The organism is Streptomyces sp. NPDC104313, from assembly GCF_055583985.1.
In genome coordinates this window covers 55614-170956 of the sequence record NZ_JBVJMW010000009.1, presented here as the reverse complement: position 1 = coordinate 170956, position 115343 = coordinate 55614, and the positions used below count along the sequence as shown (strand labels likewise).

General features: G+C 71.3%; 87 protein-coding genes, 5 pseudogenes and 1 riboswitch (2 of these 93 cut by a window edge). Of the genes and pseudogenes, 63 read left to right on the top strand and 29 right to left on the bottom strand.

Features of this window, described 5'->3' with window-relative positions; all coding sequences use genetic code 11:
- Both ACZ60Q_RS22225 and ACZ60Q_RS22220 read right to left on the bottom strand, forming a co-directional pair.
- Positions 1-209, bottom strand: partial view of a tyrosine-protein phosphatase gene (locus ACZ60Q_RS22225; RefSeq protein WP_469637204.1) — the start only. It extends 589 nt beyond the left edge of the window; only the first 209 of its 798 coding nucleotides appear in the window; its start codon is at positions 207-209; its stop codon lies beyond the left edge, outside the window.
- A gap of 120 nt (positions 210-329) precedes the next feature.
- Positions 330-875: a DUF6325 family protein gene (locus tag ACZ60Q_RS22220; protein WP_469637201.1), complete on the bottom strand. Its 546-nt coding sequence runs from the start codon at positions 873-875 to the stop codon at positions 330-332.
- 268 nt (positions 876-1143) lie between these two features.
- Here ACZ60Q_RS22220 and ACZ60Q_RS22215 point away from each other — a divergent pair, with 268 nt between their 5' ends.
- The 7 genes and pseudogenes from ACZ60Q_RS22215 to rho all read left to right on the top strand — a co-directional run bounded on the left by ACZ60Q_RS22215 (position 1144) and on the right by rho (position 11717).
- Complete coding sequence (locus ACZ60Q_RS22215; RefSeq protein ID WP_469637198.1) at positions 1144-3006, top strand: methylmalonyl-CoA mutase family protein; 1863 nt, start codon at positions 1144-1146, stop codon at positions 3004-3006.
- Positions 3006-5231, top strand: a complete 2226-nt coding sequence (scpA, locus tag ACZ60Q_RS22210) for a methylmalonyl-CoA mutase (RefSeq protein WP_469637195.1) — start codon at positions 3006-3008, stop codon at positions 5229-5231. Before ACZ60Q_RS22215 ends, scpA begins: the two co-directional genes overlap by 1 nt.
- Positions 5232-5243: 12 nt before the next feature.
- Complete coding sequence (gene meaB, locus ACZ60Q_RS22205; RefSeq protein ID WP_469637192.1) at positions 5244-6269, top strand: methylmalonyl Co-A mutase-associated GTPase MeaB; 1026 nt, start codon at positions 5244-5246, stop codon at positions 6267-6269.
- A gap of 500 nt (positions 6270-6769) precedes the next feature.
- Positions 6770-7381, top strand: a pseudogene (locus ACZ60Q_RS22200) (SDR family oxidoreductase).
- 85 nt (positions 7382-7466) lie between these two features.
- Positions 7467-8672, top strand: coding sequence for an isochorismate synthase (locus ACZ60Q_RS22195; protein WP_469637189.1), 1206 nt, complete (start codon positions 7467-7469; stop codon positions 8670-8672).
- Positions 8669-10305, top strand: a pseudogene (locus ACZ60Q_RS22190) ((2,3-dihydroxybenzoyl)adenylate synthase). Before ACZ60Q_RS22195 ends, ACZ60Q_RS22190 begins: the two are co-directional and overlap by 4 nt.
- A gap of 272 nt (positions 10306-10577) precedes the next feature.
- On the top strand, positions 10578-11717 hold the full coding sequence (rho, locus tag ACZ60Q_RS22185) for a transcription termination factor Rho (protein WP_469637186.1): 1140 nt from the start codon (positions 10578-10580) through the stop codon (positions 11715-11717).
- A 28-nt stretch (positions 11718-11745) separates the two neighbouring features.
- Here the strand turns inward: rho and pgm are convergent, their stop codons facing one another.
- From pgm to ACZ60Q_RS22170, 3 genes are all read right to left on the bottom strand, one after another.
- Complete coding sequence (gene pgm, locus ACZ60Q_RS22180) at positions 11746-13389, bottom strand: phosphoglucomutase (alpha-D-glucose-1,6-bisphosphate-dependent) (RefSeq protein WP_469637184.1); 1644 nt, start codon at positions 13387-13389, stop codon at positions 11746-11748.
- Positions 13390-13606: 217 nt separating this feature from the next.
- On the bottom strand, positions 13607-14674 hold the full coding sequence (locus ACZ60Q_RS22175; protein ID WP_469637181.1) for a chitinase: 1068 nt from the start codon (positions 14672-14674) through the stop codon (positions 13607-13609).
- A 280-nt stretch (positions 14675-14954) separates the two neighbouring features.
- On the bottom strand, positions 14955-16412 hold the full coding sequence (locus ACZ60Q_RS22170; RefSeq protein ID WP_469637592.1) for a hypothetical protein: 1458 nt from the start codon (positions 16410-16412) through the stop codon (positions 14955-14957).
- A 150-nt stretch (positions 16413-16562) separates the two neighbouring features.
- Positions 16563-16639: riboswitch (cobalamin riboswitch) on the bottom strand.
- Positions 16640-17002: 363 nt separating this feature from the next.
- Between ACZ60Q_RS22170 and ACZ60Q_RS22165 the strand changes: the two genes are divergently transcribed.
- From ACZ60Q_RS22165 to ACZ60Q_RS22140, 6 genes are all read left to right on the top strand, one after another.
- Entirely contained in the window at positions 17003-19783 is a 2781-nt protein-coding gene (locus ACZ60Q_RS22165; protein WP_469637178.1) for a prenyltransferase/squalene oxidase repeat-containing protein, read from the top strand.
- Positions 19780-20709: a hypothetical protein gene (locus ACZ60Q_RS22160; RefSeq protein WP_469637175.1), complete on the top strand. Its 930-nt coding sequence runs from the start codon at positions 19780-19782 to the stop codon at positions 20707-20709. The genes ACZ60Q_RS22165 and ACZ60Q_RS22160 overlap by 4 nt, the downstream gene beginning before the upstream one ends.
- Before the next feature lie 7 nt (positions 20710-20716).
- On the top strand, positions 20717-21895 hold the full coding sequence (locus tag ACZ60Q_RS22155; RefSeq protein ID WP_469637173.1) for an energy-coupling factor transporter transmembrane component T: 1179 nt from the start codon (positions 20717-20719) through the stop codon (positions 21893-21895).
- On the top strand, positions 21892-23577 hold the full coding sequence (locus ACZ60Q_RS22150; RefSeq protein WP_469637170.1) for an ABC transporter ATP-binding protein: 1686 nt from the start codon (positions 21892-21894) through the stop codon (positions 23575-23577). The genes ACZ60Q_RS22155 and ACZ60Q_RS22150 overlap by 4 nt, the downstream gene beginning before the upstream one ends.
- Before the next feature lie 68 nt (positions 23578-23645).
- Complete coding sequence (locus ACZ60Q_RS22145; RefSeq protein ID WP_469637589.1) at positions 23646-24530, top strand: ECF transporter S component family protein; 885 nt, start codon at positions 23646-23648, stop codon at positions 24528-24530.
- Between the two features lie 73 nt (positions 24531-24603).
- Complete coding sequence (locus tag ACZ60Q_RS22140; RefSeq protein ID WP_469637167.1) at positions 24604-25560, top strand: DUF3048 domain-containing protein; 957 nt, start codon at positions 24604-24606, stop codon at positions 25558-25560.
- Positions 25561-25752: 192 nt separating this feature from the next.
- Here the strand turns inward: ACZ60Q_RS22140 and eno are convergent, their stop codons facing one another.
- Positions 25753-27057, bottom strand: coding sequence for a phosphopyruvate hydratase (gene eno / locus ACZ60Q_RS22135; RefSeq protein ID WP_469637165.1), 1305 nt, complete (start codon positions 27055-27057; stop codon positions 25753-25755).
- 212 nt (positions 27058-27269) lie between these two features.
- On the opposite strand from eno, the gene ACZ60Q_RS22130 reads away from it, so the two are divergent.
- Together ACZ60Q_RS22130 and ACZ60Q_RS22125 are read left to right on the top strand one after the other, a co-directional pair.
- A complete protein-coding gene (locus ACZ60Q_RS22130) occupies positions 27270-27692 on the top strand; it encodes a MarR family winged helix-turn-helix transcriptional regulator (RefSeq protein WP_469637162.1) in 423 nt (140 codons plus the stop codon).
- 109 nt (positions 27693-27801) lie between these two features.
- Positions 27802-28329: a DinB family protein gene (locus tag ACZ60Q_RS22125; RefSeq protein WP_469637159.1), complete on the top strand. Its 528-nt coding sequence runs from the start codon at positions 27802-27804 to the stop codon at positions 28327-28329.
- Positions 28330-28537: 208 nt separating this feature from the next.
- Here ACZ60Q_RS22125 and ACZ60Q_RS22120 read toward each other — a convergent pair whose 3' ends face one another.
- Positions 28538-29893: a lysine N(6)-hydroxylase/L-ornithine N(5)-oxygenase family protein gene (locus ACZ60Q_RS22120; RefSeq protein ID WP_469637156.1), complete on the bottom strand. Its 1356-nt coding sequence runs from the start codon at positions 29891-29893 to the stop codon at positions 28538-28540.
- A 248-nt stretch (positions 29894-30141) separates the two neighbouring features.
- Here ACZ60Q_RS22120 and ACZ60Q_RS22115 point away from each other — a divergent pair, with 248 nt between their 5' ends.
- Together ACZ60Q_RS22115 and ACZ60Q_RS22110 are read left to right on the top strand one after the other, a co-directional pair.
- On the top strand, positions 30142-31089 hold the full coding sequence (locus ACZ60Q_RS22115; protein WP_469637154.1) for a methionyl-tRNA formyltransferase: 948 nt from the start codon (positions 30142-30144) through the stop codon (positions 31087-31089).
- Positions 31090-31240: 151 nt separating this feature from the next.
- Positions 31241-32338, top strand: coding sequence for an NAD-dependent epimerase/dehydratase family protein (locus ACZ60Q_RS22110; RefSeq protein WP_469637151.1), 1098 nt, complete (start codon positions 31241-31243; stop codon positions 32336-32338).
- 44 nt (positions 32339-32382) lie between these two features.
- Here ACZ60Q_RS22110 and ACZ60Q_RS22105 read toward each other — a convergent pair whose 3' ends face one another.
- Positions 32383-33489 carry a sensor histidine kinase gene (locus ACZ60Q_RS22105; RefSeq protein WP_469637148.1) on the bottom strand — a complete coding sequence of 369 codons (1107 nt, stop codon included), beginning with the start codon at positions 33487-33489 and terminating at the stop codon, positions 32383-32385.
- Complete coding sequence (locus ACZ60Q_RS22100) at positions 33486-34376, bottom strand: response regulator transcription factor (RefSeq protein WP_469637145.1); 891 nt, start codon at positions 34374-34376, stop codon at positions 33486-33488. Before ACZ60Q_RS22100 ends, ACZ60Q_RS22105 begins: the two co-directional genes overlap by 4 nt.
- Positions 34377-34494: 118 nt before the next feature.
- On the opposite strand from ACZ60Q_RS22100, the gene ACZ60Q_RS22095 reads away from it, so the two are divergent.
- Genes ACZ60Q_RS22095 through ACZ60Q_RS22085 form a run of 3 tightly spaced genes read left to right on the top strand, consistent with a single transcriptional unit; the run spans position 34495 to position 36808 of the window.
- Positions 34495-35262 carry a glycosyltransferase family 2 protein gene (locus ACZ60Q_RS22095; protein ID WP_469637142.1) on the top strand — a complete coding sequence of 256 codons (768 nt, stop codon included), beginning with the start codon at positions 34495-34497 and terminating at the stop codon, positions 35260-35262.
- Entirely contained in the window at positions 35259-35906 is a 648-nt protein-coding gene (locus ACZ60Q_RS22090) for a TIGR04282 family arsenosugar biosynthesis glycosyltransferase (protein WP_469637138.1), read from the top strand. Before ACZ60Q_RS22095 ends, ACZ60Q_RS22090 begins: the two co-directional genes overlap by 4 nt.
- Positions 35903-36808: a class I SAM-dependent methyltransferase gene (locus tag ACZ60Q_RS22085; RefSeq protein ID WP_469637135.1), complete on the top strand. Its 906-nt coding sequence runs from the start codon at positions 35903-35905 to the stop codon at positions 36806-36808. The genes ACZ60Q_RS22090 and ACZ60Q_RS22085 overlap by 4 nt, the downstream gene beginning before the upstream one ends.
- 394 nt (positions 36809-37202) lie before the next feature.
- Here ACZ60Q_RS22085 and ACZ60Q_RS22080 read toward each other — a convergent pair whose 3' ends face one another.
- A complete protein-coding gene (locus tag ACZ60Q_RS22080) occupies positions 37203-38474 on the bottom strand; it encodes a molybdopterin-dependent oxidoreductase (RefSeq protein ID WP_469637133.1) in 1272 nt (423 codons plus the stop codon).
- A gap of 176 nt (positions 38475-38650) precedes the next feature.
- Here ACZ60Q_RS22080 and ACZ60Q_RS22075 point away from each other — a divergent pair, with 176 nt between their 5' ends.
- Positions 38651-40084 (top strand): hypothetical protein, encoded by a 1434-nt coding sequence (locus ACZ60Q_RS22075; protein ID WP_469637130.1) that lies wholly within the window; start codon positions 38651-38653, stop codon positions 40082-40084.
- Between the two features lie 28 nt (positions 40085-40112).
- Here the strand turns inward: ACZ60Q_RS22075 and ACZ60Q_RS22070 are convergent, their stop codons facing one another.
- Both ACZ60Q_RS22070 and ACZ60Q_RS22065 read right to left on the bottom strand, forming a co-directional pair.
- Entirely contained in the window at positions 40113-41774 is a 1662-nt protein-coding gene (locus ACZ60Q_RS22070; RefSeq protein WP_469637127.1) for an ABC transporter permease, read from the bottom strand.
- Complete coding sequence (locus ACZ60Q_RS22065) at positions 41771-42796, bottom strand: ABC transporter ATP-binding protein (RefSeq protein WP_469637126.1); 1026 nt, start codon at positions 42794-42796, stop codon at positions 41771-41773. The genes ACZ60Q_RS22070 and ACZ60Q_RS22065 overlap by 4 nt, the downstream gene beginning before the upstream one ends.
- A 159-nt stretch (positions 42797-42955) precedes the next feature.
- Between ACZ60Q_RS22065 and ACZ60Q_RS22060 the strand changes: the two genes are divergently transcribed.
- Complete coding sequence (locus tag ACZ60Q_RS22060; RefSeq protein WP_469637123.1) at positions 42956-43465, top strand: GbsR/MarR family transcriptional regulator; 510 nt, start codon at positions 42956-42958, stop codon at positions 43463-43465.
- Between the two features lie 39 nt (positions 43466-43504).
- Here ACZ60Q_RS22060 and ACZ60Q_RS22055 read toward each other — a convergent pair whose 3' ends face one another.
- The 4 genes from ACZ60Q_RS22055 to ACZ60Q_RS22040 form a co-directional block, all read right to left on the bottom strand.
- Entirely contained in the window at positions 43505-44383 is an 879-nt protein-coding gene (locus ACZ60Q_RS22055) for a phosphotransferase (protein WP_469637120.1), read from the bottom strand.
- Positions 44384-44794: 411 nt separating this feature from the next.
- Positions 44795-48082 carry an error-prone DNA polymerase gene (locus tag ACZ60Q_RS22050; RefSeq protein ID WP_469637117.1) on the bottom strand — a complete coding sequence of 1096 codons (3288 nt, stop codon included), beginning with the start codon at positions 48080-48082 and terminating at the stop codon, positions 44795-44797.
- Complete coding sequence (locus ACZ60Q_RS22045) at positions 48075-49625, bottom strand: DNA polymerase Y family protein (RefSeq protein ID WP_469637114.1); 1551 nt, start codon at positions 49623-49625, stop codon at positions 48075-48077. Before ACZ60Q_RS22045 ends, ACZ60Q_RS22050 begins: the two co-directional genes overlap by 8 nt.
- Positions 49622-50167 carry a hypothetical protein gene (locus tag ACZ60Q_RS22040; RefSeq protein ID WP_469637111.1) on the bottom strand — a complete coding sequence of 182 codons (546 nt, stop codon included), beginning with the start codon at positions 50165-50167 and terminating at the stop codon, positions 49622-49624. Before ACZ60Q_RS22040 ends, ACZ60Q_RS22045 begins: the two co-directional genes overlap by 4 nt.
- 635 nt (positions 50168-50802) lie before the next feature.
- Here ACZ60Q_RS22040 and ACZ60Q_RS22035 point away from each other — a divergent pair.
- The 7 genes from ACZ60Q_RS22035 (at position 50803) to ACZ60Q_RS22005 (ending at position 60591) form a co-directional block, all read left to right on the top strand.
- Entirely contained in the window at positions 50803-51651 is an 849-nt protein-coding gene (locus tag ACZ60Q_RS22035) for a phytanoyl-CoA dioxygenase family protein (protein WP_469637108.1), read from the top strand.
- A gap of 29 nt (positions 51652-51680) precedes the next feature.
- A complete protein-coding gene (locus ACZ60Q_RS22030) occupies positions 51681-52232 on the top strand; it encodes a DUF6309 family protein (RefSeq protein ID WP_469637105.1) in 552 nt (183 codons plus the stop codon).
- A complete protein-coding gene (locus ACZ60Q_RS22025) occupies positions 52229-56671 on the top strand; it encodes an AMP-binding protein (RefSeq protein ID WP_469637102.1) in 4443 nt (1480 codons plus the stop codon). Before ACZ60Q_RS22030 ends, ACZ60Q_RS22025 begins: the two co-directional genes overlap by 4 nt.
- Before the next feature lie 64 nt (positions 56672-56735).
- Positions 56736-58004, top strand: coding sequence for an aspartate aminotransferase family protein (locus tag ACZ60Q_RS22020; RefSeq protein ID WP_469637099.1), 1269 nt, complete (start codon positions 56736-56738; stop codon positions 58002-58004).
- A gap of 82 nt (positions 58005-58086) precedes the next feature.
- Positions 58087-58971, top strand: a complete 885-nt coding sequence (locus ACZ60Q_RS22015) for a TauD/TfdA family dioxygenase (RefSeq protein ID WP_469637096.1) — start codon at positions 58087-58089, stop codon at positions 58969-58971.
- A complete protein-coding gene (locus tag ACZ60Q_RS22010) occupies positions 58968-59714 on the top strand; it encodes an SDR family oxidoreductase (protein ID WP_469637093.1) in 747 nt (248 codons plus the stop codon). Before ACZ60Q_RS22015 ends, ACZ60Q_RS22010 begins: the two co-directional genes overlap by 4 nt.
- Positions 59715-59820: 106 nt before the next feature.
- Positions 59821-60591, top strand: coding sequence for a class I SAM-dependent methyltransferase (locus ACZ60Q_RS22005; protein WP_469637090.1), 771 nt, complete (start codon positions 59821-59823; stop codon positions 60589-60591).
- 142 nt (positions 60592-60733) lie between these two features.
- Here the strand turns inward: ACZ60Q_RS22005 and ACZ60Q_RS22000 are convergent, their stop codons facing one another.
- From ACZ60Q_RS22000 to ku, 3 genes are all read right to left on the bottom strand, one after another.
- On the bottom strand, positions 60734-61120 hold the full coding sequence (locus ACZ60Q_RS22000; protein ID WP_469637087.1) for a VOC family protein: 387 nt from the start codon (positions 61118-61120) through the stop codon (positions 60734-60736).
- Between the two features lie 101 nt (positions 61121-61221).
- On the bottom strand, positions 61222-62184 hold the full coding sequence (ligD, locus tag ACZ60Q_RS21995; protein WP_469637084.1) for a non-homologous end-joining DNA ligase: 963 nt from the start codon (positions 62182-62184) through the stop codon (positions 61222-61224).
- Positions 62185-62204: 20 nt separating this feature from the next.
- Positions 62205-63203, bottom strand: a complete 999-nt coding sequence (ku, locus tag ACZ60Q_RS21990; RefSeq protein ID WP_469637081.1) for a non-homologous end joining protein Ku — start codon at positions 63201-63203, stop codon at positions 62205-62207.
- 346 nt (positions 63204-63549) lie between these two features.
- On the opposite strand from ku, the gene ACZ60Q_RS21985 reads away from it, so the two are divergent.
- The 6 genes from ACZ60Q_RS21985 to ACZ60Q_RS21960 all read left to right on the top strand — a co-directional run bounded on the left by ACZ60Q_RS21985 (position 63550) and on the right by ACZ60Q_RS21960 (position 69758).
- Positions 63550-64440: an aminoglycoside phosphotransferase family protein gene (locus ACZ60Q_RS21985; RefSeq protein ID WP_469637078.1), complete on the top strand. Its 891-nt coding sequence runs from the start codon at positions 63550-63552 to the stop codon at positions 64438-64440.
- A 660-nt stretch (positions 64441-65100) separates the two neighbouring features.
- Entirely contained in the window at positions 65101-65595 is a 495-nt protein-coding gene (locus ACZ60Q_RS21980; RefSeq protein ID WP_469637617.1) for a hypothetical protein, read from the top strand.
- Complete coding sequence (locus ACZ60Q_RS21975) at positions 65538-65927, top strand: SMI1/KNR4 family protein (protein WP_469637586.1); 390 nt, start codon at positions 65538-65540, stop codon at positions 65925-65927. The genes ACZ60Q_RS21980 and ACZ60Q_RS21975 overlap by 58 nt, the downstream gene beginning before the upstream one ends.
- 128 nt (positions 65928-66055) lie before the next feature.
- Positions 66056-66520, top strand: coding sequence for a hypothetical protein (locus tag ACZ60Q_RS21970; RefSeq protein WP_469637075.1), 465 nt, complete (start codon positions 66056-66058; stop codon positions 66518-66520).
- A gap of 534 nt (positions 66521-67054) precedes the next feature.
- Positions 67055-68509, top strand: coding sequence for a group II intron reverse transcriptase/maturase (gene ltrA, locus ACZ60Q_RS21965; RefSeq protein ID WP_469637072.1), 1455 nt, complete (start codon positions 67055-67057; stop codon positions 68507-68509).
- Between the two features lie 196 nt (positions 68510-68705).
- Positions 68706-69758 (top strand): Mu transposase domain-containing protein, encoded by a 1053-nt coding sequence (locus ACZ60Q_RS21960; protein ID WP_469637070.1) that lies wholly within the window; start codon positions 68706-68708, stop codon positions 69756-69758.
- 4 nt (positions 69759-69762) lie between these two features.
- Here the strand turns inward: ACZ60Q_RS21960 and ACZ60Q_RS21955 are convergent, their stop codons facing one another.
- Positions 69763-70053, bottom strand: coding sequence for a hypothetical protein (locus ACZ60Q_RS21955; protein WP_469637067.1), 291 nt, complete (start codon positions 70051-70053; stop codon positions 69763-69765).
- 49 nt (positions 70054-70102) lie between these two features.
- Between ACZ60Q_RS21955 and istB the strand changes: the two genes are divergently transcribed.
- Positions 70103-70876: an IS21-like element helper ATPase IstB gene (gene istB, locus ACZ60Q_RS21950; RefSeq protein WP_376313896.1), complete on the top strand. Its 774-nt coding sequence runs from the start codon at positions 70103-70105 to the stop codon at positions 70874-70876.
- Between the two features lie 43 nt (positions 70877-70919).
- Positions 70920-71150, top strand: coding sequence for a hypothetical protein (locus tag ACZ60Q_RS21945; RefSeq protein ID WP_469637062.1), 231 nt, complete (start codon positions 70920-70922; stop codon positions 71148-71150).
- A gap of 62 nt (positions 71151-71212) precedes the next feature.
- Here the strand turns inward: ACZ60Q_RS21945 and ACZ60Q_RS21940 are convergent, their stop codons facing one another.
- Positions 71213-71545 (bottom strand): hypothetical protein, encoded by a 333-nt coding sequence (locus ACZ60Q_RS21940; RefSeq protein ID WP_469637060.1) that lies wholly within the window; start codon positions 71543-71545, stop codon positions 71213-71215.
- Between the two features lie 123 nt (positions 71546-71668).
- Between ACZ60Q_RS21940 and ACZ60Q_RS21935 the strand changes: the two genes are divergently transcribed.
- On the top strand, positions 71669-72298 hold the full coding sequence (locus tag ACZ60Q_RS21935) for a class I SAM-dependent methyltransferase (RefSeq protein ID WP_469637057.1): 630 nt from the start codon (positions 71669-71671) through the stop codon (positions 72296-72298).
- A gap of 58 nt (positions 72299-72356) precedes the next feature.
- Here the strand turns inward: ACZ60Q_RS21935 and ACZ60Q_RS21930 are convergent, their stop codons facing one another.
- From ACZ60Q_RS21930 to ACZ60Q_RS21915, 4 genes are all read right to left on the bottom strand, one after another.
- Positions 72357-72614: a hypothetical protein gene (locus ACZ60Q_RS21930; protein WP_469637054.1), complete on the bottom strand. Its 258-nt coding sequence runs from the start codon at positions 72612-72614 to the stop codon at positions 72357-72359.
- A gap of 872 nt (positions 72615-73486) precedes the next feature.
- The gene (locus ACZ60Q_RS21925) at positions 73487-75880 is read right to left on the bottom strand and encodes a tyrosine-type recombinase/integrase (protein WP_469637051.1); all 2394 of its coding nucleotides are present in this window, start codon (positions 75878-75880) and stop codon (positions 73487-73489) included.
- Positions 75881-75888: 8 nt separating this feature from the next.
- Positions 75889-77145, bottom strand: coding sequence for a tyrosine-type recombinase/integrase (locus tag ACZ60Q_RS21920; protein WP_469637048.1), 1257 nt, complete (start codon positions 77143-77145; stop codon positions 75889-75891).
- Between the two features lie 170 nt (positions 77146-77315).
- On the bottom strand, positions 77316-78443 hold the full coding sequence (locus ACZ60Q_RS21915) for a tyrosine-type recombinase/integrase (RefSeq protein ID WP_469637045.1): 1128 nt from the start codon (positions 78441-78443) through the stop codon (positions 77316-77318).
- A gap of 115 nt (positions 78444-78558) precedes the next feature.
- On the opposite strand from ACZ60Q_RS21915, the pseudogene ACZ60Q_RS21910 reads away from it, so the two are divergent.
- Together ACZ60Q_RS21910 and ACZ60Q_RS21905 are read left to right on the top strand one after the other, a co-directional pair.
- Positions 78559-79310, top strand: a pseudogene (locus tag ACZ60Q_RS21910) (transposase family protein).
- 80 nt (positions 79311-79390) lie between these two features.
- Positions 79391-79701 (top strand): annotated as a pseudogene (locus ACZ60Q_RS21905) (helix-turn-helix domain-containing protein); the annotation flags it as partial.
- 211 nt (positions 79702-79912) lie between these two features.
- On the opposite strand, the gene ACZ60Q_RS21900 reads toward ACZ60Q_RS21905, so the two are convergent.
- Positions 79913-81319: an IS1380 family transposase gene (locus ACZ60Q_RS21900; protein WP_469637042.1), complete on the bottom strand. Its 1407-nt coding sequence runs from the start codon at positions 81317-81319 to the stop codon at positions 79913-79915.
- Positions 81320-81541: 222 nt separating this feature from the next.
- Complete coding sequence (locus ACZ60Q_RS21895; protein ID WP_469637039.1) at positions 81542-81724, bottom strand: hypothetical protein; 183 nt, start codon at positions 81722-81724, stop codon at positions 81542-81544.
- A 147-nt stretch (positions 81725-81871) separates the two neighbouring features.
- On the opposite strand from ACZ60Q_RS21895, the gene ACZ60Q_RS21890 reads away from it, so the two are divergent.
- Positions 81872-83089: a hypothetical protein gene (locus tag ACZ60Q_RS21890; protein ID WP_469637036.1), complete on the top strand. Its 1218-nt coding sequence runs from the start codon at positions 81872-81874 to the stop codon at positions 83087-83089.
- A 413-nt stretch (positions 83090-83502) separates the two neighbouring features.
- Positions 83503-83772: pseudogene (locus ACZ60Q_RS21885) on the top strand (hypothetical protein); the annotation flags it as partial.
- A gap of 113 nt (positions 83773-83885) precedes the next feature.
- On the opposite strand, the gene ACZ60Q_RS21880 reads toward ACZ60Q_RS21885, so the two are convergent.
- Together ACZ60Q_RS21880 and ACZ60Q_RS21875 are read right to left on the bottom strand one after the other, a co-directional pair.
- Positions 83886-84245, bottom strand: coding sequence for a DinB/UmuC family translesion DNA polymerase (locus tag ACZ60Q_RS21880; RefSeq protein WP_469637033.1), 360 nt, complete (start codon positions 84243-84245; stop codon positions 83886-83888).
- A 142-nt stretch (positions 84246-84387) separates the two neighbouring features.
- Entirely contained in the window at positions 84388-84591 is a 204-nt protein-coding gene (locus ACZ60Q_RS21875) for a hypothetical protein (RefSeq protein WP_469637031.1), read from the bottom strand.
- Between the two features lie 322 nt (positions 84592-84913).
- Between ACZ60Q_RS21875 and ACZ60Q_RS21870 the strand changes: the two genes are divergently transcribed.
- The 21 genes from ACZ60Q_RS21870 to ACZ60Q_RS21770 form a co-directional block, all read left to right on the top strand.
- Positions 84914-85234 carry a hypothetical protein gene (locus ACZ60Q_RS21870; protein ID WP_469637028.1) on the top strand — a complete coding sequence of 107 codons (321 nt, stop codon included), beginning with the start codon at positions 84914-84916 and terminating at the stop codon, positions 85232-85234.
- A 528-nt stretch (positions 85235-85762) separates the two neighbouring features.
- Positions 85763-87613: a phage tail sheath C-terminal domain-containing protein gene (locus tag ACZ60Q_RS21865; protein WP_469637025.1), complete on the top strand. Its 1851-nt coding sequence runs from the start codon at positions 85763-85765 to the stop codon at positions 87611-87613.
- Between the two features lie 37 nt (positions 87614-87650).
- Positions 87651-88175, top strand: a complete 525-nt coding sequence (locus ACZ60Q_RS21860; protein WP_266931071.1) for a phage tail protein — start codon at positions 87651-87653, stop codon at positions 88173-88175.
- Positions 88176-88237: 62 nt separating this feature from the next.
- On the top strand, positions 88238-89119 hold the full coding sequence (locus tag ACZ60Q_RS21855; protein WP_469637021.1) for a T4 family baseplate hub assembly chaperone: 882 nt from the start codon (positions 88238-88240) through the stop codon (positions 89117-89119).
- Positions 89112-89861, top strand: coding sequence for a hypothetical protein (locus ACZ60Q_RS21850; RefSeq protein ID WP_469637018.1), 750 nt, complete (start codon positions 89112-89114; stop codon positions 89859-89861). The genes ACZ60Q_RS21855 and ACZ60Q_RS21850 overlap by 8 nt, the downstream gene beginning before the upstream one ends.
- 4 nt (positions 89862-89865) lie before the next feature.
- The gene (locus tag ACZ60Q_RS21845; protein ID WP_469637015.1) at positions 89866-90765 is read left to right on the top strand and encodes a Pvc16 family protein; all 900 of its coding nucleotides are present in this window, start codon (positions 89866-89868) and stop codon (positions 90763-90765) included.
- 29 nt (positions 90766-90794) lie between these two features.
- Positions 90795-92900, top strand: a complete 2106-nt coding sequence (locus tag ACZ60Q_RS21840) for an ATP-binding protein (RefSeq protein WP_469637012.1) — start codon at positions 90795-90797, stop codon at positions 92898-92900.
- Entirely contained in the window at positions 92891-93220 is a 330-nt protein-coding gene (locus ACZ60Q_RS21835) for a hypothetical protein (RefSeq protein ID WP_469637010.1), read from the top strand. Before ACZ60Q_RS21840 ends, ACZ60Q_RS21835 begins: the two co-directional genes overlap by 10 nt.
- Positions 93217-99456, top strand: a complete 6240-nt coding sequence (locus ACZ60Q_RS21830; RefSeq protein WP_469637008.1) for an eCIS core domain-containing protein — start codon at positions 93217-93219, stop codon at positions 99454-99456. The genes ACZ60Q_RS21835 and ACZ60Q_RS21830 overlap by 4 nt, the downstream gene beginning before the upstream one ends.
- A complete protein-coding gene (locus ACZ60Q_RS21825; RefSeq protein WP_469637005.1) occupies positions 99456-100142 on the top strand; it encodes a hypothetical protein in 687 nt (228 codons plus the stop codon). Before ACZ60Q_RS21830 ends, ACZ60Q_RS21825 begins: the two co-directional genes overlap by 1 nt.
- A gap of 10 nt (positions 100143-100152) precedes the next feature.
- The gene (locus ACZ60Q_RS21820; protein WP_469637002.1) at positions 100153-100839 is read left to right on the top strand and encodes a hypothetical protein; all 687 of its coding nucleotides are present in this window, start codon (positions 100153-100155) and stop codon (positions 100837-100839) included.
- Positions 100840-100848: 9 nt separating this feature from the next.
- Positions 100849-101232 carry a LysM peptidoglycan-binding domain-containing protein gene (locus tag ACZ60Q_RS21815; RefSeq protein WP_469637000.1) on the top strand — a complete coding sequence of 128 codons (384 nt, stop codon included), beginning with the start codon at positions 100849-100851 and terminating at the stop codon, positions 101230-101232.
- Positions 101225-102364, top strand: a complete 1140-nt coding sequence (locus ACZ60Q_RS21810; protein ID WP_469636997.1) for a hypothetical protein — start codon at positions 101225-101227, stop codon at positions 102362-102364. The genes ACZ60Q_RS21815 and ACZ60Q_RS21810 overlap by 8 nt, the downstream gene beginning before the upstream one ends.
- A gap of 34 nt (positions 102365-102398) precedes the next feature.
- A complete protein-coding gene (locus tag ACZ60Q_RS21805; protein ID WP_469636994.1) occupies positions 102399-102929 on the top strand; it encodes a phage baseplate assembly protein V in 531 nt (176 codons plus the stop codon).
- Between the two features lie 133 nt (positions 102930-103062).
- Positions 103063-103434, top strand: coding sequence for a hypothetical protein (locus tag ACZ60Q_RS21800; protein WP_469636991.1), 372 nt, complete (start codon positions 103063-103065; stop codon positions 103432-103434).
- Positions 103431-103814: a GPW/gp25 family protein gene (locus tag ACZ60Q_RS21795; RefSeq protein WP_469636988.1), complete on the top strand. Its 384-nt coding sequence runs from the start codon at positions 103431-103433 to the stop codon at positions 103812-103814. Before ACZ60Q_RS21800 ends, ACZ60Q_RS21795 begins: the two co-directional genes overlap by 4 nt.
- 14 nt (positions 103815-103828) lie before the next feature.
- Positions 103829-107077, top strand: a complete 3249-nt coding sequence (locus tag ACZ60Q_RS21790) for a putative baseplate assembly protein (protein WP_469637583.1) — start codon at positions 103829-103831, stop codon at positions 107075-107077.
- Positions 107074-111018, top strand: coding sequence for a putative baseplate assembly protein (locus tag ACZ60Q_RS21785; protein ID WP_469636985.1), 3945 nt, complete (start codon positions 107074-107076; stop codon positions 111016-111018). The genes ACZ60Q_RS21790 and ACZ60Q_RS21785 overlap by 4 nt, the downstream gene beginning before the upstream one ends.
- 22 nt (positions 111019-111040) lie before the next feature.
- Positions 111041-113254 (top strand): hypothetical protein, encoded by a 2214-nt coding sequence (locus ACZ60Q_RS21780; protein ID WP_469636982.1) that lies wholly within the window; start codon positions 111041-111043, stop codon positions 113252-113254.
- A 149-nt stretch (positions 113255-113403) separates the two neighbouring features.
- Positions 113404-114951 carry a DUF6519 domain-containing protein gene (locus ACZ60Q_RS21775; protein WP_469636979.1) on the top strand — a complete coding sequence of 516 codons (1548 nt, stop codon included), beginning with the start codon at positions 113404-113406 and terminating at the stop codon, positions 114949-114951.
- A gap of 62 nt (positions 114952-115013) precedes the next feature.
- Positions 115014-115343 carry the 5' end (the start) of a peptidoglycan-binding protein gene (locus ACZ60Q_RS21770; protein ID WP_469636976.1) on the top strand. The gene runs 546 nt beyond the window's last position, so only the first 330 of its 876 coding nucleotides appear in the window; the start codon lies at positions 115014-115016; the stop codon falls past the right edge of the window.

Below are 115343 nucleotides of genomic sequence, written 5' to 3'. Positions count from 1 at the left end.
CACTGACGCTCATCGGCGGTGCGCAGGTCCACGACGGTGCGGATGCCGAGCGCGGAAACCGCCCGGTCGCTCGCCGGGTCGAGCTCGCTCAGCTGACCCGAGCGGAACAGGACGCCTTGCCGCACCCGGCGGTCTCGGCCCAGGGCGATGCCGCCCAGGTCGCGCAGATTGACAACGGTGGCGGCCGGAACGGTCCGGGCGGTCTGCACGATGAACTGCCTCCTTCCCCGATGAATGCCAGGAATCCCACATATCAGGATCAACGTCGTGTGCAGTAAGAAAAGCACCACCGGAGAACGTCGGGCGGCACCCCGGGGCGTCGGCGGACATCAGTCCGACAGGAGCTTCGTCTTCTGCTCCACGAATTCGGCGTCGGTAAGGACGTCCCGCCTCCACAGTTCGGCGAGCCGCTCCAGCCGGGTGATGATGTCGTCCCCAGCGGCATCCTCCCCGCCGGACCCACCGGACCCACCGGTTCCGCCCGTCCCACCGGCTCCGAGGCGCTCGTGCGCGACGAACGTGCCGCCGACCTCGCGGGCCGCGCGGGCGAGCCGCGTGGTCCACAGGTCCTCCCGGACGACGATCGCCACGACGTCGCCCGCCGGTACTCCCCGGTCGAGCCTTTCGACGTCCTCCGCACCCAGCACCGCCGCCGCCCCACCTTCAGCCGTATCGGCCGGAACCACTCCTTCGGGGTCCAGCTCGCGCAGTTCCACCGGGGCCGGCACGCCGCCCTCGGACCTGCGGACGAAGGCCAGGTCCCCGACGCGTACGGCTCCGGACGACACGGCGTCGGCGAGCGCGGGGGCGACCGACCCGGCGAAGCGACTGCCGGGGAAGGCGATGACGAGGTACTCCACAGGTCCGACGGCCACGGTCGCGTCCTCTCCGCATCCCGGCGGCCACAGGGGCACCGGGGGTGGATACGGCATTCCAGGGATGGCATAAAGAATCAGGAAACTTCGCACATAATATGCACTACTGTCCCGATTCATACCTATATCGAGAACCGTCGTGTTGCCACTGCCCGTCCATCGCGCCGACTATGCGACTGTATGTAACGGATCACGTACATGCCCGAGAGGGCAAGGTCACAGCATGTGCCCCTGCTGCTGCTTCGGCGCGCTGGCCTAGCATCTGAGCATGACGGTCCAGCCTGCTGACGGGCTCTCTCCAGCCACCGCGTTCCCCGACCCCTCCCATGACCAGTGGCAGAGCCTCGTCGAAGGCGTACTGCGCAAGTCGGGCAAGGAAGTCTCGGGCTCGGCCGCCGAGGAAGCACTGTCCACCACACTGGAGGACGGGCTCACCACCCGCCCCCTCTACACCGCACAAGACCAGTCGCCGGACCCTGGATTTCCCGGCTTCACCCCCTTCACCCGGGGCAGCAGGACCGAGGGGAACACGGCAGGCGGCTGGGACGTGCGTCAACGCCACACCCTGACCGACCCCGCCCGGCTGGGCGAGGCGGTGCTCGGCGATCTGGAGAACGGCGTCACCTCCCTCTGGCTCACCGTGGGCGGACCGGCGGGCGTCCCCGTCGACGGGCTCGCCCGGGCGCTGGAAGGCGTGTATCTCGACCTCGCGCCCCTCGCCCTCGACGCCCCGGCCGACCTGGACGCCGCCGCGACGGAGCTGCTGCGGCTCTACGCGGAACGCGGCGTCGCCAAGGGTGAGGCGCGCGGCACACTGGGCGCCGACCCGCTCGGCCACGAGGCCCGGACGGGCGTCGAGGCGGACCTCACCGCCGCCGTGCGCTGGGCGCGGGTGTGCGACGCGGAGTACCCGGGACTCCGCGCCATCGCCGTGGACGCGCTCCCGTACCACGAGGCGGGCGGTTCGGCCGGCGAGGAGCTGGGGCTCTCCCTGGCCTCCGGCGTCGCCTATCTGCGGGCCCTGACCGGTGCCGGGATGAGCGTGGAAGCGGCCTGCGGGCAGTTGGAGTTCCGCTACGCCGCCACCGCCGACCAGTTTCTGACCATCGCCAAGCTGCGCGCGGCACGCCGGCTGTGGGCGCGGGTCGCGGAGGCTTCCGGAGCCCCCGCCGCCGGATCCCAGCGGCAGCACGCCGTCAGCTCGCCGGTGATGATGACGCGCCGCGACCCGTGGGTGAACATACTGCGCACCACGCTGGCCACGCTGGGCGCGGGGGTGGGCGGCGCGGACTCCGTGACCGTGCTGCCGTTCGATCACGCGCTGGGCCTGCCCGACGCGTTCGCGCGGCGGATCGCCCGAAACACCTCGACGATCCTCATGGAGGAGTCGCACCTGGCACGGGTCATCGACCCGGCGGGCGGATCCTGGTACGTGGAGCGACTGACCGACGAACTCGCCACGGCCGCCTGGGCGTTCTTCCAGGAGACCGAGCGTGCGGGCGGCCTGCCCGCCACCCTGCGCTCCGGGACGGTCGCGGAGCGGCTCGCCACCACCTGGGCCACGCGCAGTGCGAGGCTGGCCCGTCGCAAGGAGCCGATCACCGGGGTGAGCGAGTTCCCGCAGCCGGGCGAGCGCCCGGTGGAGCGCGAGCCCGCGCCCGACGCGTACGCCGGGGCTCCGGGCGGTCTGCCCCGGGTCCGGCGGGACGAGGCGTTCGAGGCGCTGCGCGCCCGGTCGGACGCGCACCTCGCGGTGACCGGGAGCCGCCCGAAGGTGTTCATCGCCGCGCTCGGTCCGGCCGCCGCGCACACCGCGCGGGTCTCCTTCGCCGTCAACCTCTTCGGGGCGGGCGGGATCGAGGCGGTGCACGATCCGGTCTCGGTGGACGCGGACACCGCCGCCGGCGCGTTGACCGCCTCCGGTGCGACAGTCGCCGTCCTGTGCTCGTCGGACGCGCTGTACGCCGAGCAGGCGGATCAGGTGGCCGGTCCACTGAAGTCGGCGGGAGCGGCGCGGGTGTTCCTCGCCGGCCGGCCCGGCGAGTACGCCGGGGTCGACGCGTACATCTTCGCGGGCTGCGACGCGGTCGCCGTTCTCACCTCCGTACTCGACCGCATGGGAGTGGCGTGATGACGACTTCGCCCACGGAACACAGACCCTCCGTTCCCGACTTCTCCGACGTGCCGCTCACGTCCGCCGCGCCGCCCGCCGGTTCCGACGGGGAGTGGCAGGCGGCCGTGACCAAGGCGGCCGACGGCACCGAGGCCCCGCTCTGGGAGACGCCCGAGGGCATCACGGTCAAGCCGCTCTACACCGGTGAGGACCTGGAGGGCCTGGACGCGCTGCACTCGTATCCGGGAATCGCCCCGTATCTGCGCGGGCCCTACCCGACGATGTACGTCAACCAGCCCTGGACGATCCGTCAGTACGCCGGGTTCTCCACGGCGGAGGAGTCCAACGCCTTCTACCGGCGCAACCTCGCGGCCGGACAGAAGGGCCTCTCCGTCGCCTTCGACCTGCCCACCCACCGGGGCTACGACAGCGACCACCCCCGAGTCACCGGCGACGTCGGCATGGCGGGCGTGGCGATCGACTCCATCTATGACATGCGCCAGCTCTTCGACGGCATTCCGCTGGACCGGATGTCGGTGTCGATGACGATGAACGGCGCGGTGCTTCCGGTGCTGGCGCTGTACATCGTGGCCGCCGAGGAACAGGGCGTACCGCCCGAGAAGCTGGCCGGGACCATTCAGAACGACATTCTGAAGGAGTTCATGGTCCGCAACACCTATATCTATCCGCCGTCGCCCTCGATGCGGATCATCTCCGACATCTTCGCGTACACCTCGCGGAAGATGCCGCGCTACAACTCCATCTCGATCTCCGGCTATCACATCCAGGAGGCCGGGGCGACGGCCGATCTGGAACTGGCGTACACGCTGGCCGACGGGGTGGAGTATCTGCGCGCCGGACGTGAAGCCGGTCTGGACGTCGACGCGTTCGCGCCGCGACTGTCGTTCTTCTGGGCGATCGGCATGAACTTCTTCATGGAAGTCGCGAAGTTGCGGGCGGCCCGGCTCCTGTGGGCGCGTCTGGTGCGGCAGTTCGATCCGAAGAACCCCAAGTCCCTTTCCCTGCGCACCCATTCGCAGACGTCCGGTTGGTCGCTGACCGCGCAGGACGTGTTCAACAACGTGACGCGTACGTGCGTGGAGGCGATGGCCGCGACGCAGGGGCACACCCAGTCGCTGCACACCAACGCGCTGGACGAGGCGCTGGCCCTGCCCACCGACTTCTCGGCGCGGATCGCCCGCAACACGCAACTCCTGCTCCAGCAGGAGTCCGGCACCTGCCGGGTCATCGACCCGTGGGGCGGCAGCGCCTACGTGGAGAAGCTGACCCGGGACCTGGCGGACCGGGCCTGGCAGCACATCGAGGAGGTCGAGGCGGCCGGCGGCATGGCGAAGGCCATCGACGCGGGCATTCCCAAGCTCCGGGTCGAGGAGGCCGCCGCGCGCACCCAGGCGCGGATCGACTCCGGGCGGCAGCCGGTGATCGGGGTGAACAAGTACCGGGTGGAGACCGACGAGAAGATCGACGTCCTCAAGGTCGACAACTCCTCGGTGCGCACCCAGCAGATCGAGAAGTTGCGCCGACTGCGCGAGGAACGCGACGAGGTGGCGTGCCAGGAGGCGCTGCGCGCGCTGACAGCCGCCGCCGAGCGCGCGCCGGGGCCGGGCCTGGAGGGCAACCTGCTGGCGCTGGCGGTCGAAGCGGCACGGGCGATGGCCACGGTCGGGGAGATCTCGGACGCGTTGGAGAAGGTGTACGGGCGGCACGCCGGGCAGATCCGTACGATCTCCGGTGTGTACCGCAAAGAGGCAGGAGAGTCCCCTTCGGTGGACCGCACCCGCGCACTGGTCGGGGCCTTCGAGAAGGCGGAGGGCCGCCGTCCGCGTATCCTGGTCGCCAAAATGGGGCAGGACGGGCACGACCGGGGCCAGAAGGTGATCGCCACGGCCTTCGCCGACCTGGGCTTCGACGTGGACGTCGGCCCGCTGTTCCAGACGCCCGGCGAGGTGGCGCGGCAGGCCGTCGAGGCCGATGTGCACATCGTGGGCGTCTCCTCGCTGGCGGCGGGGCATCTGACCCTGGTGCCCGCGCTGCGCGAGGAGTTGGCCGCCGAGGGGCGCGAGGACATCATGATCGTGGTGGGCGGGGTGATTCCGCCGCAGGACATCGAGGCACTGCACGAGGCGGGCGCGACCTCGGTCTTCCCGCCGGGTACGGTGATCCCGGACGCGGCCCAGGACCTGGTGACGCGGCTCGGCGCCGCGCTCGGCCACGAGCTGTGAGCCGCTGACCCGATGGCAGCGAAGATCGACATCGATGGTTATGTACAGGGAGTGCTCGACGGGAAGCGGGCGTTCGTGGCGCGCGCGATCACGCTCGTCGAGTCGACACGAGCCGAACACCGCGTGCTGGCGCAGCAGTTGCTGAGCCGACTGCTGCCGCACGCGGGGGCTGCCCGGCGGATCGGGATCAGTGGGGTGCCGGGCGTGGGCAAGTCCACGTTCATCGACGCGCTCGGCACGATGCTCACGGGGCTCGGGCACCGGGTGGCAGTGCTGGCGGTCGACCCGTCGTCCAGCCGTACCGGCGGTTCCATCCTGGGGGACAAGACCCGGATGGAACGCCTCGCGGTGGACCCGGCCGCCTTCATCCGCCCCTCCCCCACGGCGGGCACGCTCGGCGGGGTGGCCAAGGCGACCCGGGAGTCCATCGTGGTGATGGAGGCGGCGGGTTACGACGTGGTGCTGGTGGAGACGGTGGGCGTCGGGCAGTCGGAGACGGCGGTGGCCAACATGGTCGACACGTTCCTCCTGCTGACGCTGGCCCGTACCGGCGATCAGTTGCAGGGCATCAAGAAGGGCGTCCTGGAGCTGGCGGACGCCATCGCGGTGAACAAGGCCGACGGACCGCACGAACGTGACGCCCGCTCGGCCGCGCGCGAACTGGCGGGTGCGCTACGGCTGATGCATCCGGCGGACGCGGCCTGGGCACCCCCGGTGCTCACGTGCAGCGCACGTGAGGCGACCGGACTGGACACTCTGTGGGAGCGGCTGGAGCAGCACCGGACACTCCTGGAGTCGACCGGTCGGCTGGCGGCCAAGCGCCGCGACCAGCAGGTGGACTGGACGTGGACGATGGTCCGCGACGAACTGCTGGACAGTCTGCACAGCCACCCGGCGGTGCGAAAGCTCGCGCCGGAGCTCGAACAACGGGTCCGGGAGGGCACATTGACGGCGACGTCGGCCGCCGAGGAGATCCTCGGGGTGTTCCGCGGGGGTGCGTCCGGCGCGGACGCGGGCAGCGCGGGGCCATCCGCCTGAACGCGTCGGCACGGTAGCGGGGAAGGGGCCGAGGGCCCCGGGCGGAGGGGCCGCACCGCACGGGTCCGGCGAAGGTGACCACCTCGGGCGCCCGCGGAGCCTGGGGCGGCAGGGCGATGTGGTGGGCGGCGTCGCACCGAAACGGCTGCCGGACAGCCCACCGTCACCGACGAACACCCGGCCGGAGCGGGTCCGGTGAAGGCGGGCCGCGGAACGCGGGAGGGTCGTTCTGTCGCACCTGTTGGGTACGGCGATCGCCGCGACCTGTCCGAAGGGCCCTGTCAGGCCGGTCCTGTGCGCGGCGGTATGACCGGCGTATCCGGCGGTGAGCTGTTCGACAGGGATTTCCACGAGGACCGGCCTTTCCGAGGGGCAGGGGCATCTCCCTGCCCGGCGGCACCGAAGCGAGGCCGGCCCGGGTCGATATCGACGACTCGACGCCTCCTGGGCGGTCGATTCAATTTAGGCTACCCTTACCCGATGCCCGGAGGGGGTTGGTCATGTCTGAGCACATACCGGGCAAAAGCGGCGAGCTCGCCGGCCGCACCGCTCTGGTCACCGGTGCCGCACAGAGCATCGGCGCGGCAGTCGCCGACCTGCACGCCACCCTCGGCACCCGCGTGGCCGCCACCGATCGCGCCCGGCCGGGCGTCGATGCGCTGGTTGCCGAATGGGCCCTGACGCAGGAGAACCCGCACGATGGTGAACACTCGGGGGGCAGCCCGACCCCGTATGTGGTGGACGCCGGCGACCGCGGTTGGGCGGAGAGCACCGCGGCCCGGGCCGAACGCCGACTCGGCCCGGTCGACGCCCTGGTGGACGTGGCGGGCGCTCCGCGCACCGGCCCCGCGGCCGTGTTCTCCGCGCAGGACCGGGCAAGGTCGTCGCACCCGGCTCCACCGATACGCCGACGCGACGCGCGCTGCGGGCCGGTCCGGGTGGCGAACAGCGCGTCTTCGACGGGGCCCCTCGGCCTGCCGCACCGGCATCCCGCTCGGCCGGATCGACGCCCCCTGGGACATCGCGGAGACGGTGGCGTTCCTCACCGCGGACCGGGCCCGCCACATCACCACCAGGAGCTGTACGCCGACGGCGGGGCGACCCTGCGCTGACCGGCACGGCCGCCCTCCCCCTTTCCCTCACCTCCCCTCCAGCCCCCCGCACCCGGCTGACGGGACCATCGAGAATGGAGTCCCCGTGTCGACGGCATCCCAGGTCGCCACGCACACCGCCCCGGCCGGTCCGGCCCATCCGGCCGTAGGAGCGGCCATTTCGCTGCTGGACGCCTACACACCGGGCGACCGCTTCCTCGCCACCCCCGGACGCACGCTGCTCGCACGGGGCCCGGGACGCCATGTTCCCCATGACGAGCGACCGTTGGCCGCACGGGTGGACGCCACGCTCGCCGCAGCGGTCGCCGCCGGACAGGAATCGCCGGTGGTCATGGGCGCCGTCCCCTTCGACCACACCGCCCCTGCCGCCCTGGACGTCCCGGAGTCGGTGCGCTGCGCGCCGCCACTCACCTCCGACCCGCTCATCGCCCTGCCCGCCGGCGCGCCCGCAGCGGAGAACTGGCGGATACGCCCGGTACCCGAACCGGAGGCCTACGGCAAGGGCGTCGCATCGGCCGTGGAGCGCATGTGGCGCGGCGAGTTCAGCAAGGTCGTCCTGGCCCGCACCCTCGAACTCACCTCCGAGGCCCCGCTGGACCTGCCCGCGATGCTCCAGCGCCTCGCCCGCCGCGATCCCTCCGGCTACACCTTCGCGCTGCCGACCGGCCCCGGGCGCACCCTCATCGGCGCCGGCCCCGAACTGCTCGTCTCCCGCCACGGGAGGCAGGTCGTCGCCAATCCGCTCGCCGGGTCGACCCCCCGCAGCGCCGACCTCGCCGAGGACGTGCGCCGGGCGGCCACGCTGCTGGAGTCCGTCAAGGACCTCCACGAGCACGCCGTCGTCGTCGATGCCGTCCACCAGGCTCTTGCCCCGTACTGCACGGAACTGACCGTCCCGGCCCGCCCGACGCTCATCCACACCGCCACCATGTGGCACCTGTCCACCACGGTCACCGGCACTCTCGCCTCCTCCGGCGCCTCGGCGCTGGAGATGGCCTGTGCGATGCACCCGACGCCCGCCGTGTGCGGGACACCGACGCCGACGGCCCGTCAGGTCATCGCGGAACTCGAACCGTTCGACCGCGGGTTCTTCACCGGAGTGGTCGGCTGGGGCAACTCCGAGGGCGACGGCGAATGGGTCGTCACGATCCGCTGCGCCGACGCCGAGGAACGCACGCTGCGTCTGTACGCGGGAGCGGGCATCGTCGCCGCCTCCGAGCCCGAGGCGGAGACCGCCGGGACCGCGGCCGAGTTCCGCACCTTCCTGAGCGCCGTGGGAGCCGAGCTGTGAGCACGGACGTGGCGCCCGCCTGGCCCGCCGAGTTCGCGGAGAAGTACCGGGCGGCCGGCTGGTGGCGCGGGGAGACCTTCGGAGAGATGCTGCGACAGCGCGCCGAGGAGCATCCGGACCGGGTCGCGATCGTCGACCCGGTGGCGGGAAGCCGGTGGACGTACGCCGATCTCGACCGGCGGGCCGACCGGCTGGCGGCGGGCTTCCTCGCCCGCGACATCACCAAGGGCGACAAGGTGGTGGTGCAACTCCCCAACATCGCCGCGTTCTTCGAGGTGATCTTCGCACTGTTCCGGATCGGCGCGCTGCCCGTCTTCGCACTGCCCGCGCACCGCGAGAGCGAGATCACCTACTTCTGCGAGTTCACCGAGGCGGTGGCGTACGTCATCGCGGCCGAGCACGACGGCTACGACTACCGTGAACTGGCGTCGAGGACCCGTGCCCAGGTGAACACCCTGCGCCATGTGTTCGTCGCCCAGGGGGATCCCGGCGAGTTCGAGGCGCTGGCCGAGGTCGCCGAGGAGCCGGTCGGCTACGGCGGCCCGCTCCCGGGCGACCTGGCCTTCCTTCAGCTGTCCGGCGGCAGCACCGGCGTGCCGAAGCTGATCCCACGCACCCATGACGACTACATCTACTCGCTGTGGGGCTCAGGCGAGATCTGCGCCGTCGACGAGAGGAGCGTCTACCTGGTCGTGCTGCCGGCGGCCCACAACTTCCCGCTCTCCTGCCCCGGTTCGCTCGGCACGCTGTACGCCGGCGGCCGTGTGGTGCTGTGCCCGGGACCCTCGCCCGAGGTGGCGTTCCCGCTGATCGAGCGCGAGGGCGTCACCATCACCGGGCTCGTACCTCCGCTGGCCCTGCTGTGGACGGAGGCCGCGCCGGGCACCGCGCACGACCTCGGCAGCCTGGACGTCCTGCTCGTGGGGGGCGCCAAGTTCAGCGAGGAGGCGGCCCGGCGGGTGCGGCCCGCTCTCGGCTGCGCACTCCAACAGGTCTTCGGCATGGCCGAGGGGCTGGTCAACTACACCCGGCTGGACGATTCGGTCGAGATGATCGTCACCACCCAGGGGCGACCCATCTCGCCCGACGACGAGATCCTCGTCGTCGACGACGAGGACCGGGAGGTGGCCCCGGGTGGGACCGGCCATCTGCTGACCCGGGGCCCGTACACCATCCGGGGCTACTGGAACGCCCCCGAGCACAACGCCCGTTCCTTCACCGAGGACGGCTTCTACCGCACCGGCGACATCGTGCGGATCACCGACACCGGGCACATCGTCGTCGAGGGGCGCGCCAAGAACCAGATCAACCGGGGCGGCGAGAAGATCGCCGCCGAGGAGGTCGAGACCACATCCTCGCCCACCCGGCCGTGCGCGACGCCAACGTGGTGGCCGAGCCCGATCCGTATCTGGGCGAACGCGCCTGCGCCTACGTCATCCTGCGCTCGGGCGCGGGTCCGCTCAAGGCGGTGGCCGTCAAACGGTTCGTACGCGAACGAGGCCTGGCCGCCTACAAGGTGCCGGACCGGGTCGAGTTCGTCGACGCCTTCCCGCAGACGGGCGTGGGCAAGGTCTCCAAGAAGATCCTGCGCAACGCCGCCGCCCGCGCCACTTCCACCTCCCCGTCCCACTGAACGACTCCCCGAACTGAACCTCCGACGCACACCCGGCGCACCGTGGTACAGTGCGATGAGCACATGTGTATGCCCCTTCTCATCGGGCACCGGTGCTGATTCCTCTCCACCGCTGTTGCGCCCGTCCTTTCCGACCGGCGATCCAGCTTCTTCCCAGCGTTTTCGCTGCCTCTCCGGCCCGGGGCTTCCGTGCCCCCGGTGCGTGGCGTGATTGCCGCCGCCCCTCCGTACGCCGGTCCCCGCATTCGCCTGTCCGCGAAAGGACCCCTCCCATGACCACCACACTCGAACGCCCCGTGACCGGTGAGCGAAGCCCCGTCCGGGTCGTCGGCCTCCTCGATACCGCCGATGACGGACACGGCATGCTCCGTGTGCACGGCGGCCACCCCTCCCCCGACGACATCAAGGTGTCGTCCGCCCTGGTCCGCCGCCTCGGACTGCGCAAGGGCGACGCCGTCGAGGGCGACTGCGACCGGCCGCGCGTCCTGACCTTCGTCGACCGCGTGAACGGAATCGCCCCCGAAGACCTGCGGGGCCGTGCCCGCTTCCGCGACCTGACGCCGGTCCACCCCCATGAGCGGCTGCGCCTGGAAACCCCGCGCGGCGGGCCCGCACCGCGCATCGTCGATCTCGTCTCCCCCGTCGGCAAGGGCCAGCGCGGCATCGTCGTCGCACCGCCCCGGACGGGGAAGACGGTGCTGCTGCAGCAGTTGGCCGCCGCCGTCGCCACCAACCACCCCGAGGCACACCTGATGGTGGTGCTGCTCGACGAACGGCCCGAGGAGGTCACGGACATGCGCCGCTCCGTACGCGGCGAGGTGTACGCGTCGACCTTCGACCGGCCCGCGCGGGAGCACATCGCCCTGGCCGAACTCGCCGTCGAGCGCGGCCGGCGCCTCGTCGAGCAGGGCCGGGACGTGGTGATCCTGCTGGACTCCCTCACCCGGCTGTGCCGGGCCCACAACAACGCGGCGCGCGCGGGCGGCCGTACCCTGAGCGGCGGCGTCGACGCGGCGGCCCTCACCGGCCCGAAGAGGCTGTTCGGCGCGGCCCGTTGCGCCGAGGAGGGCGGTTCGCTGACCATCCTGGCGACCGCCCTCGTGGAGACGGGCTCACGGGCCGACGACTTCTTCTTCGAGGAGCTGAAGGGCACCGGCAACATGGAGCTGCGCCTGGACCGGTCCGCCGCCGAAGCACGGATCTTCCCCGCCGTCGACGTCACCCGCTCCGGCACCCGCCGCGAGGAACTCCTCTTCGGTCCGGGCGAGTTGACGGCCGTACGTGCCCTGCGGCGCGCGCTGAGCACACGGGACGGCCAAGGCGCCCTTCAGATGCTGCTCGACAAAGTCCGGCGCACCCCGGACAACGCGGCCTTCCTGCGGCAGGTGCGGCCGACGGTGCCGGACGCCTGAGCGCCGGCACCGGTCGGCGGACCGGATCCTAGGCGTCGCCCAGCGCTTCGGAGACCAGCGCCCGGGCCTCCTCCTGGACCCGGGCGAGGTGGCCGGGGCCCTGGAAGCTCTCGGCGTACACCTTGTAGACGTCCTCGGTGCCCGAGGGGCGGGCGGCGAACCAGGCGCTGTCGGTGCAGACCTTGAGCCCGCCGATCGCCGCTCCGTTACCGGGGGCCTCGGTGAGCACGGCGGTGACGGGTTCTCCGGCCAGGGTGTCGGCCTTGACCTGCCGAGGGGAGAGCTTCGCCAGGACGGCCTTCTCCTCGCGGGTGGCGGGTGCGTCGATGCGGGCGTACGCCGGGTCGCCGAAGCGGGCCGTGAGCTGGGCGTAACGCTGGGAGGGGGTGGATCCGGTGACGGCGGTGATCTCGGAGGCGAGGAGGGCCAGCAGGATGCCGTCCTTGTCGGTGGTCCAGACCCGGCCGTCGCGGCGCAGGAAGGAGGCCCCGGCGGACTCCTCGCCACCGAATCCCAGACTCCCGTCGTAGAGTCCGTCGACGAACCACTTGAAGCCGACCGGGACCTCCACCAGGGTGCGACCGAGGTCGTGGGCGACCCGGTCGATCATGGACGAGGAGACCAGGGTCTTACCGATGCCGGTCCCGGCGGCCCAGCCCTCGCGGTGGGTGTAGAGGTAGTCGATGGCTACGGCCAGGTAGTGGTTGGGGTTCATCAGGCCGCCGTCGGGGGTGACGATGCCGTGCCGGTCGGCGTCGGCGTCGTTGCCGGTGGCGATGGCGTACGCGTCGCGCTGGGCGATCAGCGAGGCCATGGCGTGCGGGGACGAGCAGTCCATGCGGATCTTGCCGTCCCAGTCCAGCGTCATGAACCGCCAGGTGGGGTCGGCGAGCGGGTTGACGACGGTGAGGTCGATCCGGTGCCGTTCCGCGATCCGCCCCCAGTAGGCGACGGACGCGCCGCCGAGCGGGTCGGCGCCGATGCGGATGCCCGCGTCCCGTACGGCGTCGAGGTCGAGGACGGCGGGCAGGTCGTCGATGTACGCGGTCAGGAAGTCGTGCCGTCGGGTGGTGTCGGCGGCCAGGGCGCGGGCGTACGGGATCCGGCGGACCTCTCCGAGTCCGGCCTCGATCAGGGCGTTGGCCCGGTCCTGGATCCAGGAGGTGGCGTCGGAGGCGGCCGGTCCCCCGTTCGGCGGGTTGTACTTGAAGCCGCCGTCGGCGGGCGGGTTGTGCGACGGGGTGACGACGATGCCGTCGGCCAGATGCTCGGTGCGCCCCCGGTTGTACGTCAGGATGGCGTGCGAGACAGCGGGGGTCGGGGTGTAGCCGTCCTCGCTGTCGATGAGGACGGTGGCCCCGTTGGCGGCGAGCACCTCCAGGGCGGTGACCCGGGCGGGTTCGGACAGCGCGTGGGTGTCCGCGCCGAGGAACAGGGGTCCGTCGGTGCCCTGGCGGGTGCGGTAGTCGCAGATGGCCTGGGTGGTGGCGGCGATGTGGTCCTCGTTGAACGCGGCGGCGAACGCGGAGCCGCGGTGGCCGGAGGTACCGAAGGCCACCCGCTGGGCGGGCTCGGCCGGATCGGGGTGGAGGGCGTAATAGGCCGTCACCAGCCGTGCCACGTCGACCAGGTCTGCGGACTGCGCCGGGTGACCGGCCCGTTCGTGCACCATCGGGTCTCCTCGTACGTCTTCGTCGTCGGCCGGACCGCGGGGAGACGGGCCCGGCGCACCGGGGAAACGATCACCCCGGTCCGTACCCGATTCTGCTCTCCCCACCGCCCCGGTGCGCGACCGGTTCGCGCCTTCCTCGTGTCGCCACCCGGCCGGGGCGGCGCCGCGCCCCTGGTCCGGAGGGGACCAGGGGCGCGGAAAGCGTACGGGCGGTGGCTCAACGGCCCTGGAGGGACCTCACGTTGTCGCCGAAGGTCCAGCCCCTGGAGCCGTCCCAGTTCAGGGACCAGGTCATCAGCCCCTTGAGGGAGCCGTTGTAGTGGTTCCAGGCCTGCGAGACGAGTCCGGTGGACATGTGGCCACCGCCGGCGCCGGGCTGGGCGGGCAGACCCGGGACCTGCTTGTCGTAGGGCACCTTGATGGTGGTGCCCTGGATGACGAGCCCCTTGTTCAGACAGTCGGTCTGGGCGGTGAAGCCCGCGACGGTGCCGGCGGAGTAGGAGTCGCCGGAGCAGCCGTACATGCTGCCGTTGTAGTACTGCATGTTCAGCCACCACAGGCGGCCGTTGTCGGCGTACTTCTTGATGATGGGCAGGTAGGAGCCCCAGATCGAGCCGTAGACCACGCTGCCGCCGGTGACGTACGCCGTCTCGGGGGCCATGGTGAGGCCGAAGTTCGGCGGCATCGCGGCGAGGACGCCGTCGATGATGCGGATGAGGTTGGCCTGCGACGCGGACAGCTGGTTGATGTTTCCGCTGCCGACGAGGCCGGTCTCGATGTCGATGTCGATGCCGTCGAAGTTGTACTTCTTCAGAATCGGGACGACCGTCTGGACGAACCGGTCGGCCACCGCGCTGGAGCTGAGGTCGATCCCCGCCGCTGCTCCGCCGATCGACATGAGGGTGGTGAGACCGGAGGCCTTGGCCTGGCACATCTCGGCGGGTGTGGCGACCTTGACGGTGTTGTCCATGCCGTCCTCCCAGAGGACGGTGCCGTCGGAGCGGATGACGGGGAAGGCCGCGTTGATGACGTTGTAGCCGTGCTGGGTGATGCGGGAGTCGGTGATCGGGATCCAGCCGAGCGGCGGATGCACGCCGTTGGCCGCCCCGTCCCAGTTCTCCCAGTACCCCTGGAGCACCTTGCCCGTGGGCTTCGACTTGACCGCGCAGGTCTCGGCGGCCGCGGTGTTCCTCTCCGCGGCCTTCGACGGCGCGACTCCGACCAGCATCGGTACGACGAGTGCCGCGGCCAGGCCGAGGCCCAGCAGTCGTGATGTACGCCCCATGATCCGTATGTCCTTCCTGCCCGGGTCCGCCGCCGACGGGGCGAAAGGTTCGCCCCGCCCCGCCCTATGTCGTGACCCTGCCAAACCGTAGAATGGTCCAGACCTTCGGTCAAGAGGTCTGGACCGGACTGCCCATCAGAAGCGGCTCCTCGCGTCCGCCCCGCCAGGCGGGACCCACCGCTGGGGCAGCCGCCGGCCATCGACGAGAACAGCGGCACGTTCCTGCCGAACCCGGTGAGGGGGACACCCGCGCAGGGGCCCCGTCACCGGACGTGGCGGGTCAGGAGTAGCGCAGGGCGATCGTGTCGCCGACCCCGATCACCTTGTTGCGGACGGCCCCGGCGAAGGCCGAGCCGTCCACGGACACCTTCCAGGTCGCCGAGCCGGCGTTGGCCTTGCCGTTGACGGAGGTGATGGTTCCGGTGCCGGAGGCGGGGACCACGGAGGTGACGCAGCCCGCCGGGGTGGACGCGCTCGTCGCGGCGGTCAGGACATCGCCAAGGGTGGTGCTCGCGCCGGTCGGGGTGAACGCGACCGAGCAGACCTTCAGTGTGCCGGTGCCGTCGTCCACGGTGAGCGCCAGCTTCGTCGCTGTGCCGGCCGTGAAGCCGCCCGCCGCCACCCACTTGGGCGCGCCCGCCGTGACCGGGGTGGGCGGCGCGGCGGTGAAGCCACCGTCCGCGACGGCGCGAAGGGCGTCGAGGGAGGAGTAGGCGGACGGGGTGGTGTCGGTGAGCTGGTACTTGAAGCCGCCGCCCGGGGTGAACTGCTGGGCGATCAGGAAGTCGACCGGGGTCCTGCCCGCCGGGGTGAGGAAGTCGCCGGTCTGCGGGTCGATGCCGCAGGCGTTGAGCCCGGAGACGGCCCAGCCGTTGGAGCTGGTGTTGATGCCGTACATCGCGTTGAACGCGCCGGAGGTGTTCACCAGCTTGCTCTTGAGGAACGCCTTGGCCTGGAGGATGTCGGGATCGGTGTTCGCAACGCCGGAGACGCAGAGCGCGGCCATCGAGGCGCCGGTCATGTCGACATCGCCCGGCTTGTTCAGCTCGGTCGCACTGCCCTCGGCCTTGGCGTAGGTCCAGCCGCCGTCGTTGTGCTGGTTGGCCCGGAGGCGGGTGACGACCTTGTCGACGAGCGCCTGCGGAATCCGCTGGAGGCCCGTCTGGGTTCTGGCGCCGCCCAGGGCGAGGGCGGCGAAGACCGTGCCGTTGTAGTTGGCGGACGGACCGAAGTAGCCGGCTTCCGCGTTCTGCCAGTAGCCGTAGATGTCGGCGATCAGATTACGTGAGGCGGAGACCCGGGCGGGGTCGATCCCGGCGGCGTACGCGTTGAGCGTGCCGCGCTGATAGTCGGTGACGACGGGGGTGGCGGAGGGCCAGCCCGGGGTGGCAAGGAGGTTGCGGTAGACGGTGCGGGCGTTCTTGGTGGCGTCACCGCCCGGCGTCACGTCCACGGCGGCCGTACCGGCTGCGGCGAGCGCGCTGAACGCCCACTCGTTGGAGAGGCCGGAGCCCGCGTACGAACCGTCCGCCGCCTGGAGGGACTTGACGTACGTCACACCGTTGGTCTTCGAGGTGGCGATCTGGGCGGGCGTGGAGGTCGCGGCGGCGGGAAGCACCGTGAGGGCGAACGCCCCGAGGGCGGCGGGCGCCACGAGGGCGAGGCGGCGGAACGTACGGGAGTCGGCGCCGGTGGGGGACGTACGGAAGGTGCCTGCGGTACGGGAGGTACCGGACATGCGGAACGTGACAGAACGGGGCATGTGCCTGCTCCTGGGATGAGGGACGCGCGGCACCACAGGGCCTCCCGGGCCGCGAGGGTCGGGGCAGGCTGGGGTGGCCGACGCCCGGACGCGTGGGTACGGCTTCTCCTGGGACAACCGCCGTCTGGGCATTCGGGCTCGGGAACGGCCCCCTGCCGTCCCACACCGCTGCGCGTCAGCCCCGGATTCGCACCGGGTTCCCCCCTACGGCAGGCCAGGACGCTACCCGAGGCGGCACGGCCGCGCCAGGGACGGTCCGGGCCCGAGCCGGGGCGATCGCGAAGGAGACGCAGGACACCTTGACGGTCTCTTCGAGAGCGTGTTCCAATCCGCCTGATACGCACTCAGCCCCAGGGGAAGCCGGTCGGAATCCGGCGCTGACCCGCAACCGTAGGCCCGCCACCGCGGGCGAGCCGGAATGCCTGGGGCCAGGAATTTCAGCGAGAAACGCCGTCGCGGACTACGGCGTGGTTCGAACAGCTCCCTGCGGGCGGCCCTTCGTGGCCGTGCCCCGACGGTGAGCCGTCCGCCACGCACGGCCCGCCCGGACAAGTCGAGGGGCCGTGGTGGGGACCGCACAGCAACAGCACCGGCACGTGGGGAAGAAGAGACTTCTGTCGCTGATCTCGGCGGCCGCGATGACCTTCGCCGCGAGCGTGGCGTTCGTCACCGGTGCGGGCCCGGCGGTCGCCGACCCCGTCGAGGAGTGCACGGCCACGAAGGGCGCGATCGTCGCGGTGGACTTCGGACCGTTCGGCGGTGGCGTGGTGCGCGGCTGCGACGCCACCCCGACCACCGGCTACGAACTCCTCCGCGACGGCGGGTTCACCACCGAGGGCACCCAGCACGACGGCGACGGCTTCATCTGCCGGATCGGCACCGGTTCCTTCAACTCCGGTACCCAGTATCCGACTCCGGCCACCGAGGACTGCGTGCACACCCCGCAGGCGACCGCCTACTGGTCGTACTGGATCGCCCCGCCCGGCCAGGAGACCTGGTCCTACAGTCCGCTGGGCGCGATGAGCCGCAAGCCCAACGCCGGCGACGTGGACGCCTGGGTGTTCGGCGGCACCGACATCGGTGGCTCCACCGGCCGCCCCACCTTCACCCCCGCCGAGGTCCGCGCGGGCGGCGGGCCGACGCCCGGCCCGACCGACGGCCCGACCGACGGCCCGGGCGTCCCCGGGGAGATCGACGTGCCGGCCGCCGCCCGCTGGGTGAACGGGCAACTGCGCGACGGCTCCCACGTGGTGGACGAAGGGGCCGAGGCGCCCAACGACTTCCTCACGACCGAGGCCGCGTACGCTCTCGCGGCGGCGAACGGCAAGGGCCCGGCCCTGGACAAGGTGACGGCCCATCTCGCCACCCGCACCGGCGCGTACGCCTACCCGAACGGCACGAACGCGGCACCCGACGCCCCGGCGGCCGCCCGGCTGGCGCTCGCCGCGGAGATCACCGGGGGCGACCCGCGTGACTTCGGCGGGCACGACCTGCTCGGCGACCTCACGAAGCACATCTGTCCGGCGGGCCCCGATTCGGGCGGCCCCACCCCCGGCTGCACGGCCGAGGGCGACTTCAACGGCGCGACCTACACGGACGGGCAGGCGCTGGCCGTGCTGGCGCTGCTGCGCGGCGGAGTGAAGCCGCCGGCCGGGACCGTGGCCCGGCTGACCCAGCTGGTCTGCCAGGACGGATCGGTGACCAGCGTCCTGATCCGCCCCGGTGAGAACTGCGACGGCGATCCGATGACCACCGGCCTGGTCGCGCTGGTGCTGAAGGAGGCGGGCGGACACGACACCCTCGTCGCCAAGGCGCGTACGTACCTCAAGAAGGCGCGGCTGAAGTCGGGCGCGTACCCGCCCTACAACGGGGCGACCACCGGGTCCGTCGCCGCCACCGCGTACGCGGCGCAGGCGTTGCGCGCACTCGGTGACCGAAGCGCGGCGGACGCGGCGGTCGCCTGGCTGTCGCGGGAGCAACTGGACGACGGGGGCTTCGGGTTCGACGAGAACGCCACCGACCCCGCGCTGTACGCGACGGGCCCGGCCGTGCTGGCGGGTGCGGGCGTCGACCTGGTCACGCTGGTCGCCAAGGACCCTGGGCCCACGGTCCCGCCGACCACTCCCCCGGCGACCGGCGGCCCCACCTCCCGGCCCACGACCCGCCCGCCGGGGGTGGGCCCGGACCTGAGGAAGGGCGTCGCCTTCCTGACACGCCCCGCCAACCTTGTGCAGGGCCGCTACTACGACGACGGCGCCAAGAAGGGGCGAGCCGAGTTCGGCATGACCATCGACGGGGCGTTCGCCCTGGCCGCGACCGGGCACGACCGCGACGCGCTGCGTACGATCGTGGACTTCCTCTCCGGCGGCGGCAAGGACGGCACGGGCCGGACGCTGGAGGACTGGTCCGGGATCGGCGGCAAGCACGCGCAGGGCGGCAGGATCGGCAAGGCGGCGCTGCTCGCGCAGGCCGTCGAGCGCGACCCGCGCGACTTCGGCGGCCGGGACCTGATCGGCGCGGTGACCGACGCCGTGTGCGCCGAGCCGAGCACCGCCCCGGACCGCAGCTGCCCTGCCAAGGGCGCCTACACCTACTCCCCGTCCGTCTTCGCCCAGTCCCTCGGAATCATCGCGCAGGTACGCGCGGGCGAGGAGGAGGCGGCCAAGGCCCCGATCGCGTATCTGGCGAGCCTCCAGCACGCTTCCTCGGGGGCCTGGCCGAGCCTGATCCCCGCCACGGGCGACTCCGACGTGGACTCGACCGCCATGGCCGCGATGACCCTGGACCTGGTCCCGGGCGACGCGCACGCGCGCGCCGTGGACAAGTCGCTGGCCTGGCTGGCCTCGAGGCAGTTGCCGGACGGCGGCTTCCCCGGCGCGTCCGGCAACTCGGTCAACTCGGCGGCGCTCGCCGTGCAGGGCCTGTCCCTGGACGCGGAGAGGTACGACGGGCAGATCACGAAGGCGCTGAAGTTCCTCGCCTCGCAGCAGAACAAGGACGGCGGGTTCAATGTCGCGAGGGACGGTCAGCGGGGCTCCGACATCCGCGCCTCCGCCCAGGCCGTCGGCGGGGCCACCGGCATCTCCTTCGGCACCCTGACCCGCAGCCTGGAGGGCACCACCCCGAACCCGGTGCCCTCCTCCACCACCCCGGCGATCGTCACCCCCGTGGACAGCACGGGCGGCGGCATCGTGAACGCCGAAAGCCCCGGCGGCGGGGGCGGCCTCGCCTCGACCGGTGTGCCGGCGCTCGGCCTCTCGGCCGCCGCCGTGATGCTGGTCCTGCTGGGCCGGCGCATGGTCGTGGCCGCCCGCCACCGGCGTACGGCGGCGGGTGGTGAGCGGTGAGCCCGCGCCTCCTTCGCCCCCTCGCCCGGGCACTGGGCGTCCTCGGCCTGACCGGCGCGGCGCTGCTGGCCCCCGCCGGTCAGGCGGCTGCGGCCCCGCAGCCGATCGGCCGGTGCACCACCTCGTCGGGCGTGGTGCTGGCCGTCGACTTCAGCCACTGGGGCGGTCCCGTCTACCGCTCCTGCGGTACGACGCCGACCACCGGCTACGAGCTGCTCAACCAGGGCGGCTGGCGGACCACCGGCACCGGCCACGACGGTCCGGCGTTCATCTGCCGGATCGGCTACAGCGGACACCGGGGCGGCAAGCAGTACCCGGCGTCGCAGCAGGAGGACTGCGTCCTCACCCCGCCCGCCTCGGCCTACTGGTCGTACTGGCACGCCGATCCCGGCGAGAACACCTGGGAGTACAGCCAGCTCGGCGCGATGAGCTACCGGCCCCGGCCGGGCAGCGTGGACCTGTGGATCTTCGGCGGGACCGACATCGGCGGCACGAAGGGCCGTCCCAGCGTCACCCCGGACCAGTTGCGCGCCCACAACGCGCGTCCCGTCGGCGGCGATCCGGCACCGCCGCGGAAAACGAAGCCCGGTCCGGTACGGACCACTCAGCGGCCGACGGACGGCGACCAGGCCCCGCCCCGGCCGGCCGCCCCACCGGAGACCTCAAAGTCCGCGTCGCCCTCCGGCTCCGCGAGTGCGTCCCCGACCGCCTCCCCGACCGATTCCCCCAGCCCGTCCGGTTCCGCGGCGACGGGTGCGGCGGTGGCCGCGCCGGAGAAGTCGGCGAAGGTGGTGGACGCCGCCCCGGCGGCCGACGCGGAGCACGACTCCGGGTCCCTCGTGCCGGTGGCGGCGACGGCCGCTCTCGTGGTGGTCATCGGCGGCGCGGCCGTGTTCGCCGCGAAGCGCCGCCGCCGTGCGGAGTAGTCCCCGCGTGACGCGTACGGTACGACAGCCGGGCGCACCGGAGTCCGCCTCCGGGCCGGACACCGGCGGCCGCCGGCTGCCGCGCACCCTGCACCCGGTCGCCTGGTGGATCTGGGCGCTCGCGCTGGCCACAGCCGTCAGCCGGACCAACAATCCGCTGCTGCTCCTCCTGGTCCTCGCGGTGCTCGGCTACGTCATCACCAAACGCCGCACCGAGGCCCCGTGGGCGCGAGGCTTCGGGTACTACCTCTGCCTGGCGCTGACGGTCGTCGCGATCCGCGTGGTCTTCCGGGCGGTGTTCGCCACCGGCATCACCCCGAACGACCACTACCTCTTCTCGCTCCCGCACATCCCGACGCCCGACTGGTACGCGGGCATCCAACTCGGCGGCCCGGTCTCGCTGGAGGCGCTGCTGTCGGCCGCGACGGAGGGCCTTCGCCTCGCCTGCATGCTGTGCTGCATCGGCGCGGCGAACACACTCGCCAACCCGAAGCGGGCGCTGCGGGTACTGCCGGGCGCGCTGTACGAACTGGGCGTCGCCGTCACCGTGTCGATCAGTGTCGCCCCCCAACTGGTGCAGAGCGTCCAGCGGGTGACCCGCGCCCGCCGTCTGCGGGCCGGTCGCAACAAGGGGTTGAGGGCCCTGCGAGGGACCGTGGTCCCGGTGCTGGAGGATGCCTTGGAGCGTTCGTTGCGGCTGGCGGCCGCGATGGACTCGCGCGGCTACGGCCGGGCCGGGTCGGCGACGCGCGGCTCGCGCCGGCTGACCGGGGCGCTGATGCTGTTGGGCATGTGCGGCCTGTGCGCCGGGGCGTACGGCCTCCTTGACCCGTCCGCGCCCACGCTGCTGGGACTGCCCGCGCTGGCGGCCGGTTCGGTGCTCTGCCTGGCCGGGCTGTGGCTGGGTGGGCGGCGGGTGACGCGCACGACGTACCGGCCGGACCCGTGGCGGTTCGCGGAGTGGGCGGTGGCCTCCTGCGGAGTGCTCTCCGCCGTACTGCTGTTCGTCAACGTCGGCTACGACCCGGCCGAGCTGAACCCGTCCATCTACCCGCTGAGCTGGCCGACACTGCCACTCGTCCCGGCCGCCGCGATCCTGCTCGCGGGCGCGGCCGGATTCCTGGCCCCGCCGCCGGGCCCACCCACCCCGCACGTCCCCGTGCGGCGCACCGAGGAAGCCGCATGATCACCTTCGACCAGGTGTCCGTCGTGTACGACGGCGCCGACCGGCCGGTCCTGCGGAACGTGGACCTGAGCGTCGACGAGGGCGAACTCTGCCTCGTGGTGGGCCATACGGGGGTCGGGAAGTCGACGCTGCTGGGCGCGGTCAACGGGCTCGTCCCGCACTTCACCGGCGGCACGCTGTACGGCACGGTCACCGTCGACGGCCGTGACACCGCCGACCATCCACCGCGTGAACTCGCCGATGTCGTGGGCGTGGTGGGCCAGGATCCGCTGGACGGTTTCGTCACGGACACGGTCGAGGAGGAACTCGCCTACGCGATGGAACAGTTGGCCATCGCCCCGGCCGTCATGCGCAAACGGGTGGAGGAGACGCTCGATCTGCTGGGGCTGGCGGATCTGCGCCACCGGGCACTGCACGAGCTGTCCGGGGGGCAGCAGCAGCGCGTCGCGATCGGTTCCGTGCTCACCGCCCACCCGCGCGTCCTGGTGCTGGACGAACCGACGTCCGCCCTCGACCCGACGGCGGCCGAGGAGGTGCTGGCCGCGGTGACCCGGCTGGTCCACGACCTGGGGGTGACGGTGCTGCTTGCCGAGCACCGCCTGGAGCGGGTGGTGCAGTACGCCGACCGCGTCATCCATCTGCCGGGGGACGGCCGGGTGGTGTCGGGGCCGCCGGCGGAGATCTTCGCGGCGTCGTCGATCGCCCCGCCCGTCGTCGAGCTGGGCCGGGCGGCGGGCTGGTCGCCCCTGCCCCTGTCCGTACGCGACGCCCGCCGGGCGGCCCGCCCGCTGCGTACCGATCTGGCGGGCGCCACACCCCCGCCGGTGCGCCCGGTCCCGGACGCACCGGGCGCCGGCCTGCTCACGGCCCGGGGCATCACGGTCGCCTACCGGGGCGTCCCGGCGGTGCGGGAGGTGGACCTCGGACTGCGGGCTGGGGAGGTCACGGCGCTGATGGGCCGCAACGGCTCGGGGAAGTCGTCGCTGCTGTGGGCGCTCCAGGGATCTGGTCCCCGCAGGTCCGGGACGGTGCGGGTGGCTCGGGGCGGGTCCGGCACATCGGCTCTCGCGGAGGGCTGCGACCCGAAGAAGCTGTCCGCCGCCGAGGCCCGGGAGCTGGTCGGGCTGGTCCCGCAGACCCCGACCGACCTGCTCTATCTGGAGAGCGTCGAACAGGAACTCGACCAGGCCGACGCCGAGTCCGGGGCCGGCCGGCCCCGGACGGGAGCGGGGGCCGACCGGCCGTCCGCCCGGGACATCCTGGACCGGCTGGCCCCGGGCATCGAGGACACAACGCATCCGCGTGACCTCTCCGAGGGTCAGAAGCTGGCACTGGTCCTCGCGATCCAGCTGACGGCCGCGCCCCGGGTACTCCTGCTGGACGAGCCGACGCGCGGCCTCGACTACCGGGCCAAGACCCAGCTGATCGCCATGGTCGACGAACTGGCGTACGAGGGAAGGGCGGTGGTGGTCTCCACCCATGACGTCGAGTTCGCGGCACGGGCCGCTGACCGGGTGGTGGTGCTGGCCGAGGGCGACATCGTCGCGGACGGGCCCACCGCCGAAGTGATCGTCGCATCCCCCGTCTTCGCCCCGCAGGTGGCAAAGGTCATGTCGCCGCTCCCGTACCTGACGGTGGACCAGGTGACGGCGGTGCTCGCGCGCGAGGAGGCGGGCGCGTGAAGGAGTTCGCCGACCTCACCGATCGCTCCGCCGGGGCCATCCGTATCGCGCCACGCGCCGGAATCGTGATGGCGATGGCCGCGTTCCTCGGCCTGGTCGCGTTCTTCTGGCCCTTCGTCATCGCCCCGGGCCGGCTCGGCGCGAACTACGCGCCACCGCTGATCTTCGGAGTGCTGCTGATCCTCGTCCTCTGTGTCGTGATCTCCGAGATCGCCGAGGGCGGCATCAACTCCAAAGCTCTGGCGATGCTCGGAGTGCTCTCCGCCGTGAACGCGGCGCTGCGCCCGCTCGGTGCGGGAACGGCGGGCATCGAGACGGTCTTCTTCGTCCTCGTCCTGGCGGGCCGCGTGTACGGTCCGGGCTTCGGCTTCACCCTGGGCTGCACCTCTCTGTTCGCATCCGCGCTGATCACCGGCGGGGTGGGCCCGTGGATGCCGTACCAGATGTTCGGCTGCGCTTTCGTCGGCATGCTCGCGGGCCTGCTGCCCCGGGCCACGGGACGCCTCGAAGTCATGATGCTCGCCGTCTACGGATCGCTTTCCGGCTACCTCTTCGGCTTTCTGCTGAACCTGTCCTTCTGGCCGTTCTCCGTGGACCCGAACAGCTCCATCGCCTATCTTCCCGGTCTCCCCTTCACCGAACAGTGGCAGCGCTACCTGGCGTTCGACATCGCCACTTCCCTCGGCTGGGACACCGGACGCGCGGTCACGAACTTCGTCTGCGTCACCCTGGCGGGCCCCGCCGTGCTCACCACCTTCCGACGGGCGGCCCGAAAGGCCCGCTTCCGGGCTCCGGTCCGCTTCGCCCCCCGAAGGCCGGGCGGCGGGGCTCCGGCGGGGATAGGCGGAGACGCGTATGCTCCGCGCCGTCGTTCGGGGGCCGTTCGGGGCCGTTCGGGGCTGTTTCCGCTCGGGGCCGGCGGTCGCGCAACCACGCGCGCACCGGATGCGTGATGATGGATGAGGGGCTGCGACACGACGGCGTTGCGCCGACGCCACAGGTCGGCGCCCCGGAAGGGCGGTCTCCATGTCCGCAGCCGGAAGCAGGACCTCGGCCGCAGTGCTGTTCACCGTGCTCGTGCTGGCCGTCACGGCCGCGTGCACGGGCGGGGACGGTTCCTCGCCCTCGCCCCGCAGCAGCTCTCCCTCCAGCGCGGGCCGGGCCGCCGTACTCGCCGTGAAGATCGACAATGTGGCGCCCGCACGCCCCCACACCGGTCTGGAGCAGGCCGATATCGTCTACGTCGAGCAGGTGGAGGCGGGCCTGAGCCGGATCCTCGCCGTGTACTCCTCCGCTCTGCCGCCGGTCATCGGCCCGGTGCGCAGCGCGCGGGAGACCGATCTTGAGCTGCTGCGGCAGTTCGACCGGCCGGCGCTGGCCTTCTCCGGGGTCCAGAACAGGCTGCTGCCGTTCATCGACCGCGCACCGCTGGACCCCGTGCCGCCCTCGAAGGCTCCGGGGGCGTACTTCCGGGAACCGGACCGGCCCGCGCCGCACAATCTCTATCTGCGGCCGGCCCGGATCCCGTTCGTGGCCTCCGGTGTGAACGCCGTCGGGGAACTGGGGCTGAAGGCCGGCGCGCCGCCTCCCGGCGGGGAGCCGGAGGACAGCCGCACGGTTCGCTATCCGTCCGCGTCCGTGATGTTCACCTGGTCCGCCGAACGCGAGCGGTGGCTCGTCTCCCTGGACGGCTCCCCCGCCCGCACCACCGAGGGCGGGCGGCTCGGGGCCGGTACGGTCGTCGTCCAGGACGTGACCGTACGGCCCTCGGACTTCCGCGACCGGTCCGGGACCACCAGCCCGTTCACCGAGACCGTGGGGGCGGGAAGCGCGATCGTCCTGCGGGACGGCCGGGCGCATGAGGCCCGATGGGCGCGGGGCACGGCCGACGCGGACACGGTGTACACCACCCCCGACGGGCAACGCGTCGGTCTCGCCGAAGGACCGCTGTGGATCCTGTACGCGCCGCGCGGAAGCACCTGAGCGAGGGCTCGCCGAAGTGCTGGAAGGACGTCCGGGCGGCGGGTCGGGGCCCGGAGCACCCAGGGTCCGCGGGTGCGCTCCAGCTCCTCCTTGTCGAGCGTGCCGACCGCCCTGGCGCTTCCAGGAGAGGAAACATCAGGCGGCCCGGCCGGCCCGGTACGGCTTCCTTGTGCGCTGCTCGTCGTCGCCCGGCTACCGGGTGCGGGACAGCAGCGCCCCACCCGCGTACCGCGCCGACTCTCCCAACTCCTCCTCAATCCTGATCAGTTGGTTGTACTTGGCCGTGCGGTCGGAGCGGGAGAGCGAGCCGGTCTTGATCTGGCCGCAGCCCGTCGCGACCGCCAGGTCCGCGATCGTGGTGTCCTCCGTCTCGCCGGAGCGGTGGGACATCACGACACTCCAGCCCGCACGACGGGCGGTGGCGACCGTGGCGAGCGCTTCGGTCAGGGTGCCGATCTGGTTGACCTTCACCAGGACCGAGTTACCGACGCCGGTACGGATCCCCTCGCGCACCTGCGCCTCGTCGGTGCAGAACACATCGTCGCCGGTGAGCTGGCAGCGGTGGCCGACGCGGGTGGTCAGCTCGCGCCAGCCGTCCATGTCGTCCTCGGCCATCGGGTCCTCGATGGAGACGACCGGGTAGGCGTCGACCAGCTTGACCAGGTAGTCGACCTGCTCGGAGGGGGTGCGGCGTACGCCTTCGCCCGCGTAGACGTACGCGCCGTCACGGAAGAACTCCGACGAGGCCGGATCCATGACCAGGCCGATGTCCTCGCCGGGACGGTACCCGGCGCGCTCGACGGCGCTCATGACGAAGTCGAGCGCCTCCTCCGCCGTGCGCAGCGCGGGCGCGAAGCCGCCCTCGTCGCCGACGCCGGTGGCGTGTCCGGCGGCGAGCAGGTCACGTCGCAGGGTGTGGAAGATCTCGGAACCCATACGGACGGCTTCCGCGAAGGTCTTCGCACCCACCGGCGCGATCATGAACTCCTGGAAGTCCAGCGGATTGTCGGCGTGTGCTCCGCCGTTGACGATGTTCATCATCGGCAGCGGGAGAAGGCGGGCGTCGGCGCCGCCGAGATAGCGGTAGAGCGGTTGACGGTGGGCCGCCGCGGCGGCCTTCGCGGCGGCGAGGGAGACCCCGAGGATCGCGTTCGCGCCCAGCCGCGACTTGTCGGGTGTGCCGTCGAGCGCGACGAGCGCGGCGTCCAGGCCCGCCTGGTCGTCGGCGTCGCGGCCCACGACCCCGGCCGCGAGTTCCCCGTTCACGTGGGCCACCGCACGGTCGACGCCCTTGCCGTGCCACTGGCCGGCGTCCCCGTCGCGCAGTTCCACGGCCTCCCGGGCGCCGGTGGAGGCGCCGGAGGGGACCGCCGCGCGGCCGAGGGAGCCGTCGGCGAGGCGGACGTCGGCCTCGACGGTGGGGTTGCCCCTGCTGTCGATGATCCGGCGAGCGGTGACGGACTGGATGACGGTGGGCTCAACTGCCTTGGGGGCCATGCGAGGTCCTTCCCTAGTCACACGCCGCGGCACTCTTGCGACAACGCCGGCGCGAGCCGCGACGGCGCAACTCTACAGCAAGACTGTTCAGAGTTGCTGTGCAGCTCGTCTGTTTAGCTTCGCTGTTCAGCTGTGCTGCCCAGTTGCGGTGTCCCCTCTCGCTGCGCGGGCCACCTGCGGAACCCGCCGGCGACCGCGGGTTAAAGTGCCCTATGCCCACCCCGGAACCCGCCACTGTCGCCGCCGATCTGCGCATCGCCATGGGCAAACTCGCTCGGCGCGTGAAGCAGGAGGACCGGATCCCGCACGGTCAGGTCGCCGTTCTGGGCGTCCTCGACCGGGACGGGGCCATGACCACCAGCGACCTCGCGGCGGACCAGCGCGTGCGCCCCCAGTCAATGGCGCGCGCGGTCGGACTCCTCATGGACCAGGGCCTCGTCATCCGCCGGGCGCACCCGACGGACGGGCGCAAATCGCTCGTCGACCTCTCCGACGTGGGACGGGCGGCACTGGAGGCGGAGCGCGACCGCCGTGCCGACTGGCTCGCCCGGTCCATCGACCTCGAACTCGACGAGGACGAGCAGGAGACGCTCGCGCGCGGCGCCGCCCTGATGGAGCGGCTCGCCGCGCACTGAAACCCGGACTCACGGCGTACGTGGAACCCGGACTCACCGCCCGGCCGGAGGGGTCGGGCCGCCGTAAAGCGTGTTGTCGCCAGGCATGCGGGTCTGTCAGGGTCGCCCGGTGAACGCTTCGCGATGTGACCTTCTGCGCCGCCAGTTCGATCTGACCTGGTCGTTGTTCGAGTACCACCTGGAACGGCTCGACACCGAGGACTTCCTCTGGCAGCCGGCGCTGTTGTGCTGGACGGTGCACCTGCGGGCCGACGGCCGGTGGACGCCGGACTGGGCGGAGACGGAGCCCGATCCCGTTCCGGTGCCGACCATCGGCTGGCTCAGCTGGCACATCGGTTGGTGGTGGAGTACGGCGGTCGAGCACGCTTCGGGCCGCGAGCCCCGGGACCGGGAGGACGTCGCGTGGCCGGGCGACGCCGAGGGCGCCATCGGCTGGCTGCGTGGGCTCCGGGAGCAGTGGCTGGGGGTGCTGGACGGCTTGGACGACGCGGCTCTCGACGCACCCGCCCGGTACCCCTGGGAGCAGGGTCCGGATCACACCGTCGCGCACATGGCCGCGTGGGTGAACGCCGAGCTGATGAAGAACGTGGCGGAGATCGGGCAGCTCCGGATGGTGCGCGCGGCGTCCACGGGCTGACCGGGGCCGGCGCGCGATGTCCATCGACGGATTCCGCCGAACCGGACCCATGTGGGGCGGGGGTCGGTCCTGTTCGCCTCGGTGTGCTCCCGTTGCGCCGCTGGGACGGTACGGACTGCCGGTACGCCGAAGCGCGGGGCCCGCCCGGCAGGTCACCGGGCGGGCCGGCCGCCGAACTCGACGGTACGTCAGCGGTGCGGGCGGGCCCTCAGCGAGCGGTGCCGCCGGTCCCCTCGGCCACCGGCCGGGACTCGTCGGAGGTGGACTTGACCCGGCGGTCGAGCAGGGAGTCCAGGATCTCGCCGACCCGTATCGCGGTGTTGGAGAGCAGCGATGTGGTGATGCCGTGTGTGTGCTCCGTACCGCCCTGGAGGTAGATGCCGCAGCGCAGGCCGGAGTCGGTCGCGATCCGGTAGTCACGTTCGACCCGTACGCGGCCTGCGTCGTCACGCAGGCAACGCTCGCCGACGTCGCCGAGGAGGCCGAGCGGATCGGCCGGGCTGTATCCGGTGGCGAACACCACGACGTCGGCGTCCAGTTCCGACTCCTCGTCGGTCACCAGGGATTTCACGGTCGCCCGGACCCCGTCGGAACCCTCCTCCACCGCGGTGACCCGGGACACGTTGAGGAAGCGCAGCCGTTCGGTGCCGAGGACCTTCTCCCGGTACATCTGGCGGTAGAGGTCGTCGATCAGGTCGATGTCCACCACGGAGTAGTTGGTGTTGCCGTGGTAGGCCATCAACCGGTTCTTGACCTCCTCGGGAGCGGCGAAGTAGTCGTCGACCGCTTCCGGATCGAAGATCCGGTTGGCGAAGCTGCTGTCGTCGGCGGGGCTGTAGCCGTAACGGGAGAAGACCGCGCAGACCTCGGCGTCCGGGAAACGGCGGTGCAGATAGGCGACGTTCTCGGCGGCACTCTGGCCGGCCCCGACGACGACGAACCTCGACGGCGAGGCGCTCTCCAGGCCGTCGACCTTCCGCAGGAGGTCCGAGTTGTGCCAGACGCGTTCACCGCGTTCCACACCCTCCGGCATATGGGGGCGCAGGCCGGTTCCGACAACGAGGTTGCGGGCCCGGTGGACAGCCAGCCCCTCTCCGGACCGGACGGTCACGTCAAGGTGCTCCACCGTCCCGTCGTGCACGAACGGTGTGACGGCGACGACTTCGTGGCCGTAGGAGACCAGGTCGTCGACCTTGGCCGCGGCCCACTCGAAGTAGTCGTGGAACTCCACCCGCAGCGGGAAGAGGTTCTTGTGGTTGATGAAGTCGATCAGCCGCCCCTTGCTCTGCAGGTAGCAGAGAAAGCTGAACTCGCTGGCCGGGTTCCGGAGCGTCACCAGATCCTTGAGGAAGGACACCTGCATGGTCGCGTCGTCGATGAGCATGCCGCGGTGCCAGCCGAAGCTCGACTGCTGCTCGAAGAAGTGGGCGGTGACCGAATCCTGCCTGTCGACTTTGCAGTTGTGCTCGCTGAGCGCGATCGCCATGGCCACATTCGACGGGCCGAAGCCGATGCCGATGAGGTCGTGGACCAGTGGTGTGTCGCCAGGAAGAACCTGTGACATGTCACTCCCATTCGTCTGGGAAAGCCGCCTGTCAGGCGTGGGGGTTGATGGCGAAAAGTGGGCAGGCCGACGGAGCTGCCCACTTGAACTTAGGTGAGCCTAAGCTGACCAACCCGCCTTGTCGATAGGGGAAATGGGAGCGACGCGTCACTGACATCCCGTCATCCACGCGTGAGACAGGGCGGTGTTGCCGCCCCAGGTAAGGCTTGCTTTACTTGCCCGGCCCATTCCTGCCCCTAGGAGGAACCATGCGAGTCGTCATGTTCGGTTACCAGACCTGGGGGCACCGCACCCTGCGGGCCCTCCTCGATTCCGAGCACACCGTGGTTCTGGTCGTGACGCACCCCAGGAGCGAGCACGCCTACGAGAAGATCTGGAGCGATTCCGTGGCCGATCTCGCCCAGGAGCACGGGGTGCCCGTGCTGATCCGCGAACGGCCGGACGACGAGGAGCTGTTCGAGCGTCTGAAGGAGGCGGAGGCGGACATCATCGTGGCCAACAACTGGAGAACCTGGATACCGCCACGCATCTTCGGCCTCCCCCGCCACGGCACGCTGAACGTCCACGACTCGCTGCTGCCGAAGTACGCCGGCTTCTCGCCGCTGATCTGGGCGCTGATCAACGGCGAGCGCGAAGTGGGCGTCACCGCACACCTGATGGACGACGAACTCGACGCCGGCGACATCGTCCGCCAGGAGGCGATCACGGTCGGCCCGACGGACACGGCCACCGACCTGTTCCACCGGACCGTCGACCTCATCGCCCCGGTCACCATCGGCGCGCTCGACCTCATCGCCTCCGGACGGACCGGGTTCACCCCGCAGGACCGGTCGAAGGCGACCTTCTTCCACAAGCGGGCCGCCGAGGACATCCGCATCGACTGGAACTGGCCCGCCGAGGATCTCGAACGCCTGATCCGCGCCCAGTCCGCCCCGTACCCGAGCGCCTTCACCTTCCACCGGGGCAAGCGGCTTGAGGTCCTCTCCGCCGTCGTGTCCCAGAACCGCTACGGTGGCACGCCCGGCCGGGTGTTCTACCGGGAGGGCGAGGGCGTGGTGATCGTCGCCGGGTCCGACGCCCGCACCGGCCGCAACCACGGCCTCGCGATCACGCGCGTACGGACCGAGGACGGCCGTGAGCTGCCCGCGACCGAGCACTTCACCTCGATGGGCGGCTATCTCACCGGCCGCCCCTGATCCACGGGTTCCGGTCCGCTGCCCGGCTCCCGCTCGGCCCGGACCGACGGATGGCCCTGGAGGTCGTCGCGTAGGGACATGTCCTTACGGACTCGTGACGTGTGCGCGCCGCGCCCGTCCCGAGGGTTCACCGGGCCCTAGCGTGGCGGTCATGCGCGTACTGGTCACCGGCGGTGCCGGGTTCATCGGGTCACATGTCGTCGCCGCTCTCGCCGCGGCCGGGCACGAGAGCGTGGTGCTGGACGCCCTGCTGCCCTCGGCCCACCCCGGCGGCACGCCCCCGGAGCTGCCGGGCGACCGGGTGGTCGTCGGGGACGTCCGGGACCGGCGGGCGGTGGCGGACGCGCTGGCCGGGGTGGACGCCGTGTGCCACCAGGCGGCCATGGTCGGCCTCGGCAAGGATTTCGAGGACGCCCCCCTGTACGTGGGGTGCAACGACCTCGGTACGGCGGTACTGCTGGCGGAGATGGCGGCGGCCGGGGTCCGGGACCTGGTGCTGGCCGGGTCGATGGTGGTCTACGGCGAAGGTCGCTACGACTGCCCCCGGCACGGCACGGTCCGCCCCGGACCGCGCGCCGAGACCGATCTGCGGGCGGGGAACTTCGAGCCGCGCTGCCCGGACTGCGGAGCGGAACTGACGCCCGGCCTGGTCGCCGAGGACGCGCCCGCGGACCCTCGCAACGTGTACGCGTCGACCAAGCTGGCCCAGGAGCACCTGGCCGCCGCGTGGGCACGGGCGACGGGCGGCCGGGCCGTTTCGCTGCGCTACCACAACGTGTACGGGCCGGGGATGCCTCGCGACACCCCGTACGCCGGTGTCGCCTCGTTCTTCCGCTCGGCCCTGGCGCGCGGCGAGGCCCCCCGGGTCTACGAGGACGGGGGCCAGCGCCGTGATTTCGTCCACGTCCATGATGTGGCGGCGGCGAACACGGTTGCCCTGGAGGCGGTGCGGCAGCGGCGGCCCGCGTCCTTCGGCGCGTACAACACCGGCAGCGGTGAGCCGCACACCATCGGGGAGATGGCCGCCGCGCTGGCCGGCGCGCACGGCGGGCCGGACCCGGTGGTGACCGGGGAGTACCGCCTCGGGGACGTCCGCCATGTCACGGCGGACTCGCGGGCGCTGCGCGAGGAGCTGGGCTGGCGGCCCCAGGTCTCCTTCGCCGGGGGGATGGAGGACTTCGCGGCGGCCCCGCTGCGCGGTTCGGGGAGCCGCCGGGAGGAGAACCCGGTCACGCTGTCGGGAGCCTGACCGGGAACGCCGTCACGCCGTCGCAAGCCTGAGCGCAAGCGCCGTCACGCCGTCGGGAGCGTGACCGAGAAGCAGCAGCCGCCCTGTACGTTGTGCACCTCGGCGCGCCCGGCGTGCGCCTCGACGATGCCGCGCACGATGGCGAGCCCGAGGCCCGCCCCGGCCGGCGGGGTGCGGGCGTGGCTGCCACGCCAGCCGGTGTCGAACACCCGGGGCAGGTCCTCCTCCGGGATGCCGCCGCAGCCGTCGGTCACCGACAGCACGACGCCGCCGTCGGAGCGGTGCGCCGCGACGGCCACGGTGCCGTCGGGCGGAGTGCGGCGGATGGCGTTGATCAGGAGGTTGCCCAGGACCCGGCTCATCTCCTTGCCGTCGACCTCCACCGGCACCTCGTCGATCCGTTCGCCGATCAGCCGCACCCCGTGCTCGCGGGCCAGCGGATCGACCCCGGCCAGCGCGTCGCCGACCAGGTCGTAGAGGGAGGTCCGGGCCGGCGTCAGGGTGAGTGAACCGGCCTGGATCCGGGAAAGTTCGAAGAGGTCGCCGACCATGCCGTTCATCCGCTCGACCTCGGTCCTTATCTGCCGCAGATAGCGCCCGGAGTCGGCGGCCATGCCGTCCTCCAGTGCCTCGGCCATCGCCCGCAGCCCGGCGAGCGGGGTGCGCAGATCGTGCGAGATCCACGCGACGAGTTCGCGCCGCGAGGCCTCCAGCGCGCGTTCGCGTTCGCGCGAGCTGTCCAGCTTGGCGCTGGTGGCGGCCAGTTCACGGGCGAGTTCGGCCAGCTCGGCCGTGGGCTGTCCGGCGGGCGCCGCGAAGGTGCCGCCGTCGCCGAACGACCTTGTGGCCAGGGTAAGTTCACGACTCTGGGCAGCCACCCAGCGGCCCAGCAGGACGGCGGTGGCCAGGGAGACCAGCGCGGCCATAGCGACGACGGTCGTGACGACGTAGAGATCATGGGACGAGAGGAACATCGCCCAGGCGACCGTCAGCGTCCCGGCGAGCATCGCCGTGACGGCGACCCCGGCGACGACACTCAGCGAGACCACCAGCGAACGGTGCCGCAGGAGGCGCAGGACGCCCGCGCCGAGGAGCCCGGCGGCTGCCGCCCCCAGAAAGGCGAAAAGCGCGATGAGCAGGACGTCTTTCACCGCGAACCGCCGCCGGTCGGCGGCACGGGGGGCATGGCGGCCGGGTCGGCCCCCGCACGGCCCGGGGCCACTCCCCCACCGCCCGGGCCCGGGGCCTCGCCGCGGTCTTTGGCCCCGGCACGGCCGGTGTCCGCCGGTCCGCCCGGGACCTCCTCGTCCAGGTCCAGCCGGTACCCCACGCCCCACACGGTGCGGATCAGCCGAGGGCGGGCCGGATCCGTCTCGACCTTGCCGCGCAGTCTGCGGATGTGAACGGTAACCGTCGAGAGGTCGCCGAAGTCCCATCCCCAGACCTCCCGCATCAGCTCCTCCCTCCCGAACGCCTTCCCGGGGTGCCGGAGGAGGAAGGCGAGCAGGTCGAACTCTCTCAGCGTCAGGGCCAGTCCACGCCCGTCGCGGTGGGCCTGCCGGGCCGCCGGGTCGAGGTTCAGCCCACCCCCGGACAGCGAGCCGGCCCCGCCCGCCGGCACGGCTGCCCGGGCCCGGCGCAGCACGGAGTCGACCCGCAGGACCAGTTCGCGCGGGCTGAAAGGCTTGGTGACGTAGTCGTCGGCGCCGGTCTCCAGTCCGAGGACGCGGTCCTCCTCGTCACCGCGTGCGGTGAGCATGATGACGGGGACCGGCCCGTGCTCACGCATCCGGCGGCAGACCTCGAACCCGTCCATGGCGGGGAGCATCAGGTCCAGGACGACGAGGTCGGGCCGGTGCGCCGCGAACCGTGTCAGCGCGGCGGGACCGTCGTCGGCCTGCTCGACGGTGTAACCGGCGCGGTGCAGATAGCCGACGACGACCTCGGCGACGGTCGGGTCGTCGTCCACGACGAGGACCCGGCCGCGCGCCCCCTGCGGGACGGGTGCCGGTTGCCGGGCCGGCGGGGTGTTCTCCATGGACTCCACTGTGGCACCCCCGCACCGGGACGACCGGAGCCGACTGCCCCCATCCGGCCGATGTCCATGTTTCGTAAGAACCTGATGCCCTGAATGCCGGAGTTGTCTCCGTAGGGTGATGCGGGTGACCGACTCTTCTGCCGCTCTTCCGTTTCCGCCCGCCCCGCACACCGGCCTCCCCAGGGCCGACATCGTGCTGCCCTGCCTCGACGAGGCGGCCGCGCTGCCCTGGGTGCTCGATCGCATCCCCGACGGCTGGCGCGCGATCGTGGTCGACAACGGCTCGACCGACGGTTCGGCCGAGCTCGCCCGTTCCCTCGGCGCGCACGTCGTCACGGAGGAACAGCGCGGGTTCGGCGCGGCCTGCCACGCCGGGCTGCTCGCCGCCGAGGCCGAGTTCGTCTGCTTCTGCGACTGCGACGGCTCGCTGGACCCCGCGCTGCTGGCCGGCTTCGTACGGCGGATCGCGGACGGCGAGTGCGATCTGCTGCTCGGCCGCCGCCGCCCCGAGGGCCGGGGCGCCTGGCCGCCGCACGCGCGCGCCGGCAATCTGGCGCTGGCCCGGATGCTGCGCCGCCGCACCGGTCTGCGCCTGTACGACCTCGGCCCGCTGCGGGCGGCCCGCCGGAGCGATCTGCTCGGCCTCGACCTCACCGACCGACGCAGCGGCTATCCGCTCCAGATGGTGGTCCGGGCCTCGGACGCCGGGCTGCGTGTCACCGAGAGCGACGTCCCCTACCGGCCGCGCACCGGGAAGTCGAAGGTGACCGGCACCTGGCGCGGGACCTGGCAGGCGGTGCGCGACATGCGGGGCGTCCTGCGGGAACCACCGGGGGACCGCACGGTGGACCGGGCCGCGCGCGCGGGGGCGGGGGCCGCCCGATGAACGCGCACGGACCCACGGAGCTGCTGGTCATCGCGAAGGAACCGGTGGCGGGGCGGGTCAAGACCCGGCTCTGCCCGCCCTTCTCTCCCACCGAGGCCGCCGAACTCGCCGCCGCGGCCCTCGCGGACACCCTGGAAGCCGTGCTCACCCTGCCCGCCCGGCGGCGCGTCCTGGTCCTCGACGGGCAGTCGGGCCCCTGGGTGCCCCCGGGCTTCGAGGTGGTGCCGCAGGGCGCGGGCGGTCTCGACGAACGTCTCGCCGCGGCATTCGGCGGGTGTACGGGGCCGGCCCTCCTGGTCGGCATGGACACCCCGCAGATCACGGCCGCGCTGCTCGCTCCCGCTCTCGCTCCGGGCGCCTGGGACGGCGTCGGGGCCTGGTTCGGTCCGGCCGAGGACGGCGGCTTCTGGGCCCTGGGTCTGGCGGATCCCGATCCGGCCCTGCTGCGTGGGGTGCCGATGTCCGTCCCGGAAACGGGTGCGGTGCAGCGGCGCAGGCTGGTGGGGGCGGGGCTCGCCGTGCGCGATCTGCCGGTACTGGTCGACGTGGACACCGCTGCCGACGCCCACCGGGTCGCGTCGGCCGCGCCGGGCGGCCGGTTCGCCGCGGCGCTCGGCCGGCTGACCGGGGCGGGGGTGCGATGAGTACGACCGTGCCCTCGTCCGGGCTCGCAGCACCGGCCCCGGCCGACCACGTCGAGGCCCCGGACCACCACGAAGCGGCCTTCGGTGGCACGGACACCCCCGGCGCCGCGCCGATCAGCACCGCTCCTTGGGGCGCCGACCCGTACGCCAACGCGCTGCGCACCGGCCGCGGTCCGCTGTTCCTGCGCCGCAGCGACGGCTGGCTGCTGCCGCTGGACGTGGAACGCTGGTGCTCCGACGCGGGCTCCGCCGACCTGTCCGCGCTGCACCGGTGCGAGGGGCCGGTGCTGGACATCGGCTGCGGGCCGGGCCGGCTGGTGGCGGAGCTGGCCTCGCTCGGACACCGGGCGCTGGGCATCGACGTCAGCGAGGCGGCGGTGGCCCGTACCCGCGGTCTCGGCGGGGCCGCACTGCTCCGCAGCGTGTTCGACCCGCTGCCCGGGGAGGGCCGTTGGGGCACCCTCCTGCTCCTCGACGGCAATATCGGCATCGGGGGCGACCCGGCCGCTCTGCTGGACCGGGCGGCCGATCTGCTCGGCGCCGGGGGACTGCTGATCGCCGAAACCTCCCCCGTCGACGTGGATGAACGCGTCCGGGTCCGTCTTGACGACGGCCGGGGTCAACGGACCGGCCGGGGGGACGGACCGGCCGGGAGGACCGGCCCCGTCCCCGCCTCCGCGCTCGACGCCGCCGAGCCGTTCCCCTGGGCGCGGATCGGGACGCCGGCCCTGCTGCGACACGCCCGCGCCGACGGCTGGCGTACGGCCGATCAGTGGGGCGCGGAGGGGCGAACCTTCGTCTCGCTGCGCCGGCCCGTACGGGAGCGGAGCGCCCGGACCAGCAGCCAGAGCGCGGAGAGGGCGAACAGCGCGCCGGTGATCAGCAGCCAGTTGCCGAAGTAGACGTCCGGGGAGGTGCCGGCGGCGGCCTCGTACCGCCGTTCGGTCCGCCGGGCGATCAGCGGGAACCAGATCAACAGGAGCAGCCCGGAGAGGAACGCCGGCACCCGGACGAAGTTCACCAGGGCCGGCCGGGGGCCGAGCGCGGCGCGCAGCGCCCGGTCGGCCCCCGCGTACACCGGCAGCAGCACCAGGTCGTGCAGGACGGCCGCCCCGGCGAACCAGAGCAGCACGCCGACGGTGTCCCCGTCCAGCAGCCGTACGCCCGCGTAGCCGGCCAGGCAGAACGTGGCGGCGAGCAGCAGCAGGTGGAGCGGGCCCTCGCCGTACAGCCCGCGCGGCGAGAAGCGCGGGCGGCGGCGGGCGGCGGGCGCGGGCGGTACGGCTCGGGTGGACATCACAGCTCTCCGAACGTCAGGGTCTGGACCCACTTGGTGTTCAGCACCCCGGGCGCGGCGGGGACGATGATCCGGGCCGGGTAGCCGTGGTCGGGCGACAGCGGCGCGCCGTTCACCTCCAGTGCGAGCAGCGAGCGGCCGTCCCGGACCTGGTTGTCGCGCAGCGCGGCCTTGCGGAACGAGCCGGCGCGCTGGAGGGACTCGACGAACACGCCCGGCGGCCGGTCCGGGTATCCGGCGAGCGCCGCCAGGTCGCGGAGCCGCACCCCGCGCCACTGCTGGTCCGAGGTCGACCATCCCTCCACGCAGGCGATCGGGAGCGCGGCGCTGTGCAGTTCCATGGCCAGCAGCTCGGCCCGGGAGAAGCGGAAGTCCCCGGCCGGCCCCCGTACCGTCAGCCGCCAGCGCTCACCGGTGTCGGCGGGCGCGATCCGTACGGCGGCGGCGGTCTTGTTGATCTGGAAGGCGTTCGGTCCCGGCCCCGGGTCGGTGCCGCCGCGCGGGGTGAGGAGGGCGATGCGGCGCAGCGGGCCGTCGAAGCTGCGGCCGGCCGAGGTGACCAGCAGAAGGAGCGAACCGGCCCCCACGAGGGCCAGCGCGCCACGCCGGGACAGGGTGGCGGGCAGCGGGGCGGGGGCGGCGAGGGTGTCCGGTTCGCCGCGCGGGATGCCGTTGCGCAACACCCGTACAGCCTGCGGCGCCTTGAGGGCCACATGGGCGACGAACCCGGCGAGGAAGACCCAGGCCCCGTAGAAGTGCAGGGTGTAGAAGGACCCGGGGAAGAGGTAGTCCAGCTGAATGTTGAGCAGCCCGGTGAGGAACTCGAACAGGGCACCGCCCACGAGCAGCAGCAGCGAGATCCGCTCCAGGGCGTGGCCCACGGAACGGGCGGGCGGCAGCGCGAAGAGCCGGGGGATCACCGACCAGAGCTTGGCGAGCAGGACGGGCACGAGCACGATGCCGACGGTGACGTGCAGGCCCTGGGTCAGCCGGTAGAGCCAGTGCGGTCCGGTCGGCCAGGAGAACAGGTAGAAGCCGAGCCACCCCTTGCCCGGGGTCTTGTCGTTGACCCGGTTCAGGTCGGGGTTGTAGGCGGCGTACGAGAGCAGACCGGTGACGAACAGCAGCGTGAGGCCGGCGAGGAGGATGACGCCGAGCACGGCGGTGAAGCGCGCTCCGCGCACGGGGCTGCGCCAGAATGCCGGGTCGGCAGGTGTACGCAGGGCGCGGAGGGAGTCGGGGAGGGAACGGATGCGACGGCGTTCGGGCATGGGGCCGACGCTAAGCGGGGAACTGCGCCGACGGGCGGACGCGACTCCTGACGAAACTCTGACACCGCGGCCGAACGGGGGAACGGGCATCGCTGCCGGGAGAGCGAATCTGACGGTTCGGTGACGCGGCCCTGCCGTACCGCCCGATCGCCGCCCGGTGTGCATAGCGTGCCAGCGTGAAGACCGAGAACGCCACCCCCACGGGCACCGCCGACGGCACGGGGCACGGCCCGCCGCCGGACCTTGACCACGACCGCGACCGGCGCGCGGGGCGGGCCGATCTGCTCGCCGCCGCCGCGGGCGTTCTGCTGGTCACGGCCGCGGTGGTCGTCGGCCACACCATCCAGAACCGCGACGGGAGTCTGCGCGCCCAGTGGCCGCCGCTGCTGGCCTCCTGGGACCCGCACCTGGGTCCCGGTACTCCGGCCGCCCTGATCATGGCGGTCCTGGTGGTCGCTCACGGCCCGACGCTCGCCGCCCGGCTGCCCTGGCGCGGGATGCTGGCGGCGGCCTGGGCCGGGTCGATGGCCTGGGTCTTCTCGATGGCGCTGATCGACGGCTGGCACCGGGGCGTCGCGAAGCGGCTCACCACGAAACACGAGTACCTGCGGGTCATCGACCGCTTCGAGGACATCCCCGCCACCCTCCGCGACTTCACGAACCACATCGTGATCGGCGAGCCCGGCAACTGGCCCGCGCATATCGCCGGGCACCCGCCGGGCGCGACGCTGACCTTCGTGTGGCTGGACCGCATCGGTCTCGGCGGTGGCGCCTGGGCGGCCGTCTTCTGCGTCGTCGTGGGCAGTTCGGGGGTGCTGGCCGCGCTGATCACCGTGCGCGTGCTGGCCGACGAGCGCCTGGCCCGGCGTGCCGCGCCCTTCCTCGTCCTCGCCCCGGCCGCCGTCTGGGCGGGCGTCTCCGCCGACGGCTACTTCGCGGCGGTCGCCGCCTGGTCGGTGGCGCTGCTCGCCCTGGCCGCCACCCGCCGGGTCCGCTTCCCCGCCGTGGCGGCGGTCGGCGGGGGTCTGCTGTTCGGGTGGACCTGCTACCTCAGTTACGGGCTGGGGCTGATGGCGGCCGTCCTGCTGGCCGTGCTGGTGCTCGCCCGGACCGCGCGCCCGGTGCCGCTGTTCCTGCTCGGCGCCCTCGTGGTCCCGGTGGCCTTCACCCTCGCCGGGTTCAACTGGTGGACCGCCTACCACCTGTTGGTCGAGCGCTACTACCAGGGCGCGGGCGGCGTCCGCCCGTACGGCTACTGGGTCTGGGCCAATCTGGCCTGCGCGACCCTCGCGGCCGGGCTCGCCGCCGTCGCCGGGCTGCGCCGGAGCGCGGTGGCCTCGCCCGGCGCCGTACGGGCCCTGCGGGACGGCTCCACGGCCGCATCCCCGGAAGGGAGGCTGGCGCTGCTCGTCCTGGCGGCGCTGGTGGCACTGTTCGCCGCGGACCTCTCCGGCATGAGCAAGGCGGAGACCGAGCGCATCTGGCAGCCGTTCCTGCTGTGGCTGCTGCCGGCGACGGCGCTGCTCCCCCGCCGGAGCGTGCGGTGGTGGCTGGCGGCGTCGGCGATTGTGGCCCTGCTGATCAACCACCTTCTGTGGACCGGTTGGTGAAAGAGCGTCAGCACGGTTTCCCGGTGGGTCACTTGGTCTCCAGATCCCGGCGGCGAAAGCCCGTCAGCCCCAGCGTGATCAGTCCGGCTGCGACGGCGGTCAGGGCGAGCAGTGGGGTCCAGTTCATCCCGGCGGCCGGGAGCTGGGGCACATGACCGAAGGGCGACAGGTTCTTCATCCACTCCGGGAGCTGAAGGATCGGCCCCAGGTACCCGACGAGGAACGCGTAGACGGGCACGATCCAGGCCACCGCTCCCGCACGCGGGAACCAGCCGAAGAGCAGGACGGCCACGCCGACGGTCACCCACAGGGCGGGGGCGTATGCGGCAGCCGCTCCGACCAGGTCGAGGACCAGGCTCCCGTCCCCCGCCGACGCCGCGCCCGAGAGGCCGAAGCCCAGCCCGGCGAGGACCAGCAGCGCCGTGCCGCCGGCCAGTGCGACGGCGACGTGGCTCCCGAGCCAGCGGTTCCGGGAGAGGCCGGTGACCAGGAGCGGTTCGGCGCGACCGGCGCTCTCCTCGGCACGCGGTCGCAGCGCGGCCATCACCACGTACACGGCAGCGACCACCGCGACGACCACCATCACCATGGACGCGAACGACTCGGCCACGGTGCTGCCGCCGATCCTCGCCAACGCCTCCTGGACCTGTTCGATGTCCTTCACCAGGCCGGCCGCCTCGCCGAGGATCGAGCCGTACATGACGCCCATCAGACACAGCCCGGCGCCGAAGCCCAGCAGGGTCGCCCGGTGCAGCCGCAGGGCGAAGCCGAAGGGCCGGGTGAGCGCGTCGGACGCCGTACGCCGGCCGAGCCTCGCGGCGCGCAGGCCCGCGCCGACATCGCGTCGGGTGCTCAGCTCGAAGCCGTACGCCGCGGTCAGCGCGGCGAGGGCCAGGCAGAGCGCCAACGGCCACCACCGGTCGTCGACGAAGACGTAGGTGCGCTGGATCCAGCCGATCGGGCTCAGCCAGGACAGCGCGTCGTTGCCCACGTCGCCGGAGGCGCGCAGCACGTAGGCGGCGCCGATCGCCGCGAGCGCCATGCCCGAGGCGCCCCGGGTGTGCGCCGTGAGCTGTGCGGTGATCGCGGCGATACCGGCGAAGACAAGCCCGATCGCGGCATGCGTGAGGCCGTACAGCAGCGCCCCACCGGGGCCGATTCCGTCGATGCCCAGCGCGGTGAGGCCCAGAGCCAGCAGCAGGGCGAGCGCGAGGTTGGCCACGGCGGCGAGCGCCAGGGCGGAGGCGAGCTGCGCGTGGTGTCCGACGACGGTGGAGCGGACCAGTTCGGCGCGGCCGGTCTCCTCCTCGTCGCGGGTGTGGCGGGTGACGATCAGGACGCTCATCAGGCCCCCCAGGACGGCCATGAAGCCGAGCAGTTGGTGACCGAGCATCGCCCCGGCGGTGTAGTCGGAGAGATAGTGACGAGGGCCGGTCATGGCGAGCGCGGCCGGGCTGCCCATGGAGCCGACGGCGGTGGCGCGCTCTTCGGGAGTGGAGTACAGCGTCTTGTACTGGACCGCCGTGGCCAGCGTGCCCAGGGTGAGGGCGAGCAGCCATACGGACATACGGACGCGGTCCCGGCGCAGTCCGAACCGGACCAGGGTCCCGGTGCCGGTGAAGGCGACGGAGGCGGTTCCGGCGGGCGCGGATCTTCCGGTGGCGTCGAGCGGCGCTACGGTGCCGGTCATCGGGCACCGCCGCCCTCTCCGCCGTTGGGGGTGGAGGGGGCGGAGGAGGCCGCCGCGCCGGAGGACGCGGGGGCGCCGGAGGACGCGGGGGCGCCGGAGGACGCGGGGGCGCCGCTTCCCGTACGGCCGTTGGACGCGAGCTCGTCGCCGTAGTGGCGCAGCATCAGCTCTTCGAGCGTCGGCGGGTGGCTGGTCAGGCTCCGGATGCCGAACTCGCCGAGCCCGCGGATCGCGGCGTCGAGGTGTGCCGCGTCCACGGCGAAGCTCACCCTCCGGTCCGTCACCTCCAGTGCGTGCACACCGGGCACGGCGTCGAGCCCGGTGGCCGGACGCTCGGTCTCGGCCTCGACGGTCGTGCGGGTGAGGTGGCGCATCTCGCCGAGGGTGCCCGACTGTACGGTGCGGCCCTGACGGACGATGCTGACGCGGTCGCAGAGCTTCTCGACCTGGGCCAGGATGTGGCTGGAGAGCAGCACGGTCTTCCCCGCCGCCTTCGCCTGAAGGATGACGTCCTGGAAGACGACCTCCATCAAGGGGTCGAGGCCCGCCGTGGGCTCGTCGAGGAGCAGGAGTTCGGCGTCGGAGGCGAGCGCGGCGACGATGGCGACCTTCTGCCGGTTGCCCTTGGAGTAGGCGCGGCCCTTCTTGACCGGATCGAGGTCGAACCGTTCGATGAGCTCGTCGCGCCGCCGCCGGTCGAGACCGCCGCGCAGCTTCGCCAGCAGGTCGATGGCCTCTCCTCCGGTGAGACCCGGCCACAGCTCCACGTCCCCGGGGACGTAGGCGAGCCGCCGGTGCAGCTCGACCGCGTCTTTCCACGGGTCCTTGCCGAGGAGTTGGGCACCACCGGAGTCGGCGCGCAGCAGCCCCAGCAGGATGCGGATCGTCGTGGACTTGCCGGCCCCGTTGGGGCCGAGGAAGCCATGGACCTCACCCGCTTCGACGGTGAGGTCGAGACCGGTGAGGGCGTGCGTCCGACCGAACGACTTGTGCAGCCCGGCGACAGTGATGGCCTTCTTCATATTCCGAAAGTACGCTTCTTTCAGAAGTGTGTGAAGTTAAGAAAGTGTATGAATCGCTCGGTAGAGTGGCCGGAGGCGTGGGCGTGCACGGGCATCAGGAACACACGGGCGCACACGGCGCACACGGGCGTCAGGAACCACAGGGACCGGGGTCGGAGCATGGATGAGCGGCGGAAAGAAAGCCGCGTGGACGGCAGCGACGACGAGGCGGCCGTCTCCCGGTTCGTGGAACGCTTCGCCGCCCAGCTGGTCCAGGCGGGCATGGCACGCATGCCCGCCAGGGTCTTCGCCGCCCTGCTCTCCTCGGAGCGAGGAGCACTCACCTCCGCCGAACTGGGCGAGCGGCTCAAGATCAGCCCGGCGGCCGTGTCGGGAGCCGTCCGCTATCTCGCCCAGGTCAACATGGTCAGCCGCGAGCGGGAGCCGGGGTCCCGGCGTGAGCGCTATCGCGTGCAGGGCGACCAGTGGTACGACGCGCTGCTGGAGCGGGACACCCTCCTGAAGAACTGGCAGGCCACGATGCGGGAGGGCGTGGACCAGTTCGGCCTCGACACCCCGCAGGGACGCCGGATCAACGACACCCTGGAGTTCTTCCGGTTCCTGGAGAAGGAGCTCGGGTCGATGATGCGGCGTTGGGCCGAACACCGGGCCGAACACCTCGGGGGCTGAGGAAGCCCCACCCGGCCGGGCCGAACACCTCGGCGCCCGTCAGCTCACGCGCTGTTCGGCGAGGTCGAGCCAGTGCTCCACGTCGGACGGGGCGAAGTGCCTGATGGCCCAGTCGACCATGCGGAGACTCATGTGGGCCCATGCGGGCCGCAGGACGTCCTCGGGGACCGCGTCGAGGACGGCGTCGAGGTGTCGTGTCACCCCCGGGTCCGCTCCCCCGCCGTGGATGCCGAAGCGCAGGGTGACCAGGTCGAACCGGTGGTCGCCGCGGGCGGCTCCGTCCCAGTCGACGACACCGGTGATCGAGCCGCCGGTCGCCAGGAGGTTCCCGGGGTGGAAGTCCATGTGCACGGCATCGTCACCGGCCTGCCGGTCGGGGTGGTCCGCTCCGATCGCGGCGACCCGGTGTTCCAGCGCGACGCTGCGGCGGCTGTGCCGGCGCAGCGGCTCGTGCAGGCAGTAGCCGGGACCGTCCTGACGGAGGAACAGCTCCGTGGCGGGAACATCGGGGTGATCGACGAGCCGACCCGCCTGCAACCGGTTGAGTTCGAGGGCCTGGACCAGGAGATCGTGGTCCAGGTGGTCGATCTTCGTACCGGGCAGGAACTCCTGGACCATGACGACCGCGTGGCCGACCTGGGCCACCAGTTCGGTGGCCGGGGCCGGACAGCCTGCGTGCCGCAGCACCCGGCTCACCGTGAGCGGCCCTGCCTCCAGGGCCTCCACCCGGCTGTGCGGTCGCCACTTGAGCACGGACCGGCGATGGTCCGGCCGGCGCACATAGGCGGTGCCGACCTGCCCGCCCGGGCAGAGGCCGTCGAGAGTCAGACGGACACCGGTCCGCTCCTGAAGGGCGTCGAGCATCCTGGCGGCATCGAGGCGCTCGGCCCGCGCCCAGCGTTGCGGCGGAGAAGTCATGGGTCCCATGATGCCGCGCGTTACGGGCAGGGGATCCGGCGTCCGCGCCGGGCTGGTGGACCGGGCCGGGGCGGGTCCATGGCGAAAGGGTTGCCGCCTTGGGGAACCTGCGGTTCGGGTACGCGGCCGTCACCTCGTCGCCCTGGACCCACGCGAAACCGTTCGGCAGGGGCCGCTCCTCGTGCTCCGGTACCTCGATGGGCCCGGCCGGTTCAGCGGCGAGCGGGCCACCGAGGGTGAAGGTACCGACATGCGGCTCGGACGTCTCCGACATCGTCGTACCCCTGGGGGAGGCGGGTGGGACGACCTCATCATGGTGGGCGATCCGGGCGTGTCACCCCTGGCAGTTGAGGGGGTTCACCACACCTGAAGATCTTGGGCGGAGGTTGTTCGGGGCATCCGGCGTGTGCTCTAGCGATGCCCGACGTGGCGCCGGGGAACGGGCGCGGCCACGGTGATCGCCTCCACCCGGCCGACGGCGACGTTGACCGTGCCGTCGGAGCGCTCGACCCGACCGGTGATGATGACGGCGGGGGCGTCGAGGAGAGTGCGGTGGCAGCGGTCCCAGATGTGCGGGGCGAAGACGAGGTTGACCATGCCGGTCTCGTCCTCGATCGCGCCGAAGGCCACGCCGTGCGCGGTCGGGGGGCGTTGGAGGTACTTCGGCAGCCCGCCGATCCGGACCGGGGCCCTGTCGGGGAGCGTGCGGGCGGTGGCCGCGGTGAGCGTGCCGAGGCGGTCCAGGTGGGGACGGATGTGCTGGACGGGGTGGGCGGTGGCGCTGGCGCCGGTGGTGGTGATGTCGGCGGTGGTCTCCTCGGCGGTGGTCATGGAGGTGAGTTCGGGCGCGGTCGCGGGGGTGGCGAGTCCGGGGAGCGGGGCCTGGTGCGTGCGGCCGGGTGCGGTGCCGGCGCTCCACAGGGCGGTACGACGGTGCCCGCCCAGGCCGTCGAGCGCACCCGCGGTGGCCAACTGCTCCAGGGTCCGGGCCGGCAGGCGGGTACGGGCGGCGAAGTCGTCCAGGTCGGCGAACGGCCGCTCCGTGCGGATGGCGACGATCTCCTCGGCGGCTTGTTCGCCGAGGCCGGTGACGCTGGTCAAACCGCGGCGGATCGCCGGAGGCCGCGCCCCTGACGTCGAGTCGGACGTCGAGTCGGACGTCGAGTCGGACGTCGAGTCGGACGTCGAGTCGGACGTCGAGTCGGACGTCGGACCGCGCTTCGGACCGGACGGCGGACGGCCGGACGGCGGACGGCCGGACGGCGGGCCGGGCTCCGAGCCGGACGGCGGGCCGGGTTCGAGGGTGGCGTGGACGCGGGAGGTTTGTACGTCGGGGCCTCGGACCGTGATGCCGTGGCGTCCCGCGTCGCCGATGAGGGTCTGGGTGTCGTAGAAGCCCATCGGCTGGTGCGCCATGATCGCCGCGATGAGCGCGGCTGGATGGTGGTGTTTGATCCAGGCGCTGGCGTAGATGAGTCCGGCCATCGACTGGGCGTGGGACTGCGGGAACCCGTAGTCGGAGAAGGCCTCGATCATCGAGACGATCTTCTCGGCGGCGGCCGGGGGGATGCCACGCCCGGCCATGCCGGTCAGTAGACGGTCGCGCATCGCGGCGACCTTCCCCGGGGCGCGCTTGGCCGCCATCGCCTTCCTGAGCCGGTCGGCCTCACCGGGGCTGAACCCCGCGCAGTCGATCGCGAGTTGCATGGCCTGTTCCTGCCAGAGGGCGACGCCGAGGGTCGGCTCCAGCGCGGCTCTCGCGAGCGGGTGGGGATACGTCACCGTCTCCTCGCCGCGCCGCCGGCGGAGCAGGGGGTGCTTGCTGCCGGCCTGGATGGGGCCGGGGCGGATGATCGACGCGGCGACGGCCAGATCCTCGAACTTCGTCGGCCTCAGTTGGGGAAGGGTGGAGATCTGGGCACGGGACTCGACCTGGAAGACGCCGATGGTGTCCCCCCGGGCGATCATTCCGTAGACGTCCGGGTCGTCCTGGGGGATGGACGTGAGGTCGTAACGGAGACCGTGGTACGCGTGGATGAGGTCGCAGGCGGTGTGCAGGGCGGACAGCATCCCGAGACCCAGCAGGTCGATCTTGACGAGTCCGGCGGCGGCCACGTCGTCCTTGTCGCCCTGGAGGACGCTGCGGCCCTCGGCGGTCGCCCACTCCACGGGCATGATCTCGCCGATGGGCTGCCGGGTGAGGACCATGCCGCCGGAGTGCACCCCGAGGTGCCTCGGGAGGGTGTGGAGTTGGGCGGCGAGATCGCGGACGTCGCCGGGCAGACCGGTGTCGGGGCCGGGCGGGGTGTGATGGATGTGCCGGGTCATCTCCCGGGTCTGCGCTTCCGGGTAGCCGAGGACCCGGGCGGCGTCGCGGACCGCGAGCCTGGGTTGATAGGTGATCATGTTGGCGACCTGGGCGGCGTGCCGACGGCCGTAGCGGGTGTAGACGTACTGGATGACCTCCTCGCGGCGCCCGGACTCCAGGTCGAGGTCGATGTCCGGCGGGCCCGCCTTCTCCAGGGACAGAAACCGTTCGAAGAGCAGGCCGTGCCGGAGCGGGTCGACGGCGGTGATGCCGAGGACGTAGCAGATCACGCTGCTGGCGGCCGAGCCCCGGCCCTGGCACCAGATCCCCTGTTCGGCGGCGTGCCGGACGATGTCGTGGACGATCAGGAAGTAGCCCGCGAGCCCGAGTCCGGCGACGAGGTCGAGTTCGTGGTCGAGCTGCGACCATGCCGCCGCCGCCCCCGGGTCGGCACGGGGGCCGTAGCGGCCCGCGCAGGCTGCCTCCGCACGGTCCCTCAGCCACGAGTCCTGCGTATGCCCTGCGGGTACGGCGAACTCCGGCATTTCTGGGCGCAGTTCGCCCAGGTCGATCACACAGGCGCGGCCCAGGACGACGGTGGCGTCCGCGACGCCCGGATACCGTGACAGGAACGCCGCCCGCTCGGCCCGGGGGCGCAGGTGCACGGTCGGGGCAGCCATCAGATGCCCGGCGGCCCGGTCCAGGGGCTCGCGGCGGCGCAGCGCGGTGAGTGCCTGCGCCACGCGGGCCTGGCGGGGGGCCGCGTAGTGCACGGCGCCGGTGGCCACCACGGGGACCCCGGCCCGGCGGGCGGCCACCCACATCGCGTCGGCGGCGACCGAGTCCTCCGGGAGCCGGTGATCGACCAGCTCGGCGTACGTACCGCTCGCGCCGAAGACGTCGGTCAGCCGGGCGAGCCGGTGGGCGACGGCTGCGACGTCGCACCGGTCCGTGCCCGGCGGCGGGCAACCGGGCAGGACGGCCCAGTGCCCCGCGGCCGCCGCCCGGGCCACCGCGTCCAGGTCGTAGACCGGGGCGTTCTTCGAACCGGCGAGCTGCGCCTCGCTGATCACCGACGACAGCAGCCGGAACCCCTCCACCGAGCGGGCGAGCACCACCGGCGTTCCCAGTACGGGCTCGCCGAGGGTGAGTTCGGCGCCGTGAACAGCGCCGATCCCATGGTCGCGGGCGGCTGCGTGCAGACGGCGTGCGGCGTGCAGGCCGTCCACATCCGTCACCGCCAGCACACCGATGCCGAGCCGGGCGGCCTCGGCGACCAGCTCCTCCGGCGGGCTCGCTCCCCGGAGGAAGGAGAACGCGCTGTGCGCGTGCAGTTCGGCCCAGTCCTCCTGCGGACGGTCGGCGGTGGGGAGGCGCAGAAGGTCACCCATAGTGGGCCTCCACCCACCACCGGCTCCGGTCCACGAGCAGCAGCCAGGCGTGCCCGTCGTCGGTGGTGACCTGCATCCGGGCGACCCGTCGGCCGCCGTCCCGCGCCCACCACCGCTCCAGCACCGGCCACGGCCCGGCCCACCCGTTCACTCCTGCCGGGCGCCGCCCGTCGACCGAGAGGAACGCGGGCTCGGCCGAAAGCTCCAGCCGGCCGGCCACGCCGACCGGCACGCCGTCGACCCCGGTCAACCGCGCCGGACGCCGTACCGGGTAGACCGCTGCCGGGTGCGGGGCAGGCAGCAGTCCCGGCCACGGACCGCCAGCGGTACCCGCACCGTCGTCGGGGACGTCGCCGACCGGGACCAGTCGGATCCGGTCGCCCGGCCCCCGGCCGCCGACCTCGATGATCCGCGTGACCGCCCGGTGCCCGAGCACCGCCTGCACCCGGGCGGCGGCCCGCTCCACCTCCACCGGGGTGTCCCGCTCCCCGTCGAACGCGCCCTGCGAGCCGGTGTCCGGAGCGATCCCGTCGGGTCGCAGGGCCAGGCGACGGATTCCCGGCTCCCCGTCGCCCGCGTCCAGCTGGCCCGTCTCGGACCAGGCGGCCAGCACGCCGCGCACCCGCTCGGCGACCGCCCGGGAGGACAGCCGCCCCTCGTGCCGGAAGATCCGTGTCAGGAGCCGGCCGTCGGCCGTCTCGACCGCGGCCTCCACCCGCCCGCACACCACCCCCGCCGCCGCCAGGCTCTCGTGCAGCTCGTCCGCGAGCGCGACCGCCACGAACACGACAGCGTCCAGCTGCTCCTCGGCGACCTCGAACAGCCGCCGCACCGTGTGGTCCTGGGCGGCGGTCCGTACGGACACCGGCCGGGCCGCCCCTCCGCGGGCGACGCGGTGGGCGCCGATCCCCTCGGTGCCGAGCCGCTCCGCGACCCGGCCCGCGGGCAGCCGCGCGAAGTCCCCGACGGTACGCATACCGAGCTGTTTCAGGAGCTCGGCCAGGCGGGGCACGCCCAGCACGCCCACCGGATACGGGGACAGGAACGCGGCGTCCCCGCCCGCCGGCACGACCATCCCGTCGCCCCGGCGGGCCGCGAGCGCCGCCGCGAACGTGCTGTCGGCAATCCCCGCACGGGCGGGCAGCCCCAGTTCGGCGACGGTGCGGACCAGCCGTACGGACAGTTGCCGCTCGCCGCCCCAGTACCGCGCGGCCCCGCGCGCCGGCGCCGCGAGCAGCCCGGGACGGATCACCTCCAGCCTCGGCACCACGTCCGCTTCCACGCGGTGCACCACCTGCTCGAACAACCTCACCTCGGCGGCGAGGTCCCGCTCGATGACCCTCAGCCCGGGGCACCTGGTCTGCGCGGTCCGCAGCCGCATGTGCCGCCGGACTCCGGCCGCCCGCGCGGACACGGAGCAGGCCACCACCGCGCCCCGGTGCACCACCGCCACCGGCGTACCGGCCTCCGCACCGCACGCCAGTACCGGGAAGTCGGGCACCCAGACCACGACCACCCGTACGGAACCGGTCGCCCCGGTCATCCGACGACGCGGAGGTCCGCCCGCGCCCCGCTCCGCACGGCCTCCGCCGTTCCCCGCTCCACCCTGCCCACCAGACCGTCCGGACCGGGCAGCCACAGCTCCGCGCTCCGCGGCGCGGCGGCCGGGCCGCGTCCGCCCGCCGTCACCGTCACCCGGCGGCCGCGGAGCAGCCCGTGCCCCCGGCCCACTCCGGCCCAGCCCACCGACGCCACCCGGAGCTGCACGTCCGCTCCCGGCCACCGGCCCGCCGCCAGCAGCACCGCTCCGCTGCGCCGCATCACCGCGCGCAGCCGCCGTACCGCCCGCTCCGGCACCCGTACCGAGGCGCCGACGAGTACCACCGGCACCGACTCCAGCAGCACGGCGAGCACCTGGGCCGCGCGCGGCCCCGGATCGCTCACCACCAGGCCGGTGGCCAGATCCAGACCTGCCTGGGCCGCCGCCAGCCCGCCCAGCTCCGGTACTCCCACCGCCGCCCACGCCACCGAATCCGCTGCCGCCAGAGCAGCCAGCGCCAGCAGCAGCGGCAGATCCCCGCCCACACCCACCGCGGTACCAGGGCGAATGCCTCCTCCCGGCAGCAGGCCGGAAAGTGGCGACGCCACCGCACCGGCTCCCGCGCCCCGCTCCTCGACTACCTGCTGACCTGTCCACACTCTTCGATATTCGCTCGAACGTTCGAATAATTCAAGCCAGGTGCCTGCCAGCGGGAACACGCCAGGCAGGAGCCGGGCAGGAACCGGGCAGGGAAGGCGCTCGGGACGGCGAAGGAGCCGCCGAGGCTGTGCCGGGAACGGCGCGCAGCCGTGCTCCCGGCGCAGCCGCGTACCAGGGCGCAGCGCAGCCGCGCGCCCCGCGCAGCCGCATACCGCGCACCATCGCCCGGGGGAACCGGCAGCCGAATTCCTCGGCATTCCCTCGGACCGTGCAGCGGATGACCAGCAGTCACGGTGATCGAATTCGGTGACCGAAAATCATTGCTTGTGGTCCGGGTCACCTCGGGATAGCGTCGCATCCCGTTCCACGCTCTGAGCCGTCCGGCCCGAACTCCGGCGCCGGAATCGAGCGGTTTTCGGCGAAAGTCGAGCATTCCTCGGCGAAGTACGCGAAGCGCACCGAGCACACCAGGCACGCGAAGAGAAATGTACTCAACCTCTGGAGCGGAGGACTGTATATCTTGCGATCTTCCTTCAGTCCCGCCGAAACGGAATTCGGCGGAAACACGGACTCCCGGGCCAGGCCCCGCGTCGGCACCACCGAAGAGCGGAAGAACTTCGAGGAACGCGGTTACCTGGTCCTTCCCGCGCTCCTGCCCCCTCCGCTGCTGGCGCGTCTGGTGCCCGAGGTGGACCGGTGGATGGACGAGGGGCTGCGCGACCGCTCCATCGCCTGCAGTACCGGTCCGGGGGCGGGAGCCCGCCCACCGGTGCTGGAGCTGGAGCTTCCCGCCCACGGCGAACTGCTGGTGCACCCACCTCTGATGGCCGTCCTGACCGACGTCATGGGCGGCGCGTTCGCCCACCATCACCTGCACAGCCAGCGGCAGGGGGCCGGGGACTCCGGCAAACCATGGCATCACGACCATGAGCCCAACGATCTCGGGGACAGGTCGTTGCCGATGGTGCACGCGCTGCACTACCTGGGCGGGCTGGACGAGGCGGTGGGCAGCCTCGCCGTGCTGCCCGGATCGCACCGCGAGGACGTACCCAAGGACTTCCGCGCCGCACTCGGCACGGCCGCACTGCCCGGGGAGGTGGTGATCGACCGGCTGCCGCACGGTTCGACGGTTCTGATCAACTCGGCGGTCTTCCATGCCCGCCGCCCCGCGCTGTCACCCCTGGCCGGACGCAACCGGTACTTCGTCGACGCCTCCTACTGCCGTACCGGTGCGCGGTGGCGGCCGGTGAAGCCGTATTGGCGATACATGCTCGCCCGGGCCAGGGAACTCGACCTCGGCCTCGGGCAATGGCCGGAACTGTTCGATGAGCGGCACTTCACGGAGTTTCCGGGAGCGGTGGGCCGATGACGACTGTGGGAAGATCCTCCATGAGCACTGTGGAAGCCGTCGCATTCTCCGAAGTTCTGCGTGTGTATGGGCGAGACCATCCGGCAGACCGCCCGCACAGGGCGAACACCAACGAGGACGGCGAGGAAAATCTGCGCCGCGCGCATTCCCTGTTCGATTCCTGGTATCGGGTCGAACTCGGCCGGGCCGATATTCTCCGCGTGGTTCTGCCCTGGCACACGAGCGAAGGCGGTGCGCGTGAACTGGTACCGAGAACGGGTTTGACGGTCGGTAGCGCCGCCGAGCTGATCCATGCCGATCCGGCCGGATACACCGAGGCCAATCCGGTCTGCGCGGCGAAGCTCGACCGGTTCTCCCGTGCCGCGTTCACGGCGGTCTATCTCAGCGCCCGCCCGGTGGATCACCCGGACTACTCCGACGTACGGGACCGGGAAGGGCTCATCCACCTCGACGGGCTGCACCGCATGGTCGGGTGGGAGGTCGCGGGCCGGCTGGGCGGTGGGGCCACCGTGACCGCCTACCTGGCGGCCAGGAGTCTTCCCGCCCACCTGGGGACCCCCCGCGAAGGGAAACCGGTATGACGACGTCCGCCACCAGCCCACGGTCCTTACGGCCGGTATCCGCCGACGCGCCATCGGGCCCCACGGCGGTACCGGCCACGGACACCTCCACCCTGTGCGGGCTCCTCCACCGGGCCGAGCGGCTCCACCCGCGCCGCCCGGCCGTCACGGACCACACCCGGATGATCACGTACGCGGAACTGGGGGCCGCGGCAGGCCGGGTCGCCGCCGGACTCCGGCAGGCGGGCATCGGGCCGGGCGACCGGGTGGCGATCCTGGGCCGCCGGGACAGCCGGCTGTTCGTGCTGCTGCACGGAGTGCTCCGCGCGGGCGCGGCCGTGGTGACGCTCGACACGGCCTGGAGCGCGGAGGACCGGCTGCGCAGGCTGGCGGCCATACGCGCCGCCGGGGTGCTCACCACCAGCGCGCTGTCGGACGAGGAGGTCCGGGCCCTGTCGGCCACCGGGGTCAGGTACGTCGAACACACCGACCTCGACGTCCTCCTCGCCGCACCGTTCGAACCGCCCCCACCGGACCGTCCCGTTCCTCGCGTCGGAAGTGACGATCCCGCCTATCTCTCCTTCACCTCGGGCTCGGGCGGCGAGCCCAAGGCCGTCATCGTCACCCATGGAAACGCGGTGCACTACGCGCTGGCCCTGCGCGGCAGGCTGGATCTCACCGAGGCGGACGCGCCGTGCGTCGCCCACCTCACCACGCTCGCCGCCGACCTGGGGCACACCAGCTGGCTGCTGGCCCTCGCCACCGCCGGGCGCACCCATGTGGTCGGCGACGAGCACGCCAGGGACGCCCCCGCCTGCTGGGCGGCGCTGCGCGAGGCGGGGTGTTCGGTCGTGAAGACGACCCCCTCCCACATGGCGGAGCTCTGGAGGGACCGCCCTGACCCGCTGCGCGAGACGGTTCCCTACCGCCCGGGGACGCTGATCCTCGGCGGTGAGGCCCTCCCCCGGTCCCTGGGCGCCTCCCTGCTGCACGACGAGGGTGTCGACCGGCTCCTCAACCACTACGGCCCCACCGAGACGACGGTCGGGGCAGCCTGTTTCCTCGCCACATCGGCAGGGGACCTGCCGGAGGACGAGGAGACGGTCCCGATCGGCACGCCGCTGGGCGAGGCGACCCTCGAACTGCTCGACAGCACCGGGTCCCCCGTCGCCGACGGCGGGTCCGGCCACCTCCACATCGGGGGGCGCGGCGTCAGCGCCGGGTATTTCGGCCGTCCCGAACAGACCGCACGGCGCTTCGTCCCGCACGGAGGGGCCCGTACGTACCGCACCGGCGACCTCTGCCGACGGCGTCCCGACGGACAGCTCGTCTTCCTCGGCCGGCTGGACCGGCAGACCAAGATCCGGGGCTATCTGGTCGATCCCGCCGAGGTCGAGCACCTCATGCGGCAGATCCCCGGCGTCGAGCGCTGCGCCGTCGTCGTACGGGGCACCGCCACCGGCAACCGGCTGCTGGCCGCCGTCCGGCCCGCCGACGGTGCGGTGGAGGAGCCCCAGCTGCTCGACGCCGTGCGGGCGCACCTGACCAGCTGTCTGCCCGCGTACTCCGTGCCCCAGCCGCTCATCGTGCTCAGGGAGTTCCCCCTCGGCCCCAACGGGAAGCTGGACACCGCACGGCTGGAGGCCGCCCTCGACGCCGTGCTGGCCGAACGGGCCGGGAGCCCACCGCCTCCCGGACCCGAAGTGGCGACCCTGGCACAGGAGATAGCGGAGCTCTGGGCCGAGGCCCTGGGCCTGCCCGCGGTGGGCCCGGATGCCGACGTCCTGGAGTTGGGCGGCGACTCCATACTCGCCATGCGCACCGTCTCCCAGCTCCGCCGCCACGGACACCGCGCCGCCTACACGGACTTCTACCGCCACCCCACCTCCCGGCGTCTGGCGTCCGCCGTACGCGCGACGGTGCCGCGGGCCGATGCCGAAGAGCCCGCCACGGACCTGCCCGCCGGGCACGGCGCGCTCGCCCCCGCCCAGCGGTGGTTCTTCGGCCAGGGCGTCGACAACCCCCGGCACTGGAACCAGTCGGTGCTGCTCCGCTGTACGAAGGACGTCGCCCCGGCCGCCCTCGTCACCGCGGCGGCGGCCGTGGTGACGCGTCACCCGGCGCTGCGCCGCCCCGTCGGCCCGCACGGGCCGGGGGCTCCCCGGCCGGTGGACGACCTGGATCTCGTCAGCTTCTCCCGCATCCAGCACCCCGGGAACGTCGCGGAGGAGATCGCGGCCCTGGGCACCGAACTGCAGCGGAGCCTCGACCCCGAGGCCGGCCGCCTCATCCGCTTCCATCTCTTCTCAGGTGGCCCGGACGCCGACGACCGGCTGGCGCTGATCGCCCATCACCTCGTCGTCGACGGGCTGTCGTGGCGCGTCATCCTCGACGACATGGCTCACGCCTATCGCGCCGCGCTGTCGGGCCGGCCGCCCGGTCTGCCACCGGCGGCCGACTTCTACGGGTGGGCCGCGAGCAGGCCCGGGCCTGCTCAGCCGGTGAATCCTTTCCCCGGCAGTGGCCCGGGCACCGCGCCGCCCGGGGGCCGATCCGGTTCACCTCCCCCGCCGGGGACGGTGAGCTGGGGCCTCGACGCGGAGGCCACCGCCCGTCTCGTCGAACAGTACGGAGGGTCCCGGCGTCTGGAGGCGCTGCTGTTCACCGCGTTCGCGGACGCGGTCGCCCGCGACGCGGACCGGTGCGGGCCCCGAGGTTCCGGCCGGCCCACCGCCGCACGGACTCCCATCGAGGTGGAGACACACGGCCGGGACACCACCGGCGAACACCTCGACACCGTCGGCTGGTTCACCGCGCTCACCCGGGTGAGCGTCGACCCACCGGCCACGGCGACCGGCGCGGAGCCCAGCACCGAAACCGCTGAGCCAGACGCCGGAATCGCGGCGCCCGACGCCGAAATCGCGACGCGTGTCTCCGCAATCGCGGCGCGTGTCTCCGGCGCGGAGAGCCGGCTGCGCCGTGCGCACCTGCTCCCGATGGACACAGGAGGACCGCGTCCCGAGGTCGCCTTCAACTTCCTGGGTACGTTCCGGCTCCCGGCCGAGCCGACTCTGGGCTGGTTTCCCGCCGCGGAACAGGTGGGCACCGCACGGTGCCCCAGCGGTGATCCGGTATACCGGCTGCGGCTGACGGCCCGCATCGTCGAGGGCAGGCTGGTGACCGACCTCGTACACGCCCGGCCGGACATCGCCGACACCGAAGCCGACGAGGTCATGGCCCGGTTCGCCCAAGTGGTCTCGGCCACCGCCGCCGCCACGGCGCCCCGCCCGGTCCGGCTCGCCCGCTCCACCTCCGGGCAGCCCCTCCACCTGGGGGCGGCCCTCTCCCCGCCCTCGTCCCCCGCGGTCCGCGTGGTGCGCGAGCCGGCCCGCGTCCTGCTGACCGGGGCGACGGGCTACCTGGGCGGGCACCTCCTCGACGCCCTGCTGGAGCGCGGCGCGCAGGTCACCTGCCTGGTACGCGGGGAGCGCGACCACGGCGCAGCCGGCCGGCTGCGCCGTGTCTCGCCCGGTCTGCGTGTGGTGGCCGGGGACATCGGCCGCGAAGGGCTGGGGCTCTCCGCGGCCGGGCGTTCCCTCGCCCGGGACGCCCAGGTAGTGGTCCACGCCGCCGCAGACGTCCGCCTGGTCGCTCCGCCCGAGGAACTGGAACGCACCAACCACGACGGGGTGCGGCGGCTGCTGGCCTGGATCGACGCCGAGGCCATGGGCGGGGTCCGGTTCCACCACATCTCGACCCTCGCCGTGGCCGGCGGGATCGACCCGGCGGCCCCCGAACGCCGGTTCAGCGAGGCCGACCTGCGCATCGGCCAGCACTTCCGCACCCCGTACGAGCGGTCCAAGTTCCTCGCCGAGGAAGCGGTCCGCGCCTGGGCCGCCTCCGGCCGCCGCTGCCACATCCACCGGAGCGGCCACGTCGCCGCCCACAGCCGCACCGGCGCGTTCCACGGGGGCATCGCCACCAACCGCGTCTACCAGACCCTGCGCGGCTATCTGCTGGCCGGAGCCGCCCCACGTCTGGAGGGGGCGACGTTCGCCTTCAGTTACGTGGACACGGTGGCCGCCGGGATCGCGGCTCTGGCCCTGTACGCGGACGCGGCCCCCGGGGCCCACCACGTCGAGACCCCGCACCAGGTCGCCCACGACGAACTGGTGGACTGGATGAGGCGGTCCGGCCGCCGGATCGAACTGCGCGACGCGAAGGACTTCGCAGCCGCGCTGGACCGGGCGGAAGACGATCACCCCGAAGAGGTCCGGCTGGCCGCGGCCTGGAGTCTGCTGGAGGACCGCAACGTCCGTACCGACTCCTCACACACCCTTGCCGTGCTCGACCGGCTGGGGGTCCGGTTCACCGCCCCGACACCCCGGTGGTGGGCCTCCGCACTGGCCTGGGCCACCGAGTCCGGCTTCCTGCCCCGGCCGGACCCCGCCGGCCACTGAGCGCACGTACTCCCTCCAAGGGCCGCAGGCTCCCGCCCCGGGCCCCCGAACCGTGAGGTGAACCATGCCCCGGCTGTCACCCGTACTGAAGCAGGCCACTCCCGTCACCGCCGTCCGAGGGGAAGGGCTGTACCTCTACGACGCGGAAGGGCGACGCCACCTCGACTTCACCGCGGGTGTGGGCGTGACCAGCACCGGTCACTGCCATCCGCGGGTCGTCGAGGCGGTCCGCGAACAGGCGGGCCGGCTGATCCACGGCCAGTACACGACCGTCCTGCACGAACCGCTGCTCACCCTGACCGAACGCCTGGGCGAGGTACTTCCCGAGGGCCTGGACACCCTCTTCTACGCCAACTCCGGGAGCGAGGCCGTGGAGGCGGCGCTGCGCCTCGCCCGGCAGGCGACCGGGCGTCCGGGCGCCGTCGTCTTCGACGGGGGCTTCCACGGCCGGACCATGGGCGCCGCTTCCCTCACCACGGCCGGCTCCCGCTTCCGGGCGCGCACCGGCCCGTTGATGCCGGGCGTCGCGGTCGCGCCCTTCCCGCACGCCTTCGACCTCGGCCTGGACGAATCCGCCGCGGTGGAGTACGCCCTGCGGGGTCTCGACCGGGTCCTGGCCACCACCAGTTCCCCGGACGAGACCGCCGCGTTCATCGTGGAGCCCGTACTGGGCGAAGGCGGTTACGTTCCCGCCCCCGACGGCTTCCTCGCCGGACTGCGCGAACGCGCCGACCGGTACGGCATCGTCCTCGTCCTCGACGAGGTGCAGTGCGGGTTCGGCCGCACCGGGCGGTTCTGGGCGCACGAGTACGAGACCGGGGCCGCGACCCCCGACATCCTCGTGACGGCCAAGGGTCTGGCGAGCGGCTTTCCCCTCTCGGCGATCGCCGCGCGCGCCGATCTCATGAGCCTCGCCCGCCCCGGCTCCCACGGCGGTACGTACGGCGGGAACGCCGTCGCCTGCTCGGCCGCCCTCGCGACCCTCGACGTCATCCGCGACGAGAAGCTGGTCGCCAACGCGGCCGAGCAGGGCATGCGGCTCGCCCGCGGCCTGCACACCGTCGCGGCGCGGACCTCGGCCGTCGCCGATGTCCGCGGGCGTGGGCTGATGCTGGGCAGCGAGTTCCGCCGGCCCGACGGGTCACCCGACCCGGACACCGCGCGCAGGGCCCAGCAGGCAGCCGCCGAACTCGGCCTGCTGCTGTTGACCTGCGGGGTCTGGGGGAACACCGTCCGGATGATCCCCGCACTGACCGTCACCGGCGATCAGGTCGACGAGGCGCTCGCCCTCTGGTCAAAGGCCGTCACCTCCGCCGTGCGGGAACAGGACTGAGCACTCGCCGCCGCATCGGGCCGATCCTCAACCCCTGCGGGACCGGTCCGGCGCGACGTACAGGACAGCGGAAGGGACCCCGATGGAGAACGCCTCGCGAAACAACGCGCCCACGCCCTCCGGGGCTTGGGACACCAGCAGGCTCAAGGCCGGGCATGAGGTGTGGCGCCTGACACCGACCGATCAGGACCGCGCCCGGCTGTGGTCGGCCGCCGGCGGCCCGGGAAGGGAGCCCGACCCGGTCCGCGAAGCCCTGCGCTCCCGCATCCGCACGGGGCTCGACGCCTTCGGGTTCGCCCTCGTGCGGCAGCTCTTCCCCGCCGGCCTCGTCGCGGACGTCCGCCAGGAGGCGGACGTCACCGAGCGGGTCTCCCGACTCGTCCGGGACTTCGGCGAGATCGTGCCGCAGAACGGTGCGGGCGACGTGACGCAGGTGCTGCGGCTCCGGGAAGGGGACCCGGACGAGATCGCCTTCCACTGCGACACCTGCGACCTCCTCGTCCTGTTCTGTCTCCGGCCGGCGGCCCGGGGCGGCGCGACACGCGTGGCCGGAGCGCCGTACATCCATGACGTCCTCGCCGCCGAACGCCCCGACGTGCTGGAGCTCCTCGGCCAAAAGTGGTACTTCGACCGCACCGGCCGCGCGGGCAGCCAACTCGTCCACGCCCCGATCCTCGCCACCGGACCGGACGGCGCCGTCACCTGCTACTACCAGTCCCGTACGGTGCGGGCCTCCGCCGGGCGCGACGGGCGGCCCCCGCTGGACGCCGCACGCGCCGAGGCCCTGGACGTTCTGGACAAGGTTCTCAACCGCCCCGAGACCGCCTATCCGGTCACCCTGACCTCCGGAGACCTGTTGATCATCCGCAACAGCCGTATCATGCACGGCCGTTCCCCGTTCACCGACGGCCCCGAACCGCACCACCGGCGGGTCCTGCGCCTGTGGCTGGACGAGGTGGCGCCGTGATCGGCACGGCCGTCGTCACCGGCGCGGGAAGCGGACTGGGCCGGGCCGCCGCGCTGGCCCTGCTCGGCCGCGGCTGGAACGTGGTCCTGGCCGGCCGGCGTCCCGACGCCCTGGACGGGACCGCGGCCCTCTCCACGGCCGGGGACCAGCACGCTTTCGCCGTACCCACCGACATCACCCGCCCCGACGAGGTCGCGGCGCTGTTCCGTGCCGCCCGCGACCGCTACGGCAGGGTCGATCTGCTCTTCAACAACGCCGGCGCCCCGGCGCCCCGCGTCCCCGTGGCCGAGGTGGCCCTCGACGACTGGAACCGGGTGCTGGGAACGATCGTCACCGGGACGTTCCTGTGCTCGCGGGAAGCGTTCCGCGTCATGTGCGAGCAGAACCCCTCCGGCGGGCGGATCATCAACAACGGCGCGCCGTCCGCGTACACACCCCGCCCGCACTCCGCCGCCTACACCGCGGCCAAGCACGCGGTCCTCGGCCTGACCCGCTCGCTCTCCCTCGACGGCCGCGCCCACAACATCGCCTGCGGCCAGCTCGACGTCGGCAACGTGGAGCCTCCGGACGGCGCCCCGCAGCCCCCCGCGCGCCAGGCCGACGGCAGCAAGGCGGTGGAGGCGACTCTGCCGGTGTCCCATTTCACCGACGCCCTCCTGCTAATGGCCTCCCTGCCCATCACCACCAACGTGCAGTCCCTCACCGTCCTCCCCACCACGATGCCCTTCGTCGGCCGTGGCTGAGCACCCGGTGACCGGCGGACGGACCCGGCCACGCCGGTTCCCGCACCGCCCCCCGTTCATCCCGCCGTACGACGAACTCCCCGCCCCTCGACCGAAAGAGGCGAACATGCTCGGCGAGACCGCCCGCACCTGGCTGCAACGCTGGGACCAGCAGCAGGAGCGCTACAGCCCGGACCGGGAGGAACGCTTCCAGGTCGTCCTCGACATCGTCGGCCGGTCGCTCGAACAGAGCGGGACGACCGCCCGGCCGCTCCTGATGGACCTGGGCTGCGGCACCGGCTCGCTCACCACCCGGCTCGCCCGCGCCTTCCCGCGGGCAGACACCGTCGGCATCGACGCGGACCCGCTCCTCCTCGGCCTGGCCGAAGAGGCCGTCACGGGCACGGACGTCCGCCTCCTGGCGCGCGATCTCACCGCACCCGGCTGGGCCGACGACATCGGACCGGCACCCTGGGACGCCGCCGTCTCGTCCACCGCGCTCCACTGGCTCGACCCCGGCGAACTCGCCACGCTCTACCGCACCCTGGCCGGCCGGCTGCGCCCCGGAGGCGTCTTCGTCGACGCCGACAACCGCAGGCCCGCCGACGGCCCGGAGCTGATCGACATCGCCCACCACGTCCGGACCCGCCGTGCTCACCGGACCGGCCGTCAGGGTCGCGAGGCCTGGGCGGGCTGGTGGAAGACCTTCCTCTCCGCCCCGGAGCTCGCCCCTCTCGCCGAGGCCCGTGCCCGCTCGCCCATCGCGCACCGTACTTTCAGGCAGCCCAACGGCCTGACGACCGCCGAGCAGATCGCACTCCTCCGCGAGGCCGGTTTCAGCGGTGCCGCCACCGTCTGGCAGTGCGGCGACGACAGCGTCCTGGTGGCCGTCCGCTGAGCCGGTGAACGGCCACCGGGCCGGCCGGCGGGGTCGCGGGTGTGTCCGCACGGGACGGCGATCACCGTGGTCCGGACGTGGGGCGGAACCGGATCATGGGCCGGATGTGGGGCGGAACCGGATCATGAGCGGACGTCGCCATTCAACTCCCGTCGCCGGGAGCGCGGCCCAGGTCCACGACGCAGAAGATGTTGCCGTCCGGGTCGGCCAGCACGACGAAGTCCGGCTCGGGCGGGTAGGAGTCCCAGTCGACGCTCTGCGCGCCGAGACCGAGCAGTCGCCGGACCTCCCTCTGCTGCTCCTCGGCCGAATCCGTGAACAGGTCCAGGTGGATACGGGGGTGCGGCTCGGCCGGGGAGTCGCTGCGCAGCAGGCCGAGTGCCCGGCCGGAGCCGTCGACGTGGTCGAGCGTTCGCCACGTTTCGCTCGCCCGCTCCTGACTGGCGACCAGGTTCAACGCCGCGGTCCAGAAGGCCACCGCCCGGGGGATGTCCGTGACACCGACGACAGGCATTCCGAGTCTCAGCATGCGGCGAGCGTAACAAGGGTCCTCATTCAGGCCGCGGGGGCGATGGAGGAGACCGTACGGCGCTCGCTCGCTCGACGCAGGACGGACGCCTCTCCGGCGGCTCAGCGGAGGTCATCGGGTGTGAGGTCGGGGCGCAGGCGATGCCAGGAGGGCTGGCGCAGGCGCCCGGCCCTGGTGCGGGTCGTATAGCGGACCTCTCCGACCAGCCGGGGCTCCACCCACCGGGCCCCGGCCACCGCGGGCCGCTCGGTGAACGGGCAGATGTCGGTCGCCGAGGTGTGGAGGAGGGCCCCGAGGGTGGTGCGTTCGGCGTCGCTCCAGCCGGTGCCGACGCCGCCGACGTAACGGAGTCCTCCGCCGGGGGCCGGCCGGCCCATGAGGAGGGCGCCGGGCAGAGAGGTGAGGCGGCCGTGGCCGGGCAGCCAGCCGCCGACGACGATGTCCTCGGTCCGCACGTTCCGGATCTTGATCCACGCCCGGGAGCGGACACCCGGCTCGTAGAGGGAGGTGCGACGCTTGGCCACGAGACCTTCGAAACCGGCGGTCCGCGTCATCTCCAACGCCTGCTGACCGTGCCCGACGACCGCCGACGGGGTCGACCACGCGGGCCCGCCCAGGTCCAGGGACTCCAGGACGGCGCGGCGCTCAAAGTACGGGGTGCGGGTGAGCCGGCTCGTATCGAGGTACACGACATCGAAGAGCATCAGGCGCACGGGCGCCTTCGCGGCCAAGCGGGCCGCCCTGGCCCGGGAGCCGGCCAGCCCCATCCGGGGCTGAAGTCGCTGGAAGTCGCCGCGCCCCTCGTCGTCCAGGGCGACGATCTCCCCGTCCAGCACAGCGGGGCGGGAGCCCAGCACCGTACCCAGGCTCGCGAGCTCGGGATAGGCGGGGGTGATGTCGGCACCGGATCGCGAGCGCAGCTGTACCGACCCGTCGCCGGGCAGGTAGACCGTGCACCGCTGCCCGTCCTGCTTCACCTCGTACGCGTACCAGGTGTCCTCCGCGGGCGGGGGCAGCCGCCCGGGGGCCGCGAGCATCGGTGCGATGCGGGGCAGCCGCGCCATGGAGCCGTCTCGGTCCTCGGTCAGGAAGCGCTCCGCTTCCTCGCCGTGCGTTTGGCGCCGGTCGTCGTCCTCTTCGTCGCGGTCGTCTTCTTGGCGCCCGCCTTCTGGCCGGTGTTCTTCCTGGACGCGGCCGCTTTCCGGCCGGTGGCCGCCTTCCCGGAAGGGGCCGTCCTCTTCGACGCGGTCTTCTTCCGGGGCCGCATCTCGTGCACCGTGGCCTCCCCTTCCCCGTCCTCCCCGCGGCTCTCCTTCGCCGCCTCGACCGACGCGTTCAGCGCGGCCATCAGGTCCACGACCTTGTGCTCCTCCTGCTCCTCGCCCTCGGCCGGCCCCGGAAGCTCCTTGCCCTGCGACTTCGCCGTGAGCAGTTCCTCCAGGGCGTCCCGGTAGGTGTCCCGGAACCCGGCGATGCTGTCCAGGGCCATGGTGTCGGTCAGCTGGACAGCCCGCTCGATCTCGTCGTCGTCCAGCTCGACCTGGAGCGGGGCCAGGGACTCGGGGCTGCGGATCTCGTCCGGCCAGCGCATCGAGTGCAGCACGATCGCCCCTTCCCGGACCCGCAGCAGCCCCAGCCGCTCACGGTTGTGCCAGGCGAACTTCGCGACGGCCACCTTGTCCGAGCGCTCCAGCGCCCGGCGCAGCAGTGTGTAGGGCTTCTCGGCGACCTTGCCGTCGATCGCCAGGTAGTAGGAGTCGCTGATCCGGATCGGGTCGACGCTGTCGGCGTCCACGAACGCGACGATCTCGATGGCTTTCGCGGTGGGCAGCGGAATCCGGTCCAGTTCCTCATCGGTGATCGGAACCGTCTGCTCCTTGGAGAGCTCGTAGCCCTTGCCGATCTCGTCCTGCGACAGAGCTTCGCCGTCCAGCTCGCAGACCTTCCGGGTGCGCACCCGTCCGAGATCCTCCAGGTGGACCTGGCGGAAGTGGATCGAGTGGTCCTGGGTCGCGGAGACGACCTTCACCGGGATGGTGACCAGGCCGAAGCTGATCGCACCGGTCCACAAAGGCCTCGGCATACCTACCTCCATGCCCACCGCGGGCCGAGTCGCCGTGCGGGCTCTCACAAGCCCCACCACATTCTCAGCACCATTCGTATCCCGGCGCCATTCGTGGTGCCGGGATACGAATGGTGCCGGGATACGGAACGGGTTCAGTATCCGGTTCGGGCGCTGCCGTACAGGCAAACCCGAAACGACGGCACCGCTCCCTCGGGGAACGGCTCGACGGCGTCGTACAGGGCGGGGCGCGTGCTCCGGCACGATCTGCTGCTCTCCAGAACCGAATCGGTCATGCCAGAGGAATCACAGCGAATGTTCCGGAGCGAGAGCCGGTCCGCCCGCCGCCTCAGTAATGTGGCTTCGCATGACCGAGATCGAGATCACCGCAGACCTGGTCCGCGACCTGCTGGAGGAGCAGCATCCAGACCTCGCGGGGCTGGCCATCCGCGAGGTGGCGGGCGGCTGGGGCAACCACATGTGGCGCCTCGGGGATGAGTTGGCCGTACGTATGCAGCGCATGGACCCCACCCCGGAGCTCCAGCTCAAGGAGCGGCGGTGGCTGCCCGTGCTGGCCCCGCGCCTGCCGCTCCCGGTGCCGACCCCGGTGCGGTCCGGCGAACCGTCCGAGCGCTTCCCCAAGACCTGGACCGTGATGACGTGGGTGCCCGGTGAGCCACTGGACCACGGCTCGATCAGCCGCGGCGCCCACGCTGCCGACACGCTGGCGGGTTTCCTCCGGGCCCTCCATGTGAAGGCGCCCGCCGAGGCGCCGGTCTCCACGGACCGCGGCGCCCATCCGAAGGACTGCACGGACGGCTTCGAGAACTTCTTCCGGGCCGTTGCCCCCGGTGACATCGCTGCCGACGTCCGCGCGGTCTGGGACGACGCCGTCGCGGCCGGCGCGTGGGAGGGGCCCCCGGTGTGGGTACACGGCGACCTGCATCCCGCGAACGTCGTCGTCTCGGACGGAACGCTCTCGGGCATCGTCGATTTCGGTGACATGTTCGCCGGGGATCCGGCGTGGGACCTCGCCGCCGCGTGGGTGCTGCTGCCCCAGGGCGCGGCCTCACGGTTCTTCGACATGTACGCGCATGCGGGCGAGGCGTCGATCCGGCGCGCCCGTGGGCTGGCCGCTATGAAGAGCCTGTTCCTGATGCTCATGGGGCAGAACGGAGACCGGGGCCTTCCCGGCGGCAAGCCGAACTGGGGACCCGTGGGCCGGTCGGCACTTGATCGTGTTCTGAAGGGTGTTTGAGGCGCGCTCCTTCTGGACCCGCGATCCTGGTCGAGGGCCGTGCGGTAGCCCGCATTCTCGTCAACTCGAAAGACCGCAGGGCCGCCCGGATCGCGGGTCCCCCGGATCGCAGCCGGTCAGCCGGAGTGCCTATTGAAGGTCACGTCACCGGTACGGAGCGAGCCCGACGCCATCGTCGGGGTGCCGATGGCGCCGAGCCCCTCGAAGACACCGGGGTAACGGTCATCGCACGGCCTGAATACGCGAACGCCTCTGCCAGGCTCGTAAGGAGACAGACATGTGAATGCTCATCAATGTCCTCCAGTTTGGTGCGGCCGGAGGTCAGGGCCATGCTGTGGGACCCCAAGTCAGCAAATACCCAGCATGAGTCAGCGGGCACCAGGACGTGCAGGGCGCGGACGTTCGCGACGGGCACCTTCTCATCGGCCGCCGCGATCAACTTCGGCGCACTCCAGCGCAGCTTCGTGCCGACCGCCGGGGCGTCGGGGACGATGTCCAGGCGGCCGGTGTCCGCAGGTGGTCCGGGTGTGGTCAGCGTAGGTGTCGGTAACTATCAGCGCCAGGTCGATCCCACCTGTCGTGCGCAGTCGGCACCGTGCTCCTGCGTCCTACTGTGTGAGCAGGATCGTCCTCTGTTCGATCGGCAAAGGAGCACCAGACGTGCACGTCGAATTTTCTCCTCAGGTACAGGGTTCCGCCGCCCGGCTGGGGCCCGGGGTTCCCTACGCCTTGAAGGTGCTGGCCCGTCAACTCGCCGACGACCCCGAAATGGGGGCGGTCTCGGGGCTGCCCGGCATCCTCACCGTGTCGGTCGACGGCGACTTGTTCGAGGACTGCCCTGCCTTATCTGTCGGCTATGTTCGCGAGCCCGACCGGATCGAAATCCGGTATGTGAACCCGCTTCCGGCTCCTTCTGCTGTTGCATCGGAGCACCGCAGTCAGGGGCAGCCCAGCGGGCGCCGCCTGCCTGCTGCTGAAGCTGCTGCCGTTCGGGAGATCGCCGACGCATGGCACCGCATCAGCCGCTGGTTGGAACGCAACGCCCCGACTCCTACGGCGCGCTCCGGGCCGGTGCCGCCCCCGCCGACCTCGCAGCCCTGGAAGAAGAACTCGGCATACGGATCCCGGTCGAGCTCAGCGTCCTGTGGCTCCTGACAGCCGGTGACGACGGCAGTGGGGGCTGGGGATGCCTCCCGGGAAACCGGGCTCTGATGAACCTGGACGCCGTGACCACCACCTACCGGCTGAAGATGGACGACCAGACGGCCCAGGACACCCTCAACGCAGGGCGTTCCGAGGCCGATCGGATCACTGTGTGGAAGCCCACCTGGATTCCGGTCATGGCTACGGGTCCGGCCGACAGCGCCGAAGGCCTCTACTTGGACATGACGGTCGGCCGCCTGGGCCGGTGGTCCCGGTACAACGACGCCCCGCATGACGGCGGCCGTGGCAAAGTCCAGATGTGCGGCCAGCCGAGTCCAGGCTGATGGCCACCGGAATTCCAGGTGGATGGCCGTCTGACCAGTGGTGTTCCTGATCACTTCCTTAACTGGAGGAGACCCCTCCGCCCGTTTGCTGGTGTTTGCACGCATCAGCTACCGGCCGGAGAGGTCCTGTGACGAAGTCTGACACGGAGATTATGGAAATCCTTGAGGCGTACGACCTGACCGGGACGGTCTGGTCGGCGGCGACCTTGACGGGGCACGACCCGAAGACGGTCAAGCGGTATGTCGAGGCCCGCCACGGCGGGCGCAACCCCTATGAGCGAGAGCCGCGGCCGAAGATGATCGACGCGTTCCTGGATAAGGTCGAGGAGTGGGTCGAGCAGTCGAAGGCGACGATTCGCGCCGATGTGGTCCACGACAAGCTCGTGAAGATGGGCTACCGGGGCAGCGCGCGCTCGACGAGACGGGCGGTGAATGCGGCGAAGAGCGCGTGGAAGGCGGGCAAGCGACGAACGTACCGCCCGTGGATTCCCGAGCCGGGCCGGTGGCTGCAGTTCGACGTGCGCCATGAGGCGCTGTGTTTTCGAAGGAGGTGCAAGACCTTCTCGGTCTTCCTGTCGCAGCAGGGGACTTGAAGCTGAGGGCAGTCTGAACCGGGAGGTGCCGGGGAGGGCGGGAAGCAGCCCTGACAACGACGGGACGGGCCGGAACTACCAGACGGCTCGGGTCCGGCAAGCGAGGCGGGTAGGTACAACGCGAGTGAACCAGTGGTCGACCTCCCGAAAGGAATGCCACCGGCTCCAACCTGGTGGATATGGGCCGGGATGCAGTACGCGTCGACTGGTGTCGTACATGTCGACGACTCCGGCGCCGGATGTCTCAGCCGGTGCCGGAGGCCACGGTGAAGGTCTGCGGCGTAATCGTGGCGAGGCTGCCGGGAGAAAGCTGGGTGCCGCCCCCGCCGATCGAAACACAGTGAACATGGGAACCGCTTCATGGCCGCCCAACCACCCACGCCACCAGCGCGGTTGGGGGCAGGTCCACCGTCGGCTGACGGCCGTGGAGCGGGGCGGAGCCTTCGTAGTAGTCCGAGGGCGGGAAAGCCGTCCACATGGCGAAGGAAGGCAGCGAGTCCGCAGCGAGCGGACTGGAAGGGCAGGAGGCCGGTGGTGAATACCGCCGCACCGTCGCCGGACCCGGATGCGGTCTGGGGGCGGGTACTGAGGATCCAACGCAAGCTGCACCGATGGACGACCGAGGACCGGTCGCGCCGATTCGATGATCTGTTCAACCTCGTCTGCGATCCCGCGACGCTTCTGGCGGCGTGGGGTCGAGTACGGGGCAACAAGGGTGCCCGGACGGCCGGGGTCGACGGCCGGACCGTCAGCAAGATTGAAGGGGGTCAGGGCGTCGAGGTCTACCTCGACGAGCTTCGGGCATTACTCAAATCCGGTGAATTTCAACCGGTCCCGGTCCGGGAACGGCTCATCCCCAAGCGCAACGGAAAGATGCGCCGGCTGGGCATCCCGACCATCGCGGACCGGGTGGTGCAGGCGGCTCTGAAGATTGTTCTTGAGCCGATCTTCGAGGCGGATTTCGAGCCGTGTTCCTACGGCTTTCGTCCAAACCGGAGAGCGCACGACGCGATCGCCGAGATCCACCACTTCGCCACCAATCGCTACGAGTGGGTGCTGGAGGGTGACATCGAGGCGTGCTTCGACGAGATCGATCACACGGCCCTGATGGGCCGAGTGCGTCAACGCGTCGGAGACAAGCGTGTGTTGCGTCTGATCAAGGCGTTCCTGAAGGCCGGGATCCTCTCCGAGGACCAGGTCACCAGGGACACTCGCGCCGGAACACCCCAGGGCGGCATTCTCTCGCCGCTGCTGGCCAACATCGCTCTGTCGGTCCTGGACGAGCACTTCGCCCGGCTCTGGCAGGCGACCGGCCGCACATGGGCAGCAAGAGACTGGCATCGCCGCCGCGGCGGAGCAACCTTCAGGTTGATTCGGTACGCGGACGACTTCGTTGTCATGATCAACGGCTCTCGGCACCATGCCGAGGAGCTGATGGGCGAAGTCTCGACGGTGCTGGAGGAGGTTGGTCTGCGCTTGTCGCAGGCCAAGACCTCCATCGCCCACATTGACGAGGGGTTCGACTTCCTCAGCTTCCGCATCCAGCGGCACCGCAAGAGGGGGACGGACAAGCAGTACGTCTACACCTATCCGAGCAAACCGTCGATGCAGGCGGTGCTACGGAAGGTCAAGGCGATCAGCAGACAGAACATCGGACACTCACTCGACGAACTGCTCACTCAGCTGAACTGGCTGATGAATGGGTGGGCGAACTACTTCCGGCACTCGGCCGCTTCGGCGAGCCTGAACTACCTGGGCTACTACACGTGGCATCGGGTCTGGCGATGGATTCGCCGAAAGCACCGCCGAGTCCCCTGGAAGCAGCTCAAGCGCCGATATCAAGGCAATCAGGTCGGTGCGACCTGGTGGCCGGAGCATGACGGGGTGCGGCTGTTCAACCCGGCAAAGGTGGAGATCGTCCGCTACCGATACCGGGGAGCCCGCATCCCGAACCCGTGGAGTGAGAGAGCGCAACCAGCCATCGGCTGACCGTCGTTCGGCCTCGTGGAGAGCCGGATGCCGGGCCAACTGGCACGTCCGGTTCGGAGGGCGGTCCGAGGAAACGGGCTGGTCGAAAGGCCAGTACCGCGCCTCGGGCCGACCCTACTGGGGCGAGGGGCCGCGGATCGGCGGCCGGCGGACCTGGCTGTTCTGCGCGTGGCTGTCCTGGTCGCGGTTCCGGGTGGTGATCCCGGTCTGGGACTGCACGCTGGGCACGCTGGTGGCCTGCCTGGACACCACGCTGCGGCGGATCGGCGGGGCGCCGGCGTATGTGCTGACCGACAACGCGAAGACGGTCACCGTCGAGCACATCGCCGGGATACCGGTACGTCATCCGCAGATGGTCGCCGCGGGTCGGCATTACGGCTGCCAGGTGGTCAGCTGCGTGCCCTACGACCCCGAATCCAAGGGCGGCGCGGAGGCCACGGTCCGGATCGCGAAGGCCGACCTGGTGCCCACGGGTGCGAACCTGCTGGCCGCCTACGACACCTTCGCTGAGCTCGTCGATGCCTGCCTGACCTGGTGCGATGCGGTGAACTCGCGCCGTCACCGGGCGACCGGGCAGATACCCGCGAGCCAACTGGACATCGAACGCACCACTTTGCATGTCCTGCCCATCGAGCCGCTCGCGCTCGCGTTGGGCGAGGAGAGACTGGTCGGCTCGGACCGCACCATCAGCTTCAACTCGGTGCGCTACTCGACCCCGCCGGGCTATACCGGTGCCAAGGTGTGGTGCCGGGTGGTCGGCGAGGAACTGTCCATCACCGCCCGCACCAACTCCGGGGATCTCTCGGAGATTTGGCGCCACAAGCTGTCCACCCCGGGTGTTCCGCAGATTATCGACGCCCACTACCCCGACCATCCCGACGGCCGCAGCGTTCTCCAGCCGAGACTGCAGCCCCGCTCGGAGGCGGAGATCGCGTTCGTGGGCATCGGCCCCGGGGCAGGACGCTGGCTCAAGGAGGCCGGACCCGCCGGCGCGGTCCGTATCCGCGCCAAGATGGCCCGCGCGGTCGAACTGGCCACCGTCCTGGGCAACGACAAAGTCGATCAGGCCCTCGGGCTTGCGGCCACGGCCGGGCGCTTCGCCGACAGTGACCTGCTCTCGATCCTCGGACACATCGCGGACAGCAGACCCGCCGGCGAGGTCGTCCGCGCGGACGAGGCGCACTCAGTCCAGAACGGAACCATCGGCTGGAAGGCTCTTGGCCAACCGCCATACGTCCCGACGGACTGACCGGTCAGTCCCCGACGAACCACAGATACCGGTGCACTTTCTGCTGGACGACCTGGCACAACTCGCCGGCCTGCCCGACCCAGTCACCGCCACAAGCGGTCGGGATCCGGTCGAGTTCCGCCAGCAGCAGCGGCACCTGCCGGTGGTTGAAGACCGCGTCGCCATACGGGTCCAGGGCCCAGAGCATCGGAAATTCCGCCGGGTCCAGATCCGCGAATGCGTCCGTCCACTCCACACCACCCTGGGCCCGGGCGACGACGTTCCCGCGGTCGCCCCGCACCGACATATTGATCATCCGCCGAGCCTATCGGCACCCACCTCGACCGACGAAGGAATTAACGACCATGACGTTTCCCCAGGCCCCGGCTCTGCCGGAGGAGCTCGACAAGCTCATGCGCCGCATGCGCCTGCCCTATATGCGCAAAGCAGCCCCGGACGTCCTGGCCACCGCCCGTGCCCAACGATGGGACCCCGCCGAGGTGTTGCGGCTGCTCATAGCCGAGGAGGTCACCGGCCGCGACGCGGCCACCCGCCGTCTTCGCCGCCACTCGGCGAACTTCCCCACCGGCAAGACCCTGGGCTCCTGGCGGGCCGAGGACTCCACCATCCCCGAACCCACCCAGAACTCCCTGATCACCCTGGAGTGGATCGGCCGCGCCGAGAATCTGGTGATCGCAGGCCCGTCGGGAACGGGCAAGAGCCACTTCACCGAGGGCCTGGCCCAGGCCGCGATCGAGAAGGACCTGCGGGTTTCCTGGTTCACCCTGGAAACGCTGAGCGCCGCGATCGGCAAGTCGAAGGTCGACGGGTCCACCGCGCGGACCGTCGCCCGGATCTGCCGCGCGGACCTCATCGTCATCGACGACATCGGCCTGCTGCCCGTCGGGGAAGACGCCGCCGAGGCGTTCTACCGGATCATCGACGCAGCCTACGAACGCAGGTCCATCGCTGTGACCAGCAACATTCACCCCTCGGGCTTCGACACGATCATGCCGAAGACTCTCGCGGGCGCGAGCACCGACCGCCTCATGCACCACGCTCACCTCGTGACCACCACCGGCGACTCACACCGCCTCGCCGAGGCCCTCGCCGGGAAGGGAGTGGTCCCCTTGAACTGACCCACACCCCGGGAACACCACTGGCCACACGTCTGGCTTTCTGATGGCCACCAGCCTGGACACCCAACGGCCATCCACCTGGGCATCTCCATGGCCGTTGACACCGCACGAAGAATTCGACACTCTCATCACCTACCTCGAAGAGGCCGCTGACATGCTGGAATTCCCGGCCCTGGCCGCACGGGACAAGCCTGGCATCATCGGCGGGGCGCTGGTATGGCTCAGCAGCATCGACCCTGCCCAGGAAGACAGCTGGCGCCCCTGGACCGGTTGACTGCGGAGCAGGGGGCCCGCGGATGGGCGGGCCCCCTGCTGCTTCTACGTGCTCGCGCTATGTCAGCCGACCTTCTTCCATGTGCAGGTCGTCGCGGTGTTCGCGCAGTGCTCGAAGCCCGGCAGCGTCACGAAGAACCCGTCTCCGTCCAGCATCCGCCACGACGGAGCGGGGAAGCCGCTGAACGCCTTCTGGTTCTGCTCACTGGAGATCGCGGCGCGCCCGCACCGCTCGGTGCCGCCCGGGCCGTTCGTCGCCGTACGGGTGTCTGCGAGAAGCCCGAAGTTCGCCGAACCGTCGCCCATCTTGTCGGTGTAGAGCTGGGCGCACTTCGTACCGGAGGTCACCAGGTTGTGGCTCTTGGGGTAGCCGCCGGACTCGTGCGTCGAGGCCATCGCGAACTCTTCTCTGAACTATCGAGAGCGTCCCGTGATCAGGCGACGGGTCTGGCAGCCCTGAGGGAACCGGTGTGGGACCGGAGAATGGCTGCGAACGGCGCGGGTGTTAGTTTCCTTCCCGTGTTAGGACACCAGGACGAGACGAGGGCGGCCTACGACGGGGTCGTCGATCTGTACGCGTCGATGTTCGCCAATGGGCTGGAGACGCACCCGTTCGCGCGGAACATGATCGGCACTTTCGCCGAGCTCGTGCGTGGCACGGGGAACCTGCGGGTAGCCGATGTCGGGTGCGGCCCCGGTCATGTGACTGCGATGCTGCATGACTTGGGGCTGGACTCCTTCGGGCTCGACCTCTCCCCAGCCATGGTCGCCCACGCCCGGCGGGCCCATCCAGCGCTGCGGTTCGACGAAGCGCGGATGGAGGCCCTGCCGGTCGAGGACGGTGCGCTGGGCGGAGTGCTGTCCCACTACTCGATGATCCATACCCCACCTGGAGAATTGCCCGCGCTGCTCGCCGAGCAAGTGCGTGCCTTGGCACCAGGGGGCATGCTCTTGGTGTCCTTCTTCGGGACCGAGGGACCGGAGCCGGTTCGCTTCGACCACAAGGTGACGCCCGCCTACAGCTGGCCGGCGGAGCAGTTTGCCGAGTTGCTCGCCGGGGCCGGTCTCGTCACATTTGCTCGGTTGCTCCACGACCCAGCTTCCGAGCGGGGTTTCCTCGACACTCATTTGCTGGCCCGCCGCCCGTAGAGCGAGGGTCGTGGCCTGCGCCGGGGTGATGTAGATCAGTCGCGTGGATGAGGCTCGGCTAACTTGAAGGTCCTCTGGCCGTACTGATTCGTGTCGCGATCTGGCTGAAGCTGGGCATGCCCAGATCGATCAATTGGCGTTGACGGGCTTGCTCTGCATCGAGCTGGATGAGCTTCTCCTCTGTGCTGGCGAGGCTGACTTGGAGTCCTTCGATCTCACCAAGCCATCCCTCCTGTTCTGCTTCGGTGATTCGGGCGATCAGGTTGTCGCGGATCTCGACGAGGCGGTGTCTCTGATCCGTATCCGGTCGGAGCATGGAGCATCGAATACACGCTTAACCGAACTGATCATGAGAGCCAGGGTCGATAGGCTCGGGGCCGAAGGTCACGCTGGGTAGTAGGGAAGAATCTTGATTTGAGAGCGCTGAGGGCGTGTCGCGAGGTTGCCATGGCTCCCGTGACGGGGAGCACCTTTCGAGCTCTGGGCAACGATCGATCGGTATGCCAGGATGCTTCTCATGATCGACCTCCGAAGGGGCTGTGCCGCGTAGACGTCCGGCATCGCTTCGACCGATCCTGCGGCCTTGGAAGCGTCCTTGGGTGCGTTATCGCGACGTTCCACGCCTGTCCGGAGCCGCGAACGCGGCCATCCGTTCCGTCGAGGTCAAACATTTCGCACCTGGCATGGTCGCTGCTGCGGTGAACGTCTGGTCGGTCCATGTTCACGGTTCGCATCGACGCTGGAAGCAGTGGGAAGCTGAGTTCGCCTGCAGTTGCTGTGGTGAGGGATGGGCCCGCGACACGTTGGAGGAAGCCATCGCTCTGCTTCCACCTCACGCCGCCGGCGAGGTCAGGGAAGTTGTCCGCAGGCTGGACGAGACGCTGCTCTCGCGAACCCACCATGACCCACAAATGGCGCCCGACCTACCCTGGTGGCTCCGGCGCTGCTGACGATCACCGCAGCACTCTGGGCTTACTTGGCCATCAGTGTGAAGGAAGAGGGGGCATGGGAGCGAGGTTCCGAACCGGGGATGTGCTGAGCGTGTCGTGCCCCTATGCCGACGCCGAGGTCACAGCGCTGTCGCCGACTCATGTGTCTGTCAGGTGGCTTTGGTGGAAGCCCGGTCCGGAATGCGATTCATAAGCGGCCCCGCTTTTTGCCGGCCGAAGAGCGGGAACGCATCGGCGCTCAGTCCTCCGACTCGGCGCTGCTTCGTCCGGCTTCGCGGCGGAAGTCGGGCATGCCGAGGTGGACAGTGGACGGTTGCGCCGCACGGTTGCGCATGGCCTCCAGCTTCTGGGCGGCCGCGGCCATGGTGGTCTCGATGGCGGCGACCTCGCCGAGCCAGCCCTGGTCCCGGGCCTCCTGGAGGCGGTCGACGAGGTTGGCGTGGATCTCCTGGAGGCGTGGCATCTGGGCCGGGTCCACGAGCAGTAGGGGACATCTGACGCAGGCGTTTTCATGCTGACACGGGGTCGCGTAGTCGCGTCCGCAGGTCCCCAGGGCGACCTTGCGCAGTTCGAAGTGGGCCAGGAAATCGTTCCACTCGGTGGCGATGAGCTCGCGGTACTCCTCGCTGGGCCGCTCGGTTCTGCGGCGGGCAATGAAGGCCCGGTGATGGGAGATCACGTCCTCCGGGTAGATCGCGGCATACCCCATGGTCGTGTCCAAAGCGGCGTGGCCGCAGATCTTCGCGGCGATGTGCGGCGGCAGTCCGGAGCGGATGGCGTCGGTCACGAAGATCCTTCTGAAGTCGTGGGGGCGCCATTCGAGCGGGTCGCCGGCCACGGTGATCTGGGCGGACTGCGAGGTCGCGACCAGGCACTCGCGGATGTAGCTGCGGGTCAGCGGCCGGTCCTCGGTGCCGTACCGGCGTTGGAACAGGAACGGCATGGGCGGGCTCCAGGTCTGCTCGAACACGTCGTAGGCCGACACCAGCGGCAGGGCGGCGTTCCCGGCCCGGACCCGGAAAATGACCGCGGTCAGCACCTCCGCGAGCTCCGGGGAGACCAGCAGCAGGCGTTCTGCATCAGTCTTGGACGGGGCGACCTGCAGCATCGGCACCACCTCGCCGGTGGTGGGCAGGGTGTAGGCGATGAAGCTGTGGTGGGTGAGCTCCAGCATCTCCTCGATGCGGATGCCAGTGTGCCGCAGCACCTCCACCGTCGCCCAGGACCAGAACGCCGCCTCCTCCTCGTGGGTCAGGTTCCGCCGCCTGCCGGCGGACGCCTCGGTGACGTAGACGCGGCGGGCCTGCCCGGTCCCGCAGCGCTCGAACTCCTCCCCGGCAAGGAGGAACCGTCCACCGGTCGGCGTCGCGCGAGCCGCCGTGATGCGGGTTTCGGCGTCCTTGCGCTGCCGGTCAACAGCGCGAAGCAGAGCGGGCAGCAGCGGCAGCTGGGTCCGGGTTCGCTGGTCCATCCGGGACTTGACCCTGGCCTTGGCCTTCTTCGTCGCGCACTCGTTCGCCTTGATCGGACACGGTGCCACCCAGGGTGCCCACCGTGCCGGATCGTCAGCGGCCCAGCGGGCGATGTCCTGGTAGAACGCCCGGACGAAGACCAACTCGCTGCGGTAGTTCACGCGCGGCCGCAACGGGTGGCCCTGGGCGTCACGGATGTAGGCCAGACGTTCCTTCCACGCCTGCGCGACCTCCGGCGCCAGTTGCAGCGAGTCGATGCCGGGATGCTGGATCTCCAGGTCGCGCCAGAACAACCGGCACAGGTTGCGGGCGGTGGAACGCAGCGAGACGTGGTCGAGCTCGGGGGCCCGCTCGGTGAAGTAATCGACCAGCAGGTCGCGGACGGCCCGGCACTCGATGCCGTACGCGTCGACGATCTGCTCGACGCTGCGGCGGCCCTCGATGCGTAGCGCCCGCAGCCGCAGCGGTGCGCTGGCCGGGAGCACGCCGGTCTCCTTGAGGAGGGCGTAGAACAGCGGCCGGCCCGCGCTTCCCCGGAAGTGGTGTTCCTCCAGTGCGGCGGTCAGCTCGATGCAGTCGCCGACGGTGATGTCGCTGACGAGGCCGCCCTTGCGGATCACGATCCAGGTGAGCTTGTTCAGGGCGTCGGACCTGGCTGTGGGGGTCGCGTGCTGGGCCAGTTGTTCGAGTCGCTGGAAGGCATCGGGGTCGCTGGCGGCCCGGGACTCGGTGAGCATCATCGTCACGCGCTGTCGCAGCAGCCACGGGTAGCTGGGGCGGATCGCCTGCCCGGCGACCAGGAGTACCAGCCCGGTGGCCAGCTCATCGCGCCAGTGGCTCTTGGGTGTGCCGCGTCCCCGCAGGGGCAGATCGGTCCACTTGAAGCCGGCGTCGTCCGCCCCGCTGGCCATCCAGCGATCCTGCCAGGTCTCTCCGGGTTGGCCTTCGAGCCAGTCCAGCAGCTTGCCCAGGCCCCGCCGCCGGGTCTTGTCGCGGGTCAGGCCCGCGACGGGGTCGGTGAACAGCTTCAGCAGCCGCTCGACCAGGCCCTCCCGGCTCTGACGGGTCTGCCACCAGCTCGCTTCGCGGACTCGCGGTTCCCACTCCAGCGCTTTGTCCACCTCGTGTGGCTCGGCGGGCCTTGTGACGTCGATGTTCACGGTCGGGTTCACCGGCTCTCGCCGCCCGAAGCCGAGGTGCCGAACAGCGCTGCCAGCACCTCGGGACGGTAACCCGGTGCCGGCGGGGCCGGTGGTTTGGCCTGCTCGGCGCGCTGCCGCTCGTGGTGGGCCAGGACGTGGGCGACGACCTCGTCGGGCGTGGGAGCGATATAGATTTCCGTGGTGGTGATGTGGGCATGCCCCATGACCCACTGCACGTCGGCGAGGGTCAGGTTCGGATCGCGGACCATCCTCTTGGCCGCGCTGTGCCTCAGGTCGTGCAGGGTCCAGTTCGCGCCGAGCAGCTGGTTGGCACGGGTGAAGACCATCCGGGCCGCGTCGTACTCCAGCGGGCGAAAGGGCCGTCGAAGCGTCCACCACAGCGGCTCCGACGGGTGCTTGGGGACCATGCCGCGCAGTTCTTGCTGGTAGAGCCGCAGCCACACGAACGCGTCGGCGGAGGCGGGAAGGTGCTGCAGGACCTGGCTGCCCTTGCGGACCACGCCGATCGTCTGGTCCCCCGGCGCGACCTGGCCCTGCGAGACACCCAGCAGTTCGGAGGCGCGGGCGCCGGTGGAGATGTAGAACGCGATCAGAGCCCGGTCTCGGTTGTACTTCAACCCTGCGAACAGGTCGTTGAACGCCTGGTCAGGAATGATCCGCGGGGTTGGCTTGGGCTCCTTGGGCTGGTAGGTGCCCCGGCGCGAGGGCTGCCGGAACGGCTGCATCGGGTTGTGATGCGCATTCGGACTCACCTCGTCGGCAGCCCCGCCCTGCGGGAACGGGTTGATCAGCGGTCGGCCGTGGGTCTCGCGGTGGTACTCGTAGAACGAGCGGATCACCGCGCGAGCGTGCCGCCTGGTCCGAGCGGCATAGTTCTCGCCGGGCACGACCTTCCCGGTGACCGGGTTCACCGAGCCCGGGGCTGGCGCGTCGGGACGCCGCCGCCGCGGCGGCTTCTTCGTCGTCTTCAGCCACAGCGCGAAGTCACGGGCCTCGACCCGGCTCGCCAGATACCAGGGCACGTCCACGGCGCGTAAGAACCGGACCCACGCCAACAGCTCATAGGCGTAGGACCGCAGCGATGCCGGACTCGCGTCGTCGGCGAGCATGTGGTGCAGGAACTCACTGACCGCCGCCACCTCGGTGCCATCAGCGTCTACGAGCCGGAACGGCTGCAGCGGGTCATCGCTCTTCTCGACGCGGCCGACCCGCGCCACTCTAAGCGCCGCCACGTCCCGGACCGTCGTGCTGTGCTCTGGCATCCGTACCTCCACGGGCCGACCTACTCGACGACACGCGATGAAACCAGATCCACCACCACACGCGCAGTCACCGCCACCCGCCAGTAGCAGCCACAACACCCCTACAGTCACTATGAGTTGACCTCTAAGGGAGTCAAAACTAGTTCGGTCAACGGGACGTGTTCGTGGATTCAGGGGGTTCCGAATGCGCGACCGCAGATCCCGATGGACAGTTTGCGTCGCTCGAAGTGTCCGAGGAAGGCATCCCATTCCTCGTTGGTGGGGGTTCGGTATTCCTCACTGGGGCGGAGTGCTCGGCGCCGGGCGATGAACGCGCGATGGGCTTCGATGGCCTCGCCGGGATAGATGGCGTTGTATCCCATGGTCGTGTTGATGCTGGTGTGCCCGGCGATGACCTGCGCGATGTGCGGGGGAAGGCCGCTGCGGATGGCATCGGTGATGAAGATCCGCCGAAAGTCATGGGGCGAGAAGTCCAACGGCTGCCCGGCTGAGTCGGTCAGATTCGTGGAGGCCAGCACCTCTTGAAGTGCTTGGCGCAGGAGCTTCGGGGAGAGTCGGGAACTCTCGCCGCTGCGGCACCACTGGAAAAGCAGTGGCATCTGCGGATTCCAGGTCTTCTCGGCCATGTCATAGCTGGAGACGTAGGGAACGGCACCGCTGCGCGGGTCGCGGATGCGGGCGATGATCGCACTGAGCACATCGGCGAGCTCCGGGCTGACCAGGATGACCCGCTCCTCGTCGGTCTTGGACGGCGCGATCTGCAGGAGGGGGACAATCTCGCCAGTTGTAGGCAGTCTGTACTGGATCAGGCTGTGATGGCTGGCCTCCAGCATCTCCTCGATGCGGACACCAGTGTGCTGAAGAAACTCGACCATCGCCCAGGCCCAGAACGCGCGGCTCTCGGCGAGGGCCAGGTCGACGCGCCGGCCGGTGGCGATGTTCACCGCCCAGGTCGTGCCGTCCTTCGCTGCCCGTCTGAAGGTGTCGCCCGCGAAAGCGAACTGATCACCTGGCGGGGTGTCCATCAGAGTCTGTAGTCGGGCTTTGGCCTCGTTCAGGCATGTTGAAGCCGCTCGGGCGACAGCGGGCAGAGCCGGAAGTCGTTCCCGCGTCCGGTGGTCCATTCGGGCTTTGCGCCGCTTGTTGTCTTTCACGACAGCGACAGCCGCGTCCTTGATCGGACTCGGTACCGCCCAAGGCCCCCAGCGCGCCGGCTCGTCGATGGCCCACTGGGCGATGTCGAGATAGAACGCCCGGACGGAGAGCATGATGCTGGCGACGTTGGCGCGCCCGGTCACTGAGCCTTTTCCAAGCTGGCGGCGCTGACCGCGAGTTGGACAATCCTGCACAACGAAGAAGCTCCTGGTAGACGGGTTCTCGACCAAGATCACCCATGTCCGCCAAGAGCTTCGCGTGCTTGTCTACCGGTCCTCGATCGATCTGTCCAGCCGCACCCTGCGGTTCCTGACCGGACAACTGACAGCCAGGCGGAAGAAGATCGGGACGCGGTGGCGGCGACTATCGGTCGGCCGCCAGGCCCTCCTGGCCTTGGCCCACCTGCGGTGCGGCGACACCTACGCCCAGCTCGCCGCGGGTTTCGGTGTCGGAATCGCGACCGTGTTTCGCTACATACGCGAAGCCGTCGAGGCCCTGTCCGCCCTCGCCCCGACCCTCAGCGAGGCGATGAGAACGATCCGGACGAAGGCGTTCGTCATCCTCGACGGCACCCTGCTGCCGATCGACCGCATCGCCGCCGACACCCCGTACTACTCGGGAAAGAACAAACGCCACGGCATGAACGTCCAGGTCCTCGCCGATCCGTTCGGACGGCTGCTCCGGGCCTCACCGGCAGTGCCCGGCTCGACCCACGACCTCACCGCCGCCCGACAGCATGGAATCATCGAAGCCCTCACCGAGGCGGGCCTCAAATGCTGGGCGGACAAGGCGTATCAAGGAGCCGGCGGACCCGTCCGGGTACCGGGGGCCGCCAACTGAAGAGATGGAAGCGCCGCCACAACAGCAGCCACGCGAAGATCCGCTGCCTCGGCGAGCAGGCCATGGCCGCACTCAAGGGCTGGCGCCTCCTGAGGAAGCTCCGCTGCAGCACCAACCGAATCACCGACGTCGTGAAGGCCGTCCTTGTCCTTCATCATGCGTCAGCGTGAGGTTGGAAAAGGCTCACTGAAATTGAACTCGTGGAGTCGTAGGGGCTGACGGCTCGTCGTCCGTGTGGTATCTCCGGTGCATGCGGTATCCGCAAGGGGGCGGGCTGACCGCCGAACGGCAGCAGTTCCGCGAGGAGTTACAGCTCAAGGCGGCCGGGCGGTTCGCCCAGGGCGACGCGGGCCCGGTGATCGCCAGGACCTGCGGGTCAGCGTCCGCTCCGTGCAGCGATGGCGGCAGATGTGGGACGAGGGCGGCCCACGGGCTCTGCTATCGCAGGGACCTGCGTCGCTGCCGAGGTTGAGCGAGAAGCACTTCGCCCAGCTGGAGGCGGAGCTGGCCAAGGGGCCGGCCGCGCACGGCTGGGAGGACCAGCGATGGACGCTCGTGCGGGATCAAGACGGTGAAGAAATCAGCCACACCGGGCCAAATCAAACGCTAACCTCGATCTTTCGTGACGGTCCGCTGGTTCATCCGGTGGGCCGTTTCGGCTTGTCAGGGCGACGGTGGGTAGGCCGAGCACCCGGCTGTCGCGTCGGGTGTGCGCCGGGTTCCACGGCTCCGGAGGGCTCGACTGCTGGTTGGGATAGGGCCTCGCTGCTGGTCAGGTGGGGCTTGGCAGTGCGTGCAGTCGACTGAAGGCTGTGGTGATCACGTCGGTCCAGGGCCAGTGGCGGGCCAGACGGAGGATGCGGCGGCGGCCGGTGGTGACCAGGCGGGCGGCGGCGGAGAACAGTCGCATGCGCATGCGTTTGGGTTCCCAGCGGCGGGATTGGCCGATCAGGGCGAGCATGGGCATCCAGGCCAGGAGGTCCAGGGCGAGTTGGACGATCTCCAGCCAGAGCTGGTTCTGGGCGGTGTGGTGCAGGGGGAGGTTGCGCAGGCCGGTGTCGCGGGCGGCGCGGATGCGGTCCTCGGCGCGGGCGCGTTGGCGGTGCCGCAGTTCCAGGGCCGCGATCGCGGTGCCTGTGGTGTTGGTGGCGAAGCAGGTCAGGCGCATGCCGTCGGCGTCGGTGAACCTCAACTGGGCTCCGGGGTGCGGTCGTTCCTTGCGGACGATCAGCCGCAGCCCGGTCGGCCAGCCTTTCAGGACGTCGCCTGCCAGTTCGGCGACCCAGGCGCCGTCGCGGACCCGGCCGTCGGGTTCGACCGCCGACGTCCAGGCCGGGGCCGGGGCGTGGAGCACGGCGTGGTGGACCGCCTCGGTGATCGTCATCCCGACCGAGTAGGACAGCCACCGTCCGCGCGCGGTGAGCCAGTTCAGGAACTCGTGCGTGCCGCCGGCGGAGTCGGTGCGGATCAGGGTCCGTCGACCTCGTCGGTAGTGCTTCGGCATCTGGGCCAGGGCCATGCGGGTGGTGGTGATGTGGTCGGCGGCGGTGTTGCTGCCCGCGTTGCCCGGCCGCAGCAGCCCGGCCACCGGCTCCCCGGACCCGTTCGCGCCGTGGTCGACGAACGCCATCAGGGGGTGGTGCCCGAAGGTCCGCTTCCAGGTCGCGGTCGCGTCCTGTTTCTCGGAGTGGGCCAGCACCAGGACCCCGTCGATGTCCACGACGACCTGGCCGGCAGCGTCGGGAGCATCGGTGCCGGCCAGCTTCCACACCCGTTCGCGGGCATCGGCCCTGGCCCGGCGGATCGCAGTCAGCGCGCGGGGCCCGGCTGCGGCCAGGGTCTCCACCAGGCGCGAGACGGTGGGGTCGGAGGCCACCAGGCGCGAGACGGTGGGGTCGGAGGCCACCGGACCGAACACCCGCGGCTCGGCCCGCAGCACGGCCACATCGGAAAGGCAGTCCCCGCCCAGCGCCACCGTCAGCGCGAGGTCCAGCAGCACTTTGCCCGGGTCGTGCACCGCACGCGGCTTGCGCCACGGCGTCAACGCCGCCGATATCGCCGCGTCCAACCCGGTCTTGCGCACGGTCTCCAGCAGCAGCACCCCGCCGGCCTGCGAGACCACGGCACTGCCGTCGCCCTGGACGCGGACACGCGGGTACGACCCGATACGCTTGTTCACCTGGAGAGTGCTTCTTTCCTTGCTGCGGACAGGACCCTAGACAAGTCCCATCGTTGCAGGTCAGAAGCACTCTCTGTTTATTTGATCAAGACCCGAACAATCCCGCTCATGAAAGCCCGAGGCTAAAGGGCCAACTCAGCCACTGGTCCCGGCCGGGAACGCTCCCGGTTGCCCCTTCAGCGCAGCACCGGGGCCGGGCTCAGTCGGTGGCGCGCTCGGTGTTCAGGGGTGCATGGCGAGGTCGTGCTCTTCCGGGTGGCGGGCGAGGCGAGCCATCACCCACACGGTCCGGGCGTCCATCCCGTCGCCGTACTCGGCGGCCAGGCGCCGCTCCTGCCACGTCGCGCGCGGGGCGAGGGCCCACCGAACCAGCGGGAACCGGACCCGGCGAGCACGGCTTCTCATCGGCTCGGCGGGAGTTGAACCGTATACCTATCAACCGTTACGCGGAATCCGGCCATTCGCCCCGGACCTGCGGAAATCGGCTGTACGAGTGGCAGTCACACGAAAGACTACCTGCGTAACTGTACGTATACCCAAAGTGAGGGTGCCGTGTTATTCGGTAAGAACGGCGGAGACGACGCGGACGGCAACGGGGACCGCGACGAAGCCCCCAGCGGGCTGACCATGCTGCATCAGGCGATGCTGCATACCAGCACCACGCTGAGCGAGACCCTCGACCGGGGACTCACAGACGTAAAGAACACCAACACCGATGCCCACACCGCCGTGACCAAGGAGCTCGCCCGCACGACCAGGGCGCTCCAGGACGCGCAGAAGCTCTTGCCCATGCCGTATGCGGCCCGGGACGCGGACAGAGACAGCGCCACCGCTGACCAACTGCGCCAGCTGCACGAACTGGTGACCGCCGTGCAGGCGACCCTTGCCGGCGTCGCACAGGACGTCACCTCCCTGGCTCCCGCACCAGCTGCGGCGACGGTCACAGCGGTCGCGGGCAACGGGTACGGCACCACGGCGGAGACCGTGCACGCCGGAAGGTCCCTGTTGAACGCGGTGCCGCAGCAGCGAGTGGACAGCGTCACCGTTGACACCCCACCGGCAGCGGAAGACCCCGCCCCGGCAGACAGTGTGGATACGGCTGACGTGCCCGCTGTCGAAACCAACGCCGCGGTCGAGAGCGGGCCCGGCGATGAGGACGGACCACAGGCCAGGCCGGAGACGGGGGCCCCACTGACGCGGGAGCAGGTGGCTGAGGCTGTGCGCGAGGCGGTAGCTGCCGCGCTCCCCGGCCCCGAGGCCGACGACGTGCCCTCCGCTGTCGCGGAGCTGGGCGGGCAGATCACCGCCCTGCGCGCGGAGGTTGCCGGCCTCGTCGAGCGTCTCCCCGCCGCCTCGCAGGGCGAGGCCGAAGATCAGAGGCCACCCGCCACCGACCCCGAGCACAGCAGGGTACTGACGCAGGCCGCAGGGATCTCTTCCGCCGTGCTGGTGTGCCACCGCGACCTGTGGGAACTCCTGTCCGGCTGGGCGGGCGGGCACCCCCACTTCCGGATGCCTCCGCAGATCGCAGACCAAGGCGAGAACCGCATCGCGGCGAACATCTCGGGCCGTTCACTCATCGCCGTCCTCATCAGCCTGTCCCACCTGCGAAACACCGCCACCGAAGGCGACGGCGACCGGGAACTCGCCGAGGCCGTCTACCAACGCATCGGCAACAGCATCGTCGCCCTCTCCCCCGACGACGGCCCGCTCGTCACCATCACCCTGGACGACCGCACCCCGCACACCAGCGACACCTCCGATTCCTGACCGGACCACAGGCACCATCGAGGCTGGTCGCACATCGGCCGCCCTCCCGACCAGCAGGAAAACGCACAGGGGCCAGACTTAAGGCTCTCGCTCCGGACCAGGACCACCGGTCCGACGAGCATGCTGTTCGATCCAGCCGTTCGGACGCCACGCCACCGCCATCGTCAAGGCCTCGCCCAGCAGACCCGCTCATACCGCTGCCGCGCCCCGGAGCTCTCTTCCGGGGCGCGGCAGCGGTCGTTCAGGAGCCGGTGACACCCCATGCGGGGTCTTGGTCCTGTCGGGCGGTGCGCGGGTTCGGCGTGGTCGTCATGGCCGGAACGTACGCCTGGCAAACCACTGAGAACAGCCCCGGACTATTGGTCACGGGACACATCGGGTACCTCGTACGGGCAACCCGAGCCTCCTGCCGACCGCACCTGCTGTGCTGGGTGCACATCGCCGAGGTGGACAGCTTCCTCCGCGCCCACCAGCAGTACGCGGCCGCTGGCCGCAGACGCGGGTACGACGGGTGCGACGGGTGCGACGGGTGCGACGGGTGCGACGGGTGCGACGGGTGCGACGGGTGCGACGGGTGCGACGGGTACATCGACGACATGGCGAGGGCTGCCCAGGCTCTCTGTGTGTCCGATCCTCCGCACAATCGCGCGGAGCTGGCCGAACGCATCGCCGCCTACCGACCTGCGGGGCGTGTGGGTGCCGCCGGGCCGTCGCGGCTCATCCAGCCTGTGGAAAGGTCGAAGCGGGCCCGGTGATGCCGGGGCGGTAGCGGATTGCGGCCCTGTCGAGGGCCGTCTCAAGGCGGCGGTGTTTCTGGTCTCGGTCGTCGAAGGTGAGCTGGTGGACTGGTGCTCGGCGGGCCGGAGGCGTTCTGTTCGTAGGACGAGTGTGCGGACGCGGGCGCGCTGGAGACCGAGTCCGGTGAGGAGTTCGCGGGCGGTGGGGGCCAGGGCGGGGGGTGGGCGGTCCCCTCGGTGAGGGTGCGGCTGCGGGCGGTCTGAGTGTGGTCGGCGTAGGTGACGGTGAGTGTGAGCGCCTGGGTGATCTCCCCACTGATGCGCAGCCGGGCGCCGAGCTCCTGGACGAGGCGGAGGACGGTGCGGTGGTGCTGGTCGGGGGCGAGTTCGTCGCGGTCGAAGTGGTGGCCGGCGCTCATGGTCTTGGGTGCGGCGCCCGGGACGACGGGGCACTCGTCGATGCCGTGCGCGAGGTCGTGGGCCTGGTGTGCGGCCGGTCCCGAGGATGCACTGGAGTGTGGGGAGCTGAGTGTCGGCGATGTGGCCGACGATGGTGACGCCCTAGCGGGCGAGCGTCCGCGCGGTCTTGGGGCCGATGCCCGGCAGGGCGGCGGTCGGCTCGGTGCGGAGGAACGTGGCGATCTCGTACGGGTCGTCGCGGACCACCGTGGCACAGCCGAGCGGGCGGAAGCCACGGTCAAGACCGTCCGCTTCTCCTCGGACCGTGGTCTGCTGCCCGAGGCGGCGCGCAGCACGGGGGGCCATCGCCACTACGGCCCGAGGCGCTCGACCGGCTCCGGCTGGTCCGCTCGCTGCGCACGCTGGACCTGCCGGTGCCGGACGTGGGCCGGGTGCTGGACGGACATGTCGCGCTGGAGGACGTCATCGCGAACCAGCTGAAGGAGCTCGGCACGCGCATGACCGCGATGCGCTGGCGGGAGTCCGCGCTCCAACTGCTCCAGGACTGCGCCCCCAGGTACTGGCCTTCGCCCGGCTGCACGCCCTCGCCTCCGCCGTCAACTCCGGCTCCGGCATCAATGTCTGCCGCCCCGAATTCCTCCTGCTGGGCGAGAGCTGCCGTCCGGAGGTGGTCTATGACGGTCTCCGTGAGGCGTTCGTGCTCGCCGCATCCGATCTGCGGGTGGGCCGGCCGCCGTGCGAGGGCGACGCTCTCGACTGTTTCGTCGCCTCCTTCGCCGACTTCCGCGGCCTGCGGGACACCCCTGTCTTCCGCCACCGGCTCAGCGGTCTGCTGGCCCGGACGGCGGACCCCCGTATCAGCCGCTACTGGGAACTCACCGCCGAGCTGACCGGGTCCCCGGAGCCGACGCTCGGCGCGTCCGAGGACTGGCTCTGCGCCGCCCTGGAGGCTCAGTCGGCCGGTCCGACCGGCTCGCCGGCTGAATAGCTGAATAGCTCGTCGGCTGGCTGGCTGACGGGGTGACCGGTTGACCTGTGCACTCCAACGATCACCGCCCCGATCGACGGCCTTCCCACACACCCTCGCACCGAAACCGGAATATTCCCGCCTGAACAAGACACAAGTCGACGCACCGAAGGACTCCATGAACGGCCGAAATCACTCCTTCGTGCGGCATGGAACGTGGAGTACCGGTGAATCCGCCTCCATGTTCGATCACCGATCTCCGACTGACCACGCAGAACAGACCCTGCCAGATATTCACGGACACTTTTCTCCGGATGACCGGATTACCTCCTTGACCATCTCTTGGTACAAGAACGAGACTCGCAGAGGCACTCATGCATCAGGAGCCACAAGCGCATGTGCATGCGAATTGGCCCTGCGAGACATAGATCGCACGGGGTGTGCGGCGGGGGAAGCAGCGAAGATCGTATGTCCGCGACCACATGATCGGCGGGCAATTCCTTCACCTCCTCTCCTCATCTCTTGGTGCGCGAAGGGAATGGAGGGGGAATGCCGACGCACATGGGCTATCCCGGCGTTTACATCGAAGAACTCCCCAGCAGCGTTCGGACCATCGCCTCGGTCACCACATCGGTGACCGCTTTCGTGGGGCACACCCGCCGAGGACCGCTCAACCAACCGGTGCGCATCACCAGCTTCGCCGACTTCGAGCGGCGCTTCGGCGGACTCACCTCGCAGAGCGCGGTCAGCTACGCCGTGCACCAGTTCTTCGGCAACGGCGGGGCGGTCGCGGTCGTCGTCCGGGTGGCGAAGGCCGGCACGGGTGAAGAGGCCTGCGTCACCCTGGAGTCCACCGAGGGCCGCAGCGCGTGCCCCGTGCTGGAGGTGCACGCCAAGGAACCGGGTGTGTGGGGTTCGGGGCTGCGGGTGGCCGTCGACCATGACACGCCCACCCCGGACAGAACCTTCAATCTGCATGTCCTGGACGCCCGCGGCGGTGCCCGCGAGTCCTTCACCAACGTGTCCATGCGTTCCGGTCACGGCCGCTTCGTCGAAACGGTCGTGGGCGCCGGATCCGCGCTCGTCCGCGTGAAGGTTCTCGACGAGGACCGGCCCGACCCGTCCGGCACCGTCTCCAAGCCGTTCGCCGCGAAGCTGCCCGACCTGAACGTCGAGCTGAAGGTGAAGATCGGCGATGTGGAGCGGGAGTTCACGCTCTTCGAGCCCGACCGTGACGGCGAGCCGCCGCGCACGGTCACCGAACTGGCCCTGCTCCTGGAGCGCAAGCTGCGGGCCCTGCCCGACGCCCCCGGCAAGCACGCCTTCGCCGGTGCCGAGGTCATCGCCTTCGGGCGCCGCATCCAGGTCGTCGCCGGTTCCGTCGACCCGGACGACATCGTGCGTTTTGTCGGCGAGTGCGCCAACGACCTCGGTCTCGAAGCCTCGGTGAACCCGCCCGTCTTCCCGCTGGAGGGCGGCAAGGACGGCGACGCGCCCGGACCGCTCGACCTCATCGGCAGCGAGGCCCGCAAGACCGGGGTGCACGCGCTGCGCGACGTGGACGACGTCAACCTGCTGGCGCTGCCCGAGCTTTCGGCGTACGAGTCGACCGAGGACATGGTCACCGTGCTGTCCGCGGCCGAGCGGCTCTGCCGCGAGCGCCGGATCTTCCTGCTCGTCGACTCGCCGTCCACCTGGGGAAGCGTCGACGCGGCGCGGGCCGGGATCGGTGCGTTCGACGCGGTGCGCAGCGACCACTCCGGCCTGTACTTCCCGCACCTCCAGCTCACCGATCCACTGACCGGGCGGCTGCGGTCGTTCCCGCCCTCGGGCGCGGTGGCCGGCGTCATCGCCCGTACGGACGGGGAGCGCGGCGTCTGGAAGGCACCGGCGGGCACCGACGCCCGGCTGGCCGGGGTGCGGTCCCTGACGGTCAGGCTGACCGACCGGGACAACGGGCTGCTCAACCCGCTGGGCGTCAACTGCCTGCGGACCTTCCCGGTGGTGGGACCGCTCGTCTGGGGCGCGCGGACGCTTCAGGGCGCGGACGCGCTGGAGAGCGAGTGGAAGTACGTTCCGGTGCGCCGGCTCGCCCTGCATGTCGAGGAGAGCCTGTACCGGGGACTCCAGTGGGTGGTCTTCGAGCCCAACGACGAGCAGCTGTGGCAGCAGATCCGGCTGAATGCCTCGGCCTATCTGAATGATCTGTTCCGCCGGGGCGCGTTCAAGGGCGGCACGCCCCGTGAGGCGTACTTCGTGAAGTGCGACAAGGACACCACCACCGATGCCGACATCGAGCGCGGTGTGGTGAATGTGTTGATCGGTATCGCACCGGTCAGGCCGGCCGAGTTCGTGATCGTCAAGATCCAGCAGATGGCCGGTCAGTTCGACCTCTCGTAATCCAAGGACCCGAGGTAAAGGAACACGAAGGAAACCGATGGCTGAGTTCCAGGTAAACGCCCATCGCTTTGACCCCTACAAGAATTTCAAGTTCCTGGTCCTGTGGGACGGTCGAACGGTAGCGGGCATCAGCAAGATCAGTCCCCTGAAGCGGACCACGGAAGTGGTCAAGCACCGGCACGGCGGCGACCCCAGTTCGCCGCGGAAGTCGCCGGGCCGCTCCGAGTTCGAGGGGGTCACGCTCGAACGCGGCGTGACCCACGACCCGGAGTTCGACCGCTGGGCCAACAAGGTCTGGCAGGTGGGCGCCGGGCTCGGCTCCGAGGTGTCGCTGCGCGACTTCCGCAAGGACATCATCATCCAGGTCCTCAACGAGGCCGGGCAGGTCGCGGTCTCACACAAGCTCTACCGGGCCTGGGTCAGCGAGTACCAGGTCATGGGCGAGCTCGACGCGAACGCCAACGCCGTCGCCATCCAGAGCGTGAAGCTGGAATGCGAGGGCTGGGAGCGGGACTACGAGGTTCCGGAACCGGCCGAGCCGTCGTTCACCCACCCTGCCTGAAGCTCGCACATGCACGGAGGAAAGACGATGGCGCCTCGTCGTAGTCCGGCCGGGGACCGGACATGATCCCCGGAGCCGCCCGGGTCACGCCGGGCGTGGCCGCGGCCGTGCCCGGTGCGGGCCCGGTGGGTCCCGCCGAGCTGCTGGCCGCGTGGGAGTCCGGGCTGGCCCTGGGTGCGGCGGGCAGATCGCTGCTGCTGCACCGGGCGGCCCGCCCGGGGACCGGTACGGACACGTTGCTGTCGGTGCCGGTCGGTGAGCGAGAAGCGGATCTGTTCGCACTGCGCCGCTCGCTGTTCGGTGAGTTGATGCAGGTGCGGATCGAGTGCGGCGCCTGCGGCGAGGCCATGGAGTTCGACCTCGACGCGGGTGCCCTGGGCGCACGCGGAGCGGTCCCGGACCTGCCGCTGCGGGTGACGGAGGACGGGTGGGTGGTCGAGTTCCGGCTGCCGACCGTCGCCGACCTCGCAGCGGCCGGAGCCGCTGGAGCCGCTGGAGCCGCCAGGGTGACTGAGGCTGCTGGGGTGGCCGGCGGCGCTGAGGTGGCTGGGGCTACTGAGCCGGCCAGGTCGTCCGCCGAGGCCCGCCGGCGGCTCGTGACGGACTGCACGCTGCGGGCCCAGCGGGACGGGGAGTTTGTCCCGGCGGAGCGGCTGGCCGAGCTGCTCCCCGAACGGGTGGAACGGCTCATCGCCGAGAAGGCCGCGGAGGCGGACCCGACGTCCGAAGTGACGCTGAACGTGGTGTGCCCCGAGTGCGACGGGGCCACCGCGGCCGAGCTGGACATCTCCTTCTACCTCTGGACCGAACTGGACAACTGGGCACGGGACGTGCTTCTGGACGTCCATCTCCTCGCCACCGCATACGGCTGGAGCGAGCCGGACATTCTGGCGCTCAGTCCCCTTCGGCGTCGCTACTACCTGGAGCTGTGCACCGATGCCTGACTATTTCGACCGGCTCCTCGCCCGGTACGCGCCGGTGGCCGAAGGCCCCGGCGGTCCCGGCGGCTCCGGCGCGCGGGTACGGGTACGGCCACGGCTGCCCGGCCCGTTCGAGCGGGCGGAGGCCATGCGGCAGGGTCCGCCCGAGCCGGACGAACCGGCCGCGCTCATCCCTTCCGCTCCCCTGCCCGCCCCCAGCGGTCCGCCCCTGCCGGTGCGGCCGGAGCGGGAGACGCACACCGAACGGCACACCGAGGTACGCACCGAGCGGGCACCACGGCCAGCGGAGAGGGGGCAGCCGCTCCGGCCCCCGGCACCGGCGCCCACTCTCCTGCTCCGCCCCGCGGCCGCTCCGTCACCGGCACTCCGGCCCGGTACGGCGGAGGGCTCACGGGCGGCGCGACGGGGAGGCCCGTCCGCGCCCCAGGCCCCGGCGCAGTCTCCGGCCGTGGCGGCCGCACCGTCCCCGTACGCCGCCGGCTTCGCCCGTACGGCCTCGCCCGCCGCTCCGCGCGGCTCCGACACCGCCGCCGCGCGCGGTGCGGCGCTCGGCTCGGTGGGGCGGCGTGCGCCGCGCCCCGCCGAACGCGTCGTCCATGTGCAGATCGGCCGGCTGGAGGTCAGCGCGGCGCCGCCGCCCGGGACGAACGGTTCACCGGGTGGCCGCCCCGCACAGCGGACCGGGCGGCCGGCCCCCGTACTGACTCTGGACGACTACCTGTCGCGCGGTGGGAAGAGGGATTGACGACATGAGCAACGCACTCGCCGTCGCCACGGTCACCCAGGCGCTCGCCCTACTGATCGAGAGCAACCTGGGACCGGAGATGGACATCGCGGTCAAGGTGGAGACCCGCAAGCCACCATCGGAGCCGCCGAGCGAGCCGACCATCACGGTCTTCCTCTATCAAGTGACCCCGAACGCCTCGATGCGCAACAACGATCTGCCGACGCGCGCTTCGGACGGCACCCTGCGCAACCGGGCGGTCGCGCCGCTGGACCTGCACTACGTGATCAGCGCGTACGGGGAGGAGGCGGAACTCGTCGGGCAGCGGCTGCTCGGCTGTGTGATCCGCATCCTCCACGAAATCCCGGTGCTGCCGAAGGAGTTGATCGAGCTGGCCGCCGAGCGCCCGTATCTGTCGGGCAGCGACCTGGCGGACTCGGTACAGAAGGTGCGCTTCACCCCGACCGTCATGGACGTCGATGAGACGTCCAAGCTCTGGGGAATGCTGCACCAGACCCCGTACACCCTGTCGGTGGCCTATCAGGCGTCGCTGGTGGTGATCGAGGGCCGCGAGAAGCCGGTCCCGGCGAAGCCGGTGAAGGAACGCACGGTACGGGTGCTGCCGTTCGGGGCGCCCGGAGCACCGGTGCCGCCGGGGGCGGACGGGGTGCCCGGGGCGGACGGGGCAGACGGGGCAGACGGGGCAGACGGGGCCGAGAGAGCGGAGACGGGGACGGCGAAGGGCGCGCCCCCGGCCGCGAAGGCCCCCGCGAAAACTCCTGCGAAGACCGCCGCCCAAGCCGAGGCCAAGGCACCTGCCGGGACCCCCGCCAAGTCCGCGAAGGCAACTGCCAGGCGCGCGTCCCCGCCCCGTACTCGTAAAGCCGCCGAGAGCGACGCGCCGACGCCGGACGACAAGGGCTGAACCGAGTGCGGAACACGGGGGGTGAGGACATGGGGACGCCGGACAGCACTGGTCGGACCGAGAGCGAAACCGCAGGCACCGGCGCGGGCAGGACCGGAGACAAAGGCAGGGACGCGGCGGCGCAGGGGCGTGCGCTCTCGGCTGCCGTTCACGCTGTCCTCGCCCGGGTGGACACCCACGCCGGACGCGCCCGTACCACCACCGCCCACGGCTCGGCCTCGGGTTCCGGACCGGCGGCCGAATCCCCCCGGCCCGACAGCACAACCGTCACCCGTACGGAATCCGGCACGGAATCCGGCGGCGGCGCTGTCGTGGTCACGCCCCCCGGCGGAACCGGCCCCGCCGCCCTCGACGCGCTCGTCGCCTGCTTCGGCCTCAGCCCGTTCGAACGCGACATCGTCCTGCTGACCGCGGCCGCCGAGCTGGAGCCCACCACGGCCGCCCGCTGCGCCGCGGCCTGCGGGGATCCGGAGCGCGCGTACCCCACCTACTCGCTCGCCCTCGCCGCGCTGGGCGATCCGCACTGGAGCGCCCTCACCCCGGTCGCCCCGCTGCGCCGCTGGCGGATCGTCGAGCTGGACGACGAGTCGCGGCTGACCACCTCGCGGCTCCGGCTCGACGAACGGATCCTGCACTTCCTGGCCGGTTCGCCCTACCTGGACGCCCGGCTGCACGGGCTGCTGCGCCGGACCACGGTGCCCGACGTACTGCCCGCCTCGTACGACCTGGCGGCGAACCGGGTCGCGGCGGGCTGGGCGGGGGCGGGGCGCGGGGCGCCGCTCCGGGTCGAGCTGGTCGGTGGCGATCTGCGGACCCGGGCGGACATCGCGGCGATCGCGGCCCGCCGTTCGGGGCTCGGCCTGTACGAGATGTCGGCCGCCGACGTACCGTCCGCTCCGGGCGCGCGGGACCTGCTGGCCCGGCTGTGGCAGCGCGAGGCGATCCTGCTGCCCGCGGCGCTGCTGGTGGAGGTCGGCGACCTGGACCGCGAACAGGGCGCCGCCACCGACGCGTTTGTGGAGAGCGCCGCCGTACCCCTGGTCGTGTCGAGTCCCGACCCCCGGCAGACGGCGCGCCCGCGCGGGGAGCGCGTCACCGTGCCGCCGCTGGACGCGGACGAGCAGCTCGGGGTGTGGACCGACGCCTTCGCCGACGTACCGGAGGTGTCGCAGGGCGATCTGCGCGACCTGGTGGCCCAGTTCTCGCTGCCGCCCCACCTGGTCCGCTCGGCGGGCGCGGCCGTGGCCCGGGATCTACCCGGCGAGGACACGCTCGACGCGACCGGGCTGGCCTGGCAGGCCGGGCTCACCGAGGCCCGGATGGGCATGGACGAGCTGGGCCGACGGATCGAACCGCACGCGGGCTGGGGCGATCTCGTACTGGCGGAGCGGCAGTTGAAGGTCCTGCGGGAGATCGTGGCGCATGTGCGGCAGCGGCCGACCGTGTACCAGGAGTGGGGTTTCGCCGAGACGCTCCGCCGGGGGCTCGGGGTCACCGCGCTGTTCGCGGGCGGCTCCGGCACGGGCAAGACGCTGGCCGCCGAGGTGATGGCGCGGGAGCTGGGACTGGATCTGTTCATCATCGATCTGTCGCAGGTGGTCAGCAAATACATCGGTGAGACCGAGAAGAACCTCCGCAAGGTGTTCGACGCCGCCGAGCAGGGCGGGGCGCTGCTGCTGTTCGACGAGGCGGACGCGCTGTTCGGCAAGCGCAGCGAGGTCAAGGACAGCCACGACCGGTACGCCAACCTCGAAGTCAGCTATCTGCTGATGCGGATGGAGGCGTACCGGGGGCTCGCGGTCCTCACGACGAACATGAAGCAGGCGCTGGACACGGCGTTCATGCGCCGCATCCGTTTCGTCGTCGACTTCCCGTTCCCGGGCGAGAGCGAGCGGGCCGAGATCTGGCGCCGGGTGCTGCCCGCGCGGGCGCCGATGAAGGGCGTCGAACCGGACCTGCTGGCCCGGCTGACGGTGGCGGGCGGTTCCATCCGCAACATCGCGCTGTCGGGCGCGTTCCTCGCGGCGGAGGAGGGCGACCGGCTCCAGATGCGCCACATGCTGGAGGCCGCCCGTACCGAGTACCTCAAGCTCGACCGTTCCCTGACGCCGTCGGAGGTGCACGGATGGGTCTGAACGAACAGCAGCAGCAGCCGCAGCGGCAGGGCACGGGCGCGGGGACGGGGACGGACACAGTACGGGTCGACATCGGCGAGCTGGTCCTCGACGGCTTCGGCCGGGTGGACCCGGAGCGCGTATCGGAGGCGTTCCAGGCGGAGTTGGGCAGGCTAGTACGGGAACGGGGGGTGCCGCTGGCCGTGGACGGCGGGCAGGCGCTGGAGTCCCTGGCGGGGCTGCCCCCGCTGCCCGCGACGGTCTCCGCCCGCCGTCTGGGCCAGGAGCTGGCCCGCGCGGTGCACACGGGGCTCTCGGGCGGAGGTGAGGCGTCGCGATGAGTACGTCCCACTCGCAGGAGACGCGGACGGACCAGTCCGCCAAGCGGCGCAAGCGCAAGGAGCGCGCCGCCTCGCACGCGCCGGAGCCGAAGAACATCGTCAGCGGTGCGGGCCAGCCGCTCGACCTGAGCGTACGGCGGGAGCTGGAGGAGCAGCTCGGTCACGACTTCGGCCGGGTGCGGCTGCACACCGATCCCGACGCGGGTGCGCTCACCGAGATGCTCGGCGCGGACGCGGTCGCGGTCGGCCAGGACATCTTCTTCCGCGAGGGAACGTACCGCCCCGGCACGGTCGACGGACAGCGGCTGCTGGCCCACGAGTTGCTGCACACGGTGCAGAACCCGCACGGCCTCGGCACCCTGCGCGCCGGGCGTGACCTGGGTGCGGTGAGCCTGCCGCAGCAGGCGATGGAGCGCGAGGCGGAGTCGGCGGCGCAGGAGTCGGTGCGCCCGGACGGGCGGGCGGCGGCCAGGTCCGGGGAGCCCGGAGCCCGGGTCGAGGAGGGGCAGGCGACGCCTGGCTGGCTGCGGTACGCGACGGTGGACGCGGACCGGCAGCGTGCCGAGCGCATGGACCCGGAGACCGTCGTCGACCGCTTGGTCAACGGTGTGCTGCGCTCGTTGCGCGGCGACCCTGCGGACGCCTCGGGGAGGGTACGGCTCCAGCTGGCGCGGATGCCCATGGAGCTCCAGGACACGGTCCTCGACACGCTGGAGAAGCGGCTGCCGACCCCGGCCCACGACCGGCTCATCGACCTGATCGACGAAGTGGACCGGGCGCCGCTGCCGTTGGAAGCGTCGGTCCTGCTCACCCCGCATGTGGTCCCCGACGCAATCGAAGAGATCGCCTGGGAGCAGGAGTCCGAGGAGGCGGCCTGGCGCGCCCGGCTCGACAGCGCGGAGGAGCTGGAGAACGAGCGGATTCGGCAGGCGCAGCGGCGCAAGGCCGAGGATCCGGGGGCGGACAGCGGCGCGTCCGAAGGGGCGCAGGAGCCCGGGGCAAGTGCGGGCGGCGCCGCGCCGTCGAGTGCTCCCCCGCAGGCGGAGCAGAGCATGCAGGAGCCAGCCGGGGCGCAACCGCTGCAGGTGGAGGGCAAGTCCACCGGCGCTGAGCAGGGTCCTGGCGTGGCCGGGGCCAAGGGCGCGGCGGGAGACGGAAAGGGGGAGGGTCAGCAGGACGAGCCGCAGCAGGCGCGCCCCCCGGCGCAGCCGCAACCGGCCGCGGGAAAGCGCAAGGAGGCGTCGGCCCGGCCGGCCGGAGCTGTGCGGCCGACGCCTGTGGACAAGAGCGCGGCCGAGCGCGACGACACCCGCCACTCCGCCCGGCAGGACGCGCCTCCCGAGTCCGACCAGGACCCGGACGACCAGCCGCTAGGCGTCGACGAGGGCGGCGAGGCCGAGGCGCTCTCCGAGCTGGAGTCCCTCGTCACGGAGGCGGAGCAGGACGCGGCCGAGCCCGCGCCGGCGCCCCGACAGTACGCGCCGGATCCCGGTGACCTCGAAGGGGCCACGGCGAACGCGTCCGCTCCGGGCTCGGAACGGGGCGCGGGCAGTACGCCGCCCGCGTCGCGCCTGCCCGCCGCGGAGACGGAGGCGTTGGCGGCGGCGCTCGAGGAGGAGAGTGAGGATCTCGACGCGGAGGGGGACTCCGCGTCGGAGAGCCCCCTCGACCAGGAGGTAGGTCCCGAGCCGGACAGCGACGCGGAGGGCCGTACCGGGGCGGCGCGTGATGCCTCGAAGGGCGAGGCGGATCCCGAAGCGGAGGCCGAGGACCACGATCTGGCGTCCGAGACACGTCGGGCGAACGAACGCTCCGGGGAGGAGCAGGGCGGCGAGGGTACGTCCCCCGGCGACGGTGCTGCCCCGGGCAAGCTGGCCAAGGCCGCCGAGGATGCACGGGGGCAGGCGAACCCCATGGCGGGCGGCGGGGGTTCGGGCGGCACGGGCGCACCCGCGAAGCCCGCGGTCGCCGAGACGTCACCGACCGCCACGGCCCCGGCCTCCGCACCCGCCCCCGCTGCCGTTCCCGGGGCGGGCGGCGACACCAGCGTCGTACCACCGGCGGCGGAGGTCGCTTCTGCCGTTCCCCGGACAGAGGCGCCGCCCAAGCACGAGCCCGTACGGTCCGACGACAGCAAGCCCGTCACTGCCAAGGCGGCACCCCGGACCAGGGGCGGCGGGAGCCCCGGCGGTGGCGGTGGCAGGGCAGCCGCGAAGCCGAAGAAGGCGGCATCGGCGCCGAACGTCGCGGGTACCACCCCCGAGGCGGGGCTCGTGTCCGCGTCGGGCCTCCAGCCTCATCTGGCGCTGACCACGCTGAAGGGCGTCAACGCCGCGGTCGGCCGCTCGGTCTCCGGGGAGCGCGGGAGTCTGAAGGGTGCGCCGCCCACGATGGATCGGCCCGTCGGTTCGCCCACGACCGTACGGGGCGGTCCGAAGCCGTCGGCTCCGGGCACGTACACCTCGCAGAGCGTCGGAAAGACAGAGGCAACGCAGGGCACCACTCCGGAGATCAAGGGTGAGAAGGCGCCGAGCGGCGAACTCCCCGGTGCGGACATGGAGGAACCGGGCTGGTGGGACATCGGCAAGGCGTTGTTGATGGGGCTCGGCAAGAAGCTCCTCTCCAAGCTCCTGCCCCTCGACAAGCTCACCGGCTCGATCGACAAGGTGCCGAGCACGGACAAGGGGTTGCAGGGCGCCAAGGTCGGAGACGCGCCCAAACTGCCCCTCAAGGACGACTCCGACCCGGAGCGGACCGACAAGCAGGCGAAACAGCTCGATGACAAGGGCGCCGAACTACACACCTCGGGGCGGGAGGATGCGGCCCGCCCGATGGGCGAGGACCAGATCTACCCGGATCTACCGAGGGAGACCCTGACCGCGCGCATCGGCGGCGGCAAGCGGCAGCGCGGCGGGGAGGGCCGCCCGGCAGGCGCCCCCGGAGCGGGCCTGCCCCTGGAGGCCGTGTCGGCGGTCGCGGAGCACGAACAGGGCCCGCAGATCAAGCAGGCCTTCGGGCAGGCGCGGCAGAAAATGACGGGGGCACACCGGGAGAAGGAGAACAAAGCCAAACAGGACCGCCGCCAGTACCAGCGCGACGTCAAGCAAGAGGTCGACACCAAGACCAAGGAACAGACGAAGGCGCGCAACCAGGGTCGCACCGACATAGCCGGCTCCCGCACCAGTTGGCGCAAGGAGCAGGACGAGAAGCTCACCGAGGTGGACGGAAAGAAGGGCAAGCAGTACACCAAGGCCCGCAAGGACATCAAGGAGAAGCAGGACAAAACCGACCAGGATGTCGATCAGCGGACCAAGGACGACCAGAAGAAGATTGACGACGGGCGGACCGGGGCCGAGAAGGAAGCCACGCAGAAGCGCGACGACGGGAAGAAGGACTCCCGAAACTGGTTCGAGAAGGGCCTCGACTGGATCAAGGACCAGTTCACCAAGTTGAAGAAGGCCATCAAGAGCGTCTTCGAGAAGGCCCGCAACCTGGTCAAGGGAGTCATCGAGGACTTTAAGAAGCAGGTCTTCGCCTTCATCGACGAGGCCCGCAAGTGGGTCATCCAGCAGATCAACGACTTCGCCGACGCCCTCATCCGTCTCGGTGACGAACTACTGAAGGACTATCCCGCACTGCGGGACAAGTGGCGCAAATCCATCAACAGTCTGCGTGACGCGGCAATCAAGAAGGTCAACCAGGCTGCGGACAAGCTCAAGGCGATCGCGGGCAAGCTGATCGATGCGTTCGGCGACATGCTCCTGGCCGGCCTGGACCTCATGGAGCAAGGAATGCTGGCCGCGGTCGAACTCGCGGAGACCGTGACCCTCAAGGCGATGGAGCTCGGCGCGGCGATCCTCAAGGGCCTGGGCGAGTGGGCGGCGATCGCAACGGATATTCTCAGCGACCCGGGCGGCTGGATCGGCAAGGCGAAGGACGCGGCGGTCATCGGAGCCAAGGAGCACCTCTTCACGGAGATCAAGGCCGCGGTGAAGGAGTGGTTCAACCAGAAGGTGCAACAGCTCATCGGCATTCCGATGGAGATGTTCAACCGGCTGTTGAAGGGCGGCACGTCCAAGGAAGACATGGCCAAGATGGCCTGGGACGCGGCACTCCCCCAACTCCCTTTGATCATCGGCGAGCTGATCGTCACGAAGGTGGTCGCGAAGCTGATCCCCGGTGCGGGCTGGGTCATGGCGATCATCGACGCGCTGAAGACGGCATACGACGCGCTGGGCTCGATCCTGCGCGCGTTCGGGATGTTCATGACGTTCCTCAAGGCCGTCAAGAGCGGAAGCGGCGCCCTGCCATTCGCGAAGGCGGTGGCCTCGGGTGTGGTCGCGCTCCTGGAGCTGATCTACCAGTGGCTGGTGAGCGGCGTGGGCAAGTACCTGGGCAAGGTGGCGAAGGCACTGCGCGGCAAGGCGGCGAAGCTCGGCAAGAAGGACCCGGACTCCAACAAGGGGCCCGACAAGGGACCTGATCCGAAGAAAGACGCACCCCACCAGGACGCCCCGGCCCCGAAGCCGACCCAGCCCCCGAAGCAGAACCGTCCGGACCCTGTGCCCACCCCGGGACGCAAGCCCGAGACGAAGCCCACGACGCCCAAGGACAAGCGGGACGACGACGACCGCCGCAGGGACGGCCGTCAAGCGAACGCGGCCACCCGTGGCCTGCGCCCGAAGCCGGGCAAGGACCGCCCCGACGCGAGGCGCCCCTGGGACCGGGGACCGGACGCCAAGCACCCAGGGGCGAAGAAGCCCGACGACAAACGTCCGAACCTAGGCAAGCCACTCAAGGACGGCAAGCGCCCCAACAAGGATGCCCCCGGCCAGAAACGTAAGCCCACACCCGACCGGAAGCCCAAGAAGCCAAGCGCACTGAGCCGCGTCCGCAACGCGGTCAAGAACGCCCTGGCGAAGATTCGCAACGCACTGCGCCGCCTCGGGGCCAAGGCCAGGAACCTGCTCAACAGGCTGAGGACCTTCGCGCGCCGCCTGAAGGACCTATGGCGGAAGACCAAGGACCGACTGCGACGGGGGCGCAAGGGCGACGACAAAGTGCGGCCGGAGAACGGTACGCAACAGGCGCCACCGCTGCCCAGGGTGCGGTTCCGTATGGACAACGGCGAGATTCATACACTGCTGTTCAATGGGCGCGCCAGGAGTGCCGACTTGGTGGTGCACAGCAACGAGACATCGATGGACAAATTCTTCGAAGGATGGAAGAAAGAGCTTACCGGCATGGCCGAAAGCCCCGAGAAGGAGTCCCAGCTGCGTGTGCTCGGCCTTGCCGAGAATCTCCGCACCCTCGTGGACACACAACAGGACGGGATGCCACATCGCGAGTCGAAAACCTCCAGCAACAAAAATCCGATCACCACTACTGCCACAAGGCAGCAGATCAAAGAACTGCGCAGAATGATGGTTCAGCTCGCCACATGCATGGCGAAGCGCAATATTTCAACTGCCGAACTACCGCCCACCATCTTCCCCCCGTTCGCGGACAACGTGCGGGCCCCACAGCTCACCAAGGCCCACTACCTCAAGCAGGGAACGCCTGCGGGAGAAGTAGCCAATGACGCCGAACCCGGAAATCCTGTGGGCTACACCCGTCCGATGCACAGCTGGCCGGACACGATCGTTCGGATGCACCTCCTCACAGAACGGCTGGGCGGTCTCGCAGCGGGTTCCAATCTGGTTCCTGCTCCGCAGCGCGTGAACAGTAGATTCGCCACGCATGTGGAACTCGACGCCAACAAGGCGGCCAGATCATCCACCAAGTCGATGATCTGGTACAGCGTCGGGGTCAAGTTCCATCAGACGCCGAACCAGAACTTCCCTTCGCATATCGAAACCAGCTACAACACCTACTATCCCAGCACGAACGGCAAGTGGAAAGAGAGGCCCCCCGAGCCGAGCAAGACCTATTCAGAATCGGTCCCTACCCCTCGTAAGCCTGGCGGGATACATCCAATCCGCGTGAACGACCCCCATGAATCGGCCATGCTCATTCGCAAGGGTTTCGGCGACTATTTCCCGAGCAAGAAAGCCCCGCCCCGGTATGGGAAGATCATCAAAGCCCTTGCCCTCGTCCTGCCATACCTTGACCACGCCGATCTCAAGGCCAGGATCACAACCTACGAGTTGGGCAGACGGCGCCCCGACACCACAGAACTGAGCAACATATTGAAGGCCATTGAAGATCGCAACAAAGAGGGAAGAATTGAGACTTGATGAACAGCCCGCTCACGCAGAGTGAAGCGCAACTGCGCAAGATGATCAAAGAATTGGAAGCCAACCTCGAAGTGGAGATTTTCTTCACCGAAGAGGGGTACCTACAGGAGGAACTCGGCAATGCCGATTCAGCCTTCCAGATGATCTCTGCCGTGCATGGGATCAATCTTGATCCCACCCTCGCACAATGTTTCATGAGGTTCAATCGGATCGCCTGTCATTGGCGATTCGAACGTGCCAACATCAGAATCACCGGTGAGTTCAGGACACGCAACTTGCTTGCCGCTCTCTTCGATCGACCGCCGGAGCAGAACTGGGCTTCCACACCCTTCGAGGAGCGCTTCTACTCCGAACTCCGGGTGATCGATGACTATCCAGGAGGGGGCAACGGGGCCTTCGCTGCCCTACGTGTCAGTCAGGAGGTTACCCAGCCCGAAGTGTGGTACCACGACTTTCAGCGCGGTGCCTTCAAGCTGGATATCAACTACTGCGCATACTTGGCGGCGCTGACGGTCACCAAGGGTGTATCCGGCTGGCACTACTTGTTCGCCGATGTGTCGCTCAAGGACGAAGAATTCGCCTTCTATAAGGGCGCGCTGAAGGCTGCTCTCGACGTCCTGCCACAGCTCTTCCCCGAGCATGACTACACCCCTCTGCAAGCCCGGCTCGCAGACCGCATTCGATAGGCAGGCGACCATGACCCGCTACGCAGACATCCCCAAGCCCATCCGCTCCGGCATCGTTGTGGTAGACCCCGAGCGCGGCACGCCCCAGCGCATCATCGTTCTCCAGTTCAATCCGGACACCCTCGAACGCTCCCTCGCGCCCCAGTCCGCAGGCGGCAGTGGGGACTCCGGCGGAGGAGGGAGCGGGTCCGGGGACCGGAATGAGGCGTTGCGGCTCAAGGGGCCCGCTCAGGAGACCTGGAAGTTCACCGCGGAGATCGATGCCACCGATCAGTTCGAGGTGGCTGCACCTGATGGCATTCATCCGGAGCTGGCCACCCTCGAAATGCTCGTGCATCCGACCACCGCCCAGTTGCGGGAGGCGAGCCGGCTCACCAAGAAGGGGACCATCGAGATCAGCCCGATCGAGATGCCGTTGACCCTCTTCACCTGGGGCAGCAAGCGCGTCATGCCCGTGCGGATCACCGAACTGTCCATCAACGAGTCCGCGTTCGACGTGAATCTCAATCCGATCCGGGCCGCGCTGAGCATCGGTATGAAGGTGCTCAGCGTCAGCGATCTGCCCGCCGGGCACCGCGGGGCCGATCTGTACATGGCGCATCTCGCGCAGAAGGAGCGGCTCGCCAGGGCCGCGCGCACCGGGGGGCTGGCCTCGTTGGGGCTGACCGGGGGCAACACCGTCCTGGGGAGGGGCTGAGCCGAGGTCATGGCCGACATCGAGCCGTACGAGAACGCGCTGGACGCCATTCCAGGCGCCCACCCTTATCCGCGCTCCAGCCGGTATCACGACGCCGAGATCGGGGTGCACCGGATGGCGGACGGGACCGAAGTCCGGTACACCAAGCGCCGGTTACTGCCGCCGCTGAGCGAGGCCGTGGACGACGAGACCGCGCCGCACACCGTCAGCACCGGGGAGCGGCCCGATCTGCTGGCGCAGCACTACCTCGGGGACCCGGGGCAGTGGTGGCAGATCGCCGACGCCAATCCCGTACTCGATCCGTACGAGCTGACCGAGGAGGCGGGGCGTGTCATCGCGGTCCCGCACGCGGGGGGCTTCCCGGGAGCGGGGGCGGGGGCTCGGTATGTCTGATCAGCCTGTGGGGGGCGGGCCCGTCCACGTCACGCTGGAGACGGGGCCGAAGCTGACCCGGCCCGTGCCGCCCGAGGTCGTGGAGGCGCTGCTGTCGGCGCAGATCACCGCGACGGCCGGTGAACGCAGTGGGTTCCAGCTGGCGTTCGACCTGACCAAGCAGGGGGCGCTGTCCCGGCAGTTACTGCCCGAGGGGTTCTTCGACCCGAAGACCCGGGTGATCCTCAGCGTGAGTGTGAAGGGCACCGCCTGGGTGCTGCTCGACGGGCTCATCGTGCGGCAGGAGGTCGGCACCAGTAATCAGCCGGGGCACTCCACCCTCACCGTGACCGGTGAGGATCTGACCCTCCTCATGGATCTGGAGGAGCGCACCGACCGGTACCCGAACCTGCGGCCCTCCGGGCGCGTCGACCGCATCCTGTCCCGGTACGCCGACTACGGCATCGAGCCCTATGTCTTCCAGGAGAAGATCGAGCAGCCCCCGCACGAGCGGCTCAGGGTCGACTACCAGTCGGGAACCGACCTGAGTTACGTGAACGAGCTGGCGCGCGCCAACGGGTACACCTTCTATCTGGAGCCCGGCCCGCGCCCCGGCCGCTCGGTCGCCGTGTGGGGACCGGAGGCCCGGCTCGGGCAGCGGCAGCACGCGCTCAACGTGAACATGGACGTCAACTCGACCGTGGACCAGCTGACGTTCGCGTACGACGGTACGGCCCGCGAGGAGCCGCAGGCCCGGGTGCAGGACCCGGCCACCCGGGACAGCCGACTGCTGCCGCAGCCCGACATCGGGCCGCTGCGCCCGCCGCTGGGCCGCCGGGCCACTCCCGCACTGAAGCGCCGCACGCTGTCCGGTACGGCGAAGCGGGAGTCGGGTCAGGCGCAGGCCGAACTGCTGGCACGGGCCGCGCTGTCGGCCGACGCCATCTCCGGTTCCGGGTCCCTGGACGTCAACCGGCACGGGTACATCCTGCGGCCGCGCGAGCTGGTCGGAGTCCGTGGCGCCGGGGTCACGTACGACGGCGACTACTTCGTCAAGTCCGTCACGCACAACATCAGGCCCGGTTCGTACCAGCAGAACTTCACGCTCTCGCGCGAGGGCCTGATCGCGCGGAGCGACACCGTACGTCCGTGAACGTGGCAGAGAACGAGGAGCGGGAGAGCTTCGCATGGCTGCAGGTCCGAACAACCGGCTTCTCGGCAAGTTCCGGGGGCGGGTGGTGAGCAATGACGATCCGCTGAAGATCGGGCGGGTCACCGTCCGGGTGCCGGACGTCCTGGGCGACGAGACGTCCACCTGGGCCATGCCCTGTCTGCCGTTCACCGGGCCGCGGTCGGGGCAGTACGTGGTGCCCGCCGTCGGGGCCGGGGTGTGGGTGGAGTTCGAGCAGGGGGAGGTCAGCTTCCCCATCTGGACCGGGTGTTGGTACGGGGACCGCTCGGAGCTGCCGCCCGACGCGCTGACCGGTTCCCCCGCGCACCAGAACGTGGTGATCCAGACCTCCGACCAGCACAAGTTCGTGATGGGCGATGTTCCGGACGGGGGCCAGGGCATCCGGCTCCAGGCCGCGAGCGGGGCGTACATCCAGCTCGACGAGAAGGGCGTGACGATCGCCAACGGGCAGGGTGCCTCGGTCGTGCTGACCGGGGGCGAGGTCAACATCAACGACGGCCGGCTGATCGTGACCAAGAAGCCATAGCCACAGCCGAAGCCGCCATAGCCATAGCCGCAGCCGCAGCCGCAGCCCTGCGTCGCAGCCGTAGCCGTAGTCGCAGCCCAAGAAGTAGCCGCCGTAGCCGTAGCAACGAGAAGGAATGACGGGGAGAGGACTCTTGTCCACACGCTCAGGGACCACCGCCGGCGCCACACGTCCAGGGACCGTCGTCAGCGCCGCCACCACGCTCGCCTGCCCGCACGGCGGCCGGGCATCCGCGACCTCCGGGCATCCGGCCGCCGTCCGGCTGGACGGGCTCGCCGTGCACACGGCCGCCGACGTCTTCGCCGTGACCGGGTGCCCGCACATCGTCGACGGGGTGCCCCAGCCGTGCGCCACCGTCCGGTGGAGCCCGCAGCCGGGCGGCGTCCTCGTCGACGGCGCGCCCGTGCTGCTGCACACGAGCGCGGCGCAGTGCTTCAGCGCGGCCCTCGTGCCGCAGGGCCCGCCGGTCGTCCCGGCCATGCGGCGGGGGGTGGTCTGCGGATGAGGGCGAGGACCGTACGCGGCGACATCGCGTTCCCGTTCCGCGTCGACCGTCGTGGGCGCAGTGCTCATGCCCCGTACGACGACCATGTGCGGGATCTGGTGGAGCAGTTGCTGTTCACCAGTCCGGGCGAGCGGGTGATGCGGCCCGACTTCGGCTGCGGGCTGCTGGACCTGGTCTTCACACCGAACAGCCCCGAGCTGGCTTCGGCCCTGGAGCTGTCGGTGCAGGCCTCGCTCCAGCGCTGGCTGGGCGAGCTGATCGATGTGGAGTCCCTGGACGTGGTGAGCGAGGAGAACGTGGTCCGGGTGCATCTGTGCTACGTGGTGCGCTCCACCGGGAACCGGCGCGACGAGGTGTTCGAAGGGAGCGGGCCCGCATGAGCAGCCCGAGCAGCATGACCGGCCCGAGCAGCGTGAGCAGCCCGAGCAGGGAGTTGGTCTGCCGTACGGACGGCCGGCGCGGCAAGGTGCGCGCGGCTCGGCTCGGCGGCGTGGACGCGGTGGAGGCCGGTGACGACGGGCTGACGCTGACGGTGACATTCCTCGGCAAGGCGCCGCACGGGCTGTGCCCGGAGAACATTCGGATCGACGGCGGCCGCCGGATCACCGGGATCGAGGCGGTCGAGGTGGCCGTGGAGCGCGAGGAGGACCCGGAGCTGGACGACCGGCTTCTCGTGACGGTCGACCGGACCGGGGACACCTCGCGCTACCGGCTCTCCGTGGTGGACACCGATCCGTACGGGCGGCCGGGTACGGAGCCGTTCCCGGGGTTCGACCAGCGGTATTTCGGGGCGGAGTTCATATTCCGGCCGGACTGCCCGACGCCATTCGACTGCGCGGACGGGACGGCGGGTGACGAGCCCGGACCGTGGCCCGAGGCACCGGTCATCGACTACACGGCGCGCGACTACGAGTCCGTGCGCCGGCTCATCCTGGACCGGCTGGCGCTGACCACGCCCGGGTGGGTGGAGCGCAACCCCGCCGATCTCGGTGTCACGCTCGTCGAGCTGCTGGCGCACACGGCGGACCGGATCAGCTACCAGCAGGACGCGGTGGCCACCGAGGCGTATCTGGACACCGCCCGCAGGCGGGTGTCGGTGCGGCGGCACGTGCGGCTGATCGACTATCCGATGCACGACGGCTGCAACGCCCGGACGCTGGTCACCGTCGAGGTGACGAAGCGGCTGACACTGCGGCCGGGGACGTTCCGGTTCGCCGCCGTCGACGTCCGTACGCTGGGGCCGCGCGACCGGCCCGAGGTCGGGACCGTCATCGAGGACCGCGATCTGGCGGTGCTGACCGAGCGCGGTTCGGTGGAGGTCTTCGAACCGGTGGTGACCGGGGAGCCGGCCGAGCTGCGGCCCGCGCACAACACCGTCCGGTTCTGGACCTGGGGCGGCGAGGTGTGCGCCCTGCCGAAGGGCGCGGTGGCGGCGACGCTGCGGGACGAGTGGGCGGACAAGAAGCGCACGGTGCGGGCGCTGGCGCTGGCACCGGGCGATCTGCTGGTGTTCGAGGAGGTGCGCGGGGCGCGTTCGGGTACGCCCGGCGACGCGGACCCGGCGCACCGGCAGGCCGTACGGCTGACCTCGCTCACGCCGGGTGTGGACCGGCTCTCCGGGCAGCCGGTGGTGGAGGTCACCTGGGCCCGTGAGGACGCGTTGACGTTTCCGGTGTGCCTGTCGACCCGGGGCGGTCCCGGCTGCGAGCCGGTGGCGGATGTGAGCGTGGCGCGGGGCAATGTGGTGCTCGTCGACCACGGCAGGTCGCTGACGTTCGCGGGGGCGCCGCCGGAGACGGTGACCGTGCCGCCGGAGCCTGCCGTGCTCGGTTCCTGCGAGCCGTCCGGGTGCGGGGAGGCCGACGAGGGCAACGCGACGGCGCGCCTCGTCGTAGAGCGCCTGGAACAGACCCGCCACGGACGGCTGTTGACCGCCGACCAGGTGCGGGAGCTGTCCGTGCTGGTCGGTGACGAGGAGGTGACGCGCGCCGGGATCGGTCTGGAGCTGTCCGGGCGGCGGCGCGAGAAGGTCGTGCCGGGCACGGCGTACGAGCAGGCGGAGGCGCTGGCGACGCTGCTGGCGCAGACCGTCTATCCCGGTATCCGGCCCCGGTTCCGGCCGGTGCTCCACCGCTCCCCCGTGGTCCAGGCGGCGCCCTTCCCGCTGCCGGAACATGTGTCGGGCGGGCAGGCCGACCGGCTGGCCGCCGTGCCCGGACGGGTACGGGAGCGGCTGGTGGAGCTGTGGCGCAGCGCCCGTGACCACGACGGGCTCGCCGAGGCGGAGATCGATGAGCTGACCGTGCTCTTCGGGCTGCGGGTGCTGGAGCATCTGGAACTGCACCTGAATCCGGTACGCGCGCTGCGGGAGCTTCTGCACCGTAGCCCGCGGCTGCTGGCGCCGAAGCTGCGCAGGCTCGATGTGCTGATGGCACGGGCGCGGGCGGGTTCGGTGCTGGACGCGGGCATCGCCTGGGAGATCGCCAGGAGTTGGGGGCGCGGCTACGCGACCGGGCTGCGTCCGGACGCGCCGGTCCTGCGGGGGCCCGCGGCCGCCTTGGTCCAGGATCCGCGGGCCGCGCTGCCCGCGGTGACGGCCGTGGACGGCGAGGTGGTGTGGACCGCGCGCCGGGATCTGCTGTCCAGTGGGCACCGGGACCGGCATCTGGTCGGTGAGCTGGAGGACGACGGGCGGATCGCGCTGCGCTTCGGCGACGGGCGGCACGGTGCCCGGCCGCGGCCCGGCGCCCGGCTCGCCCTGCACTACCGGCTCGGCGGCGGCGCGGCGGGCAACCTCGGTGCGGAGGCCGTGAACCATCTGGTGCTGCACCGCGATGCGGAGTCCGAGGACGCGGGGGACGCGCTGCCGGTGGCGGGGGTACGCAATCCGCTGCCCGCCGTGGGCGGTACGGAACCCGAACCGCTGGAGCAGGTACGCCAGTTGGCGCCGCTCGACCTGAAGCGCACCCGGCGGCGGGCGGTGACCGCCGAGGACTACGCGGAGCTGGCGTCCGCGCTGGAGGGTGTGCAGCGCGCGGCGGCGGAGATCCGCTGGACGGGCAGCGTGCAGGAGGCCCATGTCGCCGTCGACGCGCTGGGGGCCGGGGAGCCGGCTCCCGAACTGCTCGACTCGGTGGCGTACGCGCTGGAGAGCTTCCGGCGTATCGGCCATGACCTGGTGGTCGGCCCGGCCAGGAACGTACCGCTGGACATCGCGCTGTCGGTGTGTGCGGCGCCCGGTCATCAGCACGGGCAGATCCTGGCCGAGCTGTACCGGCTGCTGGGCAGCGGGCGGCTGCGGGGCGGGCGGCCCGGCTTCTTCCATCCCGATGCCCTGGTGTTCGGCGAACCGGTGCGGCTGAGCGCCCTGGTGGCCGCGGCGGCCGGGGTGCGGGGCGTGGAGAGCGTGACGGTGACGCGGCTGCGCCGGCTCTTCGACGACGGGACCGACCGCAACGACGGCGCCGGTCGCGGGACCGGCGGGACCGGCCTCGGCGATGAGGGCGCGGTGGGCCTGGACGATCCCGCCCTGGAGGCGGGCGTGCTGCGGCTCGGCCCGCTGGAGATCGCGCGGTGCGACAACGACCCCGACCGGCCCGAGAACGGCCGGCTGACCATCGAGCTCGCCGGAGGTACGCGATGAGCGGCGCGCAGGACTGCGGCTGCGGCTGCGGCGGACATGACGAGCGCCGGGCGCCCGCCGCCCTGTACAACCCGCCGGGGCGCACGGCCCTGGACTACCGGGTGGGTGAGTACGGCTCGTTCCTCGCGGCCATGAAGGACCGGCTCGCCTCCCCCGCCTATCCGGCGCTGCGGGGGCTGACGGTCCGGACCCCGGACGATCCGGCGATCGGGCTGCTGGACTCCTGGGCCGTCGTCGGTGATCTGCTCACCTTCCACTCCGAGCGGATCGTGGACGAGGCGTATCTGCGCACCGCGAACGAGTACCGCTCGCTGGCGCTGCTCGGACGGCTGGTGGGACACCGGCCGCGGCCGGGGATCGCCGCCGACACCCATCTCGCGTACACCCTGGACCGCGATCCGCGGGACGAGGACGTGGAGGTGGTCATCGCGCGCGGGGCGCGCAGCAACAGCGTTCCGCTCACTTCCGAGGACGAGTCGCAGGTCTTCGAGACGTCCGCCGATCTCGCGGCCCGCGCGTCGTGGAACGAGCTGGCGGTGCGCCGGCGCAGGCCCTCGTTGCTGACCGAGGAGGATCTGACCGGCCGCTCCGAGATCCAGGTCGCGGGCACGACGACGGGGCTGACGGCCGGGGACCGGCTGCTGTTCGTCTTCAAGGGACAGCAGGGATCGGGCGGACAGCAGGGCGCGAGCGGACAGCAGGGCGCGGGTGGGCAGGACACGATGGACGGCGGCGGGCAGGAGACGCCGGACGACGGGGAGCCGGGGAAGCGGCTGATCCGTACCGTCGCCCGGCTCCGGACCGACCGTGAGGAGGATGTGACGGGCATCGGGCTCCAGCAGTCCGCCCCGCCCACCCTGGCCGAACTGGTGGACCTGCTCCGGGAGTGGATCACCCAGGACGAGCGGGCGGTCGAGGACGGTGAGCCCACACCCGACAACCCCAATCCGCGTCCGGTCAGCCGGTACATCGAGGGGTTCGACACCCAGGTGCTGGCCCCGCTGCGGGCCGACCTGGACACCGTCGCCTCGCCCGCCCGCCTCGCGGCACGGCTGGCGGAGCCGCATGAGCGGCTGGCCGAGGCGCAGGCCGTGGCGCGCGCGCACGAGGACGTCGCCGCCTGGTTCGAGCGGCTGGAGGCGATGGTCGGTGAGGTGATCGCGCAGGCGGCCGGCCTGGAGCCGTCCCGGCCCGCGCCCGAAGCGCTCCGCGCGGCCCTCCCGGCCGGTCCGGCGGCGTTGCGGGCGCTCGGCGCGGTGCTTCCGGCGCTGCGCGACGGGGTCGTACGCCCTGGTTCGCACGCTGGTTCGCACATCGGCTCACGCACCGGTTCGCACACCGGCTCACGCACCGGTTCGCACACCGGCTCACGCGCCGGTTCACGCGCGGCCGCGCGGGCCGGCTCCGCGGGCTCCGGTGCGGACCGGCTGGCCGCGCCCGGCCCGGACCTGGGGGCGCGGCTGCTGGCGGCGCTCGACCCGAGGATCGCCGACGGCATGTATCCGGCGTGGCGGCGATCCACGCCCACCGCGCCCCCGCTGCTGCACGAGGTGCAGGCGCTGCGGGTGACGTCCGCCCCGTTCGGGGCGATGGCGCCGCTGCGGCCGGTGCAGGATGCCCGGGGACGGGTGGTCAGGCAGGCCGACTGGCCGCTGTCCGGTTCGGCCCTGACGACGATGCGGGTCGTGTTCGACACGGCGGGCCGGGTCCCGGTGCGGGCCGAGTTCCAGTACTCGGAGACGGGTTCCTCCGTCCAGCAGTCGGAGAATCTGTCGGCGGAGACGACGTTCGAGCTGGGCCCCGGCCGGGTCACGGTGATGGCGCGGGCGGGTCAGGACCACGATCTGAGCTGGCTCCAGCGGCGCCCGGCGGACTCGCAGGAGCCGGGCGTCACAGCCCGGTTGCACGAGGGGCTGCCCGAGCGGACGCTGTTCGTGTCCCGTCCCGGTGAGGACGGCCGGGTCCAGGTCGTCGTGCACAACGGCGATTCCCGGGAGTGGCGTCTGGCGCCCGGCGACCATGAGCAGGTCCGGCACGAGGGCTATGAGCTGACCGTCCGGTACACGGTGGGCAGCGAACCGGCGAACGTGGTGATCGGCATCGCGTCGGTGCCCGAGCCGGCGAACCGGCGGGTCATCGCCCTCGACTCGGTGCAGGACTCGGTCACGGTCGGCAGCTGGGTCGCGATCGAGCGGCCCCGCAAGGGCGCCGAGGGCCCGGACGGCATCCCGGGCGACCCGGACCTCCGGCTGGTCACCACCAGGGTCACCGCCGTACGCACCGCCGTGTACACCGACTTCGGCATCACGGGCCGCGGTACGGAGCTGACCCTGGCCGATCCCTGGCTCGACGAGCACGATGTGCTGCTCTCCACGATCCGCGACACGGCCGTGCACGCGGGCGGGCAAGCCCTGCGGCTCGCCGAGGAGCCGCTTGGCGAGGACGTGCACGGCAACGAACTGGAACTGGCCGAGCTGTACGACGGACTGCGTCCGGGGCGGCAGTTGATCGTGTCAGGGGAGCGTACGGACGTACCCGCCGTACCCGGCACCGAACTGGTGACGGTCGCGGACGTCGAACAGGTCCTGGACCCGCTGGTGCCCGGCGACCATGTGCACACCCGGCTGACGCTGACCACGGATCTGGTCCACCGCTACCGGCGGGCCACCGTGCGGGTACGGGGCAATGTGGTCGCCGCCACCCACGGCGAGAGCCGGGAGGAGCCGATCGGCAGCGGGGACGCGGACCGGACCAACCAGACGTTCGCGCTGTGGCAGTCGCCGCTGACGTGGCTGCCCGCCGACAACCCGCTGGGGGCCGCCCCGGCCCTCGACGTGCGGGTCGACGGGCTGCTGTGGCACGAGGTGGACAGCCTCGCCGGGCGCGGCCCGCGCGAGCGTGTCTACGTGGCCGGGGTGGCGGGCGGCCGGACGACGGTGACCTTCGGCGACGGGGTGCACGGGGCCCGGCTGCCCACCGGCCACGAGAACGTCCGGGCCCGCTACCGCTTCGGGACCGGCCGGGCCGCCAATGTCGGGGCGGACCGGATCACCCAGGCGGTCACCCGGCCGCTGGGCGTCACCGGGGTCACCAATCCGCAGCCCGCGACGGGCGGCGCGGACGCGGACGGCCCCGGCCTGACCCGGTCCACGATCCCGCTCGCCGTGTCGGCGCTGGACCGGCTGGTGTCGGTCGCCGACTACGAGGACTTCGCCCGCTCCCGGGCGGGCATCGGACGGGCGGCGGCGCGCGAGGTCTTCGACGGCAGGCGGCGGCTGCTGCATGTGACGGTCGCCGGGGTGTCGGACATCCCGGTGGCGGAGGACTCCGATGCGCTCACCGCGCTGCGTTCCTCGCTCGCCCGGTACGGCGACTCCCGGCTGCCGGTGCGCGTACAGGTGCGCGAACTGGTGCTGCTGCTCCTCGCGGCGAGGGTGAAGGTGGCCCGCGACCACAGCTGGCAGCTCGTCGAACCCCGGCTGCGCCAGGCCCTGCTGGCCAGGTTCGGCCCGGCCCGGCGCGAACTGGGCGGCGGCGCGCACCTGTCGGACGTGCTGGCCACGGCCCACTCGGTGCCCGGTGTCGACCATGTGGACGTGGATGTCTTCGGCGGGGTGGCCGCGTCGTTCACCCCCGAGGACCTGCCCGCGCTCACCGATTCCCTGGCCGAGCCGCGGCGGTCGGTCGCGGCGCGGCTCGCCGCGTACGACGAGGACGTGCACCGGGTCACCGCGCCGGAGGGCGAGACGCTCACCTCGGTCGCCGCCCGCTACGGCATCGGGCTCGACGAACTGCTCCGCCTCAACCCGGACATCACCGACACCCGGCGCCTGGAGAGGGGCCGGGCGGTGTTCGTCTTCCGCGGCATCCGGCCCGCCCAGCTGGCCCTGCTGTCACCGGATGTCCCGGACACGCTGATTCTGACGGAGGTCACCGCATGAACACCCAGGAAGGGAGCGCCGCATGAGCGGGGAACCGGACGGACTGGCGGAACTGCTCCCGCAGTGGCACCGGCTGCGGGACGCGGAAGGCGGTGAGCCGCTGCGCGCACTGCTCGCGGTGATCGCCGAGCAGGTCGACCGGGTGCGCGACGGGGTCGGGCAGAGCTACGAGGACCTGTTCGTGGAGACGGCCGCGCCGTGGGTGCTGCCCTACCTCGGCGACCTGGTGGGGTACCGGCCGCTGCCCGGTTACGAGCGGGTCCAGGCGGCCGGTCTCGGCGGCGGGCGGGGCGAGGGGCCGGGCGGACCGGGCGAGGGCGAGGCCCGTACCCGGCTCGCCGAGGCCCTCGCACCGCGCCACGATGTCGCCGCGACGGTCTCCAACCGCCGCCGCAAGGGCACCCTCGCGCTGCTGGAGGAGCTGGCTCGGGAGGTCGCCGGGTGGCCGTCCAGGGCCGTGGAGCTGTCCCGGCTGGTCTCCCAGCAGCAGCCGGTGAAGCTGTACGGGACGGGGGCGCCGTCCGCCGACGTGCGCCGGCTGTCCCGGGGCCGGCTGGCCGATGTCCGGCGGGGCGGTCAACTCGACCTGACGGGCGGGCCGTTCGACGTGATGGCCAGGTCGGCCGACGTACGCAGGGCGGATTCCGCGCGTCGGCCGGGCGGCCACTCCCCCGCCGGGGTCGGGCTGTACGTGTGGCGGCTCAAGCCGTACCACGTGACCCGGGCACCGGCGTACTGCGTCGACCGGGCCCGCAGCCTGTACACGTTCTCGATCCTGGGCAACGACAGTCCGCTGGTGACGAACCCGGTGCCGGAGCCCTCGGCCACCCACCTCGCGACGATCGACAACGTGCCCGCGTACATCAGGCGGCGCCAGCTCTCCGACCGGCTCGCGGACTACTACGGGCCGGGCAAGAGCTTCACCGTCCGGCGGGACGGGCAGGACGAGCCGGTGCCGATGTCGGACATCGTCGTGGCGGACCTGTCGGGCTGGCGCTACCGGCCCAAGCTCGGCCAGGTGGCCGTGGACCCGGTGCTGGGGCGGATCGCCTTCGGCTCCCGTTCGGCGCCCCGGCAGGGGGTCTGGGTCACCTACCACTACGCCGCGGGTGACGACATCGGCGGCGGCGAGTACCCGCGCGAGCGGGTCACCTCGCCCGCCGCCCGGTTCTACCGGGTGGGTCCGGGCCAGGCGTACCAGCGGATCATGGACGCGTACGAGCAGTGGCGCGCGGACCGTTCGGCGGGGCACTGCGGGGCCGACGCCGTCATCGAGATCACGCACAGCGGCGCCTATCAGGAGCAGCTCGACTTCGATCTCGGCCTCGGCGACCGGCTGGAGCTGCGCGCGGCCGAGGGCTGCCGTCCGGTGATCCGGCTGCTCGACTGGTACAGCAACCGGCCCGACGCCCTCAACATCCGGGCCCGTCAGGACGACACGGCCGACAACGCGAGCGGTGGTGGTGGTGGCGGGGACGCGCCGCGCATCGTGCTGGACGGGCTGCTGGTCACCGGGCGCGGGCTCCATGTCAGCGGGCCCGTCGGCGCGGTCGTGCTGCGGCACTGCACCCTGGTGCCCGGCTGGTCGCTGGAGCCGGAGTGCGACCCGCACTCCCCCCAGGAGCCGAGCCTGGTCCTGGAACGGACCACCGCGTGCGTCTCGGTGGACCACAGCGTCATCGGCACGATCGAGGTGATCGGCGACGAGGTCAGCCACGATCCGCCGGCGATCCACCTCCGCGACAGCATCCTGGACGCCACCGGCCATGACCGGGCGGCCCTGTCCGCCCCGGACTGCCGTCACGCCCACGCGGTGCTGCACGCCCACCGCAGCACGGTCATCGGCGAGGTGCACACCCACGCGGTGGAGATCGCGGAGAACAGCGTCTTCACCGGGCAGGTGCGGGTGGTGCGCCGCGGCGTCGGCTGTGTGCGGTTCTCGTACGTGCCGCCCGGCTCCCGCACCCCGCGCCGGCACCGCTGCCAGCCCGACCTGGTGGGCGGCGACCGTGCACAGGAGGTGCGTCCGCTGCTGAGCAGCGAGCGGTACGGCACCGGTGCCTACGGGCGGCTGGCGGACGGCGGTCCGTGGCAGATCCGCCGGGGCGCCGACGACGGCTCGGAGATGGGTGTCTTCCACAACCTGTACGAACCGCAGCGCGAGGACAGTCTGCGGGCGCGGCTCGCCGAGTACACCCCGGCCGGTACGGACGCCGGGATCTTCCCGGTCACCTGACCCGGTCACCTGCCCCGCCACGTGCCCCCATCACGTGACCCGACAACCTGACCCGACAACCTGTCCCGCCCACGACTCCGATCCATCTGACCCCACCCACCCCAGACCGCCGAACCAGACTGCCGAACCTCCAAGGGGGACCCCTTCCCATGCACGCAGATCTCTCCCGCGACACCTTCCGGCCGGAACGGCACTACTCGGCGGTGCTCGCCCAGCAGGGCCGGGTCCAACTGGACGCGGACGCCAACGAGCAGGCCGCGATCCAGCTCCACCGGGCCCGTACCACCGCCGCCGACCTGATCGGGCAGCACGGCGGCCCGCACGGCGCGACCGGCTTCGAGGTGACGTTCCTGGGCGGCAGCCGGGAGCTGGACGACCTCTCGCTCGGCGGCGGCCGCTACTACGTGGACGGCATCCTGCTGGACGCGAGCAGGCCGGAGCCGGGCGTACCGGCCGAGGCCGGTGCCGCCGCGCCGGACGACGGGCCTCCGGCCGACGCCGCCCCCGCGACCTGGACCTACTGGGATCAGCCGGACGGCTACCGGGACCCGGAGCGCCCCGGCGACCGGCTGCCCACCCGGTTCCCGTACCTGGCCTGCCTGAAGGTGTGGGAGCGGGCGGTCACCGCGGCCGAGGACCCACTGCTGCGCGAGGTGGCGCTGGGCACGGCGATGCCCGACACGGCGGCCCGGGTGAAGGTGGTGTGGCAGGTCGTGCCGCTGCCCGGTGCCGAACTGGACCTGGCGGACGGGGCGACGAAGGACGAGGTACGGGCGGCGTTCGACACCTGGGCGGCGGCGCAGGCCCCGACGGCCCGGCTGGCGGCCCGCAGCGAGCGCCCGGACCGGGCGGACGAGGACCCGTGCCTGGTCAGGCCGGACGCCCGCTACCGGGGGCCGGAGAACCAGCTGTACCGGGTGGAGGTCCACCAGGGCGGCGAGGCGAAGGACGCCACGTTCAAGTGGTCCAGGGAGAACGGTTCGGTGACCTTCGCGGTCGAGGAACTGGACGGCACCTGGGTGGAGCTGGCCTCCCTCGGCAACGACGACAAGCTCGACCTGAACGTCGGCGACCTGGTCGAGTTCGTCGACACCGCGTACACCAGCCGTCGTGAACCCCTGCCCCTGCTGCGGGTGGAGGAGCTCGATCTGCCGGGGCGCCGGGTGCGGCTGTCCGGCGAACCCGAGCCCTTTGTGGGCCGGCGCCCCGAGCTGAATCCGTACCTGCGGCGCTGGGACCACCGCCCGGCGGCCCGGCGGACCAAGGGCCCCTCGAAGGTGCGCGACGGTGCGCTGCGGATCGAGGAGGGGGCCTGGCTGCCGCTGGAGGACGGCGTGTTCGTGTACTTCGAGCCGGGCGGGGCGTACCGCTCCGGTGACTTCTGGACGGTGCCCGCCCGGACGGCCACGGGCGGCGTCGAGTGGCCGGCGGACGCGGCGCGCCGCCCGCTGCTGCGCTCGCCGCACGGGGTGCGGGTGCACTACGCGCCGCTGGCCTGGATCCTCGGCGAGGGGTCGGTGGCCGATCTCCGCCGGGCGTTCGGGCCGCTGGCCGCACCGATCCCGGCGGCGGACGCGGAGTCCCTGGCGGCGGAGGCACGGGCCGAGGAGGAGACGGTGGCCGCCGAACAGGCGGCCGACAGCGGTTCGACACCCGCCGTTCCGGGGCGAAACGATCAGGAGACCAACGAGAACTGACGCGGTATTGACGCAGTATGGGGAGCGTCGAACCACCGCACCACCTGGGAAGGAGCACCACGATGGCAACGCCTCTGTCGGCAGACAAGCTACTCAAAGCCCTTCGTGACGAGGGCCTGCGTGTCGTCGAGCACCGGAGCTGGCGTACGCACAACCGCAACCACAAGGGTCCATGGGGCCCGGTGAACGGAGTGATGATCCATCACACCGTGACGTCGGGGACGCAGAGTTCGGTGGAGCTCTGCTACAACGGCCACTCCAGGCTGCCCGGTCCGCTCTGCCACGGGGTGATAACCAAGGACGGGACGGTGTACCTCGTCGGGAACGGACGGACCAACCACGCCGGGCTCGGTGACGACGACGTTCTGCGGGCCGTGGTCAACGAATCGGCG

Bases quoted from the DNA above. Each gene is read 5' to 3' on its own strand.
- ACZ60Q_RS22060 (WP_469637123.1), top strand. From the start codon at position 42,956: ATGGATGAGCGGCGGAAAGAAAGCCGCGTGGACGGCAGCGACGACGAG.
- ACZ60Q_RS21865 (WP_469637025.1), top strand. From the start codon at position 85,763: ATGCCGACGCACATGGGCTATCCCGGCGTTTACATCGAAGAACTCCCC.
- ACZ60Q_RS21945 (WP_469637062.1), top strand. From the start codon at position 70,920: ATGGCCACCAGCCTGGACACCCAACGGCCATCCACCTGGGCATCTCCA.
- ACZ60Q_RS22150 (WP_469637170.1), top strand. From the start codon at position 21,892: ATGATCACCTTCGACCAGGTGTCCGTCGTGTACGACGGCGCCGACCGG.
- ACZ60Q_RS22090 (WP_469637138.1), top strand. From the start codon at position 35,259: ATGAACGCGCACGGACCCACGGAGCTGCTGGTCATCGCGAAGGAACCG.
- eno (WP_469637165.1), bottom strand. From the start codon at position 27,057: ATGGCCCCCAAGGCAGTTGAGCCCACCGTCATCCAGTCCGTCACCGCT.
- ACZ60Q_RS22020 (WP_469637099.1), top strand. From the start codon at position 56,736: ATGCCCCGGCTGTCACCCGTACTGAAGCAGGCCACTCCCGTCACCGCC.
- ACZ60Q_RS22095 (WP_469637142.1), top strand. From the start codon at position 34,495: ATGCGGGTGACCGACTCTTCTGCCGCTCTTCCGTTTCCGCCCGCCCCG.
- ACZ60Q_RS21815 (WP_469637000.1), top strand. From the start codon at position 100,849: ATGGCCGACATCGAGCCGTACGAGAACGCGCTGGACGCCATTCCAGGC.
- ACZ60Q_RS21860 (WP_266931071.1), top strand. From the start codon at position 87,651: ATGGCTGAGTTCCAGGTAAACGCCCATCGCTTTGACCCCTACAAGAAT.
- ACZ60Q_RS22145 (WP_469637589.1), top strand. From the start codon at position 23,646: ATGGCGATGGCCGCGTTCCTCGGCCTGGTCGCGTTCTTCTGGCCCTTC.
- ACZ60Q_RS21955 (WP_469637067.1), bottom strand. From the start codon at position 70,053: ATGATCAATATGTCGGTGCGGGGCGACCGCGGGAACGTCGTCGCCCGG.
- ACZ60Q_RS22005 (WP_469637090.1), top strand. From the start codon at position 59,821: ATGCTCGGCGAGACCGCCCGCACCTGGCTGCAACGCTGGGACCAGCAG.
- pgm (WP_469637184.1), bottom strand. From the start codon at position 13,389: ATGGTGCACGAACGGGCCGGTCACCCGGCGCAGTCCGCAGACCTGGTC.
- ACZ60Q_RS22170 (WP_469637592.1), bottom strand. From the start codon at position 16,412: ATGTCCGGTACCTCCCGTACCGCAGGCACCTTCCGTACGTCCCCCACC.
- ACZ60Q_RS21780 (WP_469636982.1), top strand. From the start codon at position 111,041: ATGAGCGGGGAACCGGACGGACTGGCGGAACTGCTCCCGCAGTGGCAC.
- ACZ60Q_RS21785 (WP_469636985.1), top strand. From the start codon at position 107,074: ATGAGCGGCGCGCAGGACTGCGGCTGCGGCTGCGGCGGACATGACGAG.
- ACZ60Q_RS21930 (WP_469637054.1), bottom strand. From the start codon at position 72,614: ATGCTCCGACCGGATACGGATCAGAGACACCGCCTCGTCGAGATCCGC.
- ACZ60Q_RS22100 (WP_469637145.1), bottom strand. From the start codon at position 34,376: ATGGAGAACACCCCGCCGGCCCGGCAACCGGCACCCGTCCCGCAGGGG.
- ACZ60Q_RS22110 (WP_469637151.1), top strand. From the start codon at position 31,241: ATGCGCGTACTGGTCACCGGCGGTGCCGGGTTCATCGGGTCACATGTC.
- rho (WP_469637186.1), top strand. From the start codon at position 10,578: ATGACCACCACACTCGAACGCCCCGTGACCGGTGAGCGAAGCCCCGTC.
- ACZ60Q_RS21875 (WP_469637031.1), bottom strand. From the start codon at position 84,591: ATGGCCCCCCGTGCTGCGCGCCGCCTCGGGCAGCAGACCACGGTCCGA.
- meaB (WP_469637192.1), top strand. From the start codon at position 5,244: ATGGCAGCGAAGATCGACATCGATGGTTATGTACAGGGAGTGCTCGAC.
- ACZ60Q_RS21810 (WP_469636997.1), top strand. From the start codon at position 101,225: ATGTCTGATCAGCCTGTGGGGGGCGGGCCCGTCCACGTCACGCTGGAG.
- scpA (WP_469637195.1), top strand. From the start codon at position 3,006: ATGACGACTTCGCCCACGGAACACAGACCCTCCGTTCCCGACTTCTCC.
- ACZ60Q_RS21775 (WP_469636979.1), top strand. From the start codon at position 113,404: ATGCACGCAGATCTCTCCCGCGACACCTTCCGGCCGGAACGGCACTAC.
- ACZ60Q_RS21845 (WP_469637015.1), top strand. From the start codon at position 89,866: ATGAGCAACGCACTCGCCGTCGCCACGGTCACCCAGGCGCTCGCCCTA.
- ACZ60Q_RS21795 (WP_469636988.1), top strand. From the start codon at position 103,431: ATGAGGGCGAGGACCGTACGCGGCGACATCGCGTTCCCGTTCCGCGTC.
- ACZ60Q_RS21825 (WP_469637005.1), top strand. From the start codon at position 99,456: ATGAACAGCCCGCTCACGCAGAGTGAAGCGCAACTGCGCAAGATGATC.
- ACZ60Q_RS22120 (WP_469637156.1), bottom strand. From the start codon at position 29,893: ATGTCACAGGTTCTTCCTGGCGACACACCACTGGTCCACGACCTCATC.
- ACZ60Q_RS22175 (WP_469637181.1), bottom strand. From the start codon at position 14,674: ATGGGGCGTACATCACGACTGCTGGGCCTCGGCCTGGCCGCGGCACTC.
- ACZ60Q_RS22055 (WP_469637120.1), bottom strand. From the start codon at position 44,383: ATGACTTCTCCGCCGCAACGCTGGGCGCGGGCCGAGCGCCTCGATGCC.
- ACZ60Q_RS21830 (WP_469637008.1), top strand. From the start codon at position 93,217: ATGAGTACGTCCCACTCGCAGGAGACGCGGACGGACCAGTCCGCCAAG.
- ACZ60Q_RS21820 (WP_469637002.1), top strand. From the start codon at position 100,153: ATGACCCGCTACGCAGACATCCCCAAGCCCATCCGCTCCGGCATCGTT.
- ACZ60Q_RS21840 (WP_469637012.1), top strand. From the start codon at position 90,795: ATGGGGACGCCGGACAGCACTGGTCGGACCGAGAGCGAAACCGCAGGC.
- ACZ60Q_RS21895 (WP_469637039.1), bottom strand. From the start codon at position 81,724: ATGAGAAGCCGTGCTCGCCGGGTCCGGTTCCCGCTGGTTCGGTGGGCC.
- ACZ60Q_RS21835 (WP_469637010.1), top strand. From the start codon at position 92,891: ATGGGTCTGAACGAACAGCAGCAGCAGCCGCAGCGGCAGGGCACGGGC.
- ACZ60Q_RS22130 (WP_469637162.1), top strand. From the start codon at position 27,270: ATGCCCACCCCGGAACCCGCCACTGTCGCCGCCGATCTGCGCATCGCC.
- ACZ60Q_RS21805 (WP_469636994.1), top strand. From the start codon at position 102,399: ATGGCTGCAGGTCCGAACAACCGGCTTCTCGGCAAGTTCCGGGGGCGG.
- ACZ60Q_RS21920 (WP_469637048.1), bottom strand. From the start codon at position 77,145: ATGCCAGAGCACAGCACGACGGTCCGGGACGTGGCGGCGCTTAGAGTG.
- ACZ60Q_RS22215 (WP_469637198.1), top strand. From the start codon at position 1,144: ATGACGGTCCAGCCTGCTGACGGGCTCTCTCCAGCCACCGCGTTCCCC.
- ACZ60Q_RS22000 (WP_469637087.1), bottom strand. From the start codon at position 61,120: ATGCTGAGACTCGGAATGCCTGTCGTCGGTGTCACGGACATCCCCCGG.
- ACZ60Q_RS21850 (WP_469637018.1), top strand. From the start codon at position 89,112: ATGCCTGACTATTTCGACCGGCTCCTCGCCCGGTACGCGCCGGTGGCC.
- ACZ60Q_RS22140 (WP_469637167.1), top strand. From the start codon at position 24,604: ATGTCCGCAGCCGGAAGCAGGACCTCGGCCGCAGTGCTGTTCACCGTG.
- ACZ60Q_RS22115 (WP_469637154.1), top strand. From the start codon at position 30,142: ATGCGAGTCGTCATGTTCGGTTACCAGACCTGGGGGCACCGCACCCTG.
- ACZ60Q_RS21790 (WP_469637583.1), top strand. From the start codon at position 103,829: ATGACCGGCCCGAGCAGCGTGAGCAGCCCGAGCAGGGAGTTGGTCTGC.
- istB (WP_376313896.1), top strand. From the start codon at position 70,103: ATGACGTTTCCCCAGGCCCCGGCTCTGCCGGAGGAGCTCGACAAGCTC.
- ligD (WP_469637084.1), bottom strand. From the start codon at position 62,184: ATGGCGCGGCTGCCCCGCATCGCACCGATGCTCGCGGCCCCCGGGCGG.
- ACZ60Q_RS22080 (WP_469637133.1), bottom strand. From the start codon at position 38,474: ATGCCCGAACGCCGTCGCATCCGTTCCCTCCCCGACTCCCTCCGCGCC.
- ACZ60Q_RS22045 (WP_469637114.1), bottom strand. From the start codon at position 49,625: ATGACCGGGGCGACCGGTTCCGTACGGGTGGTCGTGGTCTGGGTGCCC.
- ACZ60Q_RS21985 (WP_469637078.1), top strand. From the start codon at position 63,550: ATGACCGAGATCGAGATCACCGCAGACCTGGTCCGCGACCTGCTGGAG.
- ACZ60Q_RS22050 (WP_469637117.1), bottom strand. From the start codon at position 48,082: ATGGGTGACCTTCTGCGCCTCCCCACCGCCGACCGTCCGCAGGAGGAC.
- ACZ60Q_RS21940 (WP_469637060.1), bottom strand. From the start codon at position 71,545: ATGGCCTCGACGCACGAGTCCGGCGGCTACCCCAAGAGCCACAACCTG.
- ACZ60Q_RS22015 (WP_469637096.1), top strand. From the start codon at position 58,087: ATGGAGAACGCCTCGCGAAACAACGCGCCCACGCCCTCCGGGGCTTGG.
- ACZ60Q_RS22070 (WP_469637127.1), bottom strand. From the start codon at position 41,774: ATGACCGGCACCGTAGCGCCGCTCGACGCCACCGGAAGATCCGCGCCC.
- ACZ60Q_RS22085 (WP_469637135.1), top strand. From the start codon at position 35,903: ATGAGTACGACCGTGCCCTCGTCCGGGCTCGCAGCACCGGCCCCGGCC.
- ku (WP_469637081.1), bottom strand. From the start codon at position 63,203: ATGCCGAGGCCTTTGTGGACCGGTGCGATCAGCTTCGGCCTGGTCACC.
- ACZ60Q_RS22025 (WP_469637102.1), top strand. From the start codon at position 52,229: ATGACGACGTCCGCCACCAGCCCACGGTCCTTACGGCCGGTATCCGCC.
- ACZ60Q_RS21855 (WP_469637021.1), top strand. From the start codon at position 88,238: ATGATCCCCGGAGCCGCCCGGGTCACGCCGGGCGTGGCCGCGGCCGTG.
- ACZ60Q_RS21880 (WP_469637033.1), bottom strand. From the start codon at position 84,245: ATGAGCGCCGGCCACCACTTCGACCGCGACGAACTCGCCCCCGACCAG.
- ACZ60Q_RS22065 (WP_469637126.1), bottom strand. From the start codon at position 42,796: ATGAAGAAGGCCATCACTGTCGCCGGGCTGCACAAGTCGTTCGGTCGG.